A 115,343-nucleotide genomic window follows, 5' to 3' on the forward strand; every position below is an offset into this window, starting at 1 on the left:
ATGTAGCCGGGGATCTTGCCGGTGCTGCCGTCGGCGCTTTCTTTCGAGGTGTTGGCGTTGTCGGCGAACTGGTCGCTCTGGAAGCTGCTGTCCAGGTTGAGTTTCCACGGGCCTTCGGTATAACCGACGCCGATCGTGCCTTTGTGTTTCGACGAGAACGGCACACGATTGCCCTTGTTCGGCCCGTCTTCGCGGATGGTCGCGTCGACATAGGCGTAGGTGGCGTAGACATCGAAGCCGGCCAGCGCCGGGCTCAAATCGTCGAGCGCGTAATTGACGCTGGTTTCGATGCCCTGATGCCGGGTTTCGCCACGGGCGATCACCGAATCGTTGGTCTGGTTGCTTTCGTACTGGTTGTCGAAGTTGATCAGGAACGCACCGATTTCCGCGCGCAGTGCACCGTTGTCGTAGCGGGTGCCGACTTCCCAGGTGCGGGCCTTCTCCGGTTTCACTTCGCCGCTGCTCACGCGGTTGGGCATCTGACTGTATTGCACGCTGCCGAAGGAGCCTTCGGTGTTGGCGTACAGGTTCCAGCGGTCGGTCAGGTGATACAGCACGTTCAGCGCCGGCAGCGCGGTGTTGTAGTCGCCCTTGTATTTGACGTTGGTCAGGTTGTTGGTCTGTTGCGATTCGATCATCTCGTAGCGCACGCCCGGCGTAATGGTCCACTTGCCGATGTCGATCCGGTCATCGACGAAAAACGCATTGGCCTCGGTGCCGCCACGGGTGTCGCGGTCATTGCGGCTGTTGGTGGTCGGATACTCGTTGCTGCTGATCGGCGTGCGATAGCGCAGTTCGTGGCCGGCTTCGTTGATGTAGCGATACCCGACGCCGACTTCATGGCTGGTGGCGCCGAGGTCGAAGCCCTGGGCAAAGCGGGTTTCCAGACCGCGAACCCAATATTCGCGCGGCGACAGCGAGAGGAAGGTGCCCTGGTCCAGATAACCGCTGCGCAGGGTCTTGGTGAAGAAGGTATTGGCGGTGAATTCGCGGCGATCTTCCTGATAGCGATAGCCGACATTGAACATCGTGCGACGGCCCCAGAACTGGTCTTTCGGCCGGGTCGACTGATACGGATCGGCATCGTAATCGGCGACATTCAGGCCGCCAGGCATGTCGGCCTTGCCTTCGTAATACTGGGCCATGGCGTTGAAGCTGTTGGCGTCGTCGAGCTGGTATTTGCCCTTGAGGATCAGGTCGTCGATTTCTGTATCGCTGTGCTCACGCCAGTCGCCACCGCGAGTGCCGGAGTACAGCAACGCGCCGCCCAGGCCATTGGCATGGGTGCCGCCGGCCAGCAGGTTGGCGCTGGTCTTGAAGCCGTCATGGCTCGACGATGGGCTGGTTTCGGTCTGGAATCCGCCTTTTACGGTCGGCTCGTCAGGAATCGCTCGGGTCACGAAGTTGACCACGCCACCGACGTTTTGCGGACCGTAACGCACGGCGCCGCCACCACGCACCACGTCCACCGCATCCATGTTGCCCATGCTGATCGGCGCGAACGACAACTGCGGCTGGCCATAAGGCGCGAACGGCACCGGGATGCCATCCATCAACACCGTCGAACGTGCGGCCAGACGCGGGTTGAGGCCGCGAATGCCGAAGTTCAGCGCCATGTCGTGGCTGCCGGTGCCGTTGTTTTCCGGGGCGTTGACCCCGGGAATGCGGTTGAGCACATCGCGGGCCTGGGTCGCGCCCTGGCGTTCGAACTCTTCGCGACGAATCACGTCACGGGCACCGGGATGTTCGAAGACGTTGACCTGCGCCGCCTCACCGAGCCAGTCGCCGACCACTTTCGAGGTGTCCAGCTCCAGGGCGCCGTCGTTCGACGGTTGCAGGCTGAAGGCATTGCCACCCTCGGCGCGGGCTTGCAGGCCGGTGCCTTCAAGCAGTGCATTCAGACCTTGCTCCGCTGTGTAGTTGCCCTCCAGACCACGGCTTTGCACACCGCTGGTGATTTGCGAGCCGAACGAAATCAGCACACCGGCTTCACGGCCGAACTGGTTCAGCGCGTTTTCCAGCGACGACGGGGCAATGTGATAAGCCTTGGTTTCGGCGGCCAGCGCAAAGGGCAGGGCACTGAAGCTCAGGCTGGCGCCGAGGACGAGGTTGCGCAGGGTTCGGGCCAGCGGTGTGAGGCGGGTGGGGTGCATGGAGGTCGGTCCTGAGAAGGTTGAATCAAGGGGGCTTTCCTTCTCTGTCACGCCAGATCTGAAAAACGGCTCATTTATTTTTACGGCTGATCAAGCCTTGGCTTCGACCGTCACCCAGTAACGAGTAAAACGCTTCACTTTTACCGGCAGGCTGATTTCCAGCAGGTCGAGAATCCGCTCGCTGTCGTCCAGTGGATAAGTTCCGGAGATCAGCAGGTCAGCGACCTTCGCATCGCAATGGAGCTGCCCGCGACGGTAGCGGCCGAGTTCATCGAGGAAGTCGCCCAGGCGCATGTGCGCGGCCACCAGCATTCCATCCGCCCAGGCGCCGCTGTTGGCGTCCAGCGGTTTTGCAGCACTGACACCGGCGGTGCTGAAACTCAGTTGTCGGGCGACCGGCAGCAGCATTGGCGCGCGACCTTGTGCGTTCAGTTCGACCCGGCCTTCAAACAATGCAACTTGCGTACGGTCGGCAAACTGCCGCAGGTTGATCCGTGCGCCCTGGGTTTTCAGCAGGCCTTGGGCGGTTTGCACTTCGAAAGACCGGGTGGCGGTGAGCAGCATTTCGCCTTCGAGCAGGCGGATCAGGCCATCGCCCCGGACATCCGCCGCGCTGGCGGTGTTGAGCTGCAACTGGCCGCCGGCGCCAAGCGAAATCTTGCGTCGTTGACCGACGGAGCTGCGGTAATCGGCCAGCAGCGACGGCAACGGATTGTGCTCGCGTATGCCCCAGGTGACCGCCGAGCCCGCGCCGAGAATCAGCAACAATATCAGGGCCTGACGTCGACTGCCGGACGTTGGCGCATTCAACGCGGCGTGGGCCAGTGGCGACGACAATCCGCGCAGCCGCGAGTTGACCCGTTGAATGTGCTCCCACGCCCGGCGGTGTTCGCTGTGGGCGTCGATCCATTGCTGCCAGGCCTGTTGCTGGCGCGGGTTCAGCGGGCCCTGCTGCATTTCCAGCAACCAGTGCACCGCCTGTTCGGCGACCTGCGCGGAAAAATCCATCGGCGGGTTCACAGGGCGAAGTAGCAGCGCATCGCCGCCTTGTTCAGATGACGTTTGACCGTGGCCACCGAAATGCCCAGTTCGGCGGCGATCTGCGGATAGGTCAGGCCATCGACCTGCGCCAGCAGAAATGCCCGTTTGACGGTGCGCGGCAGGCCATCAAGCAACTGATCCAGCTCCATCAGGGTTTGCAGGATGATCGCTTTCTCTTCCTCCGAAAGCGCGACCATTTCCGGCATCTGCGCGAGGGTGTCGAGGTAGGCGCGCTCCAGATCCTGGCGGCGGTAATGATTGAACAGCACGCGCTTGGCCAAGGTGGTGAGGAATGCGCGCGGTTCAATGATCACTGGCGGTTCGCGAGCGGTCAGTACCCGGATGAAGGTGTCCTGGGCCAGGTCGGCGGCGCTGTCCGGGCAGCCGAGCTTGCGCCGCAGCCAGCCGGTGAGCCAGCTGTGGTGGGCCTGATAGAGCGATTCGACGGGATGGACAGACGACAACGGCATTACTCCGGGCGCATATGGGATGCGTTAGAGAACAAGAATGGTTCGCATTGTAGGGTTGCAAGTGGTGGCCGGCAATCAGACTCTTTTGCGTATGAGAATATTTATCATTAATATTGCTCGCCTGTCGTTCGGCGTGTTGGCCGAGCGTTAACCGTTTCAGGGTCGAAACATGAAAGCCAAACTCGCCACACTTCCCATGTCCTATCGTCTGGCCGTCACTTCGCGAGTGCTCGCGGCGGTGTTCGGCGGCTATCTGGTCGCGGCGCTGGCCAGTGTCGCGCTGACGCTGTGGCTGCCACTGAGCCGCGCCGAGGCGGTGGTGACCGGCATGACCGTTTCGTTTCTGGTCTATCTGGTGGCGGTGCTCTGGTGTTTTGCCTGTCGCACGGCGTGGTCGGCGTGGGTCGGTCTGCTGGTGCCGAGCGTGATTCTGGCCACCGTTTCCGGAGCTGCACGCGGTCTGGGTCTGGCATGAAAGAGGGTTTCCGGCAGGCGATGGCCTGGCTGCACACTTGGATCGGGCTGGTCTTCGGCTGGCTGTTGTTCGCGATTTTCCTGACTGGAACCCTGGCCTATTTCAAGGACGAAATCAGTCACTGGATGCAGCCGGAAATCCCCGCCCGCCCGTTGAATGCCGAGGCCAGCCTGACCCTGGCGCAAACTTACCTGCAACAGCACGCGGCCGGCGCTTCACGCTGGTTGATCGACCTGCCTGATGCCCGCGACCCTGGCCTGGGCGTGCGTTGGCAACAGGCCCCGGCCAAGCCTGGCGAGCGCGGTCAGTTCATCAGCAAGACCCTCGACGCACAAACCGGCGCCGAAGTGCAGGCCCGGGAAAGCCTGGGCGGCGAGTTCTTCTACCGCTTCCATTTCCAGTTGCAAATGCCTTATCCGTGGGGCCGCTGGCTCTCGACCATCGCCGCAATGGTGATGTTCGTCGCCTTGATCACCGGGATCATCACCCACAAGAAAATCTTCAAGGACTTCTTCACCTTCCGTCCGCGCAAGGGCCAGCGTTCGTGGCTCGACGGCCACAACGCGGTAGGCGTGCTGGTGCTGCCGTTTCATCTGATGATCACCTACAGCAGTCTGGTGATCTTCATGTCGATGGTGATGCCGGCAAGCATTCTGGCTTCGTACGGCAACAACGTCCGGGCGTTTTACGACGAGGTGTTTCCCGCCTCCAATGTTCCTGAGCCTGCCCGTCAACCGGCGACACTGGCACCGCTGGCGCCCCTGTTGCTGACAGCCAGCGAGCAGTGGTCGGGCGGGCGTGTCGGGCGTATCAGCGTGAACAATCCGGGCGATGCCAACGCCTCGGTGGTGATGTCCCGCGCGGGTTCCGACCGGGTGGTGAACGATGCCGGCAGCGCGGTGACCTTCAATGGCGTCAGCGGGCAAATCATCGGCACCCCGCCGGAACAGCCGATGGCAATGGCGATTGCCGGCAGTTTCTACGGCTTGCACATGGGGCACTTTGCCGGGCCGGTGTTGCGTTGGCTGTATTTCATCTGCGGTCTGGCGGGCACGGCGATGATCGGCACCGGTCTGGTGATCTGGCTCGGCAAGCGCCAGCTCAAACACGCCAAAAGCGGTGTGATGCCGTTCGAATTGCGGCTGGTGGAAGTGCTGAACATTGCCAGCATGGCCGGACTGGTGGCGGCGGTCGCCGTGTTCTTCTGGGCCAATCGTCTGCTGCCGGTGAATCTGGCCGGGCGTGCCGCTTGGGAGGTGAACGGGTTCTTCATCGCCTGGGGTTTGAGTGTGGTGCACGCAATGTGGCGTCCGGGGCGCAAGGCCTGGGTCGAACAGTTGTCACTGGGTGCCACGCTGTTTGTCGCGGTGCCGGTTCTTAATGGCTTGACCTCTTCTTACCACCTCGGCGTGACAGTGCCCGAAGGTGACTGGGCCTTGGCCGGTTTCGACCTGACGTGTCTGGGCAGCGGCCTCTTCCTCGCCTGGGCGGCGCGGAAAATGCGGCGCGCCGGACACACCGTCAGCGTGAAAAAAACAGCCCGCGAAAACGCCCGGCCGATCACCCTTGAGCAAGGGGCGAACTGAATGCTGCTGCCGCTGTTGCTCTGTTATTGCGCTTTTACGGCGCTGTGTCTGGCGATGCCTCGGCATCACGAAGAGCTGCTGGGTCAAAAGCCTTCGGCCCGCCGTCGGCAGGGTTTGAAACTTTCGGGCTGGCTGTTGCTGGGGGTGTCGCTGTGGGCGGCGATTGCCAGGAAGGGCTGGAGTTTCGGTCTGGTCGACTGGTGCGCGGTGTTGATGCTCAGTGCGCTGACGCTGGTGCTGTTGTTGCCCTATCGCCCGCGCCTGGCATTGGCCATGGCCGGGTTGAGCCTGCTCGCCAGCCCGGTCGCTGCATGGGCCTTGCACTGACATGCTGATCGGCCATCCTCCCGAGCACCGCGACGACGAACCCCACGGCGCCCGTGCGCATTTTCTTCAGGTGTTCCTGTCCCAGCGTTCGCAGATGGAAGCACTGGTAAGCCGGCGCGTCGGCTGCCGGGCGACGGCGGCGGATCTGGTGCAAGACCTGTTCCTGCGGTTCTGGCGTCGGCCGCTGGTGCAGGTCGAAGAACTCAGCACTTACCTGTTGCGTTGCGCCGGCAACATCGCCATCGATCATTTGCGCAGCGAAGGTGCGCGAGTGCGGGTCAACGAAGGCTGGCAACCGGATGAACCGGACAGCAGCGCCAGCGAACCGCAGGCGGCGCTCGAAGCGGGCAATGATTTGCGCCATGTCGAAGCGGCCTTGCGCGCCTTGCCCGAGCGCACGCGGCAGATCTTTTTGCTCAATCGCATCCACGGGCGCAAGTACGCCGAGATCGCCAAGGCCATGGGCCTGTCCCAAAGCGCCGTGGAAAAACATATGATGCGCGCCCTCGAGGCCTGCAAGGCCAGCCTGCGCGAACCCGCGCCACGCACGCCAGGGAAAGCACCGTGAATAACTCCGACCGCGTTGTCCCGACGCCCGCCCAGGAACAGGCCGCTTTCGCCTGGCTGAGCCTGTTGCACGACCGCCCGAGTACCGGCGATCAACTCACGTTCAGTCAGTGGCTGCATGCCGATCCGGCTCACGCCGAGGCCTACGCCCAGGCGCAAGTGGTGTGGGAGTTGAGCGAAGGGCCGGCCCGCACCCTGGCCGATGAAGATGCGCTGGCGTTGCAGGGTTTGCTCAACGCGATGGATCGACCGCGCCGTGCACCGCTCCGGCGCTGGGCCGGTGCGCTGGCGATGGCGGCGTGTCTGCTGTTGATGATCAGCCTCGGCAGTGGTTGGCAGCCGCAGCGCTGGATCGATGATCTGGGCGCCGATTATGTGTCGGCCCCCGGCGAAATCCGCACCGTGACCTTGGCCGATCAGTCGCAGGTCACGCTGGATGCGGACAGCGCAATCGCCGTGGATTTCAGTCGCGGCGAGCGGCATGTTCAATTGCGCCGCGGCGCCGGATTTTTCAGCGTGACCCACACCGGCGATCCTTTTGTGGTCGAGGCCGAGAAAGGCCAGGCGCGGGTGCTGGGCACGCAGTTCGAGGTGCGCCTGCAACCGCAGGGTGCCCAGGTGACAGTATTGTCCGGACGCGTCGGCGTGACGCCATCCCGCGATGGCCAACAGCAGGTTCTGACCGCTGGCCAGCAAGTGGCGTACGGCGCAGGCACCGCGGAAAAACTCCACGCCGTGGACAGCGAAGCTCAGCTGGCGTGGCGGCAGGGCTGGCTGACGTACTACAAATCGACGCTGGCCGATGTAGTGCAGGATCTGCGACGTTATTACCCCGGACGAATCGTGTTGCTCAACGACGAACTGGGCGCGCGCAAGGTCAGCGGCAGCTTTCCGAGCAAGGATCCGCAAGCGGTGTTGAATTCGCTGCAAGGGGTTCTGGGATTCGAGCAGCATCAGGTGTTGGGCAAGCTGATCATCCTGCGCTGAAAATATTTTCAACTTTGTGGTGAGGTAAAACCGGACGCCATCCGTGTAGTGACTGAAACTGCGAGCCATTCGCATCCGTTGCGGTTCTACACAGGTCATGAGCAATGAAGTCCAGGGCAAAATCGGGTTCGGTCAAACAGTGGTTAGGCGTTTCGGCCTTGAGTTTTTCGGCATTGGCCCTGTTGCCGATGAGCGTGGCGCTGGCCGCTGAAACCGTCAGCAGTCAGCCGCAAAAGCAATTCAGTTTTTCCCTGGCTGCCAAGCCGTTGCCGCAGGCCCTGAGCGACTTCAGCCGTGTCACCGGGCAGAGCGTGGTCTACACCGATGAAGCGCCATATGGTCTGAGCGCTCCAGCGATCAACGGTCAGATGAGTGCCGAACAGGCGCTGCAGCGTCTGCTCGCCGGCTCCGGCCTGACCTTCCGCCGCACCGACAGCCACACTCTGGCGCTCGAACCGCAACCGACCGCAGGCGCGCTGAACCTCGGCGCGACCACCATCACCTCGGTGGTCAATCAGCCGATGAGCTACCAGCCACCGGAAACCAGTTCGGTGATGCGCTCTTCCGCTTCGCTTCAGGAAATTCCGCAGACCGTCAACGTGATTGCGGCTCAGGTCATTCGCGATCAGGCACCGCGCAATCTCGATGATGCACTGGCCAACGTCAGCGGCATCACCCAGGGCAACACCTTGGGCAGCACCCAGGACTCGGTGATGACCCGCGGTTTCGGCGACAACCGCAACGGCTCGATCATGCGCGACGGCATGCCGGTGGTGCAGGGCCGCGGCATGAACGCCACCGTGGATCGCGTCGAAGTGCTCAAGGGCCCGGCCTCGCTGCTCTACGGGATTCAGGACCCGGGCGGCGTGGTCAACATGGTCAGCAAGAAGCCCGAGCTGGAGCAGTACAACGCGCTGACCCTGCGCGGCTCGACCTACGGCGACGGCAAGAACGGCAGCGGCGGCTCCTTCGACAGCACCGGTGCGCTGGGGGATTCCGGCCTCGCGTATCGCATGGTGCTGGACCACGAAGACGAAGATTACTGGCGCAATTTCGGCACCCACCGCGAAACCCTGATCGCGCCGTCGCTGGCCTGGTATGGCGAGCGCACCAAGCTGTTGTTCGCATACGAGCACCGTGAATTCCTGACCCCGTTTGATCGTGGAACCCTGATCGATCCACGCACCAACCATCCGCTGGACATCTCGCGCAACGAGCGGCTCGACGAGAAATTCAACGACATGGAAGGGCGCTCGGATCTGTATCACTTCGAGGCCGATCACGAACTCAACGACGACTGGAAAGCCCATTTCGGCTACAGCTGGAACCGCGAAACCTACGACGCCAGCCAGGTCCGCGTAACGGCGATCGACACCAAAAAAGGTACCCTGACCCGCAACATGGACGGCACGCACGGCGCGATCAGCACCGACCGCTTCACCACCGCCAGCCTCGAAGGCAAGGTCAACGTGCTGGGCATGCAGCATGACCTGGTGTTCGGCGTCGACGACGAGTACCGCAAGATCTACCGCGCCGACCTGATCCGCCAGAAAAGCCTGAGCACCTTCAGCTACGTCAACCCGGTCTACGGCCGCGAAGTCGAAGGCACCACCGTCAGCCCGGCGGACAGTGCGCAAACCGATCTGCTGCGCAGCGACTCGGTGTTCCTGCAGGACTCGATCCACCTCAACGACCAGTGGATTCTGGTGGCCGGCGGGCGCTTCCAGGAATACGACCAGTACGCCGGCAAAGGCGTGCCGTTCAAGGCCAACACCGACAGCAACGGCCAGAAATGGGTGCCGCGCGCCGGTCTGGTGTATCGCTACACCGACGCGTTGTCGTTCTACGGCAGCTACACCGAGTCGTTCAAACCCAACTCGACCATCGCCCCGCTGAGCGGCAGCAGCACCGTGCTCGACGGCAGCATCGCACCGGAAGAAGCCAAGTCCTGGGAACTGGGCGCACGTCTGGATATGCCGGGGCGCATCACCGGCAACATCGCCCTGTTCGACATCAAGAAGCGCAACGTACTGGTGGCCAATGCCGAAGGCCCGACGACGATTTACAGCGCTGCCGGCGAAGTGCGTTCCCGGGGCCTGGAAGTGGACCTGACCGGCCAGCTCACTGATCGTTGGAGCCTGATCGGCAGCTACGCCTACACCGACGCCGAGGTCACGGAAGATCCGGACTACAAAGGCAACAGGCTGCAAAACGTGGCCAAGAACAGCGGCTCGTTGTCGGCGGTTTACGACTTCGGCAGCGTGATCGGTGGCGATCAGCTTCGGGTCGGCGCCGGCGCGCGGTATGTCGGTGAACGAGCGGGTAACGCGGTGAATGATTTCGATCTGCCGAGCTACACCGTGGCCGATGCCTTCGCCACGTACGACACAAAGGTCGAAGGGCAGAAGGTCAAGTTCCAGCTCAACGTGAAGAACCTGTTCGACCGCACCTACTACACCTCGGCGGCAAGCCGGTTCTTCGTGTCGATGGGCGATTCACGGCAGATTTCGCTGTCCAGCACGCTGGAATTCTGATCAGCGCAAAAACGCCTGGCGATAGTCGCCGGGCGTGCCACCCAGCACCTGACGAAAGCGGTTGGTGAAATGGCTGGCACTGGCAAATCCGCACGCCAGGGCAATCTCGCCCAACGGCAACGCCGTGCCCCGCAGCAACTCCCGCGCCCGGCTCAAACGCCGCGCCAGCACATACTGGTGCGGCGGCAGTCCGAAGCTCACCCGGAACATCCGGGCAAAGTGGTATTCCGACAACGCACACAACCCCGCCAGTTGGCCGAGGCTGATCGGCTCGGCCAACTGGCTGTCGATGAACTCCACCAGTTGCCGGCGCTGATGCGGCGCCAGACCGCCCTTGAGGCGCAAGCCGTGGCGTACGCCGACCTGACTCAACAAGGTGTGGCTGATCAGTTCGTGGGCCAGGCTGCTGGTCAGCAGGCGCTCGCCGGGTTCGTCCCAGTTCAAGGTCAGTAACTGGCGAAACCGTCGGGCCTGTTGCGGATCTTCCAGAAAGGTCTGTTCGCGCAGCTGCATTTCCCGAGGCTCGCGATCCAGCAGCGTGACGCAACCCAGGGCAAATTGTTCGGCGCTGAAATACAGATGGGCCAGACGAATATCACCGTTGATGACCCAACCCGATTCGTGGTCGGCCGGCAGGATGCACAGCTTGTCCGGACTGCCTTTGTTTCCGGGGGCGCCACGGCGGAACGTGCCGGTGCCGCCGGCGATGTAGCAGGAGAGCGTGTGATGACTCGGCGCTTCATAGTCGCGGGCGTCGTGGTGGTTGGTCCACAAGGCTGCGGACAGGCCGTCCCCCAGCTCGGCGCTGCGCACAAGGCATGCGTTGGGCGAGCTGTTTAAGGCTTGGAAGACTTGCAGGGTATCGATGGCGGACATGATCGGTTCTCTCCAACGCCTTGCATCCTACTCCGTAGACTTCGCGCTGCCAGCCGGTGGCCCGACAAAAGCGCAAGTTTATGCAAGCGAGGGCCGAAGGCGCAGGCGGACACTGAAACCCAATCGAGGAGTGTCTGCCATGAACCTGTCGTTGTATTTGTTGACCGTGCTGATCTGGGGCACCACCTGGATCGCCCTGAAGTGGCAACTGGGTGTGGTGGCGATCCCGGTGTCGATCGTCTATCGCTTTGGTCTCGCCGCGCTGGTGCTGTTTGCGCTGTTACTGCTCACCCGCCGCCTGCAACCGATGAACCGGCGTGGGCATCTGATCTGCGTGGCGCAGGGCTTGTGCCTGTTCTGCGTCAACTTCATGTGTTTCCTGACCGCCAGCCAATGGATCCCCAGCGGTCTGGTGGCGGTGGTGTTTTCCACGGCAACGTTGTGGAACGCGCTGAATGCGCGGGTGTTCTTCGGCCAGCGTATCGCGCGCAATGTGCTGATGGGCGGGGCGCTGGGGCTGTCTGGTCTGGGCCTGTTGTTCTGGCCGGAGTTGGCCGGGCATCACGCCAGTCCGCAAACCCTGCTTGGCCTTGGCCTGGCACTCTGCGGCACCTTGTGTTTCTCGGCGGGCAACATGTTGTCGAGCCTGCAACAAAAGGCCGGTCTCAAACCGTTGACCACCAACGCCTGGGGCATGGCCTACGGTGCGGCGATGCTCTCGGTGTGGTGTCTGATCAAGGGCATTCCATTCGAGATGGAATGGACGTCGCGCTACATTGGCGCGCTGCTATATCTGGTGATTCCGGGGTCGGTGATCGGCTTCACTGCGTACTTGACGCTGGTCGGCCGGATGGGCCCGGAGCGCGCCGCGTACTGCACGGTGCTGTTCCCGGTGGTGGCGCTGAACGTCTCGGCTTTTGCCGAGGGCTATCAGTGGACGGCGCCGGCATTGACGGGGCTGGTATTGGTGATGCTGGGGAATGTGCTGGTGTTTCGTAAACCCGGGATTCCGGTTGTTCCGAAGCATGGGAAGCTGGCCTGATGGCCTGATGGCCTGAGCGCGAGCACTGGTTATTCAGCGCTCGTTCTTCAGTGTTATGAAAATCAACACCGGTAACATGAAGTCGACGATGTGTCGCGCCCAGTCTTTTGCGTTCCATATTTGCGAAGTGTCCATGTCGAACCATTCAACTCCGATGGTCTGCAGGCAAACGTAATAGGTGAAAATTGCGATCAACAAGCCAACGATCGAATACTTCTTCGCCTCGTGAAACGCTTCGGCGGAGTCATTGACTCTTCGGTAAAGATAATAAGTACCCAACAGGCAATAAGCGGTATAGATCGACTCTGTCGTGATGATGAACCAATAGATGCGGTGATGCATCATGGGTGACTCAATCGCTCTGTAACGTATGTTTTCGTTGATTTGAGTCGTATCCATACTCAGGATGTGTCCGACGTATTCATAGTTTGCCGAGTAGTCCGTCAAGTTTCCGTACATCACCATCAGACCAAAAAAGCTGATGTAGGCCATCAGGCAGACTTTGCTATAGCGGACAAGTTGATCGGTATTGGACGTTCTCAAGGTTGCTATTCTCCGGAGTGTTTATCGTTATATTTGATAAGTCCGGAAAGTTTATAGTGGGGTGGTTTGTTTCGTTGAAGTGTTGATTTTCAAAGTATGTATTGGCTGGAAGTTGAACGGGCAAGTACTTTGCAGTACTTGCCCGATTCGTTTATCCGCGCCAGACCTGCGGGTTCACCAGATCCTGCGGACGCTCGCCAAGCAGGGCGCTGCGCAGGTTGGCCAAGGCACGATTGGCCATGGCTTCGCGGGTTTCGTGGGTGGCCGAGCCGATGTGTGGCAGGGTCACGGCGTTTTTCAGCTGGAACAGTGGTGACTCGGCCAGCGGTTCCTTTTCGTAGACGTCCAGACCGGCAGCGCGAATCCGGTTGTTCTGCAATGCCTCGATCAGTGCCGGCTCGTCGACGACCGGGCCACGGGAGATGTTCACGAGAATCGCGTCGGGCTTCATCAAAGCCAGTTCGCGATGGCTGATCAGGTGGCGGGTCTTGTCGCTGAGCGGCACCACCAGGCAGACGAAATCGGCTTCGGCCAGCAGTTGGTCAAGGCTGCGAAATTGCGCGCCGAGTTCCTGTTCCAGTCCGGTCTTGCGGCTGTTGCCGCTGTAGAGAATCGGCATGTTGAAACCGAAGCGTGCGCGACGGGCGACGGCGGCGCCGATGTTGCCCATGCCGACGATGCCCAGGGTCTTGCCGTGCACGTCGCAACCGAACAGCGGTGCGCCGACGCTGGCCTGCCATTGGCCGGCCTTGGTCCAGGCGTCGAGTTCGGCGACGCGGCGGGCGCTGCTCATGATCAGGGCGAAGGCCAGATCGGCGGTGCTTTCGGTCAGAACGTCCGGGGTGTTGGTGAGCATGATCCCGCGTTCGTTGAAGTAGGCGAGGTCGTAGTTGTCGTAGCCGACGGAGACACTGGAGACCACTTCAAGTTTTGCGGCGTTTTCCAGTTGGGCCTTGCCGAGTTTGCGACCGACCCCGATCAGGCCGTGGGCGTGGGGCAGGGCTTCGTTGAACTGGGCGTTGATGTCGCCGTTTTTCGGGTTGGGGACGATGACGTCGAACTCCTGTTGCAGGCGTTCGATCATGGAGGGGGTGATGCGGCTGAAGGCCAGGACTGTTTTTTTCATCGCTATGGGCTCGGCTTCGGGGCTTTAATGCCAAGCAAGCTAACATTTCTGTTTTGGGTTGTCTTGGCGGCCTCCGGGCCGACCAGACTTTTGGGGTTTTGGGTGAATATCCGTTTCTGCGGGTGCACCCGCTGGCGGTTTCGCTTTTACAGCGAGTCACTTTGGCAAACGCCCCAAAGTAACCAAAACGCTGGGCCCCGGCGTTCGGCACCTCGCCTAGGCTCGGTGTTCCTTCGCTCCGGGACTCATCCGGGGGCACCGCCTCCGGTTTGCTTCGCTGCACCTCCTCTCGGTGTGTTCGACTTCGTCGAACGGCGCTTCGCGCCCACCCCCAGATGAATCCCTCCACTCAGCCTGCCGAAGGGGCCGGCAAGTCAAAAGCGGTACTCGAGCTAACGCTCATCGTGGTGAGTGGTGAGTGGTGAGTGGTGAGTGGTGAGATGTGGAGGGCGGACTGTTTTTGCTTGATCGTTCCCACGCTCTGCGTGGGAATGCAGCCCGGGACGCTCTGCGTCCCATCCTGGCTGCCAGCGAATGCAGTTATCGCTGGCAGGTCGGTTTGGTCAGAGGGACTTAGCTGTGTGTGGGATGACGTTGTACTTCGACGTTATCCAGCACGCGGTTCACGGCGAGTTCGGCGAGCATGATGACTTGTTGAATGCCCAGAATCCGGTGTCGCTGTGGTGAGTCGACATAGGCTGCCACGTCACTGGCCATGACGCTGGCCGAGGCCAGGGATTCGCAGGCGTGGGCCAGCAGGCTTTCGTCGTCCATGTCCGGTGAAATCTGGAACATTTCGCTCGGTTTGCGGCTGGGGCATTTTTTCGGGAGAGGGTTCAGGTAGTGGTCGAGCGCGCGTTCGGCGGCGTCGTGGAGTTTCTTTGAATCGGCGGATTCGTAGGGCGAGGTGTCGTTGGTTTCAGGTGGGTTCGGCGTTGGTTTCTTCATGGAAACATTACTCGATGGCTTGTTGGGTTGAAGCTGCCAGCTTTCGTTTTCCAGGCGAGAGGGTGGCAGCTGTGCACGGACTGGAAAAACCGGTCAAACCATCCAAACCCGGCAGGCCCAAGGGCCTCCCGCGCACAGCCGCCATAACATTGCGATTCAAAAAGCGCCGCAGTATGCCATGAGCATTGATGGTAGAAATCGAGTTTTCCAGACCCGGCCGCTGATGCGTCAGCGACCCTCAAAAGCCTATCCACCTCGTTTCCGAGGGACAACCGACGCGACTTGTCGGAAACATCCCCCCAAATCACCCCGTCTGTAGGACGGTAAACTCAATTCGCCAGCCTGGCTCCCGCCAGACTCCCACTCATCTCATAAGCCGCCAATTCCGCCTGATGCCCCGCCAGAATCTCCGGCAGCGACCCGCGCAAATACTCGACCCAAGTCTTGATCTTCGCATCCAGGTACTGCCGCGACGGGTAGATCGCGTACAGGTTCAGTTCCTGCGAGCGGTAGTTCGGCATCACCCGTACCAGCGAGCCATTGCGCAAGCCTTCAATCGCGGCGTACACCGGCAGGACGCCGACGCCCATGCCGCTGGTGATCGCGGTTTTCATCGCGTCGGCGGAGTTCACCAGGAAAGGTGAGCTGTTGATGGTGACCATTTCCTGACCGTCCGGGCCGTCGAAGGCCCATTTTTCCAGGGGGATCACCGGGCTGACCAGGCGCAGGCAGGCGTGGTTCAGCAGGTCGCTGGGTTTCTGTGCGCAGCCGTTGGCTTTCACGTAGGCCGGCGAGGCGCAGACGATGCTGTAGGTGATGCCCAGGCGCTGCGAGACGAAGCCCGAGTCCGGCAGTTCGCGGGCGAGGACGATGGACACGTCGTAGCCTTCGTCGAGCAGGTCCGGCACGCGGTTGGCCATGGTCAGGTCGAAGGTCACGTCCGGGTGGGTCTTGCGGTAGCGGGCGATCGCGTCGATCACGAAGTGCTGGCCGATGCCGGTCATGGTGTGCACTTTCAATTGTCCGGCCGGGCGGGCGTGGGCTTCGCTGGCTTCGGCTTCGGCCTCTTCGACGTAGGCGAGGATCTGCTCGCAGCGCAGCAGGTAGCGCTTGCCGGCTTCGGTGAGGGCGATGCGCCGGGTCGTGCGATTGAGCAGGCGGGTTTGCAGGTGGGCCTCAAGGTTGGAGACCGCGCGCGAGACGTTGGCGGTGGTGGTGTCGAGCTGCACGGCGGCGGCGGTGAAGCTGCCTGCTTCCGCTACACAACTGAAGGCGCGCATGTTTTGCAAAGTGTCCATGGGGTGCTCTCAAGGGAGATGGCAAATTGTGACACGAAGTTTCAGGGGCTGAGACCCCCGACCAAGGGATTATCTCGTTAACGGTAACAAAGATTCACAGGATTCCCAGCTTATCGCCGTCATGGCGCCCCCCTAGAATTGCGCCCACCTCGAAACATCTCCCACCTCAGGAATTCGCAGCAGTGCCGCGTCGCATCAACAGAGCGCTTTTGCCGCTCAGTGTTCTGGCTCTTTCATTAGGTCTTGGCGGCTGCATCGGAACCGGAGGAATTGCCCCGCAGGGCAAGGCTCTGGAGGCCAATGAACTGGCCACCGACGAGGCCATCGCCCACGCCGCCCGTGACGCAAACTGGCCCACCGCCCAATGGTGGCAAGCCTACGGTGACCCGCAACTCAATCACTGGATCGACCTTGCCGTGCAGGGCAGCCCGACGCTGGCCATGGCCGCTGCGCGCGTGCGTCAGGCCCGGTCACTGGCCGGTGTCGCCGAAGCCGCCGAGTCGTTGCAGATCAATGGCGAGTCGACCCTCAAGCGCCACAACTGGCCGACCGACCCGTTCTACGGCCCTGGTGAACTGGCCAACAGCACCACCTGGGACAACAACGCCGCGCTGGGTTTCAGTTACGCCCTCGACCTCTGGGGGCGTGAAAGCAACAGCACCGAGCGGGCCGTCGATCTGGCGCACATGAGCGCGGCCGAGGCGCGGCAGGCGCAACTCGAATTGCAGAACAACATCGTGCGCGCCTACATCGAACTCTCGCTGCATTACGCCCAGCGCGACATCGTCGCGGCGACGCTCAAGCAGCAACAGCAGATCCTCGAGCTGGCGCAGAAACGTCTGGACGGCGGGATCGGCACCCACTTCGAAGTCAGCCAGGCCGAAACCCCGCTGCCGGAAACCCATCGGCAACTGGACGCGCTGGACGAAGAAATCGCCCTGAGCCGCAACCAGATCGCGGCACTGGCCGGCAAAGGACCGGGGGCCGGCGCGCAATTGCAGCGTCCGACCCTGTCCCTTGGCGCGGCACTGAAGCTGCCGTCGGCACTGCCCGCCGAACTGCTCGGCCAGCGTCCGGATGTGGTCGCCAGTCGCTGGCAAGTGGCGGCGCAGGCGCGCGGGATCGAGGTCGCGCATGCCGGGTTCTACCCCAACGTCGACCTGGTCGGCAGCCTCGGCTACATGGCCACCGGCGGCGGGGCGCTGGAGTTCCTGACCGGCAAGAAGCTCAACTACAACGTCGGGCCGGCGATCTCGCTGCCGATCTTCGACGGCGGGCGATTGCGTGCGGAACTGGGTGAAGCCTCGGCGGGTTATGACATCGCCGTGGCGCACTACAACCAGACCCTGGTCAATGCGCTGAAGAACATCTCCGATCAGTTGATCCGCCGCGAGTCGATGGACAAACAGCAGACATTCGCCGCCGAATCGGTGGCCACGGCGCAGAAGACTTACGACATCGCGATGATCGCCTACCAGCGCGGGCTCACCGATTACCTCAATGTGCTCAACGCCCAGACTCTGCTGTTCAAACAACAGCAAGTTCAACAGCAGGTGCAGGCCGCGCGCTTGAGTGCCCATGCCGAACTGGTGACGGCATTGGGTGGTGGTCTTGGTGCGGGTAAAGACGTGCCGACGGCACAACAAACCCAGGCACCGAAAACCCCGGCCCTTCTTCAAGCACTCGACCACTGAGCAAGACTTAATGACTCCCTTGCCCGCACCTTTGCGCTGGCTCTACTCCCTGGAATGGCGCCGGGGTTTCTTCGACTGGGCGCGCAGCGACGGCGTGACCTGGGTTTACATCTTCAAGGTCTTGATCGCTGCGTTCCTGACCCTGTGGCTGGCGATGCGCCTGGAATTGCCGCAGCCGCGTACGGCGATGATCACCGTGTTCATCGTCATGCAGCCGCAGAGCGGTCAGGTATTCGCCAAGAGCTTCTATCGCTTCCTCGGCACCCTGGCCGGGTCGGCGATGATGGTCACGCTGATTTCACTGTTCGCCCAGAACACCGAACTGTTCCTTGGTTCGCTGGCGATCTGGGTCGGCCTCTGTTCGGCCGGCGCCGCCCGTTGCCGCAACTTCCGCGCCTATGGTTTTGTGCTGGCCGGTTACACCGCCGCGATGGTCGGCCTGCCGGCGCTCGCCCATCCTGACGGTGCATTCATGGCGGCGGTGTGGCGGGTGCTGGAAATTTCCCTGGGGATTCTCTGCTCGACCCTGGTCAGCGCCGCGATCCTGCCGCAGACCGCCAGCGCCGCGATGCGCAACGCCTTGTATCAGCGCTTCGGTGTGTTCGCCCTGTTCGTCACCGACGGCCTGCGCGGGCGCAGCAAACCTGAATCGTTCGAGGCCAGCAACGTGCGCTTCATCGCCGAAGCGGTGGGGCTGGAAGGGCTGCGCAGCGTGACCGTGTTCGAAGACCCGCACATGCGTCGGCGCAACGGTCGGCTCAGTCGCCTGAACAGCGAGTTCATGGGCATCACCACCCGCTTCAACGCCTTGCATCAGTTGCTCGAACGCCTGCGTCGCAACGGTGCCGATCATGTGGAAGCGGCGATCAAACCGGGCCTGCAGGATCTGGCCGAAGTGCTCGACGGCTTCAGCGGCCGCGCCCTGACCAGCCCGGATGCGGCGCGTCTGGTGCAGGCGCTGGCGGCGTACAAGGAAGGCTTGCCGGCGCGGGTGCGCAGCCTGCGGGCGATCTTCCAAAAGAGTGAGCCGAGCGACGCCGAGCAACTGGATTTCCATACCGCGTACGAATTGCTCTATCGCTTCGTCGATGACCTGCACAGTTATGCACAGACCCACGCTTCCCTGGCCGATCACCGCCACGAACGCGAGCGCTGGGACGAACCGTTCACCCCGCAAACCAGTTGGTGGGCGGCGGCCGCTTCGGGGATTCGTGCCGCGTTCATTCTGGTCGTGCTCGGCAGTTACTGGGTCGCTACCGCGTGGCCGAGCGGCGCGACCATGACCCTGATCGCTGCCGCCACTGTGGGCCTGTCCGCCGCCACACCGAACCCGAAACGCATGGCGTTCCAGATGGCCTGCGGCACGTTCCTCGGGGCGCTGATCGGCTTCGTCGAGATGTTTTTCATCTTCCCGTGGATCGACGGTTTTCCGTTGCTGTGCGTGATGCTCGCGCCGGTGATCGTGCTCGGTTCGTTCCTCACTTCGCGGCCGCAATACGCCGGCGTCGGCCTCGGTCTGCTGATCTTTTTCAGCACCGGTTCGGTGCCGGACAACCTGACGATCTACAACCCCTACACCTTCATCAACGACTACATCGCCATGGTCATGGGCATGTTGGTCTGCGCAGCGGCGGGCGCGATCATCCTGCCGCCGAACAGCCGCTGGTTGTGGCGGCGGCTTGAGCAGGATCTGCGCGGGCAAGTGGTGTACGCGATCAGCGGCAAGCTCAAGGGGCTGGCATCGAGTTTCGAAAGCCGTACCCGCGACCTGATGCATCAGGCTTATGGCCTGGCGGCCGGTCAGCCGCAGGTACAGAAAAACCTGCTGCGCTGGATGTTCGTGGTGCTGGAAGTCGGTCACGCGATCATCGAGTTGCGCAAGGAACAGGCGATCCTGCCGGTGCATCCGGCGTATGCCGAGTCCCAGCCATGGCGCCAGGCAATCCGGGTCATGGGACGCTCGCTGGTGCGGCTGTTCCTGCAACCGAACTCAAGCAATCTGGAACGCGCGCTCGTGGCGGTCGATCACGCGATCAGCCGGGTCGCCGCCACCGATGAGCCGTTCGCGCCGCACTTCGATACCTCGGCCCTGCGGCGGGTGAAAAGCTACCTGCACTTTATCCGCACCTCGTTGCTCGACCCGCAATCACCCCTTGCTGCCTATGCCATCGCCAAGCCCGAAGGACTTGCCCATGCCTCGTGAAATCGCCTTCCACGGCGTGTACATGCCGACCATGACCCTGATGTTTTTCGTCGCCGCGGCACTGGCCTGGGCGCTGGACCGGTTCCTCTCGGGCTTCGATCTGTACCGCTTCTTCTGGCACCCGGCGCTGCTGCGCCTGAGCCTGTTTACCTGTCTGTTCGGCGCGATGGCGCTGACTGTCTACCGTTGAGAATGCTCTGATGAAAAAGTTTTTCAGCCTGCTCGCGACCCTGCTGGTGCTGGCCCTGGCGCTGTGGATCGGCCGCACGTTGTGGGAGCACTACATGAACACCCCGTGGACCCGCGACGGCCGGGTCCGTGCCGATATCATCAACGTCGCCGCCGACGTCACCGGTGAAGTGGTCGACGTGCCGGTACGTGACAACCAGTTGGTGAAGAAAGGTGATCTGCTGATGCAGATCGACCCCGAGCACTACCGCCTGGCGGTGAAACAGGCGCAGTCGCTGGTGGCTTCGCGCAAGGCCACGTGGGAGATGCGCAAGGTCAACGCCCACCGCCGTGCCGACCTCGACAACCTGGTGATCTCCAAGGAAAACCGCGACGACGCCAGCAACATCGCCGACTCGGCGCTGGCCGATTACCAACAGGCCCAGGCACAACTGGAAGCCGCCGAACTCAACCTCAAGCGCACCGAAGTGCGCGCCGCTGTGGACGGCTACGTGACCAACCTCAACGTCCATCGTGGCGACTACGCGCGCATCGGCGAAGCGAAAATGGCCGTGGTCGACATGAACTCGTTCTGGGTCTACGGCTTCTTCGAAGAAACCAAACTGCCCCATGTGCGGGTCGGCGACAAAGCCGACATGCAGCTGATGAGCGGCGAAGTCCTCAAGGGCCACGTGGAGAGCATTTCCCGCGGCATCTACGACCGCGACAACCCGGAAAGCCGCGAGCTGATCGCCGATGTGAACCCGACCTTCAACTGGGTGCGCCTGGCGCAACGGGTGCCGGTGCGGATTCACATTGATGAAGTGCCGGAAGGTGTGCTGCTGGCGGCGGGGATTACCTGCACGGTGGTGGTGAAGCAGGACGCAGTAGATAACTGACAGACTGCGTTGTAGCCATTCGCGAGCCTGCTCGCGATTGGGACGACTCGCTTTTACGAGCAAGTATTCAGCTTCTACTCGCTGCAAAACGTCTCGTGCAGATGCCGCCAGATCACCCGCCCGGATTCGGCTTTTTCAAACACTACGGTTGAACGCCGATCCGTGTGCAACCCGCCCGCATCGGTCTGCTGTTCGCGGTAACTCACCGTCGCACCACCTTCATGCAAGGCAATCCCCGTAAGCTCACCGAGTTCGATGCGGAACCCGCTCTTCTTCCCGCCCGCCATTTGAAACAACGCGCGCAAGGCTTCGAAATCCAGCACGCGTCCCAGTGGCGTCACCATGGAAAACCGTGGCGAAAAACGCGTCAGCAATTGCTCCAGCGCTGCCTCGTCTTCCTCCACCGCAAACCATCGCTCGATGGCCTCATGGGCCTGGATCACTTCGTCAAAATAGTCGGCGTAGTCAGTCATGTGGATTTTTCCTGAAGGTGAGGTGCGCGCAGAAGACTGAGCACTGTCGTCGAGTCGAAACGCAGCACGGCGGCCATCGGCAACAGCGTGAGCAGTGCAGCGGCGAGAAAGCAGTGTTGGAAGCCGTTGGAACCCAAGGCGCCCAGCAATGAGCTGAGCAGCGCCGCGCCGAGGCAGAAACCGAGCTGCCGATTAATGTTCCACAGGGCGCTGGAGTGGCCCATTTTCTCCGGCGTGATGCCGACGAACGCCAGGGTCTGCGCAGTCACGCTGCACAGGCTGCCGCCCAGCCCCATCAAGGCGTAGGCGAGGGTCAACGGGCCGCTGGCGGGCTGGTCGATCTGCATCAGCACGACAATGCCCAGGGATTGCAGCAGCATGCCGGCGATCAGCAACGGCTTGGGGCCGGTCCGGTTGAAACAGCGTTTGCCCAGCATGATCGCCACACCCGAGGCCGCCGCCCAGGCCAGCATCAGCGCCCCGATTTGCACCGCGCTGAAGCCGAGGTCGTGCAGGTACAGCACGGCGATCATGTGAGTGCCGGTGAAGATGCCGGGCACGCACAGGTAGATCAGCATCGCCAGACGCAATGACGGGTTCTTGATCAGTTGCAGATCAAGCACCGCACCCGGTTTGTTCCAGCCATCGCGCAGGTAGATGCACACCGTCATGACGCTGAGCAGCAGGACACCACCCGCGATATGGCGGGTGGCCGGGGCGCTCGCCAGACTGACGGCGATCAGCAACAGACACAGCGCGGACGCCGCCAGCAGCAGGCCGCGTGCGTCCAGTGCCGGGCGTTCACTCGCAGCCTGATCCGCTTTCAAGCAGCGCAGGCCCAGACCGAAAGCGAAAAGCGCCACCGGCAGGTTCAAGTAGAAAATCCAGCGCCACGACAACGCCTCGACGATCAGACCACCCGCCGCCGGCGACAGCGCCGGCACCATCAGCGCCACGAGCAAAACCACCCCCGTGAAGTGCGCACGTTGTGTCGCCGGAAACTCTCGATAAGCCAATGCCTGACCGACCGGCAACAACAGCCCGCCACCCAGCCCTTGCAGCAGTCGCCAGCCGATCAGGCTTTCAATCGATCCGGCCTGAGCGATCAGCCCGGAGGCGATCCCGAACAGCAGCAGCGAACCGAGAATCAGCCGTCGCTCGCCGACCCGTGCAGCCAGCCACACACTCATCGGAATGATCAGCGTCAGCCCGAGCATGTAGGCGTTGGTGATCCAGGCCAGTTGCGTCACCGAGGCGTGCAACTGCGCGGCGATGTCCGGGTACGCAATGCTGGCGGCGAACATGTTCAGCAGGTCGAGGGCGAACCCCAACAGATACACCAGCGCAACTTTCGAGCGATAGGCCATGGCAGCTTCCCTGTGATGAGGCGTGCAGGGTAGGGCGCATGGGGCGATAGAAATACGCCGGTTTGGCTGCTAGTTTGTCAAAAATATTTTGACAGGGAGTGCAGCGAACATGGTTAGCCTGGATCGATTCGATACCTTCAAAGCCGTGGTCGAGGCGGGCTCGCTGACCGCTGCCGCCGATACGCTGGGGCAAACGCGGGCGGTGGTGAGCTTCAACCTCAAGCGACTGGAAGAAGAGTTGGGCGTCACCCTGCTCACCCGAAACACCCGGCAACTGGCCCTGACCGATGCCGGTGAACGTTTTTATCGACGTTGCCTGCGTACCCTGGACGAAGCGCGGCTGGCGATCGAAGAAGCACGTTCGGAACACTCGCAACTCAAGGGCACGCTGCGCATCACCACGACCGTGGAGTTCGCGCTGGCTCAGGTGGTGCCGGCGCTGGAGGTGTTTCGACAGCAGCAGCCGCAACTGAATATTCACCTGTCCACGTCCTCAACCCACGCCGATCTGATCTCCGAACGGTTTGACATGGCGATCCGCCTGGGCCGCATGCACGACTCCAATCTGCGGGCGGTGCAGTTGTCGACGTTCGAAGTGTTTGCCGTGGCGGCGCCGGGGCTGGTCGAGGGCTTTGCGCCGGTAGACAAGCTGGCTGTGCTGGAATCGATGCCGACACTGGGACATGGGCGAGTGCCGGAAATGACGGTCACCGATCCGGTCGGCACCGAACATTTCTACCAGCCGAAACCGGGAACCATCGCCATCGTCGAGGACAACTCCGCGACCCTGCGTGCCTTTGCGCTGACCGGGCAGGGCGTGGCGATTCTGCCGCAGTGGCTGATTCAGGAAGACCTCGATGCGGGGCGATTACAACGCCTGTTGCCGGATTACCGTTTCGCCCAGCAAGGCGTGTATGCGCTGTACCCGGACACCCGGCACCTGCCGCTGAAGGTGCGGGCGTTCATTGATTTCATGAAAGAGTGGGGCCAGGTGTGAGCCTGCTCGCAATAAGGGCGATCAGTAGAACTTGTTAACCACTAGCAGGCCGGACTCGATGATTTCGTCAACAGATAACGCTTCATCTTCCATGAGGCTGACGATCCGTTGGTCATTCGCGATGTTTGCGCCGGGTAATTTCAGCTGAGCGGCCCGATTGATCACGATGTAGCCGATCACATGATCGGGGCCTTTAGTGAACGGCAACTCCTTGGCTTGATGCACCGCCTGCTTTACGTAGTCGTAGCGCTCGGCGGATGAAAGACCTTTGAACGTATCCGGATAGTTTTGATAGACCTGAGCGGAGTAGCGAGCGACGTCTTCTTCCCGTTCCTCGGCTTGCATGGCTGCCTTGCTGGTGACCTGAGCGGCAAGTTCTGCGAAGCGCTTTTCACCCTCTGCAATCTGCATCGGGGTCATTCGGGTTTTGAGCGTGTCAGCGGCCTGGGCGTCATCTGCATTGGCCATAACTCTGGTCCAGGCATAGGCATCAGTCAGGTTGCCCCGTTCTTTGTATTGCTTGATCAGCTCCTTTTGGGCTTCGGGATAACCGTGCAACGAAGAACGTTCCAGCCAGCGAAGGGCGATTGCGGGGTCTTTTCTTACTCCATAGGTGCCATACTCGAACACCTCATATATGCCGTACTCCGCGCACCAGTCATTTTGGATGGCCGCGTAAGCCGTGTAGTTGAAAGCAGTGGTACTACTTTGCTCGCTGGTTAGATCGTCCTCCTCGTGAACCATTCTGGAGAGATAGCAAAGCGCACGAGGGTGTTTTGGCGCAGCCATGACCAGGCAGGTTTTGGCTTTTTTATATTCTCGGTCTTCATACAACAGCAGACCTGTGCCAAACAGAATGTCGCTGCTCATTTGCATGTCGCAGTACTCGTTGGCAGTAACTTTCGGCAAAACGCTCTGCTGGGTCAGTTTCGGTAGTGTGTCGTTGAGGGACGGTTCCTGAATAACGCAACCGGACAGCACCGTGAGCAATGCGAGAGGCAGTACATAGGAGACTTTCAAACGGTTTTCCTGATCTGGATGGGAGCTTATGAACAGAGCTCGCGTCAGGCAGGTCAACAAAGCAGCGACCGTTCCGGGAGGGAACAGTCGGGAGGGGGAGATGAATGTTCAGCAATTCCCTTGCCTGGATGCTTGCCCCGGCGACTCCATGCGCTAGCGGGTTCACTTGAAGCGTCGGACGCTTCAAGTGCGAGGCATTCTACTTAGATCGACCGAATTGGCAATTTCACCGCTTGTAATCAAAGTTGCCCGCGCAACCCGAAGCGCTTCATCAACGTCGACTCCAGCAACCCTTTCGGCAGCAAGGTCGCCAGTAATGGCAACGCCCGGCTGCCATTGCCGATGCGGATCAGCCGTGGCGGCTTGCTCTGCTGCACAGCCTTGAGAAGCTCGGCGGCAAAGTCGCTGGCCGGCGTCGGTTTGTCCTGCGAGGCCTTGGCCCGCGCCCGAATGCCTTCACGCAACGGAAACCACGGCGATTGTTCGTTGATCAGTTGTTCGGCCTCATGCCCGGCATTCCTGGCGAAGCTGGACTGGATCGCCCCCGGCTGCACCTCCATCACGCGAACCCCGAACGGCGCCAGCTCCATGCGCAACGCATCGCTCAACGCGTGCACCGCCGCTTTCGACGCGCAATAGGCGCCGGCGAACGGGGTGACCAAAACTCCGGAGACGCTGCCGACATTCACCACCAGTCCCTTCGCCCGGCGCAGCACCGGGAACAGCGCACGGGTCACGCCGACAATCGAAAACACGTTGGTTTCGAACTGGCGCTGCATGGCCGCCACACCGCCGTCGAGCAGCGGCCCCATGGCGCCGTAGCCGGCATTGTTGATCAGCACGTCGAGGCCGCCGTGTTGCTGGTTGATTCGCTCGGCGAGTTGTTCCAGCGCAGCGTGGTCATTGACGTCGAGCTGCACCGCCGTGAACCCGGCGGCGCCGAGTGCCGCGACATCTTCAGCCTTGCGCGCACTGGCCCAGACCTCGTAGCCGGCGCCTTTGAAGGCATCGGCGAGGGCGCGGCCGATGCCGCTGGAACAACCGGTAATCAACGCAACAGGCATGGCGCGTTCCTTGTGCAAAAGAGTGGGGGAGGGCTCAGTCGGAGAAACTACCCTGCAATCGCTCGGCGCGAAACTCCAGGGTTTGCGGGCGATAGCCAGATCGCAACGGTGGCATCGGCAGGCAGTCTTCCCAACTGCCGCCGGCCTGCAATTCGCCGGGGCCGCGGTAACGTGGGGCGGCGTATTGATTGTCGGCCAGATTCACCGTGTCGCCCGGCGCATACGCCGCAATGCGCCAGCGCAGTTCGGTCAGCGGCACGTCGTTGCCATTGTTCATCCTGAGCAGCAGCGGGCGGTCGGCAGGGCAGTGTTCGGGGGCATACACGATGCGCAATTCAAGGCGCGCCAGTTGCTTGACCTCGCGGTTGTCCAGCCACACCACCCACATCGCCACCAGCCCCAGGCCCACGGCGGCGGCCATGGACACCGGCAAGGCCTTGGCCGGGTAGCGCAGCAGCAGGATCAGCCAGGTAACGACCAGCAAGACGCCGATAAACATGTTCGAACGCTCCTTGAACTTGTGCTCACCATCCTACCGAAGGGGCGCGGGAATGGACATTCGCGGATTGAGTGAAGGGGCCATCGGTCGGGACTGTAGTTTCTGACAGTAGCCGAACGAGCGCCGAGCTTGCTCAGATACCCGAGGTACAAAGAAGGCCGGTCGCGCGGGGAAGCACGGTTAATGAGCTTGCACATCAATACGCCGAGGATGTCTGTGTCCGACCCGCGCGGCTTGCCGGTTCGCACGGTCGAGTATTGCCGGACGATCAAGGCTGGGCCTGTCGAGCCCCGGATCAACCGAGTGCTTCACGATCCCGCGGGGCGCGTCATCAGGCAATGGGATCCACGCCTGTGGGAACTGCAATCGGCAGACCCTCTGACACCGGCCAGCCTGACGCAGGTGTTTTCCCTCAATGCCAGGGTGATCCGAACGGACAGCGCTGATGCCGGTACGCAGCGCGAATTGCCGGGGCTCGGTTCACAATCGGTATTGGGTTGGGACAGTCGCCAGACGCGCCGCGAAACCGAGCACGATGCCTTGCTGCGACCGGTTGCGGTGTGCGAGCAAGGCGCGGGCGAACCTCGGCATTGTGTCGAGCGCTTCACTTATGGTTCTCCCGGAGCAGGTGATCAGGCTAAAAATCAGTTCGGGCAGTTGATTCGTCATGATCATCCTGGGGGGCGCGTACTGTTCAACGCCTTTGCAATCAGCGGCCAATGCTCCGAGGACACCCGTCACTTCACCCTTGACCCGGTAACGCCCGATTGGCCGGAACGCGAGGAGGACCGGCTGGCCTTGCTTGAGCCGGGGGCGGGGGCGACCACCCGATGGCGCTTCGGGGCGCAGGGCGATGTGCTCGAGCAGGTGGATGCCAGGGACAACCGGCATGTTTTCGCGTTGACGGTCGATGGTCGTTTGCGTGAACGTCGGTTGCAGTTGAAGAACCAGCCCGAGCAGACACTGGTCAGCGACATCCGCTACAGCGCGTATGGCAGCATCGAGCGGGAAACGGCCGGCAATGGCGTGGTGGCCATGCTGACGTATCGCCCGGAGGATGGTCGCCTGACGGTCCGCCGGGATGAGGATGCCACCGGGCGAGTACTGCAACACCGGATTTATGGTTATGACCGGATGGGAAACGTCCTGAGCATCGAGGACAAGGCAATGCCGATCCGCTATTTCGCCAATCAGCGGGTAGAACCGGTCAGCCGGTTTTTCTATGACAGCCTTTATCAATTGATCAGGGCGTTCGGCTGGGAAGCTGGCACTGCCAGTCAGGGCCCGCCATCAAGGGGGCGAGTCGATCCGGCGGCGGTCAGCAACTATCAGCAGAGTTACAGATATGACGCCAGCGGTAACCTGTGCGAATTGATTCACCTTGGCTCACAAGGCCCTGGGCGCAATCTTCAGCCTGCACGGTATAGCAATCGCAGTCTGCCGTACGATGTCACGCCGCCCACCGAGGCTGAAATTGCGGCGGCATTCGATGACGGAGGCAACCTGCTGATGCTGGAGCCAGGTCGATTGCTGAGCTGGAACCTGCGTAATCAACTGCAATCGGTCAGCCCGGTCGAACGTGTCTCCGGAGGGAATGATCAGGAAGTCTATCTCTACGGGAATGACGCTCAGCGAGTGCGCAAGATCCGCTCCCAAAAAACCAGCGCACGCACGGTCGTTGCCGAGGTGCGCTATGTGCCGGGACTGGAGCTGCGCAGCAACAGTGGCACCGGCGAGCGGTTGCAAGTCATCACCGTCGAAGGCGGGCTCAACAGCGCTCGAGTGTTGCACTGGGAGAGTGCGCCGCCCTCGGGAATCAATGATCGGTATCGATACAGTTGTGCCGATCATGTGGGGTCCGTCAGCCTGGAAACCGCCGCTGACGGCGCGATCATCAGTCAGGAACGCTTCCACCCGTTCGGTACAACCGCCTGGCAGGACGGCGAGCACGGTTACAAATTCGCGCGTTACTCAGGTAAGGAGCGTGACGCGACCCGGCTTTGTTACTACGGCTCTCGCTATTACATCCCCTGGTTGCAGCACTGGTTGAATCCTGACCCGGCAGGGGCGGTCGACGGACTCAATCTGTACAGGATGGTTCTCAACAATCCCATGACTTACAGCGATGTGGACGGCGCCGAAACCCGAGAAAAACAGGCCAACGGCTTATGGATGCCTGTGCTCGCGACAGGCGAGAACCGCCAGAGGCCGGGCGCTGTCCCGGTCGACGCAGGGAAGCCGCACAACAATGTGCCGTTCACTGCGAAAGCGACCGGTATTCGCGAGGCGTTGACGATTCCACAGTTCAGTCGACTGACGATCAATACCGATTTGTTCATGCCCCAAAAGGCCGGATATTCCCAGACCATTACCAAGCAACTTGTGAACACGCAGGGCGGTGACCGCTTCATATTCTCCATGCAGCGAATAAGCTACAGCGGCTCTGTACGCGGCGAGTTCAATGCGATCAAGGTGGTCGATATTCCGGCCGGAGAAATACCTGACCAATCCAGCGCCGTGTCAGGTTACTGGGTGGCCCAGGGCGGGTATCTGGACATACCGGTGCATCCCCGGGCGACAGAGCCTGAATATGTATTTACTCCCGGGTTCAGTGGTTGTTCGCTGACCGTCGATCAGCTCAACGACAACACCTTGAGGGTAAGGCATGTCGAGGGCAGCAAAGAGGCAGAGCAATACAATCGTTTGCCGTCAGCCGAGCATGGAATGGGCATGAGTGCGGCCATGGAGTTCATGGATTACGGCTTCGATGACGAGGGTGGCAAGGTCGTGACGCAACTGACCGGTTTCGCTTTCATGAGGTACGAACGCAAGACCAGGACCTGGAATATCCACTATCAGAGCAATCAGGGGGCGGCGACGATCGGCGTTTATTCCACAGAGCGGAAACTGTTCGGAGGATCAAAGTCCTTTGCCAGTGTGATGGAGAAACCGAAGGTCAGAAGAACGATGACCAAGCAAGCGGTCACCGTCCGCGCACGCCCACAGGGTTAAAAAAACACCACGCGACCTGCTGCGGATAGGGGACGCAGCGGGCCGGGCGGTGCTTGTTATTGCAGGTCGATCACTGCGCGATGGTTTTCACCGAGACGCCGCGTTCGCTCGGGGTGGCGCGACCGGAGATATCTTCGAAGCGCTCGATATCGTCTTCGCCCAGGTCCGAGCCCGAAGGCACTTCGATGATTTCCAGCGGATCTTGCCCGGGCTGCGCGCAGGTGCCGTTGGTCGGGACTGTAATTTCCGACAGTAGCCGAACGAGCGCTGAGCTTGCTCAGATACCAGAGGCACAACAAATGCCGGTTGCGGGGAAGCGCGCTCCATGAGCTTGCACGTCAATACGCCGAGAATGTCTGTGGTCGACCCGCGCGGCTTGCCGGTGCGCACGGTCGACTATTGTCGAGACATCGAGAACGGACCGGTCGAGTCCCGGGTCAACCGCACCCTGCATGACGCGGCGGGGCGTACGGTCAAACAGTGGGACCCGCGACTTTGGCTGTCGCAGGCCGGCGACCCTCTGACCCCGGCCAACCTGACGCAGGTGTTTACCCTGGACTCCACGGTGATTCGTTCGGACAGCGTCGATGCCGGCACGCAAATCGAGTTGAAGGGACTCGCCGCACAAACGCTGTTCAGTTGGGACAGCCGTCAGACGCAGCGCGAGATCGAGCACGACAATTTGTTGCGCCCTGTCGCGATATTCGAAGAAGGAACAGGCGTGCCTCGGCGTTGTGTCGAGCGATTGACTTACGGTCATCCCGGCAGCGGGGATCCGTCGCGAAACCAGTTCGGTCAGCTGATTCGTCATGACCAGCCGGCGGGCAGCGTGCTGTTCAATGCGTTTGCAATCACCGGCCCCTGCACCGAAGACACCCGCCACTTTACTCTGGAGCCGCTCACACCCGACTGGCCGGAGCAGGAGGCGGATCGTCAGCGGCTGCTGGAGCCAGGCGCCGGTGCGACATCGCAGTGGCGCCATGGTGCGCTGGGCGACGTGCTGGAGCAGACGGATGCCCGAGACAACCGGCATACGTTCGCGCTGACCGTCGATGGTCGCTTGCGCGAGCGGCGATTGCAGTTGAAAGGTGAACCTGAGCCGACCGTGATCAATGACATCCACTACAACGCGGACGGCAGCATCGAGCGGGAAACCGCCGGCAACGGTGTGCAAACCACGCTGACGTATCGGCCCGAAGACGGTCGAGTGATGATGCGTCGGGCCGAGCGTGCCGAGAGTCGTGTGCTGCAACACCTGATTTACAGCTATGACCGGATGGGCAATGTCTTGAGCATCGAGGACAAGGCACTGCCGATCCGTTACTTCGCCAATCAGCGAATCGAGCCGGTCAGTCGGTACGTCTACGACAGCCTATACCAGTTGATCAGGGTGTTCGGGTGGGAAGCCGGCAGTAGCAGTCAGGGGCCGGCATCGATGGGGCGAGTCGATCCGGATGCAGTCAGCAACTATCAGCAGACTTACCAATATGATGTCGGCGGTAATCTGCTCGAATTGAGTCACCTTGGCCCACAAGGCCATGGGCGCAAACTGCAGCCGGCGCGGTACAGCAATCGCAGTCTGCCGTACGACATCACGCCGCCCACCGAGGCGCACATCGCGGCAGCATTCGACGGCAGGGGCAATTTGCTGGAACTGGAGCCGGGTCGATTGCTGAGCTGGAGCCTGCGCAACCAACTGCAAACAGTCATCCCGGTGGCGCGCGCCTCCGGGAGCAACGACGGTGAGACTTATCTCTATGGTGGCGACAATCAGCGGGTGCGCAAAATCCGCTCATTAAAGACCAACGCACGCACCGTGGTTGCCGAAGTGCGCTATTTGCCGGGGCTGGAGCTACGCAGCGACAACGGTTCAGGCGAGCAGTTGCAAGTCATCACCGTCGAGGGCGGGCTCAACAGCGTTCGAGTACTGCACTGGGAAAGTGCGCCACCCTCGGGCGTCAACAATCGGTATCGATACGGTTGTGCCGATCATTTGGGGTCCATCAGCCTGGAAACCGCCGACGACGGCGCGATCATCAGTCAGGAGCGTTTCCACCCTTTCGGTACATCCGCCTGGCAGGACGGCGAACACAGTTACAAATTCGTGCATTACTCGGGCAAGGAGCGTGATGCGACCAGACTGTGCTACTACGGTTACCGCTACTACATCCCGTGGTTGCAACGTTGGGCAAGTACCGATCCTGGCGGATATTCGGACGGGCTGAATATTTACCGGATGGTTCGCAACAATCCACTCACGTTGAGAGACGCACTGGGGCTACAAAGCGAAACCGGAATCTACGAAGCGCAGGTGGGTACTCGAGTGAGGCTGGCCTTCAAGCTGCTTTCCTCCCAGGCCCATGTGTCCAGGCTCGACCCGGCAGGGGGGCAATACAGCAAGTCTGTTGATTTCAAACTGGTTGAAGTCGGCGAAGGTCCCGAGTTTTCAGTGAACAAAGGCGAACTGTCGAGTCACCTGAGGATGTATCGACGCCAGTACCGTGCGATGTACCACAACTCGATGCGGCGAGATCCGCAGAAAATCGATATCAGCGCGGCGCAAAACTTTGAATTGGGAAAAGAGATCGCCGAGATCACATCCTCGTCCCTCAAGTATTCAAGCGAACCCCGTGTATCAGAAGAGAAAACGGTTACCAATCACTACTTCGCATTGATCAATCGTGACGATGTCGAAAAGAAGGGCCAGGGCAAAGTGATTTATGGCATCGCTGAGTTGAGTGTCTCGTCAATAAAGGGAGGAGAAAGCACGGTTCATGTGAGCAACGTACTTGCGCACCCACTGTCGCAGCCGGGCGTGGAAAACTTCCTGGGTGAATCGGTCGAGGCCATCGAGGCCATTCGACCTTTCAGATTGCGTGGCATTGGAACCTACCTGACCGTCAAGTCGTTGGCCCGGATGGTGAGCACGCGCGACGTTCAGAAAGTCAGGACGGCCGCGGTCAATCCGCGATCAGCGGCTATCGCCAAAAGACTGGGAGCCAGAAAAGTGGCGTAAAAAAGCCCCCGCCCAACCCGCTGCGGATAGGGGACGCAGCGGGTTGCACGGGGGCTTCTTGTTACGAAACGCTTACTGCGCGATGGTTTTCACCGAGACGCCGCGTTCGATCGGGGTGGAGCGACCGTAGATATCTTCGAAGCGCTCGATATCGTCTTCGCCCAGGTACGAGCCCGACTGCACTTCGATGATCTCCAGCGGGATCTTGCCCGGGTTGCGCAGGCGATGGACCGAGGCGATCGGGATGTAGGTCGACTGGTTTTCAGTGAGCAGAAACACGTTCTCGTCGCAGGTCACTTCGGCGGTGCCGCTGACCACGATCCAGTGCTCGGCGCGGTGGTGGTGCATCTGCAGCGACAGACACGCGCCCGGCTTGACCGAGATGTGCTTGACCTGGAAGCGCCCGCCCATGTCCACCGAGTCGTAGGAGCCCCACGGACGGTAGACCTCGCAGTGGTTCTGGGTTTCGCTGCGGCCCTGAGCGTTGAGGGTGTTGACCATCTGCTTGACGCCTTGGACCTTGTCCTTGTGGGCGATCATCATGGCGTCCTTGGTTTCGACCACGACGATGTTTTCCAGGCCGATCACCGACACCAGTTTGCCGTTGCCGTGGATCATGCAGTTCCTGCTGTCCTGAATCACCACGTCGCCCTTGCTGACGTTGCCGTTGGCGTCCTTCTCGTTGACCTCCCACAGTGACGACCAGCAACCGACATCGCTCCAGCCGGCGGTCAGCGGCACCACGCAGGCGCGCTGGGTCTTTTCCATCACGGAGTAGTCGATGGAGTTATCCGGGCAGCAGGCGAAGGTGGCTTCGTCCAGGGTGACGGTGTCGGCATCCTGCTGGCTGCGCTCGAGGGTCAGCAGGCAGGTGTCGTAGATGTCCGGATCATGCTTTTTCAGCTCTTCGAGGAAACGGCTGGCGCGGAACAGGAACATGCCGCTGTTCCAGTAGTAACCGCCGGACTCGACGTACTCGGTGGCGCGTTTGACGTCGGGTTTTTCCACGAAGTGCGAGACGCGGCTGACGCCTTCCGGCAGCAGCGAATCACCGGTGGACTTGATGTAGCCGTAACCGGTTTCCGGTTTGGTGGCCGGCACGCCGAACAGCACCATCTCGCCGTTTTCAGCAGCGACGGTGGCCAGGGCCAGCGCACGTTGCAGGGCTTTCTGGTCTTCGAGAACGTGGTCGGCCGGGAGCACCAGCATCAGTTCGTCGCGACCTTCATTGACCAGCATCATCGCGGTCAGCGCCACGGCCGGCGCGGTGTTGCGACCGAAGGGTTCCATCAGGATCCGCTGGCATTCCAGATTGCGGCTGGCCAACTGCTCGTTGACGATGAAGCGGTGATCCTTGTTGCAGACCACGATCGGGGTGTCCATGCCTTCGAACACCAGGCGCTCGAGGGTTTGCTGGAACAATGTGTGTTCGCCGGTCAGGGCGAGGAATTGCTTGGGAAACTGCTTGCGCGAAAGCGGCCAAAGACGTGAGCCGCTACCACCTGACAAGATCACCGGAATCATATTGTTTACTCCATAAAATCGATTGGTTAGAGGCACGAACGCTGTGTCGTTTCACTCTTGTTGTTATTCCGTACCGGGCAGCGACGGCTGCCCGGTTTCATGTGCTTAGCGGGTCGACACCGGGCGTTTCACCCAGACTGGCGACAGGTTGCTGCCATTGCCGGTGACGTACAGCACGGCTGCCTCACCGCGCTCCAGGGCCACCGGTTTCACGTCGCCGACTTTCTTGTCGCCTTCGTACAGGGCCAGGCTGACTTTCACCGGGTTGATTTCACGCTCGCCACGGCCCTTGGCGGCCACGTTCGGCACCACGTCGGTCTTGCCGTCGGCGGTCTTCAGGGTCAGCGACTTGTCGCTGAGGTTCTGCACGCGCACCAGGGATTTCTGCTTGTTCTTGAACGGCGGTTCTTCGATCAGTTGCGGCGCGCCGGAAGCGTTGTTGACCAGGGTGTAGTAGTGATCGCCGGCGAGTTTCACCGGCAGGGTCTGGCTGCCGACCTTGGCGCTGTAGTCGCCGCCCGGCATGAAGCTGAAGTCGCTGCTGGCCAGCGGCGCGACGTCGCTCAGATGGGTGCTGCCGACGGTGGCGCTGACTTCAGCGTTACTGGCGTTGTAGACGCGCACGAAGGTCGAGCCTTTCGGTGCAGTCGGGCCGTACAGCGCAGCGTCGCCACCGGCGAACGCCTGAACCGACAGCACGCTCAGGCCCGCAACCAGAGCAATGCGTTTGGCGAGACGACGAGGAGTTGTAGTGAAAGTCATGGTGTTACCTCTCTTTCAGTTTTGCGCCCGATCGGGCGTCTCGGATTTAGTGTTGATGGCTACGTTTTGTTGGCGAGCACCGGCTTGTTTGAGCTCTGCGACCCACTGTGGGTCGGCGTCGCCGATTTCGTTGTTCACAGGCAGATATCGTTCAGGAAACTCCCAGATCAGCACCTGTGGCGGGCTGTTCTTGAAGTCATCGCTTTTCAGGTAGCTGAGCATCGGCAGGATCGGGCCGTGGCCATCTTCGGCGTAATTGACCACGTCGCTGTTCAGCGCTTGCTTGAGCGCCCCGACGAAGTTCCAGTTCGGGTTGGCGCTGTAGCTGGTGCCGATCAGGGCCACCGGCACTTCGCTGTTGGCGAACAGGGCGTCGTCCCCGGCAGGCTGCTCGACGGCTACGGTGTTGCGCTTTTGCAGCGGTTCCTTGGCCGGCATCAGGTTTTCGAACAGCGGATCCAGCGGCAGGAACAGACGCAGGTCGCCCTTGTGCGTGACTTTCTCCGCCGGTGTGGTGACGAAGTTTTGCGGCTCGCCGCTGAGCGGGAACTTGTCGGCGATGGTCCTGGCCAGGGTGCTGGCGGCGATTTCCGCGCCTTCAGGCGTCCAGTGGGTGTCGGTGCGCAGGAACACTTGCTGACCGTTCTGCTTGGCCTTTTGCAGCGGGCCGAGCAGGTCGGGGGCGAGGATCTTGTCCGCCGCGACACGGGCGTGGAAGTCCTGATAGAGGTTGGCGTGGATGCTCGCCGGTTTCACTTCACCCAGGTGTTCCGGGTACAGGCGAGCCTTGGCCGGTACGATCGCCATCACCAGTTTCACGCCTTTCTCTTTCAGGGTCTGGCGCACGCCTTCGACCAGCGCGTAGTTGCCTTGCAGGTTCAGCTCTTCGTTGACGATCGGGTTGAATTCCTCGTCGCTGTACAGCCACTGATCGCGACCGAGCACCACGCCCGGACGACCTTCGTTGAACAGTTTGAAATCCAGCGCGGCCCAGAGGTTGGTGCCCAGACGCTTGATCGGGAATTCATCGTCGTAGTGGGTTTCCACGGCTTTGGTCCAGCGGCCGTTGAGCACCGTCGCATCGGCGTTGGTGCTGAAGCCGAAGAAGCTGCGCACCGACCACAGACCGAGCACCAGCAGGGTCACCAGAAACAGTGCGATGTAGAAGATGCGTAATGAGCGGGTCATGTCAGATCCCTCAGAACTGGAAGTAAAGGAACGGCGAGAAGCTTTGCGCCGAGAGTTTGAGAATCGAGGCGATGAACAGCAGCAGGATCAGCCCGCGCATTACGTAGCGCGACCAGTCCGCGGTCCAGTAGGCCGGTTGCACCTGGGCTTCGACGCCGACGGTGTAGCCAGGCTCGTGGATGCTCGCCGGGTTTTCGCCCGGGGCTGCCTTGATCATTCCCGGCGTCGCTGTGGCCGGGCCATTGGCCTCGACGTTGACCTCAGGTTTGGTCTTGGCTGGCGGCTGGTTGGTGTACAGATCACGCAGGCCGAAGAACGCCAGGGTCACGTAAGCCACCACCAGGGTCGCCACTTGCAGGCCGGTGAGGCTGGCCTGATTGAGTTCCGACAGCGACCAGTCGCCGAAGCTGAACATCGCGCCGTACATGCGGCCGGCAACGTGCAGGTTCTCGGCGCGGAAGATCACCCAGCCCATGACCACCAGCAGGAACGTCAGCGCCCAGCGGATCGGGTTGAGGCTGCGCGGCGCGGTGTTGAGGCCGAGCATTTTTTCGATCGCCAGCCACATGCCGTGCCACGCACCCCAGACGATGTAGGTGATGTTCGCGCCGTGCCACAGACCACCGAGCAGCATGGTCAGAAACAGGTTGCGATAGGTCATCAGCGTGCCTTTGCGGTTGCCGCCAAGCGTGATGTACAGGTAGTCGCGCAGCCAGGTCGACAAGCTGATGTGCCAGCGGCGCCAGAACTCGGTGATCGACTGGCTGATGTACGGCTGCTTGAAGTTTTCCATGAAGCGGAAACCCATCATCAGGCCCAGGCCGATGGCCATGTCGCTGTAACCGGAGAAGTCGAAATACAGCTGCGCGGTGTAGGCCAGCGCGCCGAGCCAGGCATCGCCGGTGGTCGGGTTTTGCAGGGCGAAGCAATGGTCGGCCACCACGGCGAGGGTGTCGGCGATGAAGACCTTCTTGATGAAACCCTGCATGAACCGCGTGCAGCCCTCGGAGAACTTGTCGAGGGTGTGGGTGCGGTTGTTGAACTGGTCGGCCAGGTCACGGAAGCGCAGCACCGGGCCGGCAATCAGGTGCGGGAAGATCGCCACGAACGCCGCGAAGTCGATCAGGTTGCGGGTGGCCGGGGTGTCGCCCCGATAGACGTCAATGATGTAGCTGATCGACTCGAAGATGTAGAACGAGATACCGATCGGCAGCAGTACGTGGGTCAGGATGAACGGCTCAAGTCCCATCGAGGTCATGATCGCGTTGATGCTGTCGACCCCGAAGTTGGCGTACTTGAAGTAGCCGAGGATGCACAGGTCCACCGCCACGCCGAGCAGCAGCCAGCGCTGGGCCGGTTTGGTGCGCACGCCGGCGGCGCCGACTTTCAGGCCGATCCAGTAGTTCCACAGGGTGACGCCGGCGAACAGCGCCAGGAAGTCCACCCGCCACCACGCGTAGAACACGTAGCTGGCGATCAGCAGCAGCAGGTTGCGATAGCGTTGCCCGCTCAGGTAGTACAAGCCGAGAAAGATCGGCAAGAACAGAAACAGGAACACGTTGGATGAAAATACCATCCCGATCTCTCCATGTTTGAACCAACAGTCAAGGGCCAAAGCCCCCCCAAACCCCCCACTGAAAACTGGAGAGCTACGATCGTTCCCACGTCGAACCGTCTGCGTGGGAATGCCTCTTGTGACGCTCTGCGTCACGCTTTGGGACGCGGAGCGTCCCGGGCTGCATTCCCACGCGGAGCGTGGGAACGATCAGCCGATCAGCGACTAACTGCCTTTGTTGCCCTTTTCATGGGACGGGTCGTAGACCTTGGTCAGGTCGCCGCCGAGGCGGAAGGTCTTGAACGGCTGCATGCCGTGCTTCTTCTCCAGCACATCCGGCGGGCAGGTGTAGAGGGTGCAGAACGGTTCGAGCCAGGCGAATTTCATGTCCTCTTTCAGGTCGGTCATGTCCTGTTTCTTGCCGTTCTTTTCTTCGAACTCATCCGGATCTTTCACCCCGGCCAGTACCCGGTCGCCCAGGCGTTTGAGCGCGCCATTGTTTTCCTGGCGCAGATCGACACCGTTGACCTGGGCGAAACTGGCGATCATCGCCAGCGGTGGCAGGGCGTAGTTGTGATAGGCGAGGGCGCGTTGCTGGCGCTTGAGTTCGTTCGGCAGGAAGCCGTCGGCATCGACTTGATTGGCGCCGACCTTGTATTCCTTGACCGCCCAATCGAACAGATCGCGGCGGTTGGTCGCAACCGACGTCGCCATCACCGACCACGCGGCCCAGTACGAGTGGTTGTTGGTTTTTTCCAGCGGCAGGTTGTCCCAGTCGCTGACCACCTGATCGGCCATCTTGCTGAACCAGGCTTCGATCACCTGCGCTTCCTGCTGATGCTGGGCCAGCGGATGGGAGTCGGAGAACTTCAGGCGAATGTACGAAGAGGCCATGCTGCCCAGCGCCCATTTGCGCATCGACTTACCGGTGTGGTTGAAGTCTTTCGACATCAATGCGTCGGCCTTGGCCCACGCCGTCAACCAGTTCAGCGTGCATTCCAGCTGTTCCGGGCGTCCGTCGCGCATGAACTGCATCACCCGCTTGGCGGTGCCGCGCTCCAGGGTGGTGATGTCTTTGGTGGTGTCGCGAAAGGCTTTTTCCGACTGCACGTTCAGCGTCGCGCGGGCCTTGTCCGAGCCTTCGTACTTGCTGCGAAATTGCAGCGGGCCGGTGTAGGGCGTCGGCATCGCATCACAGCCTTCGCTCTTGTCGCCGGTCTTGAATTTATCCACAGGTGCAAAGTAACCCTGAGGAGGACGCAGCGGCGCGGCGGCCTGCGCAGTGCCGGCGAAGATCGCCAGCCCCAGCAGTGTCGGCGCCAGAAGAGTGTTCAGTTTCGGATTTCGCATAGCAGACCTCATTGCCCGACCTGAGCGGTTTGTTGCCCAGCGCCCGGGAATACGTTGCGTTTGCAGATTTTCGCTTCGACTTTCTGTGGCGCGGTGCCCGCTTCCGGGCCCTGGACTTCGACCGCCAGCAGGTTTTGCGAGGCCCAGTCTTCGTCCGTGCGCAGCTCAAAGGCGAAACGACCGTCGGTTTCGGAGGTTTCCGGTTTCTCGATCTTGATGTCCTCGTGGCGACCGTTCATGTACCAGAGGGTGGCTTGCAGGGTTTTCACCGAGGTGTCGGCGAAGCGGATGTCGACCTGATGGTTGCTGTTCTGCAGGTTCAGGTTCTTGCTGTTGACCAGCAGTTCTTGTTTGCCGCCCGGCTTGAGCGTGGTGCTGGCGGACATTTGCGCCTCTTTGCCTTCGCAGCCGTTATCGAGCAGCGCCATCATCTGGCGATAGATGGTTTCCTGGTCGAGGCGGTACAGCGGCGAGAATTCCCAGATAAGGATTTTCGGCGGAGTCTTCTGGAATTCGTCGCTGCCCAGGTACTGCAGCATCGAACCTTCCAGACCGCCGCCGGGGAAGGCGACGTTGAGGATGTCGGCACCGATGGCTTCTTGGAGGAAACCGGCGAAGTTGTAGTTCTTGCCGCTGTGCGAAGTGCCGACCAGGGTGATTTGCGGATTGCCGGAGTCACCGAACAGGTCGCCGTCACCGGCTTCGCCTTTCGGCTCGGTGGTGAATTGGTCCATGTACTGGATCGCGTAACTGGTGCCGCACAATTGCCCGGCCATGTTGTGCAGGGTGCCGGTCTTGCCCATGCGTCCGGAGCGTTTGGTTTCGAACTCACGCTTGGGAATGTCGGCGAAGGCCGGGATCTGCTTGACCTTCTCAGCGACGATTTTTGCCGTGCGCTGGGCGCCGTACGGGGTCCAGTGCTGGTCGCCGCGGAAGTAGAAGTCGTGGGCGGGCAGGGTCTCCGGCAGCGATTCGTTGGTCAGCGGCGACAAGTCCGGTACCACGTAACCCATCTTGGCGAAACGGCCGAGCATGGTTTTGTAGTTGCCCAGCGCTTTCTCGTAATCGAACGCGGCTTTTTCCGCCGGGTTGAGCTTGTTGCGGTTCACCAGGCCTCGGGTCGGCTGGTAGACGATCACCAGTTCGACGCCTTTGGCCTTGAACGCATCGTGCAGCTGTTGCAGGCGTTTGTAGCCGGACGGGGTGGTATTGAACTCGGTGCGCAGGTCTTCCTGGGTCCGGAACAGCCAGTCGCCCTGGGCCTGCACCAGGGTGGTGAAGTTCTGCTGATAACGCGTGGTGTAGTTCTTCGCGTCATGGGCGGCCGGGCACAGGTTGCAGCACGGTTCAGCGGTGAACGTTGGCGCTTTCACTTCGTCCGCACGGGCGCCGTTGCTGGCCGCCAGGATGCCCACGGTCAGGGCCGACAGGCTGAGTAATTTGATCAAGTGTGGGTGCATAAAAGTATCCTCAGTCCTGCAATTCGGTCTGGCGTTCGACAGGGTCGATCAGCACGGCTTTCTGCTGGCGCACCAGCAGGTCGAGAATTTCATCCTGGCGTTCGCCGAGGATGCCGTTGAAGCTGATGCCGCTGGATTTGGTCGGCGCCAGCATCGACACGCGATACAGCTCGACACTCAAGGGCGAATCGATCGACAGCGGACCGCTGCCGTTGGCCGCCAGTTCACCGCCGACCACGATCAGCGAAACCTGGGCGTCGAACGGGTCGAGCTTGATGTCACGGTCGGTGTCGGTCAGGTCCTTGATGTGCCCGTAGACGCCGGTCAGGCCGTTGGCCATGGCGACGTTTTCGTAGAGGCGGATGTTCACGCTGTTACGAATGCGGATGCCGTGGCGCTTGTTGCTGATGACCTTGTTGCCCCACAGCAGGTTGTCGGCGGACTCGTAGAGGGTGATGCCGTCGGTGTGGTTCTTGTAGATCTCGTTGTAGGCGATCAGGTTGTTCACGCTGTTACGGTCGATCACCAGCCCCGAGAGGTGGTTGTCGTAGCTTTTGTTGTTGAAGATGAAGCTGTCGTTCACCTCACGGGAAATGATGATCCCGTGCTTCTTCTTCGTGCCGTACACCGTGTTCTCGGCAATGATCAGACCGTGGGAGCGGTCATGCGGGTCGATGCCGTAGACGATGTTGTCCTTGTAGGTGTTGCCCTTGACCACGAAGTCGCGGGTCTCGTAGCAGTAGAAGCCGTACCACATGTCCGAGAACTCGGAGCCGACGATCCAGCCGGTCGGCTCGGGACGCTTGAGCACCTTGGCCATGTTTGGCGTGTACTGGGAAATACTCACGCCGTAGGACTTACTGTTGGCGTAGCCGAAGCTGGCCATCTTGCTGTTGACGATGTAGGTCTCGGTGCCACCCCAGGCCAGCAGGAACGGACGGAATTCCTTCGGCGAACGGAAGGTCGCCGGGCCGTTTTCCTTCTCGCGCCAACCGGTGACCTTGGTGTCACGCACGAACAACTGACCGTCGTTGACCAGGAACGAACCGGCCTCCTGGGACAGGCGCAACTCCTGGGTCTGGCCGTCGATTTCGAGGATGCCTTTACGGCCGACCACGATCGGCAACTTGGCCAGGTAGACGCCCGGCGAGGTTTCGCTGAAGTACTGTTTTGGCAGTTTCTGCGCCAGCTCTTTCAGGTTCATGTAGCCGTCGTCGACGAAGATCGCCTGCGGGATACCGTGCTGACGCACCACCCATTCGGCCATCTTGTTGTCGCCGCCGATGAAGTCCTTCAGGGCGTCTTCCTGCATCATCCGGCGCACGCTGATCTTGCCCGGTTTGCTGCGCACGATTTTCGCGGCGGCGGCTTCGGCGGTGTAGCCGGAGAGGTCGGGCAATGTCGGCTTGGCCAGTTCCAGCGCTTCGGTCGGCGCGCTGCTGACGGTGTAGGTCTTGGCCTGTTGCAGCTCTTTGGCAGTGGTCACCGGCTTGGTGGGTTCCACACTGGCGAAGGCGCCGGCCGAGGCCAGCAGCATCGCGCCAGCCAGCAGGCTGAGTGAGCCTTTGCGGGCACTGTTCATGTCGGGCACTCCCTTGGCGGTCAGCATCAGAAGCGCCAGATCACGTCGATGAACGCGCGGTGCATGTACGAATCGACCTGGCTGCCATAGGCGTCACCCGGCTTGAACACACCGCCACGAAAACGCACCAGCGCCGACGGCTCGTCGATCGACTGGCTCAGCGCTGCCGGCAGCAAGCCTTGCTTGAAGTACTTGGTGACCACCAGATCCATTTCCTGGCCCAGATCCTTGTTGCCGTCCTGCAGTGGCAGCGAGGTGCTGGAAAGGATCGCGCCGGTGACGTCGTCGGTGTTGTTTTCCACGGCGTTGATGCCATTGCTGCCCACCGGCTTGTTGCCGTCCACGCGCCAGAACTTGTGGTAGATCAGGCTGGCGTCGTACTGGTCGTTGAGCATCCAGGAACCGAACAGAGTGGCGGTTTGCATGTTGTTCATTTCGCCACGGAAGGCCTCGCCGAAACGGTGTACGCGCGAACGTGTACCGGTGTAGTTCGAGCGGTTGCTTTCCAGGCCGTTCTGTTCGTAATCGGCGCTGGCACGGGCATACGCCGCACCGACCTGCCATTGCGGATCGAGGCGCAGGCGCACACCGATGTCGGTGGCCCAACCGTCGACGTTGTCGCTGCGCTTGGCCTGGGCCGGGCGGGTGCCATCGGCGTTGAGGGCGTTGACCGTGTCGCGGTCGCCGCTCATGCCGGTGATGCTGCCCCAGTAGTTGACGGTGTTGGTGTTGCGCCAGTTGTAGGCGTCGCTGTCGGCGGTCAGGCCGAGCCAGCTGATGTCGCCGTTCTGGGTTTTATCCAGCGAGTCGCGCGGTACGCCCGGTTCGGCGTAATCGAGTTTGCCGTCGTCGTGGGTGTGGTGACCACGAATCCCGACCCATTGCCCCGGCGTCCACTGGTAAGCAGCATCGGCGTAGGCGTGCAGGCGATCCTTGTCTTTCGGTGCCAGCTCTTTCAAGTCGGTGCGGTATTCGCTGAAGCGTTCGGCGACACCGGCGTTGGCGCGCAGCAGGGTGGTGTCGAAGGTCCAGTTCAGGGCTTCGATGTTGGTGTCGCGCCACTGGCCGTCGTCATTGCGCAGACGCTGGCGACCGAACTTGAGGATCTCGCCGGGGTAGGGCGTCAGGCCGCTGTAGCCGACCCAGAACTCGCGCATCGCCAGGTAGTTTTTCTTGGTCTTGCGGTCGCCGTTGTCGGTGGTCTGGGTGCCTTCGCTGTCGGACTGCTGCAGGGTGTCGGTCTCGATGATGTCGGTCGAGGTCACGGCCTGGCCCATGGCGTAGGCGCTCCACGCGCCGCTTTCGCCGTAGACCCACGGGCGCAGGTCGAGGCCGAGGCCGTTGACGTCGCCGCCGCTGGCGGTGCCGAGGTCGCGGTCGTCTTCGGATTGGCCGGTGATTTTCACTTCGAGGCCGAAGTTCTTCGATTCCGTCATCGCGGCCAGGGTCGGGCAAGACCAGATCAGCGCGAACGTGAGGCCAATGCCGGCCTTCACAAAGGGATTCAATTTCATAGTTTTTCCTCGCCGTCTTCTTCTTGCAGGGCGTGCAGTTGCAGCGTGTTCTGGTTCAGGGCGCCACGGGCCGCCTGTTCCTGTTGCAGCAGGCGCCGGGCTTCGGCCAGACGCTCGGGCGGCAGTTGCGCGGCGAGGGTGGTCGCCAGCTCATCGGCTTGCGGGGTGTTTTGCGCCTTGGCCAACTGGCTGAACACGTAGGCGTTGACTGGGTCGGGCTTGGTGCCCTTGCCTTGGGAAAACAGCTGGGCGATGGCGAAGTCGGCGCTGTTCTGGCCGTTGCGCGCAGCGGTCAGCAGATGGTCGAGGGCCTTCTGCGGATAGACCTTGCCCAGGTAGCCACGGCGGTAGATCTGGCCGAGGTAGTAATCGGCGGCGACTTCACGGCCGAGGGCTTTCTGGAAATGTTCCTCGGCGACTTTGGCGTCGGCCGGGACCAGTTTGCCTTCGTAGTAGAGCTTGCCCAGCAACAGTTCGGCGCGCGGCTGGTCGGCGGCGCGGCCGTTGTCCAGGTACTTCATCATCTGGTCGACGTCGCCCAGTTCCGGGAAGTCGTAGAGCAGTTGCGCAAGGGTGACCCACGACGCCGGGTAGCCCGGAGCGATGGGCTCGAGCAGCGACTGCGCGGTTTTTTCGTCGGTCTTGCCCAGGGTCGAATCGGCCAGCACACGGGCCACCGAATCTACCCGTTGAGCGCTGACGGTGCCGCGGCTGTAACCGGCCTGCAGTTGTTTGATCAGCTCGGCCTGTTGCTCCGGCGCGCCACGTTTCTGATAGACCGTGGCCAGTTCGACGTAGCAGATGTCGGTGGTGTTGAGCGCGGCCTTGCAGATCTTTTCCACGTCATCCAGGTGCTGGTCGTAAGTGCCCTGGGTGCGATACAGCAACACTTGGGCCAGACCCGCTTCCGGGTAACCGGATTTGCGCCACTGATCGATCTGTTGCTGCGCGTTGATGTTCGGGAAGCTGTGCGGGTATTGCAGGTACAGCATCGCGAGCGGGATCAGCGTGTTGCCTTCGCCACTGGCGGCCGCTTTCTTCAGCAGGCTTTCGGCTTCCTGATGCTCGGCTTCGGTGGAGCCGGGCTTGGCCACCAGCAAACGGCCGAGTCGGGCCTGGGCACGCGGCGAAACACTGGCGGCGGCGCGGTAGGTGGCTTCGGCCTGTTTCATCTGTTCCGGGTCGCGGCTGTCGACCTGAATATCGGCGAGACCCACCTGGGCTTCGCTGTAACCCAGATCGGCCAGCGCACGGTAGTTCTGCGCGGCGGTCGCGGTGTCACCGCGCTTGAGCGCTTCGTTGGCCAGACGCTGGTCGGGCAGGCCGGCGCAACCGGCCAGGGCGATTGCCATGGCCAGCGTCAGCGGGACCGGCAGGATTCTGATAGGGCTCGTCACGGGCATGTCCTCGACTTAAAGACCGGCAGCCATGGCTTTGTCGATCAGCCAGTTCAGGTTCGGACCACGGTCGCTGTTGACTTCCACCGGGCGGCCGGCGAAGCGACTGTCCAGCGGCTCGTCCGGCTGGATCTGCACGCGGATGTCGGAGGACAGGTCGGCGCTTTTCAGGCTGGTGCTGCTGACGATCTTGCCGGTGCGGGTCTTGTCTTCGCCGGCGATCTGGAAGCTCACCGGGGTGCCCGGACGCACGTCGCCGAACTGGCGATAGGAGAAGCGCGCATCGACGGTGGCCTGGGTGTTGCGCGGCACCAGTTGGAAGATCACGTCGCCCTTGCTCGCGTACTGACCGTCAGCCACCAGTTGCTGGGCCACGGTGCAATCGCAAGGGGAGGTCAGGGTGCCGGTCATCTGTTTGCCGAACAGTTCTTCAACCTTGGCCGGGGACAGTTGATCTTCTTCCAGGTGACCTTTGAGTACGTCGAGCATGCTGGTGCTGAAAGTCGCCAGTGGGGCGCCCTTGGCGGCAATGCCGTCGGATTTGACCAGGCTCTGTACGGTGCCGTCGCGCGGCATGGTGATGTTCATCCCCGGCACGCTGACCAGACCGGCCTGCGCATGGCTGACGAAGTACATGCTGTACACCGATTTGAAAATGAACCCCGCCGCCACCAGGCCGACCGCGAAGATACCGGCGCTGAACGTCACCGCTTTCAGACGCCCGAACGGGGTCATGCCGGAGTCGCCGTCCTTGACCTTGCGGGCCTTGGTGAAGTTGTCGCGCTGCAGGGTTGCCAACACTTCGCCGATGCTGACGATGTCGCCGGCCAGGTGCGAAGTGATCAGGTGGCGCAGGGTGGAAATGTCCTGCGGCTCCAGGTTCTGGAACTGGCAGCCAGCACGACCCGTCTGGCGGTCGTAGGAACGCACTTGCAGTTCAACGTCCATGGCCAGGCCGAGGTTGTCGATGACGAACTGCAGACGCGCCTTGTACACCTCGCCGACGGTCAGCGGCAGTTGTCCGGCGTTGAACGCCAGACCACCGGCGGACAGGTCAAGGACCCGCGCTTCAACCGGAGTCCGGTCGGGGCCGAAGAAACGCAGCTTGGCCGGGATTTTGACCCGGGCGTGCTGACGCTGGGCTTCGGATTCATGCACTACGTTGGCGTTGACGGCGGTATTCATGGGGGCGATTTCCTTGTTAATTCAATAGGGGCAGGTCAGACCATCAGCAGCAGCACGGCGACGAAAATGCTGCCGGCGGAGAAGGTCATGGTCCGAGACGACCAGGTGTTGAACCAACGTTGAAAGCTGGCGAGATCACGGGTCAGGGAAGTGGGTTGGCGAGTCCAGGATTGTTGGTCGAGGCGGAAGAACACGTAGATCTTCACCAGCGCACCGACGATCTGGTTGTAATAGAGAATCGCCGGGTAGGCCGGACCGATCCGGTGACCTGAGCACGACAACAGCAACGTCAGGATCAGACGGGTGATGCCGATCCACAGCAGGTAAACCAGGATGAACGCGGTGCCGTACTTGAAGCTGGCGATGATCGCCACGGTCAGGCCGAGCAGCGAAGTCCACATCGATACGCGCTGGTCGAACAGCACCACCGAGGTGAAGGCGCCGAGGCGTTTCACGCCCAGGCCCAGCGCTCGGGAGTTCTGGCGCAGGTTGTTGCCGTACCAGCGGAACATCAGTTTGCGGCTGGCCTTGATGAAGCTCTTTTCCGGCGGGTGTTCAACGGTGTTGATCGCGGCGTCCGGCACGTAGAAGGTGTCGTAGCCCAGACGCATCAGGCTGAACCAGCTCGACTTGTCGTCGCCGGTCAAAAACTTGAAACGGCCCAGGCGCCAGTGTTGCAGCGAGTCGCTTTCAACGTCGGCGATGAATTCCGGGTTGGTGACCACGGTGGCGCGAAACACCGACATGCGCCCGGTCATGGTCAGCACGCGTTTGGACAGGGCCATCGAGCACATGTTGATGTGGCGCTGGGCGAAACGCAGCTTGTGCCATTCGCTCATGATGTAGCCGCCGCGCACTTCGCAGAACTCGTTGGTGGTCAGGCCGCCGACGTTGCCGAACATCTGGAACCACGGCACGGTTTTGCGCACCACGCCTTCGCCGAGCACGGTGTCGCCGTCGATCACGGCCACCACGGCGCGGTCGTCCGGCAGGTGACGGGAGATTGCGCGGAAACCATAAGCCAGGCCATCACGTTTGCCGGTGCCGGGGATGCGCACGAAGTCGAGTTTCACGCGGTCTGGCGGATTCATCCGCGCCCACAGTGCCTTGACCAGCAGCTCATCGGACATTTCGACGATGGAGCAGACCACGGTGGTCGGCAGTTCGCAGTCGATGGCTTCGCGGATCACCGAGCTGTAAACCTGCGCGGTGGTCAACGCGTCGATGCGAAAACTGGTGACCATCAGAAACACATGGGACGGGTCCGCCGCCTTACCCAGCTTGCGAACCTTGCGGCGCAGGTGCGGGTAGACGATGTAGAGAAAAATCATGCCGCGCACAAAGTGCGTGGCACCCATCGAGTAGCGCCAGATACCCACGGCGCCAATCAGGAAAATGAAGTCCTTCGACTCGGAGTCGAACGTGGACGTGGGCAGCATCAGGGCCAGGCCCATCAGCAGGCTCAGAAACAAAAGCCAGCCGGCGGATTGCAGAAAAAAATGTTTGAGCTTGGACATGACCGTCATCCGAAGGTGATGGGGGCTTCAGGCCGCCCGCCGATTCACGGCGTGCGGCTTGAAGCTCGAGGCTTGCTGCTGCGTTACCAGCAGATCCCTTCGGTACGGCTACCGGCGCTGGTGGCTTTGGACATGAAGCCCACCAGGTCGATCACCTGCTTGCCCTGCGGCGCTTCTTCGGCCAGGGCGCGGAACTTCTCGTCGCGGTTGCCGAGGATGATCACGTCGGAGTTGTCGATCACCGAATCGAAGTCCGCGTTGAGCAGGGACGATACGTGCGGGATCTTCGACTCGATGTAGTCCTTGTTCGCGCCGTGGACACGGGCGTACTGGACGTTGCTGTCGTAGATGCTCAGGTCGTAACCCTTGCCGATCAGCATCTCGGCCAGTTCCACCAGCGGACTTTCGCGCAGGTCGTCGGTGCCGGCCTTGAAGCTCAGGCCCAGCAGGGCGACTTTGCGTTTGTCGTGGCTTTCAACGATGTCGAAGGCGTTCTGCACTTGCGATTCGTTGCTGCGCATCAGCGAGTTGAGCAGCGGCGCTTCGACGTCCAGGGAGCCGGCGCGGTAGGTCAGGGCGCGCACGTCTTTGGGCAGGCACGAACCGCCGAAGGCGAAGCCCGGGCGCATGTAGTACTGGGACAGGTTGAGGGTCTTGTCCTGGCAGACCACGTCCATCACTTCGCGGCCATCGACGCCCACCGCTTTGGCGATGTTGCCGATCTCGTTGGCGAAGGTCACTTTGGTGGCGTGCCAGACGTTGCAGGTGTACTTGATCATCTCGGCGACGGCGATGTCCTTGCGGATGATCGGTGCGTCGAGTTCTTCGTACAGCGATTGCAGAACGTCACCCGAAGCCTTGTCGAACTCGCCGATGACGGTCATCGGTGGCAGGTCGTAGTCGGCGATCGCGGTGGACTCACGCAGGAACTCAGGGTTGACTGCCACGCCGAAATCGACGCCGGCCTTCTTGCCGGAGCAGTCTTCGAGGATCGGGATCACAACGTTTGCCACAGTGCCCGGCAATACGGTGCTGCGCACCACGATGGTGTGGCGGGTGGACTTTTCACGCAGGACAAAACCGATCTCGCGGCATACCGCTTCGATGTAATTCAGTTCCAGGTCACCGTTCTTCTTGCTCGGCGTACCGACGCAGATCATCGACAGGTCGGTGTCGCGAATCGCCTCGGCGAAGTTGGTCGTACCGCGCAGACGACCGGTCTGGATACCTTGCGCCAGCAACTCACCCAGACCCGGTTCGACAATGGGAGATTTGCCAGCGTTGATCATGTCGATCTTGTCTTTGGCAACATCGACGCCCACCACGTCGTGGCCCCGAGCAGACAGGCAACCGGCACATACTGCGCCAACGTAACCCAAACCAAATATGCTGATGCGCATCGCAATTACCTCTGTATATATCAGGCCTTAGAGGGCCGGAGTTAATGGTGTTCAGCGTTTTTAGTGCACTCGAAAGTGTGACTTACAGGCGTCACAATGCCGTGTGCAGGCATACTTAAGTTCCGAGTGTCTAAATAAGTGCACTCAAGATGTGCGCAACCAGGCCTTGTTGTTATGACGTGCCCTGTTATGCAGCCGATCCTCTTTGGAGAAGACGCTTGTGCAATCGTCTTGCGCGCTCGATGTCAGGACGAAAGTCCAGTAAATCAAGCGGTTGGGTGCTCAGGCGAGCACGTTTATAAGGGCGCGGCCATGGCCTTTGTAGGGGATATTAATGGTGCGTATCTCCTGTCCATCGTCTGTTTTGAGACTAGTTAGTCATCTAGGCAAGTTGCTGTGACAACTTGGTTACATGGCCAACTGCTCCGCGTAAGTTATCTCGTACAAACTCGGCGAGAATCGTTACCGGTGGTATGAGCTATGCATTCTGACGAAGTTCCTGTCCGCTCATCGCGAAATCTGAAATTTCTTGAAATATTGTCAGAGATGGCACCAGTATCAATTTGATAGCAGTTTCGTTTTCGACCTTTAATAACAGGCGGAAAATCACGTTAGATAGTTTTATGCCACTACGGTGAAAAAATTTAGGTGCCACTACTGAAAAAAATGATCAGTGTCGAGTGAAACTAATCTTAGAAAAGACAGGGAGGTTTTTCTGGCGCCAGTAAAATGGCGAATGGGGCGAGGGTTTTTTGACATCGTGCGAGCTGCACGACTCTTCATATAAAGAGTCGTGCATTAGGCATGCTTTATTCGGGGGCGTGATCGCGTAGAAACACCAGATTATCCGGTTTCGATTGCTCGGCGCTGTAGCGATAACCCTGCACATCGAACTGTTTGAGCAGGGTCGGATCGTTGATTTTTTCCTGGATCACGAAGCGGCTCATCAGGCCCCGCGCCTTCTTGGCGTAGAAGCTGATGATCTTGTACTGGCCGTTCTTCAGGTCCTTGAACTCGGTGTTGATGATCCGCGCGTTCAGGGCCGTGCGTTTGACCGCCGAGAAGTATTCGTTGGACGCCAGGTTCAGCAGCACGTCATCGCCCTGGTCGGCCAGCGCTTGGTTCAGCCATTCGCTGATGCGCGTGCCCCAGAATGCGTACAGGTCCTTGCCGCGGGCATTGGCCAGTTTGGTGCCCATTTCCAGGCGATACGGCTGCATCAGGTCGAGCGGGCGCAGCAAACCGTAAAGGCCGGAGAGCATGCGCAGGTGCTGTTGCGCGTAATCGAAATCGGCTTCGCTGAAGCTTTGCGCATCGAGCCCGGTGTAGACATCACCCTTGAAGGCCAGCAATGCCTGCTTGGCGTTTTCCGGCGTGAACGCTGGCGTCCAGCTGCCGAAACGCGCGGCGTTGAGGCCGCCGATCTTGTCGGACACGTGCATCAGTTCGCTGATCTGCGCCGGACTCAGCTCGCGCAGTTGCTGGATCAGTTCCTGAGAGTGGTCGAGGTATTGCGGCTGAGTGAAGCGCTGGGTCGCCGGCGGTGTTTCGTAATCGAGGGTCTTGGCGGGGGAAATCACCATCAGCATGAAGTCGTCTCCTTTAATCGTGGGGGCGATTCTAGGGGGTTGGGGCGGATGACTCCAGCTATCGCGTCCATAGGTGATCGGCGGTTTGCCAGCCGGATCGGCTATAGTGCGGCGCGGGTTTTGTAACGGAGACACCCTTTGCGCATTGTTCTTTTTTTCACCGCGTGGCTGTTGAGCGTCGGTGCCGTTGCGGCGCCGGGCGACATCGCGACGCTGGATCGCAGTACCTGGCCGGAAAAACTCGACAATCCGACCCTGTTCGACGTCGCCTCGCGGGCGGAAATCCTGATGTTCGCCCGAGGCCTGCTCGGTACCGAAGCGCTGGATGAGGCGGCGCTGGCCCAGCGCCTGGGGCTGCGCACGGTCAATCTGGACGCCATCAACAGCCTGCGCGAGCGCCTGTGGCAGCGCCTGCTCGCCAATTACAACTTCGCCCAGCAAAGCTGCGATCAGGACGCTTCGTTCTGCTTCCTCGTCGAAGACTTGCCGACCCTGCGCGAGCAGGCCGCCAAATTCGTGGTCAGCGACGAAAGTTATTACACCAGGTGGGCCGAACCGAGCCGGGTCTTCCACCTGCAATACCTCGATGAGCTGATGCGCAAGGCTGCGCTGTCGCCGCAGACCAGCAGCGAACTCGATCATTTCGGAGACTACGAGCGCAACGGCGACGACATGCACGATCGCCTGTTTCTGCTGAGTTTCGACAGCGCCGCCAACCTGCAACCGGACAACACCGACTGGCTCACCGAGTACCTGCGCAAGTCGAACCTCAGTGGCACGTTCTTCATGTTGGGCAAGGATGTTCAGGCGCGGCTGGCTGACCGCTCCTTCAGCAGCCTGCAAGCGGCGTTTTCGCAGCAGTGCGTCGGCGTGCAAGGCTGGGAGTTCCGCTCGCACAGCCACTGGCAGGACTGGCAGGATTCGGTGCGGCGCAGTGCCGATCTGGTCAGGAACAAGCTGCCGGAAAACTACGTGCCGCTGTTCCGTCCACCGGAAGGCCAACGTCGCAGCGATGCCCGCAGCTTCTTCAACAGTCAGGGCCTGCAAGTGGCGCTGTGGGACATCGATGCCCAGGACGGTGCCGGCAAGCTCAAGGGCAGCCAGAGTGCGCAGCGGGTGCTGACCCTGATGCTGCTGTGGCGGCATGGGGTGATCAATTTCAACATGAAGCAGGATGCGGTGAAGACCGCGTTGCCGTGGCTGATCACGCAAACCGCGCAAAGCGGCATCGGCTGGGAAGACTGTCAGGACGCGTTTCGCTGAAAAACGGCAAGAGCCCGGAAACATTGGGCTTGGGATGAATTTTTTGAGGAATTCGATGCAGGTGGACTTCCGACTCTAACGGGGGCAGGGCGGTCCGCCAAGGGCTTTTCGTCACTTTGCAAAATAAACTTCAAAAAAGCGTCAAAGTGCTTTTTTCTGTCACGGGTTTTGGAGTATTACGAAGTCAGACCGCCGAAACCTGCAACACAGGTGGCGTCTTCCAAGACCCAGTTTGTGTGCGGTTCACCTGCTATCCCGACAAAAGCTGTGCAGGTGGATTCGGCAGTCACTTCGAGGCGCAGCACCGCCGAGGTATTGCGTCGAATGGCTCCCACAAAGGTGACCGAGTATGGATGATCACGGACGTAGCCCTTCCTCCAACCAGCCAATCCTTTATGTACTCGATACCAACGTACTGATTCACGATCCGAATGCCCTGCTGAATTTCGAAGAACACCACGTCGCGATCCCGATGACCGTGCTTGAAGAGCTGGACAAGCTCAAGAGCGGGCATCACAGCGTGGCCGCCGAATGCCGTCAGGCGATCCGGCTGATCGACAAGACCCTGGGCGATGCCTCACCCGATGACGTCGAACAGGGCGTGCCGATCCAGCGCGGCAAGGGCGGCCCGAAGGGCTTGCTGTCGATTCTGATGAGCAAGCAGGCCGAATCGAACCTGATTCTGCCCGAGCATCTGAACGACAACAAAATCATCAACCAACTGATCGACCTGCACACCCGCGAGCCGAGCAAACCGGTGGTGCTGGTCACCAAAGACATCAACATGCGCCTCAAGGCGCGCGCATGCGGGATCGACGCCGAGGACTACAGCACCGACCAACTGGTCGACGACGTGTCCCTGCTGCCCAACGGCTATCACAACATGACCGGCTCCTTCTGGGACCGCGTGAGCAAGGTCGAAACCCGTCAGGACCACGGCCGCACCTGGCATCAGGTGCAATTGATCGACAACCTGCCAGCCGTGCACATCAACGAGTTCATCATTGATGAGCAGGGCTTCGTCGGCTGGATCAAGGAGATCGAAGAGGACAAGCTGCTGATCCTCGACCTGCACCAGGAACCGCTGCTGCACCAGGAAGCCTGGGGCCTCAAGCCGCGGGACATCTATCAGAGCCTGGCGTTGTATGCGCTGCTGGATCCGGACATTCACCTGGTCAACCTGTCCGGCGCCGCCGGCTCGGGTAAAACCATTCTGGCGCTGGCCGCGGCGATCGAGCAGACCATGGTCAGCAAGCGCTATCGGCGCATCATCGCCACCCGCAGCGTGCAGGGCCTGGACCAGGAAATCGGCTTCCTGCCCGGCACCGAGGCGGAAAAGATGGAGCCTTGGCTGGGCGCGATCACCGACAACCTCGAAGCCTTGCACATGGATGACGAAAACACCCATGGCAGCGTCGACTACATCCTCAGCAAAGTGCCGTTGCAGTTCAAATCGCTCAACTACATTCGCGGTCGCAGCTTCCAGCAGAGCCTGATCCTGATCGACGAATGCCAGAACCTCACGCCGCACCAGATGAAAACCATCATCACCCGGGCCGGCGCCGGTTCCAAAGTGGTGTGCCTGGGCAACCTGGCACAGATCGACACCCCTTACCTGTCCGCGACCAGCTCCGGGCTGACCTACCTGACCGAACGTTTCAAGGATTTCCCCAACGGTGTGCACATCACCCTGCAAGGGGTGCCTCGCTCGATTCTGGCCGAATACGCCGAATCGCATCTGTAACCGCCAAATCGAACCGGGCGACTGCAACTTCGCCCGGTTTTTTATGTGCGCAATTCTGACCCTCGGGTTTACAATCGGCGCTCCTGATCAGGAGTAATCCCGTGCTGACCCATCTCGATTCCCAAGGTCGCGCCAACATGGTCGACGTCACCGAAAAAGCCGTGACGTTCCGTGAAGCGACGGCCCAAGCGCTGGTGCGCATGCTGCCCGACACCCTGCAGATGATCGTCAGCGGCGGCCATCCCAAGGGCGACGTGTTCGCCGTGGCGCGCATTGCCGGCATTCAGGCGGCGAAGAAAACCAGTGATCTGATTCCCCTGTGCCATCCGCTGATGCTGACCGGCGTCAAGGTTGAACTCAGTGTCGAAGGCGACGACGCGGTACGCATCGTGGCGCGCTGCAAATTGTCCGGGCAGACCGGCGTCGAAATGGAAGCGCTGACCGCCGCCAGTGTCGCGGCCCTGACCATCTACGACATGTGCAAGGCCGTGGACCGTGGCATGACCATCGAAAGCGTGCGTCTGCTGGAAAAGGTCGGCGGCAAGAGCGGGCATTTCCAGGCGGAGCAGCCATGAACCTGACCGTGAAGTTTTTTGCCCGTTACCGCGAAGCGCTGGGCGTGGATTCGGTGAAGGTCGAGGGTGACTTTGCCACCGTCGATGACGTTCGTGCGCTGTTGGCGCAGCGTGAGGGCGCCGAGGTATTGAGCGAACAGAACCTGATGTGCGCGCGCAATGAAGACCTTTGCCAGCTCGACGAGCCGGTGGTCGATGGCGACGAAGTGGCGTTTTTCCCTACTGTGACCGGAGGCTGAGCCATGCGCATTCGGGTGCAGACCGAACCGTTCGATCCGGGCGCCGAAGTCAACGCGATGCACGCGGCCAATGTTGGCGTCGGCGCGGTGGTGAGTTTTGTCGGCTACGTGCGCGACTTCAACGATGGTCTCGATGTCGCCGGGATGTTCCTCGAACACTATCCGGGCATGACCGAAAAAGCCCTCGGCAAGATCGCCATCGAGGCGGAGCAGCGCTGGCCGCTGTTGAAGCTGGAAGTGCTGCACCGCATCGGCGCGCTGGAACCGGGCGAGCCGATCGTGTTTGTCGCCGCCGCCAGCGCCCACCGCCAGGCGGCGTTCGACGCCTGCGCGTTCGTCATGGATTACCTGAAAACCCGCGCACCGTTCTGGAAGAAAGAGCACACCAGCGACGGCCCGCGCTGGGTTGAGGGTCGTGACAGCGATCATGCGGCGGCGGATCGCTGGAAGCGGTAATTGCTCTGTCGACCCAGAGCCAGTCTTCGCGAGCTGGCTCGCGAAGAGGCGAGCCGAATCACCAACTCCCTCAAGTTCACCTCCCCGACCATCGGCCGGAAATGACCGGTCTCGCCCAATTGACGATTTGTACGTAAAAGTCCAGTATGGATTTACAAGTACAAAAAAGGTCTTTCCCCGTTTCTGCTTTTTTCTTTCTTGCCAAACCAACAACAACCCGCGAGAGAACGAACATGAAGAAATTCCCCCTCATCACCGGTCTGGCACTGAGCCTGTTGGCGTGCAGCAGCGCGTTCGCCGCCGAGAAAACCCTGCGCATCGGTATCGAAGCGGCGTATCCGCCCTTCGCCTCGAAAACCGACAAGGGTGAAATCGTCGGTTTCGACTACGACATCGGCAATGCCCTGTGCGCGCAGATGCAGGTCAAGTGCGTGTGGGTCGAGGGCGAGTTCGACGGTCTGATCCCTTCCCTGAAAGTGAAGAAAATCGACATGGCGCTGTCGTCCATGACCATCAACGAAGACCGCAAGAAATCGGTGGACTTCACCCACAAGTACTATTTCACCTCGTCGCGGCTGGTGATGAAGGAAGGCGCCACGGTTGACGACCAGTACGCCAGCCTCAAGGGCAAGACCGTCGGCGTGCAGCGTGCAACCACCACTGACCGTTACGCCACCGAGGTGTTCGAGCCCAAGGGCATCAACGTCAAGCGCTACGGCAACAACGAAGAAATCTACATGGACCTGGCGGCCGGGCGTCTCGACGCGATCTTCGCCGACACCATCCCGCTGAACGACTTCCTGTCGATGCCGCGCGGCAAGGGTTACGCTTTTGTCGGGCCTGAGTTGAAGGATCCTAAGTACGTGGGCGAGGGCGCCGGGATTGCGGTACGCAAGGGCAACACCGAGCTGGTCAGCCAGTTGAATACCGCCATCGACGGCATTCGTGCCAGTGGCGAATACCAGAAGATTTCCGAGAAGTACTTCAAGTCGGACATCTACGGCGACTGAATCTGAAAACCGTGCAGCCTTCGCAGGCTGCACGGTTTCAGCCCTTCAATTCCTTCAAATGCTTGTACACCGTCGCCCGCCCCATGTTCAGCACATTGGCCACATAGTTCGAGGCGCTCTTGCCCTTGAACGCTCCCTCGGCGTGCAGCGCCAGCACCAGTTCGCGTTTGTGATCGCGGGTCAGCAGGTTCAGGCTCAGTTGCCGTTCCCGCAGCCAGGCGTGCAGGAAGGTGTTGATCCGCTCCTGCCAGTCATCGCGAAACAGCGAGTCCGGTTGCGGGATCAGTTTGCTCGGCGAGAGGAACAGGTCCAGCGCAGCCTTGGCATTCTCGAACAGTGAAATATTCAGGTTGATGCACAGCACTGCCAGCGGATGACCTTCGCTGTCGCGCAGCACGGTGCTCACGCTGCGAATCTTCTGGCCGTCCCAGTTGAGCTTTTCGTACGGACCGATGTTCCGTTCGTTGACGTCGTCGCTGAGCATGTCTTCCAGCGACGATTCATCGCCGATCACCCGTTTTGACAGGTTGTTGGCGATGTAGTCGACCTTCTGCGTGCGCAGGTCATGCAACACCACTTCGGCATGGGGAAAGAACAGCGTGGCAATGGCGTCGGCGATGGCGTGGTAGTTATCCAGCGCGGCGTCATGCAGCTCGGGCGTGTGTTCGGGGGCGGTCATAACTGTGGAGCTCCAGGCAACGTCAACGCCCCCGTGATCCGGGGGCGTTGCGAGTGTGCCGCAATCCGTCGGGCGAGTCATCCGGGCGGACGGTCAGGCCAGGCGGGCAGGGGCGAGCATGGCGGCGGTCAGGCCGAATTGCTGAAGGTGTTCGGGTAACGATTCGCCACGCACCAGCGCAGCGCTGGCCTGGCCCATGGCCGGGGAGGTCTGGATGCCATAACCGCCCTGGGCCGCGACCCAGAACAGCCCTGGCACTTGCGGATCGAACCCGGACAGCAAATCGCCGTCAGCCACGAAACTGCGCAGGCCGGCCCAGGTGCGGGTCGGGCGGCGGATGGTCAGGGTCGTCGCTTCTTCGATCTGGTAGATACCCATGGCAATGTCCAGCTCTTCGGGCTGCACGTCGTGGGGTTCGACCGGGTCGGCGTTGGCCGGCGAGCCGAGGAACATGCCGGCGTCGGGCTTCATATAGAAGGATTCGTCGAGGCTGACCAGCATCGGCCAATGGTGGATGTCGACGCCTTCGGGGCCGGCGAAAATGAACGCGGCGCGGCGTTTCGGTTGCAGGCCCAGCGGCCGGGCGCCGGCCAGGGCACCGATCTTGTCGGCCCAGGCGCCCGCGGCGTTGATGACAACGCGGGCGCTGAAGGTCTGACCGTTGGTCTGCACTTGCCAGACGCCGTCGGTGTCGCGGCTCAGGCCGAGCACTTCGCAATCGGTCTGCACCTGGCCGTTGTTGCGACGGATACCGCGCAGATAGCCCTGATGCAGGGCGTCGGTGTCGATGTCGCTGGCGGTCGGGTCGTAGATTGCACCATGGACTTTCTCCCGGCGCAGGATCGGCAGCCGCGCGCAGGCTTCATCTGCGCTGAGCAACTGCATCTGCGGCACCGTGGCCTTGGCGCTCAGGTATTGATTGTTCAGCTCGGCGGCGTCGCCGGTGAAATCCACGGTCATTTCCCCGCGTGGGGTCAGCAGCGGATGCTCGCAGAAGCCGCTGGGCGGATGGTCGAAGAATTCGCGGCTGGCCTGGGTCAACGCCCGGACCTGCGGTGTGCCGTAAGCCGCAGTGAACAGCGCAGCCGAGCGTCCGGTGGAGTGATAGGCCGGGTGCGACTCACGCTCCAGCACCACAACCTTGCCGTGCTGCGACAGCCAGAAACCGGTGGAAGCGCCGGCGATACCGCCGCCGATGATGATGAAATCTGCATGACTCATGAGAATCTCCGGTGTCAGCGCTGCAATTGATAGACGGCGTTGGCCAGGGCGATGTCCTCCAGGCCCAGACCGATGGAGCGGAAAAACACGTGACGGTGGTAATCGGGGCGCTGCACGTTTTCGCTGAGCAGATCCGCGAGGTCACCGAGGATCGCGCTGTGGTCCCAGCCATGCTGTTCGCTGGCGATCAGCATCTCACCGGCCGAGCCCGGGGTGGTCAGACGATAGTCGCAGAACACCTGCATGTCGTTGAGGCTTTGCGGCGGCACTTCGTGGGCGCGTGGTGCGTTGGTGCTGATCGAGGTGATCAGCGCCGGTTTGCTCAAGGTTGCCGGGTCGATCACCGGGCCTGCGGACGAGGTGCAGAGCATGATCACGTCGGCCTCGGCGATGGCGGTTTCGCGGCTGGCGGCGATGTTCACCCGTGAATCGAGGGTTTGCAGTTGGCGGATGGTTGTCGGGTCTTCGCTCAAGGTGGGCGAGAACACGCTGATGCTCTGCCAGTCGCGCAACGTCTTGACGTAATGCAGGTGCGCCTGGGCAACCTTGCCGCTGCCGATGATGGCCAGACGTGCGGCTTTCAAGGGGGCGAGGGCATCGACGGCGACGGCGGTGGTCGCCGCGGTGCGGGCAGTGGTCAGTTCGCCGGCATCGCAGAGCAGCAGCGGCTGGCCGGTCTGCATCGACATCAGCAGCGTCCACGCCGTCACCAGCGGGCCTTGTTCGCGAACGATGTACGGCGAGGTCTTGACCCCGTACACGCCGTCTTCGGCCAATACGCCCAGATAGTTGATGAAGTCCCCGGCGCCCCGGGGGAATTCCACCAGTTGCTGCGCCGGTTGCACCGCATGCCCGGCCGCGAGATCGCGGAACAGTTTGCGCAGGATCTGCGGCACATCGATCCGGGCCAACAGCTCACGGGCCTGGGTTTGGTCGATCACGTAAGGTGTACTGGACATGTCGGACTCCGGAGACTTTTCTAAACTAATTTGTCCATTATGGACTTTTAGTTTTATTGAACAATATCCGGGCGAAAAAAAAGCGCAGTCCGTTGCCGGCTGCGCTTCTCTTTATAACGTCGCTTACTGTGGACGCTTGCGCTCAACTGCGCGCAACAGATGGGTCGGCGGCGTTTCACAGCTGATCTTGCGACCGAGTTTTTCTTCGATGGACGGCAACTGATAGGAGTCGTCTTCACCGGCAAAGCTGATCGACACGCCGTCGGCGCCAGCGCGACCGGTACGGCCGATGCGGTGCACGTAGTCGTCCGGGACTTCCGGCAGGGTGAAGTTGATCACGTGGCTGATGCCATCGATGTGGATGCCGCGCCCGGCCACGTCAGTGGCGACCAGCACCCGGATCTTGCCTTCGCGAAAGCCTTCCAGCGTTTTGATTCGCTTGTGCTGCGGCACGTCGCCGGACAGTTGCGCGGCGTTGATGCCGTCACGCACCAGACGTTCTTCGATGCGTCGCACTTCGTCCTTGCGGTTGGCGAACACGATGACCCGCTCCCAGCCGTTGTCGTTGACCAGGTTGAAGAGCAGTTTGTATTTGTCGGCACCGGCCACCGCGTAGATGTGCTGCTCGACGTTTTCGTTAGCCACGTTGGTGACCTCGATTTCGACGATTGCAGGATCGGTGGTCCACTGCTTGGCGAGGTTCATCACGTCATCGGTGAAGGTCGCAGAGAACAGCAGGGTCTGGCGTTCGCTTTTGGGTGGGGTCTGGCGAATGATCTGCCGGACCTGCGGGATGAAGCCCATGTCGAGCATGCGGTCGGCTTCGTCCAGCACCATGACTTCGACCATGTCCAGATGCACGTCGCCGCGCTGGTTGAAGTCGAGCAGACGGCCCGGGGTCGCGACGAGGATGTCGCAATGGCGCGCTTCGAGGTGCTTGAGCTGCTTGTCGAAGTCCATCCCGCCGACGAACGTCATGACGTTGAGGCCGGTGTACTTGGTCAGGTCGGCGGCGTCCTTGGCGATCTGCACCACCAGCTCGCGGGTCGGCGCGATGATCAGCGCCCGTGGCTCGCCCATGTAGCGTTCTTTCGGCGGCGGGGTCTGCAGCAGCTGGGTGATGATCGAGATCAGGAACGCGGCGGTCTTGCCGGTGCCGGTCTGGGCGCGGCCGATGGCGTCTTTGCCGGCGAGGGTGTAACCCAGCACCTGAGCCTGGATCGGCGTGCAATACGGAAACCCCAGGTCGTGGATGGCGTGCATCAGTTCCGGGGCGAGTTTGAAATCGTGGAAGCGGGTCTTGCCTTCCTGCGGCTCGACGACGAAGTCTTCGAGTTTCCAGGGAATCACCGGTGCCTTGGGCTTGGGTTCGCGGCGTGGTTTGGCCGGTTTCGGTGCTTCGCTGCGGGCCGGCTTGGTGGCGGGCGCGGCAGCTGGAGCGGGTTTCGGTTCGCGTTGGGGCGTCTGGCGGTCGGCCTGGCTGGCATCGTTGCGATGACCGGTGGCGTGCGACGGCGCAGTGGGGACTGGCGCGAGCTGCTCAGCCTCGCTTTTACCGAACATTTTCTTGAGTGCTTTGAGCACGGTCATCTCATCAATTGGTTAAGGAATGTACGCCGGCCAGTGTAATGCAAGAAACGGGCGCGGCGTAGTGGGATGATCAAAGGGCGACCTTCGTCGCAATTGTCAGCGCAGGCGTTCGCTCAACCACACCGCGATGTCGCGAATTTCTTCGGGTAACACTTCGTGCTCCATTGGGTATTCCTGCCATGTCACGGTGACACCATGGACCTTGAGATACTCATAAGCCGTACGTCCCATCGAGTTCTGCACCACGTTGTCGAACTGGCCGTGCAGCGCCAGCACCGGAATCCGCTGCTGGCTGGCGGACAACGCCAGTTCATCGCTGAAGGTCGGTGCGTATGTCGATAGTGCCAGCACCCCGCCCAACGGCCCCTGCCATTTCAGAAATGCGGTGTGATAGACCACGGCGCCACCCTGGGAAAAACCGGCGAGGAAAATCCGCGAAGCGTCTATTCCGATGCTTCGCTGTTCTTCGATCAGTTCGATGATGCGGTCGGCGGAGGCTTCCAGCTCGTCGCGGTCGATCGCCCTGGCCGGGCTCATGGCTTTGATGTCGTACCAGCTCGGCATGGCATAACCGCCATTTATCGTCACCGGACGGGTCGGCGCCTGGGGCAGGACGAAACGTGTGCTCAGCAGGCTTTCCTGAAGCGCTTCGGCCACCGGCAGAAAGTCGTAGCGGTCGGCGCCGAGGCCGTGCAGCCAGATCACGCAGGCGTCTGCGGGCTTAACAGGCTGAAGAATCAAGGGCTCGGTCATGGCTGCTCCAATTGTGTGCGGGCGCTCTCATTGAGTGCGTGATTCGAGTGCGCGCCTGGTTGATCCGTTAAGAAGATGTCGCAAGGGTGCAAGTTTTGCTATTGACCTGTCACTCAGTCGCTTCAGCAGCCGGTGTGGTACGGGCTTTGCTATGAGGTAGTCGTGCAATCGATCTCGCGCCTGGCGGTAACACTATCAGTGAACGCCCGGCGACGGGATAGCAAAGAATCCGGTGATGGATGTTCGCCAATGGCCGCAACGGGCTTAGCGAACGTGAAAGGGCTACCGCCCGTTCGGCCGACTGGTGAGAAGTGAGTTGTCCATGATGTGGATTGTCTCCTACTAGACTCATAGCGAAGGTCCTGCGTCGGTTGACCCCCAAAAAAGCCAACACGGGTCAACAACGCCTCAAAAGGGTGCGACTGGACTCAAGCTCCGACACAACAAGAGCAAAACTGGAGGTTTGAATGAAGATGTTGAAATCCACTCTGGCGATCGTGACTGCTGCTGCAGTACTGGGTGTCAGCGGGTTCGCTCAGGCGGGTGCAACCCTGGATGCAGTACAGAAGAAAGGTTTTGTGCAGTGTGGTGTAAGCGATGGTCTGCCGGGATTCTCGGTTCCAGACTCCACAGGCAAAATCATTGGTATCGATGCTGATGTCTGCCGCGCCGTGGCCGCTGCCGTGTTCGGCGACGCGACCAAGGTCAAGTTCAGTCAGTTGAACGCAAAAGAGCGCTTCACCGCGCTGCAGTCGGGCGAGATCGACATTCTGTCGCGCAACACCACCATGACCAGCTCCCGTGACGCGGGCATGGGCCTGAAATTCCCGGGCTTCATTACCTACTACGACGGCATCGGCTTCCTGGTAAACAACAAGCTGGGCGTGAAGAGTGCCAAAGAGCTGGACGGTGCAACCATCTGCATCCAGGCCGGTACCACCACCGAGCTGAACGTTTCCGACTACTTCCGCGGCAACGGCCTGAAATACACCCCAATCACTTTCGACACCTCCGATGAAAGCGCCAAATCGCTGGAATCCGGTCGTTGCGACGTGCTGACCTCCGACAAGTCCCAGCTGTTCGCCCAGCGCAGCAAGCTGGCTTCGCCGAAGGACTATGTAGTTCTGCCGGAAACCATTTCCAAGGAACCACTGGGCCCGGTCGTGCGTAACGGCGACGACGAGTGGCTGGCCATCGTGCGTTGGGTTGGCTACGCGCTGCTGAACACCGAAGAAGCCGGCATCACTTCGAAGAACGTCGAAGCTGAAGCCAAGGCGACCAAGAACCCGGATGTCGCTCGTATGCTCGGCGCAGACGGCGAATACGGCAAAGACCTGAAACTGCCGAAGGACTGGGTCGTACAGATCGTCAAGCAAGTCGGCAACTACGGCGAAATCTTCGAGAAAAACCTCGGCAAGAGCACTCCGCTGGAAATCGACCGCGGCCTGAACGCGCTGTGGACCAACGGCGGCATTCAATACGCACCACCAGTGCGCTGATGGTTCTGTCACCCGGCAGGCCAACTGCCGGGTGATGTTCTGTTCCATTATTTCCGGGGCACTTCATGCAAAATTCAATCGGCGCACCAAAGCAGAGGCTCAGCCTCAGCGATCCACGAGTGCGTGCGTGGGTATTTCAGATCATCACCATCGTGGCGGTGGTCTCCCTGGGCTGGTATCTGTTTGATAACACCCAGACCAACCTGCAACACCGGGGTATCACTTCGGGGTTCGACTTTCTCGAGCGCAGTGCCGGGTTCGGCATCGCTCAACACCTGATCTCCTACACCGAAGCGGACAGCTATGCCCGGGTGTTTGTCATCGGCCTGCTCAACACGCTGCTGGTGACCATCATCGGCGTGATCCTGGCCACGATCCTCGGCTTCATCGTCGGCGTGGCGCGCCTGTCGAAGAACTGGATCATCGCCAAACTGGCAACCGTGTACGTGGAGGTTTTCCGTAACATCCCGCCACTGCTGCAGATCCTGTTCTGGTACTTCGCGGTGTTCCTGACCATGCCGGGGCCGCGCAACGCCCACAACTTCGGCGATACCTTCTTCGTCAGCAGCCGTGGCCTGAACATGCCGGCTGCGTTGATGGCCGACGGTTTCTGGGCATTCGTGGTCAGTATCGTGGTGGCCATCGTCGCGATCGTGCTGATGAGCCGCTGGGCCAATAAACGCTTTGAGGCCACCGGCGAGCCGTTCCACAAGTTCTGGGTCGGCCTGGCGCTGTTCCTGGTGATCCCGGCGCTCTGCATGCTGATCTTCGGTGCACCTGTGCACTGGGAAATGCCGAAGCTGCAGGGCTTCAACTTCGTCGACGGCTGGGTGCTGATTCCGGAACTGCTGGCCTTGACCCTGGCGCTGACGGTGTACACCGCAGCGTTCATCGCCGAGATCGTGCGTTCGGGCATCAAGTCGGTCAGTCACGGCCAGACCGAGGCGGCGCATTCGCTCGGTCTGCGTAACGGCCCGACCCTGCGCAAGGTGATCATTCCGCAAGCGCTGCGGGTCATCATCCCGCCGCTGACCAGCCAATACCTGAACCTGGCGAAGAACTCCTCGCTGGCGGCCGGTATCGGTTATCCGGAGATGGTTTCGCTGTTCGCCGGCACTGTGCTGAACCAGACCGGTCAGGCGATCGAAGTCATTGCCATCACCATGAGCGTGTACCTGGCGATCAGTATCAGCATTTCCCTGCTGATGAACTGGTACAACAAGCGCATCGCGCTGATCGAGCGGTAAGGAATAGCGCATGAGTACTCATACTTTCAAACCCGACATGCCACCGCCGGCCAAGGTCTTCGGCCCGATGGCGTGGATCCGCGCGAACATGTTCTCCAGCTGGCTCAACACCCTGCTGACTCTGTTCGCGTTCTACCTGATCTACCTGGTGGTACCACCGATCCTCAGCTGGGCGATCCTCGATGCCAACTGGGTCGGCACCACCCGCGCCGACTGCACCAAGGACGGCGCCTGCTGGGTGTTCATCCAGCAGCGTTTCGGCCAGTTCATGTACGGCTACTATCCGGCGGAGCTGCGCTGGCGCGTGGACCTGACCGTGTGGCTGGCGGTCATCGGCGTGGCGCCACTGTTCATCAAGCGCGTGGCGCACAAGGCGGTGTACGGCCTGAGCTTCCTGGTGGTCTACCCGATCGTTGCCTGGTGCCTGCTGCATGGCGGCGTCTTCGGCCTCGACGCCGTGCCGACCAGCCGGTGGGGCGGTCTGATGCTGACCCTGGTGATCGCCACTGTCGGCATCGCCGGTGCGTTGCCGCTGGGGATTGTCCTGGCGCTGGGCCGGCGCTCGAACATGCCGGCGATCCGTGTGGTCTGCGTGACCTTCATCGAGTTCTGGCGCGGCGTGCCATTGATCACGGTGCTGTTCATGTCCTCGGTGATGCTGCCGCTGTTCCTGCCCGAAGGCATGAACTTCGACAAGCTGCTGCGGGCGCTGATCGGCGTGATCCTGTTCCAGTCGGCGTACGTCGCCGAAGTGGTGCGCGGCGGTCTGCAAGCGATCCCCAAAGGCCAGTACGAAGCCGCGGCCGCGATGGGCCTCGGTTACTGGCGCGCCATGGGCCTGGTGATTCTGCCGCAAGCCCTGAAACTGGTGATTCCCGGCATCGTCAACACCTTCATCGCGCTGTTCAAGGACACCAGCCTTGTGATCATCATCGGCCTCTTTGACCTGCTCAACAGCGTCAAGCAAGCCGCTGCCGATCCGAAATGGCTGGGCATGGCCACCGAAGGCTACGTGTTCGCCGCCCTGGTGTTCTGGATTTTCTGTTTTGGCATGTCGCGCTATTCCATGCACCTGGAACGCAAGCTCGACACTGGCCACAAGCGTTAGGAGTTTTTTCGATGAGCGAAGCAATCAAAAAGCCAGTGGGCCCTGAAGGCATCATTCAGATGCAGGGCGTGAACAAGTGGTACGGCCAGTTCCACGTGCTGAAAGACATCAACCTCAATGTGCGTCAGGGCGAGCGTATCGTGCTGTGCGGCCCGTCGGGTTCCGGCAAGTCCACCACCATCCGCTGTCTCAACCGTCTGGAAGAGCACCAGCAGGGCCGCATCGTGGTCGATGGCGTGGAACTGACCAACGACCTCAAGCAGATCGAAGCGATCCGTCGTGAAGTCGGCATGGTGTTCCAGCATTTCAACCTGTTCCCGCACCTGACCATCCTGCAGAACTGCACCCTGGCGCCGATGTGGGTGCGCAAGATGCCCAAGCGCAAGGCCGAGGAAATCGCCATGCATTACCTGGAGCGCGTACGCATTCCGGAGCAGGCGCACAAGTACCCGGGGCAACTGTCCGGCGGTCAGCAGCAACGTGTGGCGATCGCCCGCGCGCTGTGCATGAAACCGAAAATCATGCTGTTCGACGAACCGACTTCGGCGCTCGACCCGGAGATGGTGAAGGAAGTACTCGACACCATGATCGGCCTGGCGGAAGACGGCATGACCATGCTTTGCGTAACCCACGAAATGGGCTTCGCCCGCACCGTGGCCAACCGCGTGATCTTCATGGACAAGGGCGAAATCGTTGAGCAGGCGGCACCGAACGACTTCTTCGACAATCCGCAGAATGATCGGACGAAGCTGTTCCTGAGTCAGATCCTGCATTGATCCTGATTGGGCGTTGAAATAAACCCGGACTGCGTTCCGGGTTTATTTTTGCCCGGATTTTGTCGGTTGCCCCGGCTGAAAAATCTGACTACCCTGTCAGCAAATTCATCCCATGATTGGATGACAGGGCGAATTCCATGTCAGAAAACTCATTATTGATCAAACGATCCTTGGTCGATCAGGCCCTGGATCAATTGCGCCAGCGCATCACCGATGGCACCTGGCAGGTCGGTCAGCGTCTGCCGACCGAGCCCGAGCTGTGCGCAGAACTCGGTATCAGCCGTAACACCGTGCGCGAGGCGATGCGGGTACTGGCGTTCTCTGGGTTGATCGAGATCCGTCAGGGTGACGGCAGTTACCTGCGGGCGGTGGTCGATCCGATGGACACGCTCAAGGCGCTGTCCAGATGCTCGCTGGATCAGGCCCGGGAAACCCGGCACATCCTAGAAGTCGAGGCCATCGGCCTGGCCGCATTGCGTCGGACCGACGACGACCTCGTGGCTCTGCGCGAGGCACTGGGGCACGCCGGCAGTCACTACCACGGCGACCTCGACAGCTACATCGCCTGCGATCTGGTGTTTCACCGCCGTCTGGTGGACGCCGCGCACAATCCGACCCTCAGCGAGCTGTATCGCTATTTTTCCAGCATCGTCGGCGCGCAATTGCGCCAGACCCTGAACATCGTCCCCCGTCGACAGGAAGTCTTCGATTTGCACGTCGCCTTGCTGGAGGCCGTCGAGCAACGCGACCCGGAGCGGGCCAAAGCCCTGTCGAGGCAGTTGATCAATGAACCTTGAAACCGAGAAAACCATGTCCCGCCTAGAAGCCTCCCCGGCTGCCGTTCGCAAGGCCGAGCTCGAAGAATTACTGATCGACGCAGAAGCCGATGACGATCAGGTGCAGCAAAGCCATCCGCTGGTGCGCCGCCCGTGGCTGTTGCTGCTGGGGCTGATTCTGGTGGCGTTGAACCTGCGCCCGGCGCTGTCGAGCCTGGCGCCGCTGCTCAGTGAGGTTTCCAAAAGCCTTGGCTTGTCCGCCGCTCAGGCGGGGTTGCTGACGACGTTGCCGGTGCTGTGCCTCGGTCTGTTTGCCCCGCTGGCCCCGTTACTCGCGCGACGTTTCGGCGCCGAGCGGGTGGTGCTGGGGATTCTTCTGACACTGGCCGGCGGCATCATCCTGCGCAGCAACTTCGGCGAAACCGGTCTGTTCGCCGGCAGCGTACTGGGTGGCGCGAGCATCGGCATCATCGGCGTGTTGCTGCCGGGCATCGTCAAACGCGACTTCGCCAAACACGCCGGCGCCATGACCGGTGTCTACACCATGGCCCTGTGCCTGGGCGCGGCGATGGCGGCGGGTTCCACCGTGCCATTGAGCGAACACTTCGACCACAGCTGGGCCATGGGCCTGGGTTTCTGGGTGATTCCGGCACTGCTCGCGGCAGTGTTCTGGCTGCCGCAAATCGGCCAGAAACACGGCGCGCACAACGTTGCCTACCGGGTGCGCGGTCTGCTGCGGGATCCGCTGGCCTGGCAAGTGACCTTGTACATGGGCCTGCAATCGTCGCTGGCCTACATCGTGTTCGGCTGGTTGCCGTCGATCCTCATCGGTCGCGGGCTGACGCCGACCCAGGCTGGCCTTGTGCTGTCCGGTTCGGTGATCATCCAGCTCGCCAGCTCCCTGGCGGCACCGTGGCTGGCCACGCGCGGCAAGGATCAGCGGCTGGCGATCGTGGTGGTCATGGCGCTGACCCTCGGCGGCCTGTTCGGTTGCCTCTACGCGCCGATCGAAGGGCTGTGGGGCTGGGCGATCCTGCTGGGCCTGGGGCAGGGCGGTACGTTCAGCCTGGCGCTGACCCTGATCGTGTTGCGCTCGCGCGATTCCCATGTCGCGGCCAACCTGTCGAGCATGTCCCAGGGTTTCGGCTACACCCTCGCGTCCATGGGGCCGTTCGCAGTCGGTGTGGTGCACGACTGGACCGGCGGCTGGAACGCCGTGGGCTGGATCTTCGGCATCATCGGTGCGGGTGCGATCCTCGCCGGCCTCGGTGCCGGTCGCGCGCTGTACGTGCAGGTGACAAGCGAAAAGGTCTGACACGCACACACTGTCGGTATTCGGAATGCGAATGCCGATAGTGTTTCGGGCGTTTGCGGATTATCGTGCTGGCAATCTGTACATTTCCTGGAGATTGCCCATGAGTGAAGAAGCCCACAGCGCCCTGATCACCCGTTTCTACCAGGCTTTCCAGCGCCTCGACGCCGAGGCCATGGCCGCCTGCTACACCGACGACGTAGTGTTCAGCGATCCGGCCTTCGGTGAGTTGCGCGGGCCCGATGCCGGCGACATGTGGCGCATGCTCACCACCCGCGCCAAGGACTTTTCCCTGACCTTCGACAACGTCCGTGCCGACGAACGCAGTGGCGGTGCCCATTGGGTGGCGACCTACCTGTTCAGCCAGACCGGCAACATCGTGATCAACGACATCCAGGCACGTTTCGTCTTTCGCGACGGCAAGATCTGCGAACATCACGACCACTTCGACCTGTGGCGCTGGTCCCGTCAGGCGCTGGGCTTCAAAGGCCTGCTGCTGGGCTGGACGCCGCTGGTGCGCAACGCCGTCCGCGCCCAGGCGCTGAAAGGGCTGAAGGCATTTCAGGCGAGTCGCTGATAAGATCGCGACCTGTTTTCCTTAACGCCTGAATTGCCCCGTGACCAGCCTCAGCGAAAATCCTCTCGATGCCGACGTTCCAGTGAGCAAATCCTGGTTCGTCTACCTCGTACGCGCCGCCAACGGTTCGCTGTACTGCGGGATCAGTGATGATCCCGTGCGCCGTTTTGCCAAGCACCAGAGCGGCAAGGGCGCGCGGTTCTTTCTCTCAAGCCCGGCGATGGCGCTGGTCTACACCGAGCGTTGCCGCGACAAGGGCGATGCGTTGCGTCAGGAGCGGTTGATCAAGAAGCTCAGGAAGAGTGCGAAGGAGTGTCTGGTGGCGTCTTATCGGCCTGATTGATCAGGTATTGGCAAACGGTAGAAATCCCCGCGTCGACGCGGTGCCCTCCGGCAAACGACAGGCGAAAAAAAACCGCCTTTGCGGGGCGGTTTCTTCTGTAAACGCCGGTTTGCGGCCGGGTTTACTGATCTCACAGGAGACATTGACGTAGGCGGAGAGTATTCCTCTTTGCATGCCTTATCAACCTGACTGATCAGTTCCCATCAGCCGGATCCGTAGGCTGCGAACGAATTGCGCGCTAAGCTGCGGGCTCACTTTCTGTGCGGCGGAGCCGAGCATGCCCGAGTTGATTCTGCATCATTACCCGACCTCTCCATTCGCCGAAAAAGCCCGGCTGCTGCTGGGGTTCAAGGGCTTGTCCTGGCGTTCGGTGCACATTTCGCCGGTAATGCCCAAGCCTGACCTGACCGCCCTGACCGGTGGCTACCGCAAGACTCCGGTGCTGCAGATCGGCGCCGACATCTATTGCGACACCGCGCTGATCGCCCGCCGCCTCGAACAGGAAAAGGCCCAGCCTTCGTTCTTCCCGGAAGGTCAGGAGATGATCGCCGCCAGCTTCGCCGCCTGGGCTGATTCGGTGGTGTTCCAGCATGCGGTGAGCCTGGTGTTCCAGCCGGAATCGGTGGCAGTGCGTTTCGGCAAATTGCCGCCGGAAGCGATCAAGGCGTTCCTTGCCGATCGGGCCGGACTGTTCAGTGGTGGCAGCGCAACCAAGCTTTCAGCGGAGCAGGCCAAGCACAATTGGCCGACCCTCATGGCGCGTCTGGAGCAGCAGTTGCAGCGTGAAGACGGTGACTACCTGTTCGGTGAGCCGTCGATTGCCGACTTCGCCATGGCCCATCCACTGTGGTTCCTAAAGGCCACGCACGTGACGGCGCCCTTGGTGGATGTTTATCCGGCGGTGTCGGCGTGGCTGGGGCGTGTGCTCGGTTTTGGCCATGGCGCGGCCAGCGAGATGAGTTCGGAGGAAGCACTGGAGATCGCGCGCAGCTCGACGCCAGCGGCGTTGCCGGAGGAAGCGTTCACTGATCCGAACGGGTTCGTGGCAGGGCAGCAGGTGCTGATCGCAGCCACAGACTACGGCGTTGATCCGGTGGCTGGTGAGCTGGTGTTTGCCGGTTGCGAGGAGCTGATCCTGCGCCGTGAAGACGAGCGTGGCGGGTTGGTGCATGTGCACTTCCCGCGTTTCGGTTTCCGAATCGAGAAACGCTGAAACAGACGAGGGAGCCCATGGGCTCCCTCGTTCATTTCAGTGCAGCGAGAATCTCGTCCGGATCAAACCCGCGAATCAACGTGCCATTGACGTCGATCAGCGGAATCCCGCGTCCGCCCAGCGCTTCGTACGCCTTGCGTGCCTCGGCATCCTTCTCGATATCGAATTCCTTGAACGGAATGCCCTTCTGATCGAGAAAGCGCTTGGTCTGCTTGCAGTAGCCGCACCAGTCCGTGGCGTACAGCACGACATGGGCGTTGGCGCGGACTTGCTCGGACGCCATCTGCGACGGGTTGAAGACCCGCTCGATCTTGCCCCAGTTCTGATAGACCACAACCACCAGCAGAACCAGTGCAACCTTTTTCAGCACATTGCCGAGCATCAGGTGCGACGTTTCAACTGATCGGTGAGTGAGGTCGGCAGGCCTTTGATGACCAGGGTCCCGGCTTCTTCGTCGTATTCGATCTTGGAGCCCAGCAGGTGCGCTTCGAAGCTGATCGACAGGCCTTCGGCGCGGCCGGTGAAGCGACGGAACTGGTTGAGCGTGCGCTTATCCGCCGGGATCTCCGGCGACAGGCCGTAATCCTTGTTGCGGATGTGATCGTAGAAGGCTTTCGGGCGCTCTTCGTCAATCAGCTCCGACAGTTCTTCCAGACCCATCGGTTCACCGAGCTTGGCCTGGCTGCTGGCGTAGTCGACCAGGGTCTTGGTCTTCTCGCGGGCGGAATCTTCCGGCAGGTCTTCGCTTTCGACGAAGTCGCTGAAGGCCTTGAGCAGGGTGCGGGTCTCGCCCGGGCCATCGACGCCTTCCTGGCAACCGATGAAGTCGCGGAAGTACTCCGAAACCTTCTTGCCATTCTTGCCCTTGATGAACGAGATGTACTGCTTGGACTGCTTGTTGTTCTGCCACTCGGAAACGTTGATCCGCGCCGCCAGGTGCAGTTGGCCGAGGTCGAGGTGGCGCGACGGGGTCACGTCCAGTTCATCGGTCACCGCCACGCCTTCGCTGTGGTGCAGCAGAGCGATGGCCAGGTAGTCCGTCATGCCTTGCTGATAGTGGGCGAACAGCACGTGGCCGCCGACCGACAGGTTCGATTCTTCCATCAGCTTTTGCAGGTGCTCGACCGCGACTTTGCTGAACGCAGTGAAGTCCTTGCCGCCTTCCATGTATTCCTTCAGCCAGCCGCTGAACGGGAACGCACCGGACTCCGGATGAAACAACCCCCAGGCTTTGCCCTGTTTGGCGTTATAGCTCTCGTTGAGATCGGCGAGCATGTTCTCGATGGCTGCGGACTCAGCCAGTTCGGAGTCACGGGCGTGCAGAACTGCGGGTGTGCCGTCGGGTTTTTTGTCGATCAAATGGACGATGCAATGACGGATCGGCATAGGCTTCTCGGCTGGTGGAAGGGAGGAGGGCGAGCTCCCCCGAAAAAGCGCTCAGTGTACCGCAACCACTGGATTTGGCGCGGGGTGAAGGGCAAATCCGGGTCGCCCGACGGGCCTTATGCATTTATTTACCGATTTAGCGCAATAAACCTGACCATTTGGCTAGCTAGAGGCGGATATTTCCTTGTCTCTGTGCTAGTTTTGCCCGGTCTTGTGCGAAGTCACCGCGACAAGCATGCATTCAGCTTTTGTCAGGTCGAACCAAACCTTGATTTCGGCATCTATAACCCCGACTCGTCGTGGTTATCGCCGAGGGTGCCAGATCCAGAAGATCGGGCTCGATGGCTGACACTGCACTCTGCAATCCATATGAATTTGATAGGGAAGGAACACTACATGGCTCTTACTAAAGACCAACTGATCGCCGACATCGCCGAAGCTATCGACGCGCCGAAAACCACCGCGCGTAACGCTCTGGACCAACTGGGCCAAATCGTTGCTGATCAGCTGGAAAACGGCGGCGAAATCACCTTGCCAGGTATCGGCAAGCTGAAAGTGACCGAGCGTCCTGCCCGCACTGGCCGTAACCCATCGACTGGCGCTGCCATCGAAATCCCTGCCAAGAAAGTGATCAAGCTGGTTGTGGCCAAAGGCCTGACCGACGCTGTGAACAAGTAAGACGCAGCGATAAAAAACCGTGCACCGGAGCGATCCGGGCACGGTTTTTTTGTGCCTGCCGATTGTGTTTCAGCAGTGGCGGCGGCTGCTTTGCGCTCAAGCGCCACCCCGGTTGAAACGTCTTACTTGCGAACCCAGCGCTCACGGCGCCAGATCTGCTGCTCGGACTTGGTCTGGAACGTCCAGGCGACGAAGCGGCTCTGCTTCTGCCCTTGGGACATCTCCACCACCTGGCTTTCCAGCGCCCCCGCCTTTTTCAGTGCGGTTTCGATGGCCGGCAGGTTCGAGGCTTTCGAGACCAGGGTACTGAACCACAGCACCTTGTGTGCAAAGTTCGCGCTTTCGGCAATCAGTTGCGTCACGAAACGCGCTTCGCCGCCTTCACACCACAGTTCGGCCGACTGACCGCCGAAGTTCAGTACCGGCAATTTGCGCTTCGGATCGGCCTTGCCCAAGGCTCGCCATTTGCGCTCACTGCCCTTGGTGGCCTCTTCCATCGACGCATGGAATGGCGGGTTGCACATGGTCAGGTCAAAGCGCTCGCCGGGCTCCAGCAGGCCGATCAGGATGTGCTTGCGGTTCTCCTGCTGGCGCAGCTGGATAACCTTGGTCAGGTCGTTGGACTGGACGATGGCCTTGGCGGCGGCCACGGCGGTCGGGTCGATTTCCGAGCCGAGGAAATGCCAGCGGTATTCGCTGTTACCGATCAGCGGATACACGCAGTTGGCGCCCATGCCGATATCCAGCACGTTGACGATGGCGCCGCGCGGAACCACGCCGTCGTTGTTGCTGGCCAGCAGGTCAGCCAGGAAGTGGATGTAGTCGGCACGGCCCGGCACCGGCGGGCACAGGTAATCGGCCGGGATGTCCCAATGCTGGATGCCGTAGAACGACTTGAGCAGCGCCCGGTTGAACACACGCACCGCATCGGGACTGGCGAAGTCGATGCTTTCCTTGCCGTACGGGTTGGTGATCACGAACTTCGCCAGTTCCGGCGTGGTCTTGATCAGCGCCGGGAAGTCGTAACGACCCTGATGGCGATTGCGCGGATGCAGGCTGGCTTCTTTACGCGGTCCCGCGGGCTTGGCCGGGGTGGCGGAGTCAGGCTTCTTGCGCGCAGGTTTTGGTGTACGTGGGGCGTTCATGGGCGTGGTCGATTCGGGTAGGGCTGAAAGTGGCGGCCATTGTCCCACAGGGAGCCGTGTTGTTGGCCGGAAAAGTGCCGGGCACAAAAAAGGGAGGCCGTTGCGGGGCCTCCCTTTTTCAATGCGATTTGCCGTTACAGGCTGGCAATCCGCGCGTGCTGCTCGGCCAGCTTGGCCAGAGCCTGTTCGGCTTCGGCCAGTTTGGCGCGTTCCTTCTCGATGACTTCAGCCGGGGCCTTGTCAACGAAACCGGCATTGGACAGCTTGCCGCCAACGCGCTGGACTTCGCCCTGCAGACGCAGGATTTCCTTGTCCAGACGTGCCAGCTCGGCGCCCTTGTCGATCAGGCCGGCCATCGGCACCAGCACTTCCATCTCGCCAACCAGCGCGGTGGCGGACAGCGGCGCTTCTTCGCCGGCGGCCAGTACGGTGATCGATTCCAGACGCGCCAGCTTCTTCAGCAGCGCTTCGTTCTCGGTCAGGCGGCGCTGGTCTTCAGCGCTGACGTTCTTCAGGTAGATCGGCAGTGGCTTGCCCGGGCCGATGTTCATTTCGCCACGGATGTTACGCGTGCCGAGCATCAGGCCCTTGAGCCATTCGATGTCGTCTTCGGCCGCCGGATCGATGCGCTCTTCGTTGGCCACCGGCCACGCTTGCAACATGATCGTCTTGCCTTGAATGCCGGCCAGCGGCGCGATGCGCTGCCAGATTTCTTCAGTGATGAACGGCATGAACGGATGCGCCAGACGCAGCGCCACTTCCAGTACGCGAACCAGCGTGCGGCGTGTGCCACGCTGACGTTCAACCGGTGCGTTCTCGTCCCACAGCACAGGCTTGGACAATTCCAGGTACCAGTCGCAGTACTGGTTCCAGATGAACTCGTACAGCGCTTGTGCCGCCAGGTCGAAACGGAACTGATCCAGTTGGCGGGTCACTTCGGCTTCGGTGCGTTGCAGCTGCGAGATGATCCAGCGGTCGGCCAGCGACAGTTCGTAGGCTTCGCCGTTCTGGCCGCAGTCCTCGCCCTTGTCCAGAACATACCGCGCGGCGTTCCAGATCTTGTTGCAGAAGTTGCGATAGCCTTCGACGCGGCCCATGTCGAACTTGATGTCGCGACCGGTGGAGGCCAGCGAACAGAAGGTGAAACGCAGGGCGTCGGTGCCGTAGCTGGCGATGCCGTCGGCGAACTCGTCGCGGGTCTGCTTCTCGATCTTCTTCGCCAGTTTCGGCTGCATCAGACCGGAAGTGCGTTTCTGCACCAGGGTTTCGAGCTCGATACCGTCGATGATGTCCAGCGGGTCCAGGACGTTGCCCTTGGATTTGGACATCTTCTGGCCCTGGCCATCACGCACCAGGCCGTGCACGTAAACGGTCTTGAACGGAACCTGCGGCGTGCCGTCCTCGTTCTTGATCAGGTGCATGGTCAGCATGATCATCCGGGCAACCCAGAAGAAAATGATGTCGAAACCGGTGACCAGCACGTCGGTGGAGTGGAATTTCTTCAAGAACTCGGTCTTTTCCGGCCAGCCCAGGGTGGAGAAGGTCCACAGGCCCGAACTGAACCAGGTGTCGAGAACGTCGTTGTCCTGTTGCAGCGCAACGTCCGGGCCAAGGTTGTGCTTGGCACGCACTTCGGCTTCGTCGCGACCGACGTAGACCTTGCCCGACTCGTCGTACCAGGCCGGGATGCGGTGGCCCCACCACAGCTGACGGCTGATGCACCAGTCCTGGATGTCGCGCATCCACGAGAAGTACATGTTTTCGTACTGCTTCGGCACGAACTGGATGCGACCGTCTTCAACGGCAGCAATCGCAGGCTCGGCCAGCGGCTTGGTGGATACGTACCACTGGTCGGTCAGCCACGGCTCGATGACGGTGCCGGAGCGGTCGCCTTTCGGCACTTTCAGGTTGTGGTCGTCGACGCTGACCAGCAGGCCGGCAGCGTCGAACGCGGCAACGATCTGCTTGCGCGCTTCGAAACGCTCGAGACCGGCGTACTCGGCCGGAATCTTGCCGTCGATGCTGTCGTTCAGCGTGCCGTCGAGGTTGAACACCTGGGCCGCAGGCAGCACGTTGGCGTTCTTGTCGAAGATGTTCAGCAGCGGCAGGTTGTGGCGCTTGCCGACTTCGTAGTCGTTGAAATCGTGGGCCGGGGTGATTTTCACGCAGCCGGTGCCGAATTCAGGATCGCAGTAATCGTCGGCGATGATCGGGATGCGGCGGCCAACCAGCGGCAGCTCGACAAACTTGCCGATCAGGGCTTTGTAGCGCTCGTCGTTCGGGTTCACCGCGACGGCGGAATCGCCGAGCATGGTTTCCGGACGGGTGGTCGCGACGATCAGGAAATCGTTGCCTTCAGCGGTTTTTGCGCCGTCGGCCAGCGGGTACTTCAGGTTCCACAGAAAACCTTTCTCGTCGTGGTTTTCCACTTCGAGGTCGGAAATCGCCGTGTGCAGTTTGGTGTCCCAGTTGACCAGACGCTTGCCGCGATAGATCAGACCGTCTTCGTGCAGGCGCACGAACGCTTCCTTAACGGCTTCCGAGAGGCCGTCGTCCATGGTGAAGCGCTCGCGGCTCCAGTCCACGGACGAGCCGAGGCGGCGGATCTGACGGCTGATGTTGCCACCGGACTGGTCCTTCCACTCCCAGACTTTCTCGAGGAATTTTTCCCGGCCCAGATCGTGACGGTTCTGGCCCTGGGCTTCGAGTTGACGCTCCACCAGCATCTGCGTGGCGATGCCGGCGTGGTCAGTGCCCGGCTGCCACAGGGTGTTGCGGCCCTGCATGCGGCGGAAACGGATCAGGGCGTCCATGATCGCGTTGTTGAAACCATGACCCATGTGCAGGCTGCCGGTGACGTTCGGCGGCGGGATCATGATGGTGTAGGAGTCGCCCGCGCCTTGCGGGGCGAAGTAGTTCTCGGACTCCCAGGTGTTGTACCAGGAAGTTTCAATGGCGTGCGGCTGGTAGGTCTTATCCATGCGCGGCGGGACCCTATTGGCATTTATTCAGGAAAAGCCGGGAAGTATAGCGGGGCATGGGGCGCAGGGCGAGCGGGGCGGGTCGGGTGGAGGCTTAAATGTGGGAGCTGGCCTGCCAGCGATGCAGGCGCCGCGGTTTTTCAGGAAAGTCGCGTTGATGCAATCGCTGGCAGGCTAGCTCCCCCAGGAGATTGGGGGGCTATTCGTACTGGCCGAGAAGCCGTTCCATCCGCGCCTCGAGGCGACGTTTGATTTCGGTTTCGATGTGCGGGGCGAAGTCGTCGATCACGTCCTGCATGATCAGTTGGGCGGCAGCGCGCAGTTCGCTGTCCAGGTGCAGCAGGGCGTCGGGGCCTTTATCCACAGCGGCAGGCTGCGCGGCAGGCGTCGGCGCGGGGGCAACCTCGACGGCTTGCGGTGGGTTGTCGACCGGGTCGAACAACATCGGAATCTGTTCCTGTTCGCCATCATCGACCGTATCGGTCAACAGCGGCGGTTGCAGGTTGTCATCGCCGAGCAACTGGCGGATCGACTCGAGGTCATCCAGCAGGTGTGCGGGTTTTTGCAGCGGTTTTGGAGTGTCCATCGGCGTACTCAGAGTCGCTGTAAACGGTGGTCTTGCAGAGGATAGCCCTGTTCGCGGTAGAAACGGAAACTCTCCCGCGCCGCAGTGCGGATCGCCGGATCTTCCACGACAACCTCCGCCACACGGGCGAATTTGTTGGCGAAAACCGGGACTTTCAGGTCGAGGTTGACCAGCAAGTCCGCGTGCTCGCCGCAGTCGTTGCCCAGTCCCAGCACGATCAAACCTTGCGGTTCGCTTTCGGCAAGGCCGTGAGGCACGAAGGTTTCACCCTTGAATGCCCACAGTCGCGCATCGAGAGCGTCACGCTGGGCAGCATCGCTGCAATGCAGGTAAATGCGGTGGCCCATGCGCCAGGCTTTGTCGGTGAGCTTGCAGGCGAAATCCAGGCGCGCCAAGGGATCGGCGCTGGGCAGGATATAAAAGTCGACTTTGGTCATTGCGGTTCCTGAGCCTTGAACGGCGCCACCCGAAGGCAGCGCCGCCCAGGTTCATCGGTTTCAGGCTTTGGCGCGATCCAGCAGGTATTGAGTCAGCAACGGAACCGGACGGCCGGTGGCGCCCTTGTCCTTGCCGCCGCTGGTCCAGGCGGTGCCCGCGATGTCCAGGTGCGCCCAGTTCAGGTTCTTGGTGAAGCGCGACAGGAAGCACGCGGCAGTGATGGTGCCGGCTTTCGGGCCGCCGATGTTGGCGATGTCGGCGAACGGACTGTCCAGTTGCTCTTGGTACTCATCGAACAGCGGCAGTTGCCAGGCACGGTCGTCGGCAGCCTTGCCGGCGCTCAGCAGTTGCTCGATCAGTTCGTCGTTGTTGCCCAGCAGGCCCGAAGTGTGGGCGCCCAGCGCAACGACGCAGGCACCGGTCAGGGTGGCGATGTCGATGACCGCTTGCGGCTTGAAGCGCTCGGAATAAGTCAGGGCGTCGCACAGCACCAGACGGCCTTCGGCGTCGGTGTTGAGGATTTCCACGGTCTGGCCGCTCATGGTGGTGACGATGTCGCCCGGGCGCGAAGCGGTGCCGCTCGGCATGTTTTCGGCGCAGGCCAGGATGCACACCAGGTTGATCGGCAGTTTCAGTTCCAGCACGGCGCGCAGGGTACCGAACACGCTGGCGGCGCCACCCATGTCGTACTTCATCTCGTCCATGCCGGCGCCCGGCTTCAGGCTGATGCCGCCGGTGTCGAAGGTGATGCCTTTGCCGACCAGCGCGTACGGCTTCTCGGATTTCTTCCCGCCGTTGTATTGCATGACGATCAGGCGCGGCGGCTGGGCGCTGCCCTGGCCGACGGCGTAGAACGAACCCATGCCCAGCGACTTGATCTTCTTCTCGTCGAGGACTTCGACTTTCAGATCCTTGAACTCCTTGCCGAGGTTCTTGGCTTGTTCGCCGAGGAACGTCGGGTGGCAGATGTTCGGCGGCAGGTTGCCCAGGTTGCGGGTGAGCGCCATGCCGTTGGCGATCGCGGTGGCGTGGTTCACGGCGCGCTGCACTTCGGCCTGAGCGGCCTTGATGGTCAGCAGGGTGATTTTCTTCAGGGCGCGCGGTTCGGCTTTCTGGCTCTTGAATTGGTCGAAGGTGTATTCGCCATCGACCAGGGTTTCGGCCAGCAGACGGGTCTTGCCGTAGCTGTCGCGGTTTTTGACGATGATTTCATCGAGTGCCAGCACGGCGTCGCTGCCGCCCAGGCCTTTGAGGGTGTTGAGGATGCCGGCGACGATCTTGCGGAACGGACGGTCGCCCAGTTCTTCATCCTTGCCCACGCCGACCAGCAGCACGCGTTCGGCTTTCAGGTTCGGCAGGCTGTGCAGCAGCAGGCTCTGGCCGACCTTGCCGGCCAGATCGCCACGCTTGAGCACGGCGCTGATGGCGCCGCCGCTCAGTTCGTCGACCTGTCTGGCGGCGACGCCGAGTTTGCGGCCTTCGCCAACGGCAACCACCAGGGTGGCGGTTTTCAACGTTTCTGGGCTAACGCTTTTTACAACCAGTTCCATGTCCGGATCCCTGAATGAATGGTCAACACGCAGGCGTTCGACGTGTCCGCCGTCGCCTGCTTATAGAGAGAAGAGGCGCAGGCCAGTGCCTGCGACAGAGGCGGCAGTTTGAACCTCGCTCACCGCGCCTGACAACCCTCGGTTGTACGATCTTCAACGGATTGCACGCTTGCGTGAGTGTGCGCAGTGACAGGCGCCCTCAATCACAGGATAATGCCGCATCTTTTTTCGACGGCTCTGCCTTGCGGGCCCGTCGATACGTTTGCTTGTTTGGCCGCCTTAGCCTGACAACCCTGGAGTGTCTGGTTTGATCGTCTTCCGTTATCTGTCCCGCGAAGTCCTGTTGACCCTGAGTGCGGTAAGTGCCGTGCTGCTGGTCATCATCATGAGCGGTCGCTTCATCAAATACCTTGCCCAGGCCGCAGCAGGCCAGCTCGATCCGGGATCGCTGTTCCTGATCATGGGCTACCGTCTGCCGGGCTTCATGCAGTTGATCCTGCCGCTGGGGCTGTTCCTCGGGATCCTGCTGGCGTACGGCCGGTTGTACCTGGAAAGCGAGATGACCGTGCTCTCGGCCACTGGCATGAGTCAGCAGCGGCTGTTTCGCATGACCCTGTTCCCGGCCACCCTGGTTGCCCTGGTGGTGGCGTGGCTGAGCCTGGGTCTGGCTCCACAAGGCGCCAACCAGTTCCAGCTGCTGCTGAACAAGCAGGATGCGCTGACCGAGTTCGACACGCTTGAGCCAGGTCGTTTCCAGGCGCTGCGCGACGGTACACGGGTGACTTACACCGAAACCCTTAGCGATGACCGGGTCAATCTCGGCAGCGTGTTCATCTCGCAGAAGAACCTCGGGGCCAACCAGAAGGATCGCGGGATTTCCGTGCTGGTGGCTGAAAAAGGCCGTCAGGAAGTGCGTCCCGACGGCAACCGTTACCTGATCCTCGACAACGGTTACCGCTACGACGGCAGCCCGGGTCAGGCCAACTATCGCGCCATCCACTACGAAACCTACGGCGTGCTGCTGCCCAAGCCGGATGTCAGCGAGGAAGTCACCGATCGTGACGCCATGCCGACCTCGTCCCTGCTGGGCAGTGATGACATCCGCTCGAAAACCGAACTGCAGTGGCGCCTGTCGCTGCCGCTGCTGGTGTTCATCGTGACCCTGATGGCGGTGCCGCTGTCGCGGGTCAACCCGCGCCAGGGACGTTTCCTCAAGCTGCTGCCGGCGATTCTTCTTTATATGGCTTACCTGACCATCCTGATTGCCGCCCGCGGCGCCCTCGAGAAAGGCAAGATTCCACCGGCGCTCGGCTTGTGGTGGGTGCATGCGATCTTCCTGGCGATCGGTCTCGGCCTGCTGTACTGGGAACCTTTGCGCCTGAAGCTGGCCAGCCGTCGCAGCGCAGCGCTGGAGGTGGCCCGTGGTTAAACTCGACCGCTACATCGGCAGCAGCGTGTTCATCGCCATCATCGCGGTGCTGGCGATCATTCTCGGCCTGGCCACCTTGTTTGCGTTCATCGACGAGATGGGCGACGTCAGTGATACCTACACCCTGGTCGATGTCCTGAGCTTCGTGCTCCTGACCGCGCCGCGCCGGCTCTACGACATGCTGCCGATGGCGGCGCTGATCGGTTGCCTGATCGGCCTTGGCAGTCTGGCGAGCAGCAGTGAGCTGACTGTGATGCGCGCCGCCGGCGTGTCCATCGGGCGCATCGTCTGGGCAGTGATGAAGCCGATGCTGGTGCTGATGCTGGCCGGCGTGCTGATCGGCGAATACGTGGCCCCGGCCACCGAAAGCATGGCCCAGGCCAACCGTTCGCTGGCGCAGGGCAGCGGCGACGCGCAAAGCGCCAAGCACGGCATGTGGCACCGTCAGGGTGACGAGTTCATTCACATCAACTCCGTCCAGCCCAATGGTCGTCTGTATGGTGTGACCCGCTATCACTTCGACAAGGAGCGCCATCTGCTCAGTTCGAGCTTCGCCAAGCGCGCCGAGTTCGACACCGATCACTGGCAGCTCAGCGACGTTACAACCACGCGTTTCAAGGAGCGCAGCACCGAAGTGGTCAATACGCCAGTCGAGCGCTGGGACGTTTCCCTGAGTCCGCAATTGCTGAGCACCGTGGTAATGGCGCCGGAATCGCTGTCGATCACCGGCCTGTGGGGTTACATCCACTACCTGGCCGAGCAGGGTCTGAGCAACGGCCGTTACTGGCTGGCATTTTGGGTCAAGGTGTTGCAGCCGCTGGTGACCGCCGCGCTGGTGCTGATGGCGATCTCGTTCATCTTTGGTCCATTGCGTTCGGTGACCCTCGGTCAGCGAGTGTTCACCGGTGTGCTGGTGGGTTTCACCTTCCGCATCGTTCAGGATCTGCTGGGCCCGTCCAGTCTGGTGTTCGGCTTCTCCCCGCTGTTCGCGGTGCTGGTTCCGGCCGGCGTGTGTGCGCTGGCGGGCGTCTGGCTGTTGCGTCGAGCCGGTTGATGAACAAGGTTTCACCCACGCTTTAGCCTTGAAAACGCCTCGGTCGCCAGACCGGGGCGTTTTTGCATGCAATCCGGGTGACAGGCGAACGTGACGCTTGCGCCGTGTATCAGGTACAATTCCCGGCTATTTTTCGGCGGGCCAAGCCTGCAGCCTTTTTGAGTGTTGATCCGTGAGTGATTTGAGTCATATCCGCAATTTCTCCATCATCGCCCACATTGACCATGGCAAGTCGACGCTGGCTGACCGTTTCATCCAGATGTGCGGCGGCCTGGCCGAGCGTGAAATGGAAGCCCAGGTACTGGATTCCATGGATCTTGAGCGCGAACGCGGGATCACCATCAAGGCCCACAGCGTCACCCTCTATTACAAGGCCAAAGACGGCGTCACCTACCAGCTGAACTTCATTGACACCCCGGGCCACGTCGACTTCACCTACGAAGTCAGCCGTTCCCTGGCGGCCTGTGAAGGTGCGTTGCTGGTGGTCGATGCGGGGCAGGGCGTTGAAGCCCAGTCCGTGGCCAACTGCTACACCGCCATCGAGCAGGGCCTGGAGGTCATGCCGGTCCTGAACAAGATCGACCTGCCGCAGGCCGAGCCTGATCGTGTGAAGGACGAGATCGAGAAGATCATCGGCATCGACGCCACCGACGCCGTCACCTGCAGCGCCAAGACCGGCCTGGGTGTCGACGAAGTGCTCGAGCGTCTGGTCGCCACCATCCCTGCGCCGACCGGCAACATCGAAGATCCGCTGCAAGCGTTGATCATCGACTCCTGGTTCGACAACTACCTGGGCGTTGTCTCCCTGGTGCGTGTGCGTCACGGCCGGGTGAAGAAGGGCGACAAGATCCTGGTGAAGTCCACCGGCAAAGTGCATCTGGTCGACAGCGTGGGTGTGTTCAACCCGAAACACACTGCCACCGCTGACCTGAAGGCCGGCGAAGTGGGCTTCATCATCGCCAGCATCAAGGACATTCACGGTGCACCGGTCGGTGACACCCTGACCCTGAGCTCCACGCCGGACGTTCCGGTGCTGCCAGGCTTCAAACGCATCCAGCCGCAGGTTTACGCCGGTCTGTTCCCGGTCAGCTCCGACGACTTCGAGGATTTCCGCGAAGCGCTGCAGAAACTGACCCTGAACGACTCGTCGCTGCAATACACCCCGGAAAGCTCCGACGCACTGGGCTTCGGCTTCCGTTGCGGCTTCCTCGGCATGCTGCACATGGAGATCATTCAGGAGCGCCTGGAGCGCGAATACGACCTGGACCTGATCACCACGGCGCCGACGGTGATCTTCGAACTGGTGCTGAAAACCGGTGAAACGATTTACGTCGACAACCCGTCGAAGCTGCCGGACGTCTCGTCGATCGAAGACATGCGTGAGCCGATCGTGCGTGCCAACATCCTGGTACCGCAGGAACACCTGGGCAACGTCATCACCCTGTGCATCGAAAAACGCGGTGTGCAGGTCGACATGCTGTTCCTCGGCAATCAGGTGCAAGTGACCTACGACCTGCCGATGAACGAAGTGGTCCTGGACTTCTTCGATCGTCTGAAATCCACCAGTCGCGGCTATGCTTCGCTGGACTACCATTTCGATCGTTACCAATCGGCTAATCTGGTGAAACTGGACGTGCTGATCAACGGCGACAAGGTCGACGCTCTGGCGTTGATCGTGCACCGTGACAATTCGCACTTCAAAGGTCGCCAGTTGACCGAGAAGATGAAAGAACTGATTCCTCGTCAGATGTTCGACGTGGCCATCCAGGCTGCCATTGGCGGTCAGATCGTCGCCCGGACAACCGTCAAGGCACTCAGAAAGAACGTATTGGCCAAGTGCTACGGCGGCGACGTCAGCCGTAAGAAAAAACTGCTTGAGAAGCAGAAGGCCGGTAAGAAACGCATGAAACAGGTCGGCAACGTGGAAATCCCGCAAGAAGCCTTCCTCGCCGTGCTCAGGTTGGAATAGTCAGGTCCTATGTCACTAAATTTCCCGCTGTTGCTGGTCATTGCCGTGTTTGTCTGCGGTCTGTTGGCGTTGCTCGATCTGTTGATCCTGGCACCGCGTCGGCGTGCCGCCATCGCCTCCTATCAGGGCAGCGTCAGCCAGCCTGACGTGGTGGTGGTCGAGAAGCTGAACAAGGAACCGCTGCTGGTCGAGTACGGCAAGTCGTTCTTTCCGGTGCTGTTCATCGTGCTGGTGCTGCGTTCGTTCCTGGTGGAACCGTTCCAGATTCCGTCCGGCTCGATGAAACCGACCCTGGACGTCGGCGACTTCATTCTGGTGAACAAGTTTTCCTACGGGATCCGTTTGCCGGTGATCGACAAGAAGATCATCGAAGTCGGTGACCCGCAGCGCGGCGATGTGATGGTGTTCCGCTACCCGAGTGACCCGAACGTCAACTACATCAAGCGTGTGGTCGGCCTGCCGGGCGACACCGTGCGGTACACCGCCGACAAGCGTCTGTTCGTCAATGGCGAGTCGATTGCCGAGCAACTGGTCGGCTCCGAGCCGGGCACGCTGGGCAGCGCGGAGCTCTACAAGGAAAAACTCGGCGCCGCCGAGCACCTGATCCGCAAGGAAATGAGCCGCTACCGCGCCACGCCGGACCATACCTGGACCGTGCCAGCCGGGCACTACTTCATGATGGGCGACAACCGCGACAACTCGAACGACAGTCGCTACTGGGATGATCCGAACATTCCCAAGGATCTGCTGGGCATGGTTCCCGACCAGAACATCGTCGGCAAGGCCTTCGCGGTCTGGATGAGCTGGCCGGAACCGAAACTCAGCCACCTGCCGAACTTCTCGCGGGTCGGCCTGATCAAGTAAACAAACACGGCGCTGTTGACCACAGCGCCGAATGCATTTCTGGCGTCGGCACAACCGGCTCCGGGGCATGAAGCCACGATATTCAGGACGTCATTTTTGAACACAGCGTTAATTGTCCCAGGCCTGCGCCGTATCCCGGCGATGGCAGTGGAATCCAGCCACGAACTCAGCGTGGGTAAACCGTGAGCGTTTCTCTAAGCCGTCTCGAGCGTCAGCTCGGTTACACCTTCAAGGACCAGGAACTGATGGTCCTGGCCCTTACGCACCGCAGCTTTGCCGGACGCAACAACGAGCGTCTGGAATTCCTCGGCGATGCGATCCTCAACTTTGTTGCCGGCGAAGCCCTGTTCGACCGCTTCCCGCTGGCTCGTGAAGGCCAGTTGTCGCGTTTGCGCGCACGGCTGGTAAAAGGTGAGACGCTGGCGGTGCTGGCCCGCGGTTTCGATCTGGGCGATTACCTGCGTCTGGGGTCCGGCGAGTTGAAGAGCGGCGGTTTCCGTCGCGAGTCGATTCTGGCCGACGCCCTTGAAGCACTGATCGGTGCGATCTACCTCGACGCCGGCATGGAAGTCGCCCGCGAACGTGTACTGGCCTGGCTGGCCGGTGAGTTCGAAGGCCTGACGCTGGTCGACACCAACAAGGATCCGAAGACCCGGCTGCAGGAATTCCTGCAATCGCGCGGCTGCGAATTGCCGCGTTATGAAGTGGTGGATATCCAGGGCGAACCGCACTGCCGTACCTTCTTCGTCGAGTGCGAAGTTGTCCTATTGAATGAAAAAAGCCGGGGTCAGGGTGTGAGCCGTCGCATTGCCGAACAGGTAGCGGCCGCCGCAGCACTGATTGCCCTGGGTGTGGAGAATGGCAATGACTGATACAAACGCAACGCGCTGTGGCTATGTTGCCATCGTCGGCCGTCCCAACGTGGGCAAGTCCACGCTGCTGAACCACATCCTCGGCCAGAAGCTGGCGATCACCTCGCGCAAGCCGCAGACCACTCGCCACAACATGCTCGGGATCAAGACCGAGGGCGATGTGCAGGCGATCTACGTCGACACCCCCGGCATGCACAAGGGGGGCGAAAAGGCCCTGAACCGCTACATGAACAAGACCGCTTCGGCGGCGTTGAAAGACGTCGACGTGGTGATCTTCGTGGTCGACCGCACCAAGTGGACTGAAGAAGACCAGATGGTCCTGGAGCGCGTGCAGTACGTGACCGGCCCGCTGATCGTCGCGCTGAACAAGACCGACCGCATCGAGGACAAGGCCGAGCTGATGCCGCACCTGTCGTGGTTACAGGAACAGTTGCCGAACGCGCAGATCATTCCGATTTCGGCGCAGCAGGGGCATAACCTCGACGCGCTGGAAAAGGTCATCGCCGACCATCTGCCGGAGAACGATCACTTCTTCCCGGAAGACCAGATCACCGACCGCAGCAGCCGTTTCCTCGCCGCCGAACTGGTGCGCGAGAAGATCATGCGCCAGCTCGGCGCCGAGCTGCCGTACCAGATCACCGTGGAAATCGAAGAGTTCAAGCAGCAGGGTGCGACGCTGCACATCCATGCGCTGATTCTCGTCGAGCGTGACGGCCAGAAGAAAATCATCATTGGCGACAAGGGCGAGCGCATCAAGCGCATCGGCACCGAGGCGCGCAAGGACATGGAGCTGCTGTTCGACTCCAAGATCATGCTCAACCTGTGGGTCAAGGTGAAGGGCGGCTGGTCCGACGACGAGCGTGCGCTGCGTTCGCTGGGTTACGGCGACCTGTAAAGCAATACATCGATCCATTGTGGGAGCGAGCTTGCTCGCGAAGACGATGTAACATTCAGCATTGATGTTGACTGTTGCACCGCTTTCGCGAGCAAGCTCGCTCCCACATTGGTTTTGGGTGATGAGTAAACCGCGTTCCCTCAACGAGAAATCCATGTCTCAAGCGCCTCCCGCCCAACCCGCCTACGTCCTCCACTCCCGCGCCTATCGTGAAACCAGCGCGCTGGTGGACTTCCTCACGCCGCAAGGTCGGCTGCGGGCAGTGTTGCGCAGTGCGCGGGGCAAGGCCGGGACGCTGGCGCGGCCATTCGTGCCACTGGAAGTGGAGTTTCGCGGCAAGGGTGAGTTGAAGAATGTCGGGCGCATGGAAAGTGTCGGCAACGCAACGTGGATGGTCGGCGAGGCGCTGTTCAGCGGCCTGTATCTCAATGAGCTGCTGATTCGCCTGTTGCCCGCCGAAGACCCGCATCCTGCGGTGTTCGATCATTACGCTGCCACGTTGCTGGCATTGGCCGAGGGGCGGCCACTGGAGCCGTTGTTGCGCTCCTTCGAATGGCGGCTGCTCGATGATCTCGGTTACGGTTTTTCCCTGAACACCGACATCAACGACGAACCCATCGCTGCGGATGGCCTCTACCGTTTGCAGGTGGAGGCCGGGCTCGAACGGGTCTACCTGCTGCAACCCGGTCTGTTCAACGGCACCGAACTGCTGGCCATGGCCGAAGCCGACTGGTCGGCACCGGGCGCGTTGTCCGCCGCCAAGCGCTTGATGCGCCAAGCCTTGGCCGTGCATCTGGGCGGTCGTCCGCTCGTCAGTCGCGAGCTGTTTCGCAAGCCCTGATATGCTGTGCGCCGAATCTTTCCATTCAGGAGCGCATCCGTGACCACCAGCAATCGCATTCTTCTTGGCGTGAACATCGACCACGTCGCCACCCTGCGTCAGGCCCGTGGCACGCGCTATCCGGATCCGGTCAAGGCAGCGCTGGACGCAGAAGAGGCGGGCGCCGACGGCATCACCGTGCACCTGCGCGAAGACCGTCGGCACATTCAGGAACGCGACGTGCTGCTGCTCAAGGATGTGCTGCAGACCCGCATGAACTTCGAAATGGGCGTCACCGAAGAAATGATGGCGTTCGCCGAGCGTATTCGTCCGGCGCACATCTGTCTGGTACCGGAGACCCGTCAGGAACTGACCACCGAAGGCGGTCTGGATGTGGCGGGGCAGGAAGAGCGGATCCGGGCTGCGGTCGAACGTCTGTCGAAGATCGGCAGTGAAGTGTCGCTGTTCATCGACGCCGACGAGCGGCAGATCGCTGCGTCGAAGCGCGTCGGCGCACCGGCCATCGAACTGCACACAGGGCGTTATGCCGATGCCGAAACGCCTGCCGAAGTGGCTGAAGAACTCAAGCGTGTCGCGGACGGCGTGGCGTTCGGTCTGGCCCAGGGCCTGATCGTCAATGCCGGCCATGGCCTGCATTATCACAACGTCGAGGCGGTGGCGGCGATCAAGGGCATCAACGAGTTGAACATCGGTCATGCGCTGGTGGCGCATGCGTTGTTCGTGGGCTTCAAGTCGGCGGTGTCGGAGATGAAGGCGTTGATTCTGGCGGCTGCCAAACACTAAGTTTCAACATCCTGTGGGAGCAAACTTGCTCCCACATTTGTTTTGGGGATGGGTTAAAGCGGGGCGGGCTCTTGAGTCGGTTTCGATTTGTCGATCCCCGGCACATGCAGATTGCCTTCGGCCACCTGATCGCCCTCAAGCTGCGGCTGGGTCACCCACGTCAGGATGTCGTAGTAGCGACGGATGTTCGCCACGAAGTGCACCGGTTCGCCGCCCCGGGCGTAGCCGTAGCGAGTCTTGCTGTACCACTGTTTCTGCGACAGGCGCGGCAGCATTTTCTTCACGTCCAGCCACTTGTCCGGGTTCAGACCTTCCTTCGACGCCAGTTTGCGCGCGTCATCCAGATGGCCGCTGCCGACGTTGTAGGCCGCCAGTGCGAACCAGGTGCGGTCCGGCTCCTGGATCGACTCGTCGAGCTGATCCTTTATGTAAGCCAGGTACTTGGCGCCGCCCATGATGCTCTGCTTCGGATCGAGGCGGTTGGACACGCCCATGGCCTGGGCGGTGTTCTGGGTCAGCATCATCAGCCCGCGCACGCCGGTCTTCGAGGTAACCGTCGGTTGCCACAGCGATTCCTGATAACCGATGGCCGCCAGCAGGCGCCAATCGACTTTCTCTTTCTTGGCGTAGGTCTTGAAGTGCTGTTCGTATTTGGGCAGCCGTTGCTGCAAATGCTGGGCGAAGGTGGTGGCGCCCATGTAGCCGAGGACGTCGACGTGACCGTAATACCGGTCCTTCAGGCGTTGCAAAGTGCCGTTCTTCTGCACCTTGTCCAGATAACTGTTGATCTCGTTGAGCAGGCTGTTGTCTTCGCCGGCGGCCACCGCCCAGCTCTGGCTGCGGGCGTCGCCGAGGTCGAAGGCCACGCGGATGTTGGTGAAGTACACCTGGTTCATCGCCACTTCGTTGGAATCGACCAGCGTCAGGTCGATCTGGCCTTCGTCAACCATGCGCAGCAGGTCGACCACTTCAACGGCGTCGGACTCTTCGTACTGGATGCCAGGATATTTCTGTTTCAGCTCCGCCAGTTGTTCGGCGTGGGTGCTGCCCTTGAGCACCATGATCTTCTTGCCCACCAGATCGCCGGCGTCGGTGGGGCGTGACTGGCCGTTGCGATAGATGATCTGTGGGGTGACTTCGAGGTAGGAGCGGGAGAAACGCACCTGCTTCTTGCGCTGTTCGCTGCTGACCAGGCCGGCGGCCGCCAGTACCGGGCCGTTCGGCTTGCCGACCTGGTTGAACAGGTCATCGAGGTTGTCGGCGGTTTCGATCTTCAGCTCGACCCCCAAATCGTCGGCGAAGCGCTTCACCAGCTCGTATTCGAAGCCGGTTTCACCGCTGCGATCCTGAAAGTAGGTGGCGGGGCTGTTTCGGGTGACCACCCGCAGCACGCCATCCTCCTTTACGCGCTCGAGTGTGTTGGGTTTATCAACACAGCCACTGAGCATCAGGAAGAGTCCGGTAGCGATCAGCCATTTGGCGTACCGCGGACGCAAAGCCGTTGGGGAAAACATGTGCGCAGTATACGCAAAGGACAACGGGCGCCATATCTCGACAGCCGAGGGGTTGTCTGCTAGGCATCACAAAACCGCGCGAAACCCCGCAGAAACGGGCCCGAAAGGCATTTTGTGACAGAAAAAATAACCCGCCTTCCAACACCTCATAAAATTGACCCTCAAGGCAGGAACACCACTCGACATCCGGGTGCAACCGTGCGTAGCGTTTCGGGTGATGTTGAGGGCGGTTTAGGCTAGAATGCACGGCCTCAAAGCACACCCCTTCCCGAGGCTGTCCCGAAGATGTTGATCCTGCGCGGCGCTCCTGCCCTTTCTGCCTTTCGCCACAGCAAACTCCTTGAGCAACTGAGCCAGAAGGTTCCGGCTGTCAGTGGCTTGTATGCTGAATTCGCTCACTTCGCCGAAGTCACCGGCGTCCTGACCGGCGACGAACAGCAGGTGCTTGCGCGCCTTCTGAAGTACGGTCCAAGCGTTCCGGTTCAAGAGCCGACCGGTCGTCTGTTCCTGGTGTTGCCGCGTTTCGGCACCATCTCGCCATGGTCGAGCAAGGCCAGCGACATCGCCCGCAACTGCGGCCTGAGCAAGATCCAGCGCCTGGAGCGCGGCATCGCGTTCTACGTGGCCGGTCAGTTCAGCGAAACCGAAGCGCAGCAGATTGCAGACGTACTGCATGACCGCATGACTCAGATCGTTCTGGCCAACCTCGAGCAGGCCGCCGGTCTGTTCAGCCACGCCGAACCGAAGCCGCTGACCGCCATCGACATCCTCGGCGGTGGTCGCGCCGCACTGGAAAAGGCCAACGTCGAACTGGGCCTGGCCCTGGCCGAAGACGAGATCGACTACCTGGTCAACGCCTTCAACGGTCTCAAGCGCAACCCGCACGACATCGAACTGATGATGTTCGCCCAGGCCAACTCCGAGCACTGCCGCCACAAGATCTTCAACGCCAGTTGGGATATTGACGGCGAGAGCCAGGAAAAAAGCCTGTTCGGCATGATCAAGAACACCTATCAGATGCACAGCGAAGGCGTGCTGTCCGCTTATAAGGACAACGCTTCGGTGATCGTCGGCAACGTCGCCGGCCGCTTCTTCCCGGATCCGGAAACCCGCCAGTACGGCGCGGTGCAGGAGCCGGTGCACATCCTGATGAAGGTTGAAACCCACAACCACCCGACCGCGATCGCTCCATTCCCGGGCGCGTCCACCGGTTCCGGGGGCGAGATCCGCGACGAAGGCGCAACCGGTCGTGGCGCCAAGCCGAAAGCCGGCCTGACCGGTTTCACCGTGTCGAACCTGCAGATCCCGGGCTTCGAACAGCCGTGGGAAGTGCCGTACGGCAAGCCTGAGCGCATCGTCAACGCGCTGGACATCATGATCGAAGGTCCGCTGGGCGGCGCCGCGTTCAACAACGAATTCGGTCGTCCGGCCCTGACCGGCTACTTCCGTACCTTCGAACAATCGATCACTACCCCGCACGGTGACGAAGTTCGCGGTTACCACAAGCCGATCATGCTCGCTGGCGGCATGGGCAACATCCGTGAAGAGCACGTCAAGAAAGGCGAGATCGTGGTCGGCTCCAAGCTGATCGTCCTCGGCGGCCCGGCGATGCTGATCGGTCTGGGTGGCGGCGCTGCTTCCTCCATGGCCACCGGTACCAGCTCGGCGGATCTGGACTTCGCTTCCGTTCAGCGTGAAAACCCTGAAATGGAGCGTCGCTGCCAGGAAGTCATCGACCGTTGCTGGCAACTGGGCGACAAGAACCCGATCAGCTTCATCCACGACGTGGGTGCGGGCGGTCTGTCCAACGCCTTCCCGGAACTGGTCAACGACGGCGACCGCGGTGGCCGTTTCGAACTGCGCAACATTCCAAACGACGAGCCGGGCATGGCCCCGCACGAAATCTGGTCCAACGAATCCCAGGAACGTTACGTTCTGGCAGTCGGCCCGGCCGACTTCGAGCGCTTCAAAGCGATCTGCGAACGTGAGCGTTGCCCGTTTGCCGTTGTCGGTGAAGCTACTGCCGAACCACAACTGACCGTGACCGACAGCCACTTCGGCAACAACCCCGTGGACATGCCACTGGAAGTATTGCTGGGCAAGGCGCCGCGCATGCACCGTTCGGTGGTTCGCGAAGCCGAGCTGGGCGATGACTTCGATCCGTCGAACCTCGACATCGGCGAAAGCATCGAACGCGTTCTGCACCACCCGGCCGTGGCGAGCAAAAGCTTCCTGATCACCATCGGCGACCGCACCATCACCGGCCTCGTGGCCCGTGACCAGATGGTCGGTCCATGGCAGGTTCCGGTGGCCGACGTGGCCGTCACCGCCACCAGCTTCGACGTCTACACCGGTGAAGCGATGGCGATGGGCGAGCGCACTCCGCTGGCGCTGCTGGACGCTCCGGCGTCGGGCCGCATGGCCATCGGCGAAACCATCACCAACATTGCCGCTTCGCGCATCAACAAGCTCTCCGACATCAAGTTGTCGGCGAACTGGATGTCCGCTGCCGGCCACCCGGGCGAAGACGCGCGTCTGTACGACACCGTGAAAGCGGTCGGCATGGAACTGTGCCCTGAGCTGGGCCTGACCATTCCGGTGGGCAAGGACTCGATGTCCATGGCCACTCGCTGGAACGACAACGGCGAAGACAAGACCGTCACCTCGCCGATGTCCCTGATCGTGACCGGTTTCGCGCCAGTGGCTGACATCCGTCAGACCCTGACCCCGGAACTGCGCATGGACAAGGGCACCACCGACCTGATCCTGATCGACCTCGGTCGCGGCCAGAACCGCATGGGCGCCTCGATCCTCGCGCAGGTTCACGGCAAGCTCGGCAAGCAGGCGCCGGACGTCGACGACGCCGAGGACCTGAAGGCCTTCTTCGCGGTGATCCAGGGCCTCAACGCCGACGGCCACCTGCTGGCTTACCACGACCGTTCCGACGGTGGTCTGCTGACCTCCGTGGTGGAAATGGCCTTCGCCGGTCACTGCGGCCTGAGCCTGAACCTCGACAGCGTTGCTGAATCCTCGGCAGAAATCGCCGCGATCCTGTTCAACGAAGAACTGGGGGCCGTGATCCAGGTTCGCCAGGACGCCACCCCGGACATCCTCGCGCAGTTCAGCGCTGCCGGTCTGGGCGACTGCGTGTCGGTGATCGGTCAGCCGATCAACAATGGCCAGATCAACATCACCTTCAACGGTGACACCGTGTTCGAAGGCCAGCGTCGTCTGCTGCAACGTCAGTGGGCCGAGACCAGCTACCAGATCCAGCGTCTGCGCGACAACGCCGACTGCGCCGAGCAAGAGTTCGATGCGCTGCTGGAAGAAGACAATCCAGGCCTGAGCGTCAAGCTGAGCTACGAGGTCAACCAGGACATCGCTGCGCCTTACATCAAGAAAGGCATCCGCCCTCAGGTTGCTGTACTGCGTGAGCAGGGCGTCAACGGTCAGGTGGAAATGGCGGCTGCCTTCGACCGCGCCGGTTTCAATGCGATCGATGTGCACATGAGCGACATTCTGGCGGGCCGTGTCGACTTGAACGAGTTCAAAGGTCTGGTGGCCTGCGGTGGTTTCTCCTACGGCGACGTTCTCGGCGCCGGTGAAGGCTGGGCCAAGTCTGCGCTGTTCAACAGCCGTGCCCGCGATGCGTTCCAGGGTTTCTTCGAGCGTAACGACAGCTTCACCCTCGGCGTGTGCAACGGTTGCCAGATGATGTCCAACCTGCACGAGTTGATCCCGGGCAGCGAATTCTGGCCGCACTTCGTGCGCAACCGCTCCGAGCAGTTCGAAGCGCGCGTGGCGATGGTGCAGATCCAGGAATCGAACTCGATCTTCCTGCAGGGCATGGCCGGTTCGCGCATGCCGATCGCCATCGCTCACGGTGAAGGCCATGCCGAATTCGAAAGCGAAGAGGCACTGCTCGAAGCCGATCTGTCCGGTTGCGTGGCAATGCGCTTCGTCGACAACCACGGCAAGGTCACCGAAGCCTACCCGGCCAACCCGAACGGCTCGCCGCGCGGGATCACCGGCCTCACCAGCCGCGACGGTCGTGTAACGATCATGATGCCGCACCCGGAACGTGTGTTCCGTGCCGTGCAGAACTCTTGGCGTTCGGAAGACTGGAACGAAGACGCGCCTTGGATGCGTATGTTCCGTAACGCTCGTGTGTGGGTGAACTAAGCGCTGTGTACAAGCTCGCGTTTTTTGTTCCCGACAGCCATGTCGAGGTGGTCAAGGAGGCTGTATTCGCTGCCGGTGGCGGGCGGATCGGTGACTATGACCACTGTGCGTGGCAGGTGCTTGGATCTGGTCAGTTTCGGCCTTTGGACGGTAGTCAGCCGTTCATTGGTGAGGCGGGGCGGGTTGAGCGGGTCGAGGAGTGGAAGGTTGAGCTTGTGGTTGGCGATGAGTTGATTCGCGCGGTAGTGGCGGCTCTTAAGTTGAGCCATCCCTACGAGACGCCGGCTTATGAAGTGTGGCGGTTAGAGGATTTTTGATCTTCCTTGGCTGCTGAAATGGAAAGCCCGCTGAGAGTGATTTCAGCGGGTTTTTTGGTTTTTTGGGTTTGGGTTTGGGTTTGGGTTTGGGATTGAGTGAATATCCGTTGCTGCGGTAACGGCTTCTTATGGTTTCGCCCTTACGGCGAGTCACTTTTTTCAAACGCCAAAAAAGTAACCAAAAACGCTGGGCCCCGGCGTTCGGCACCTCGCTGTGGCTCGGTGTTCCTTCGTTCCGGGATTCATCCGGGGGCATCGCCTACGGTTTGCTTCGCTGCACCTCCTCTCGATGCATGCGGCTGCGCCGCACGGTCGCTGCGCTCCCACCCCCGGATGAATCCCTCCACTCAGCCTGCCGATGGGGCCAAAAGATCAAAAGCTTTACTCGAGCTAACGCTCATCGTGTTGAGTGGTGGAAAGCGAGAAGCAGAAAGCAGAAAGCAGAAAGCGAGAAGCAGAAGGCAACTGCGTGCTGCTTGATCGTTCCCACGCTCCGCGTGGGAATGCAGCCCGGGACGCTCCGCGTTCCATTTTCGAATGTTTAAAGATGTGTGGGATTTACTGAATCTTCCCATTAGGTTTCAGGTTGCCCTTCGGAAGCTCCGGTCCTGCGGTGGTTGCTTCAAATGGAACAGGAAACCCGGCCTAGGCCGGGTTTCCCGTTTGTAATCGCTTCAAGTCAAAACTTGATGGCAACCATCAGACTTTTGCACTCACCTCACTCCGATTGACCAACCCCTCCAGCGCCGCACTCAAGCTCGGCGCTCGCTCACCTACCAGCAAGTGCCATACGCCGTCTTCCAGCGCGCTCGCACCCAGACATCCAAGTTCTTTCAATCGGCTTTCCGACAGCGCTTTGCCATCGGCCAGTTGCAGGCGAATCCGGCTCATGGCGATGCAGTCGAGTTGCAGGACGTTGTCGCTGCCGCCCAGGGCGGTCAGCCATTGCTGGGCCTGGGGTGTGGAGACGGTGACGGGCTCGCTGGTTTCGACGACGTCGGCAGGAGCAGCCACTACGGTTCGGCCCAATGCGGGCATCGCCAGGCGGATTTCGTCGGCAATGCTGTCGGCCATCGGCCCGACGACCACCTGCAAACTGCCGCCCTTGCCCGGACGTACCACGGCCATTGCACCCAGTGCTTTCAAATCGGCATCGGAGGCTTTGTTGCGATCGACCATTTCCAGTCGCAGGCGCGTGGTGCACGCGCCGACGGTGACCAGATTCTCGGCACCTCCCAAGGCTTTGATGTACGCAGCGGCGCGCTCGTTTTCTGTCAGCACGGATCTCTCGGCAGCGGCCACGTCTTCGCGCCCCGGAGTTTTCAGGTTGAAGCGGCGGATGCAGAAATCGAACACCGCGTAGTAGATGACCGCATAAACCAGCCCCACCGGCACCACCCGCCAGCCGTTGGTCGAGCGTCCCCAGCCCAGCACCATGTCGATGAAACCGCCGGAGAAGGTGAAGCCCAGATGGATGTTCAAGGCGTTGGTGATTGCCATCGACAGGCCGGTCAGCAGCGCATGCAGCAGGAACAGCAGCGGTGCGAGGAACATGAAGGCGAACTCGATAGGTTCGGTGACGCCGGTGAGGAACGCGGTCAGGGCCATCGACAGGAAAATCCCGCCCATGACTTTGCGCCGCTCCGGCAGGGCGTTGCGGTACATCGCCAGGCAAGCGGCGGGGAGGCCGAAGATCATCACCGGGAACATGCCGGTCATGAACTGGCCGCCCTTCGGGTCGCCGGCGAAGTAGCGTGAAAGGTCACCGGTGACCAGTGCGCCGGTGGTCGGGTCGGTGAAGTTGCCGAACACGAACCACGCCATGTTGTTGAGGATGTGGTGCAGGCCGGTGACGATCAACAAGCGATTGAACACCCCAAAGACGAAGGCACCGAAGCTGCCGCTTTCCATCAGCAGGGTGCCGAAGCTGTTGATGCCGTGCTGGATCGGCGGCCAGATGTAGCCGAACAGCACGCCCAGGCCAACCGCGCTGAAACCGGTGACGATGGGGACGAAGCGCCGGCCGCCGAAGAACGCCAGGTACTCCGGCAGCTTGATGTCCTTGAAGCGGTTGTACAGCGCGCCGGCCATCAGGCCGCTGACGATCCCGGCGAGCATGCCCATGTTGATGCCGGCATCGAGCACCTTCAGTGTGGAGATCATCACCAGGTAACCGATCACCCCGGCGAGGCCGGCGGTGCCGTTGTTGTCCCGGGCGAAACCGACCGCGATGCCGATGGCGAAGATCATCGCCAGGTTGGCGAAGATCACCTGACCGGCGTCATGGATGATCGCGATGTTCAGCAGGTCGGTGTCGCCCAGGCGCAGCAGCAGGCCGGCGATCGGCAGGATCGCGATCGGCAGCATCAGCGCGCGGCCGAGGCGTTGCAGGCCTTCGATGAAGAGTTGGTACATGGCGTTTGTCCTTGTTGTTTTTGTTAGCGCAGTGGCCAATGTTGATGACAGGCATGACGCACCGCCGCGGCGCTGCTCAGCTTGAGCAGATCCCGGGCGAGGCGTTGGCATTCGGCTTCGTGCAGTTGGCGCACGCGATCCTTGATTTCGCCGATCTGCACCGGGCTCACCGACAGTTCGGTCACGCCCAGGCCGATCAACACCGGCGTCGCCAGCGGATCGGACGCCAGGGCACCGCACACGCCGACCCAACGTTTATGCACTGCTGCACCTTCGCAAGTCATGGCGATCAGGCGCAGCAACGCCGGGTGCAAGGCATCGACCCGTGCGGCAAGGCCGGCGTGGTCGCGATCCATGGCCAGGGTGTATTGCGACAGGTCGTTGGTGCCGATGGACAGAAAGTCCGCGTGTTCGGCCAGTTGCTCGGCTTGCAGGGCGGCGGCCGGGACTTCGATCATCACGCCGATTTCCGGTCGTTGATTGACGCCCAGTTCCAGGCACAGGGCATCGACCCTTTGGCGGATGGACAGCAGTTCGTCGACTTCGGTGACCATCGGCAGCAGGATCCGGCAGCGCTGCAGCGGGCTGACCTGCAGCAGTGCGCGCAGTTGCTGATCGAGGATTTCCGGGCGGGCCTGGGCCAGGCGAATGCCGCGCAGGCCGAGCACCGGGTTGGCCTCGACCGGCAGCGGCAGGTAATCGAGTTGTTTGTCGCCGCCGACGTCGATGGTGCGGATGATCACTGACTTGTCGCCCATGGCATCGATCACGGCTTGATAGGCAGCTCGTTGCTCTTCGACGTCCGGCGCAGTCTGGCGATCGACGAACAGAAACTCGGTGCGCAACAGGCCGACGCCGTCGGCGCCATTGGCAAACGCATCGGCCGCTTCATGGCTGGAGGCGACGTTGGCGACCACTTCGATGGCCACGCCGTTGCGGGTTTCGGCCGGCAGGTGGGCCTGGGCTTGCTGGGCGTCGCGCCGTTGTTGGCGGTCGATCTGCGCCTGCCGGACTTCGGCCAGGCGCTCGGCATTCGGCGTCAGCTCGAGGCGACCGCCGTCGGCGTCGAGGACCACCGATTGGCCTGGCGCTTGATCGAGCAGCGCCGCGCCCAGTGCGACCATGCACGGCAAGCCTTTGCCCCGGGCCAGAATCGCTACGTGGGACGTCGCGCCCCCTTCGGCCATGCACAAACCGGCGACACCTTGGGCGCTCAGTTGCAGCAGGTCGGAGGGTGTCAGTTCGTGGGCGGCGACGATGGCGCCGGTCGGCACGTCGTAGTGCCAGGCTTCGCCGAGCAGGGCGCGCAGCACTCGCTGCTTGAGGTCACGAAGATCATTGGCGCGCTCGGCCAGCAGCGGGCTACCGGTGTTTTGCAGCACTTGGCATTGCGCGTCGATGGACTGACTCCAGGCGTGGGTCGCCGCCGTGCCGGTTTCAATCGATTGCTGCGCGGTGTCGAGCAGGGCCGGGTCTTCCAGCAGGGCCAGGTGCGCGGCGAAGATGGCTTCTTCGTCGGTATTGCGCTGTTTTTTCGCCTGGGCGAGGGTGCCGGCGATTTCGCTGCGAACCTGATTCAGCGCCGTGTCGAGAATCTGCAATTGCTGCTCGGGCTGATGATCGCCAGCGTCCGTCGGCAGACTGATCGCGTTCAAGCGAAACAGCGGCCCACCGACCAGACCCGGCGCGGCGCACACACCGTGCAACACGCCAGCCTCGGCCGGGCGATTGCGTGGGGCGGCAGCAACCGGTGCGGCGGCGTGATGGTCTTCGGGCAGGGCGGTGGCCAGGGCGGCGAGCAAGGCTTGCAGCGCAGCCTGTGCGTCCGGGCCCTGGCAACTGACTTGTACTTCGTCCTGTTCGTCAATCGCCAGGCCCATCAAACCGATGAGGCTGTTGCACGGCGCCGACTTGCCGGCGAAATGCAGCTGCGAATGGCTCTTGAACCCTTGCGCCGTCTGACGGATCAACGCCGCCGGACGCGCATGCAGCCCGCCGCGATGGGCAACCTGCACGTGACCGTGAACTTGCGGGCCGCCGAGTTCTTCTGCATTCGCCGCTGTGCTGTGACGAGCGATGATGTGCAGCAGCGGCTCGCCGACCTTCACCGTTTTCAGGGTGATGGGGCGCGCCTGGAAATCCTGGCTGTTGGTCAGGATCAGCAGGCTGACCAGGCTTTTGCACTGGCGGCCGACCTTGTCCAGGTCATAGCGCAGCAGCGGCTGCCCATGGCTGACCCGCGCGCCTTCCTTGACCAGCATCGAGAAGCCTTCGCCCTGCAACTCCACCGTGTCCAGACCCAGGTGCAGCAACAGCTCGGCGCCGTTGTCGGCGCGCACGGTCAGTGCATGGCCGGTGCGGGCGACGTGGATCACCACGCCGGCGCAGGGCGAGTACAAGGTGTCGTTCAGCGGATCGATGGCAATGCCGTCGCCCATCGCGCCGCTGGCGAACACCGCGTCCGGGACTTTGGCGAGCGTGAGCACCGGGCCGCTGAGCGGGGCGCTTAAAGTCAGCTCTTTATTGTTGTTGTGCATGGCTCGGTCTCATCAGGAAAACGTTCGGTTCGGACTCAGTGCGTACGGGTGACTTTGCTCAGGTGTCGCGGCTGATCCGGGTCCATGCCACGGGCCACGGCCAGACCGGCCGCCATCACGTAGAAACTCTGGATCGCCAGGATCGGATCGAGGGCCGGGTGCTCGGCACGGCTGAGGGTCAGGTCGCGTTCGCTCACGTCATCCGGCGCGGCCAGCAGCACGCGGGCGCCGCGTTGGCGCATCTCGGCCGCCAGGCTCAGCAGGCCGGCCTGTTCGGCGCCGCGCGGGGCGAACACCAGCAACGGGTAGTGTTCGTCGATCAGGGCCATCGGACCGTGACGGACTTCGGCGCTGCTGAAGGCTTCGGCCTGGATCGCCGAGGTTTCCTTGAATTTCAGTGCGGCTTCCTGGGCGATGGCGAAACCGGCGCCACGGCCGATCACCATCAAGCGCTCGCAATCACGCAGGGCGTCGATGGCCAGGCTCCAGTCCTGTTGTGCAGCTTCGCGCAGACCTTCGGGCAGGGCGTTGTGCGCCTCCAGCAATTCGGCGTCTTCTTTCCAGTGGGCGATCAGACGGGCGCTGGCGCTGAGGGTGGCGATGAAACTCTTGGTCGCGGCGACGCTGCTTTCGGTGCCGGCCAGCAACGGCAGGCTGAATTCACAGGCAGCTTCCAGCGGCGAATCGGCGGCGTTGACCATCGACACGCTCAAGGCGCCGCGCTTGCGCAGCAGGCGCAGGCTGTTGACCAGATCCGGGCTCTGGCCCGACTGGGAAAACGCGAACGCGACCTGACCGCTGACCTTCAACGGCGCCTGTTGCATGGTCACCACGGACATCGGCAACGACGCCACCGGAATCCCCAGTTGCTGCATGGTCAGGTAGGCGAAGTAGCTCGCCGCATGATCGGAGCTGCCACGGGCGACGGTCATTGCCACTTGCGGCGGCTGACGGCGCAGACGCCCGGCGATCTCGATCATTGAAGGGTCGAGTTGTTGCAGTTGGGCTTGCACGGCCTCGAACGAGGACAGCGCCTCCTCAAGCATTTTTGAAGTCAATGTCTTCTCCTTCGACCATGACGGCGGTCAGTGTGAGTGAGCGATCCAGCCGCACGCAGTCGGCCCAGGCGCCAGGTGCAAGGCGCCCGCGTTCGGTGATGCCGAGGTAGTCGGCGGGGAATTGCGAAAGACGTTGCGAGGCCTCGGCGACCGGCAGGCCGATCTTCACCAGATTGCGCAGGGCCTGATCCATGGTCAGGGTGCTGCCGGCCAGGGTGCCGTCCGCCAGCCGCACGCCGCCCAGGCATTTGGTGACGGTGTGGCTGCCGAGCTTGTACTCACCGTCGGGCATGCCGGCGGCGGCGGTCGAGTCGGTGACGCAGTACAGGCACGGAATCGAGCGCAGGGCCACGCGGATCGCGCCGGGGTGCACGTGCAGCAAGTCCGGGATCAGCTCGGCGAATCTGGCGTGGGCGAGGGCGGCGCCGACGATGCCCGGCTCGCGGTGATGCAGCGGGCTCATGGCGTTGTACAAATGGGTGAAGCTGGTGGCGCCGGCTTCGAGGGCGGCGACACCTTCCTCGTAACTGCCGAGGGTATGGCCGATCTGCATGCGGATGCCACGGCGGCTCAGCTCACGAATCAAACCGTCATGGCCGGCGATTTCCGGGGCGATGGTGATCACCCGGATCGGAGCCAGTGCCAGATAGGCTTCGACCTCGGCCATCAACGCGGTGTGGGCGAAGTTTGGCTGGGCGCCGAGTTTGCCGGGATTGATGTACGGGCCTTCGAGGTGCACGCCGAGGACCCGGGCGGAACCTCTCGGACGCTGTTCGCAGAATTCGCCTACATCCTTGAGCACGCTGGCAATCTCGGCACTCGGCGCGGTCATGGTGGTGGCGAGCAGCGAGGTGGTGCCGAACCGCACGTGGGTTTTGGTGATGGTCTCGAAAGCGCTGGCGCCTTCCATGATGTCCTTGCCGCCACCGCCGTGGACGTGCAGGTCGATGAAGCCCGGCAGCAGATAGGGCAGATCATTGGTTGCCGGATCGCAAGGCACACCTTCGATCGACACGACTCTGCCGTGTTCGTGGATCAGCCGGCCGCGAACCCAGCCGTCAGCGGTGAGGATGTTGTCTTCGGACATTTCGCTTCTCTCGTTTGGCCTGGCTGCTGATCAGCGGCGAAGCTCTGCAACAAAGTCGTAGTAGTCGTTGCGGCAATAGGTGTCGGTGACTTCGATCGGCGTGTTGTCTTCCAGGTAGCCGACCCGGGTCATCAGCAGCATCGCGGTGCCGGGGGCGATGCCGACCAGTGCGGCGAACTCGTCCGAGGCGTTGATCGCCTGGATGTGCTGCAAGGCGCGCACGATCGGTTTGCCGATGCTGTCGAGGTGTTCGTAGAGGGAATCGCCCACCACTTGCGGCTTGGGCATGATTGAGGCGGGCAGGGTGCTCATCTCGATGGCCATCACGGTGTCGTCGGCCTTGCGCAGGCGCTTCATGCGCGCAACCTTGTCGTTCGGCGACAGGCCGAGGCGGATCAGTTCTTCGTGGGTGGGCAGGGTGATTTCCCGCTCCAGCCATTGAGAGCTAGGCACAAAGCCCTTGAGGCGCAGCATTTCGCTGAAGCCCGACAGGCGCGACAGCGGTTGTTCCAGGCGTGGGGTGATGAAGGTGCCGGAACCTTGCAGGCGGCGGATCAAGCCTTGATCGAGCAGGACTTCCAGCGCCTTGCGCGCGGTCACCCGGGAAATCCCCAGCCGTTCGCTGAGGTTGCGCTCCGATGGCATCGCCTGTTCGGCTTTCCACTGGCCGGCATGGATCGCCGCCTCCAGGTTGCGCGCCAGTTGCAGGTACAGCGGCGTCGGCTGGGAGTCGTCAGGGCGCAGGGCGTGGAGATCGTTCATGCAGGGCACTTCCGGAGCTGATATTGGATTGTTGTCGCTCGCTGTTTCGGCGAAAACTAATACCACTTGAATACCATGTCAACGCAGTGGAAAAGCCTGTAGTCCTTTGGGTTTGGGTGTTTGGGGGTGGGTGGTTCTAAGTGGTATTAGAGGTGGGCTCGGCAAAGCAAAAAATCGCAGTCTGCGGCAGTTCTTCCGGGTGAAAGTGGTATCACCGTTGAACAAGTGCCGCAGGTTGCGATTTATTTGAATTTATTTGTGGCGGGCGACCAATGGTCGAGAAAAAGGGCCACTTTGTGGCCCCGTAGAGCGTGTAGCCTTGTTACTGAATCAAGGGCGGATTTCGATCATCGTGCCATCCGGCACCAGGTTCCAGACTTCGCGCATGTCGACGTTGCGCATGGCGATGCAGCCGTCGGTCCAGTCCAGGGTGTGAAACAGTTGTTCGGGCGTTTCCTCGGAGTCCGGTGTGCCGTGAATCATGATCATGCCGCCAGGCTCTACGCCTTCACGGCGGGCACGGGCAGAGTCGCTGATGTTCGGGTAGGAGATGTGCATCGACAGGTTGAATTTTTCACTGGTCTTGCGCCAGTCGATCCAATAGAAACCTTCCGGTGTACGTTTGTCGCCTTCAATCAGTTTCGGGCCCTTTTTCGCGCCTTTGCCCAAGGAAATACGGTAGCTCTTGAGTGGCTTGCCGTCGGCGATCAACTGCAGTTGATGAGCCGATTTGAGCACCAGTACTTTTTCGATGAGCGGGGTGTTCGAAGGCGTCACGGTGGTCACGAATGACGCTTGGGAAACGGTGACGAACGACAGGCAAAACAGGGCAAGCAACCAGCGCATTGAAACGTTCCCCAGCAATGAAGCAGATACTTTATTTATAGATAGTGTGCAGGCGCTGTCGCGGGCTGCGTTAGCCGGTTATCGGCCGGTCGCCGTCGAAATCAAGTGATGGCCGGTTGAGCCAGTGGCGGGATCGATTCGGAGCGAACCGGATAGACCTCGACGCGCCGGTCAGCAAAGAAGCATTCCAGAGTACGGCCCACCGTGCGAAAAGCCAGCTCGTCCCAGGGAATGTCCGCTTCGTCGAACAATTGCACTTCCAGGCTCTCGGGGCCAGCGGCAAAGTCCAGATCCGCCAGCTCGGCGCGGAAAAACACATGCACCTGACTGATGTGCGGCACGTCGATCAGGGTGTAGATGCTCAGATTGCGCACCCGGGCGCAGGCTTCTTCGGCGGTTTCGCGGATAGCGGCCTGTTCGATGGTCTCGCCGTTCTCCATGAAGCCGGCGGGCAGTGTCCAGTAGCCCAGGCGTGGCTCGATGGCGCGGCGACACAGCAGGACCTTGGTGCCCCAGGTCGGTACACAACCGGCCACGATATTGGGGTTCTGGTAGTGAATCGTCTGACAGCTGTCGCAGACGAATCGCAGCCGCGAGTCGCCTTCGGGAATGCGCTGGGTCACCGGGTTGCCGCACTGGCTGCAAAATTTCATGCTGGGGTTCCTGAATGCTGCGCCTATCTTGGCGTGCAGCGGTGTCGGTCGGCAAGTTGTCGTTTCGCGACATGACCCCCGTTCGGGGGCTTGGGCGGTCGCACTGATTGGTGCATGATGCAGGGCAAGGCACCGATCGAGAACACTTATGCTGGACGAGCTACTGCACCGGGTAAGCAATCACACGCCGCGTACGCTGGAGACCGACACGCGTTTCCCCGAGGCCGCTGTCCTGGTGCCGATTACTCGCAGTGACGAACCCGAACTTGTCCTTACCCTGCGCGCCAGCGGGCTCTCGACCCACGGCGGCGAAGTCGCCTTCCCCGGTGGACGACGGGATCCGGAAGACCCGGACCTGGTGTTTACCGCCCTGCGCGAAGCCGAAGAGGAAATCGGCCTGCCGCCGGGACTGGTCGAAGTGATCGGCCCGCTCAGTCCGCTGATTTCCCTGCATGGCATCAAGGTCACGCCGTATGTCGGGGTGATTCCCGATTTTGTCGAATACCAGGCCAATGATGCCGAGATCGCTGCGGTGTTCAGTGTGCCGCTGGAGTTCTTCCGCAAGGATCCGCGCGAACACACCCATCGCATCGACTATCAGGGTCGCAGTTGGTACGTGCCGAGCTATCGTTACGGCGAATACAAGATCTGGGGGCTGACGGCGATCATGATCGTCGAGTTGATCAACCTGCTCTATGACGCCAAAATCAGCCTTCATGAGCCGCCGAAAAGCTTTATCAGTACCTGAAGCCATCGCTCGAATGGCCAGCCATCGTGAGCCCTGAGGAAATCAAGATGAAATACCGCCTGGGCGACGCCCGTGTCGAAACCCATCCGCAGAGCTGGGTCGCCCCCAACGCTGTGCTGGTGGGCAAGGTCAGACTGGAGGAGGGCGCCAACGTCTGGTTCAACGCCGTGTTGCGCGGCGACAACGAATTGATCCTGATCGGCAAGAACAGCAATGTGCAGGACGGCACGGTGATGCACACCGACATGGGCTATCCGCTGACCATTGGCACCGGCGTGACCATCGGCCACAACGCCATGCTCCACGGCTGCACGGTCGGCGACTACAGCCTGATCGGCATCAACGCGGTCATCCTCAACGGCGCAAAGATCGGCAAGAACTGCATCATCGGCGCCAATTCGCTGATCGGCGAAGGCAAGGAAATTCCTGACGGTTCGCTGGTGATGGGCTCGCCGGGCAAGGTGGTGCGTGAACTGACCGAGCCGCAGAAAAAAATGCTCGAAGCCAGTGCCGCGCACTATGTGCATAACGCCCAGCGCTATGCGCGCGATCTGATCGAGCAGGAAGAATGACAGCCCCCGAAAGACCCGTCGCCTCGCCGTGTGTGAGCATTTGCGCGCTGGATGAAGACGACATTTGCACCGGTTGCCAGCGCACGGTCGAGGAGATCACTCGCTGGAGCCGCATGACCAATGATGAACGCCGGGTTGTGCTAGGCCTGTGTCATGAGCGGGCGAAAGCCAGTGGCCTGGTCTGGATGATCGGCAAAACGCCAGGGCAATAGCCGATTTGATTGGCGTCATCGAAGGGCTGAAGTAACCTGTGCGCCAAATTGACAGGTCACGCCCATGATTTTCCTCATCGCTTACATCAGCAGCGTCGTGCTGATCAACTTCGCCTTCTCCTCCGCGCCGCACCTGGACATCATCTGGTCGGCCTGGGGCGGGCTGGTGTTCGTGCTGCGTGACATGGTGCAGACCCGTTTCGGTCATGGCGCGATCGTGGCGATGCTGGCGGCGCTGGTGCTGTCCTATGTCACGTCAGATCCGTCGATTGCGCTGGCCAGCGCCACGGCGTTCGCGGTCTCCGAGTGCATCGACTGGCTGGTGTTCACCCTCACCAGGCGCCCGTTGCGCGATCGGTTGTGGATCAGTTCGGCGCTGAGCATTCCCCTCGATACCTTCATCTTCTTCGGCATGATCGACCTGCTGACGCCGCCGGTGCTTATAACTGCGCTGGCCTCGAAGTTCGCCGGCGTCACTGCGGTCTGGATGATCATGGCCTGGCGCGAACGCAAACAGGCTGTCGCCGGCTGAAGCCAAACCCTCAGGTTCATGTAAAATGCCGCGCTTTCTCCCCATGGAAAGCGCGTCTGGCGTTGCTTTCCTCGATGATCCGCTTCTTTGAGGACCTGAGATGACCCGTATCGGAACTCCATTGTCGCCGACCGCGACCCGCGTATTGCTGTGTGGCTGTGGTGAGTTGGGCAAGGAAGTGGTGATCGAACTGCAACGCCTGGGCGTTGAAGTGATCGCCGTTGATCGCTACGCCAATGCGCCGGCCATGCAGGTTGCCCATCGCAGCCACGTGATCAATATGCTAGACGGCGCCGCCCTGCGGGCCGTGATCGAAGCCGAGAAACCGCACTTCATCGTGCCGGAAATCGAAGCCATCGCCACCGCCACGCTGGTCGAACTGGAAGCCGAAGGCTTCACCGTGATCCCGACCGCTCGCGCCGCTCAACTGACCATGAACCGCGAAGGCATCCGTCGTCTGGCTGCCGAAGAGCTGGACCTGCCGACCTCGCCTTATCACTTCGCCGACACCTTCGAGGACTACAGCAAGGCTGTTCAGGACCTCGGCTTCCCGTGTGTCGTCAAACCGGTGATGAGTTCGTCGGGCAAAGGTCAGAGCCTGCTGCGCAGCGCCGATGACGTGCAGAAAGCCTGGGACTATGCCCAAGAGGGCGGTCGTGCCGGCAAAGGTCGGGTGATCATTGAAGGCTTCATCGATTTCGATTATGAGATCACTCTGCTGACCGTGCGCCATGTTGGCGGCACTACCTTCTGTGCGCCGGTCGGCCACCGTCAGGAGAAGGGCGACTATCAGGAGTCCTGGCAGCCACAGGCCATGAGCTCGGTGGCGCTGGCCGAATCCGAGCGTGTTGCCAAAGCGGTGACCGAAGCGTTGGGCGGTCGTGGCCTGTTCGGTGTCGAGCTGTTCATCAAAGGCGATCAGGTGTGGTTCAGCGAAGTGTCGCCTCGCCCGCACGATACCGGTCTGGTGACGCTGATTTCCCAGGATCTTTCGCAGTTCGCGCTGCACGCCCGAGCCATCCTCGGATTGCCGGTGCCGCTGATCCGTCAGTTCGGTCCATCGGCTTCGGCGGTGATTCTTGTGGAAGGCCAGTCGACCCAGACTGCTTTCGCCAACCTCGGTGCTGCACTGAGCGAACCGGATACCGCGCTGCGTCTGTTCGGCAAGCCTGAAGTCAACGGCCAGCGCCGCATGGGCGTGGCACTGGCCCGCGACGAGTCGATTGAAGCGGCTCGCGCCAAGGCGACCCGTGCTTCCCAGGCTGTTGTTGTAGAGCTGTAATCCCGCCATCTGATCGCTCCCGCCTATGCGGGAGCGATCAGGGCCCTTACGACACCTGATTCAAATCGTTATTGCGCGTCTCCTTCAGGCACAGCACAGCGATCAAGCTGAGCACCGCCGCCCCCGACACATACCCGCCGACGTAACTCAAACCACCCATCGCCACCAGTTTCTGCGCGAAGAACGGCGCCGCCGAGGCCCCGACAATCCCGCCGAGGTTGTAGGCTGCCGATGCGCCGGTATACCGCACGTGTGTCGGGAACAGTTCCGGCAGCAGAGCGCCCATCGGGGCGAATGTCACGCCCATCAGAAACAGTTCGATGCACAGGAACAGCGCTACGCCCCAGGTCGATCCCTGTGTCAGCAACGGCTCCATCAGAAATCCGGAAAGAATCGCCAGCACACCGCCGACGATCAGCACCGGCTTGCGCCCGTAACGGTCACTGGCCCACGCTGACAGCGGCGTCGCGGCCGCCATGAACAGCACCGCGAAACACAGCAGTCCGAGGAAAGTCTCGCGGCTGTAACCCAGTGTGGATACGCCATAGCTCAGGGAAAACACGGTCGAGATGTAAAACAGCGCGTAGCACACCACCATGGCGGCGGCGCCCAGCAGCGTCGGTGCCCAGTATTGGCTGAACAGCTCGACCAGCGGCACTTTCACCCGCTCCTGGCGGGCGATGGCGTTGGCGAACACAGGGGTCTCGTGAAGCTTGAGACGCACATACAAGCCGACCATCACCAGCACCGCACTGAGCAGGAACGGAATCCGCCAGCCCCAGCTGCGGAATTGATCGTCGCTCAGGCTCATGGCCAAAGTCAGGAACAGACCGTTGGCGGCCAGAAAGCCAATCGACGGGCCAAGTTGCGGGAACATGCCGAACCACGCCCGTTTGCTTTTCGGGGCGTTTTCGGTCGCCAGCAGCGCCGCGCCACCCCATTCGCCACCCAATCCCAGACCCTGGCCGAAGCGCAGCACGCAGAGCAGGATCGGCGCCCAGGCCCCGATGCTGTCATAGCCCGGCAGCACGCCGATTAGCGTGGTGCAGACACCCATCAGCAGCAGCGAAGCGACCAAAGTCGATTTGCGCCCGATCCGGTCACCGAAGTGGCCGAACAGCGCCGAGCCCAACGGTCGGGCGAGGAAGGCGATACCGAAGGTCAGGAATGCCGAGAGCATCTGCGCCGTGCCGGAGGTCTGCGGGAAAAATACCGGCCCGATCACCAGCGCAGCGGCGGTGGCATAAACGTAGAAATCGTAGAACTCGATGGCCGTGCCGATGAAACTCGCCGTGGCCACGCGGGTGGCGGAGTTGGTCGGTTGGGCAGGCGTGGTGTCGCTGTAAGCGGTACTGGTCGTCATGCGGTGATCCCTGACAGTCATGAGCTCCGTTGGAGCGAATTATTATGGTCGAACACCCAGGGATGTGGGATGAGGCGCGATCGCTGCTTCAGGTAGGAACAGTCGTCGGTGTGATGCGGATATTGCCGATGAACCGGCCGGAACCAGTCGGGTGCAGGGTAAGCACGCAGTTCGGCGGGGCTTGGGTAAGCTCCGCGATTATAGGAAGGTGGCTAACGATTGAACAAGGGGCTTTCTAGCGGGCAGCGGCCAGTGTCGGGGCCAAGGAGGTGTGCCAGATCAGGACCTTGCTCACCCGGTTCTCTTCGGTTTCGAGAATCTCCAGCCGATAGCGGCCGATCTTCAGGCACACCGCGCTTTCCGGGATGGTTTCCAGCGCTTCGGTCACCAGGCCATTGAGGGTCCGGGGGCCGTCGCTGGGCAGGTGCCAGCCCAGGCATTTGTTCAGTTCGCGGATCGACGCCGCGCCATCGATCACCATCCGGCCATCGGCTTGCGGGTGGATGTGCGGGTTGTCGAGGCTGTGCTCGCTTTCGAATTCGCCGACGATTTCTTCGAGAATGTCTTCCAGGGTGACGATCCCCAGCACCTCGCCATATTCGTCCACCACCATGCCCAGACGCCGCTGCTGCTTGTGGAAGTTCAGCAGTTGCAGTTGCAGCGGGGTGCTTTCAGGGACGAAATACGGCTCGTAACTGGCCGCCAGCAGCGCTTCGCGGGTCAGGCTGCCGTTGTCGAGCAGGTGACGAATCTGCCGGGTATTGAGCACCGCTTCGACCTGATTGATATCGCTGTGGAAGACCGGCAGGCGAGTGCGCCGGTTCTTGCGCAATTGTTCGGTGATTTCTTCGATCGGATCGTCGAGGTTGATGCCGTCGACATCGCTGCGTGGCACCAGAATGTCGTTGACCGTGATGTTGTCCAGCGCATGGATGCCTGAAACCGGATGCGGGCGCACCGGATGCTCCGGGTCGTCATGACGCTCCGCCGGCATATCGTCTTCGCTCTGTTGCACCACCTGGGCCTTGCGGATGAACGGTCGCATCAGCAATCCACTGACGCGGCTGAGCAGCCAGGCAAGCGGGTAAACGACCTTCAGCGGTACGGCCAGCAGCGTATTGCCGAACGACAACACCGCATCCGGATACCGCTGGGCGAGGGCGCGGGGGAAATAGTCGGCAAAAACCAGCAGCAGGGCGCCGGCGCCGAGGCAAGCCGCCCAGGGGCCGTTTTCTTCACAGAGAAAGATTGCCAGCAGCGTGGCCAGAATGACGGCGAGGGCGCGGCACAGGGTATTGCAGAGGATCAGGCTGTCGAGCGGGAAGCTGAGTTTCGCCAGGGGCTTGTCGCTGGCGCGGGATGCGGTGCGTTGCGCCAGCAGGTGCTGTTGCGCCGCTTCGACGGCGGTAAACAGCCCAGACCAGAGAATCAGCAGGACAAATACCGCGAGCATCGGCCCTATGGGCAAACCGTCCATTTATGCCGCCCGTCAGATGTGCAGGATGTATTCACGAACCAGTTTGCTGCCGAAATACGCGAGCATCAGCAGGCAGAAACCGGCGAGGGTCCAGCGGATTGCCTTGTGGCCGCGCCAGCCAAGGCGGTTACGCCCCCACAGCAGGACGCTGAACACGATCCAGGCCAGGCAGGCCAACAGGGTTTTATGCACCAGGTGCTGGGCAAACAGGTTCTCGACGAACAGCCAGCCGGAGATCAGCGACAGCGACAGCAGCGTCCAGCCGGCCCAGAGGAAACCGAACAGCAGGCTTTCCATGGTTTGCAGTGGCGGGAAGTTCTTGATCAGTCCGGACGGATGCTTGTGCTTGAGCTGGTGATCCTGCACCAGCAGCAACAAGGCCTGGAACACCGCGATGGTGAACATGCCGTAGGCGAGGATCGACAGCAGGATGTGCGCGAGAATGCCCGGTTCTTCATCGATGACCTGCACCGTGCCGGTCGGTGCGAACTGCGCCAGCAGCACTGTGATCGCACCCAGCGGGAACAACAGCACCAGCAGGTTTTCCACCGGGATCCGCGAGCAGGCCAGCAGGGTCAGGGCGATGACGGCCGCAGCAATCAGGCTTGAGGCGCTGAAGAAGTCCAGGCCCAGGCCGATCGGCGTCAATAAATGGGTGAGCAGGCTGGCACTGTGGGCCAGCACGGCGAGGACGCCGAGCGAGACCAGCAGGCGCTTGTTGGCCTTGGCGCCAGTGGCCAGGCGGGTGCCCTGATAGAGGGTCGCAGCGGCGTAGAGAAGGGCGGCGGCGAGGGTGGTCAGCAAACTCGGTGACAAGGGGAGCATAAATCCTGTTAGGCAAGCCCGAAAGGGGCTGAGTTTGGCATAGAACCGCCGTTGCACGAAAGACCGGCAAGCTGACAGCGAGGTGTCCGCCAGCTGCAGTCTTCGCTATAATCCGCGACCTGCCCACGCCGCAGGCTCGCCGAGCACATGTTGATTCCGGTCTGGGCCGCCATTATCCCGGTCTACACAGGGCCTGAAAGGATCGCGCAATGTTTGAAAACTTAACCGACCGTCTCTCGCAGACGCTGCGCCATGTCACCGGCAAGGCGAAGCTGACCGAGGACAACATCAAAGATACCCTGCGCGAAGTGCGCATGGCGTTGCTCGAGGCCGACGTCGCCCTGCCGGTGGTCAAGGACTTCGTCAATTCGGTCAGGGAACGCGCTGTCGGCACCGAGGTGTCGCGCAGCCTGACCCCGGGTCAGGCGTTCGTGAAGATCGTTCAGGCCGAACTCGAAAGCCTGATGGGTGCGGCCAACGAAGATTTGAACCTGAGCGCCGTGCCGCCCGCCGTCATTTTGATGGCCGGTCTGCAGGGTGCCGGTAAAACCACCACCGCCGGCAAACTCGCGCGCTTCCTTAAAGAGCGCAAGAAGAAGTCGGTCATGGTCGTGTCGGCGGACATCTACCGTCCGGCGGCGATCAAGCAGCTGGAAACCCTGGCCAACGACATTGGCGTGACGTTCTTCCCGTCCGACCTGAGCCAGAAGCCGGTCGACATCGCCAACGCGGCTATTAAAGAAGCCAAACTGAAATTCATCGACGTGGTCATCGTCGACACCGCCGGTCGTCTGCACATCGACGAAGAGATGATGGGCGAGATCAAGGCGCTGCACGCCGCGATCAACCCGGTCGAAACCCTGTTCGTGGTCGACGCCATGACCGGTCAGGACGCGGCCAATACGGCCAAGGCCTTCGGTGATGCGCTGCCGCTGACCGGCGTAATCCTGACCAAGGTCGACGGTGATGCCCGTGGTGGTGCCGCGCTGTCCGTTCGCGCGATCACCGGCAAGCCGATCAAGTTCATCGGTATGGGCGAGAAGAGCGAAGCGCTCGATCCGTTCCACCCCGAGCGGATTGCTTCGCGGATCCTCGGCATGGGCGACGTGCTCAGCCTGATCGAACAGGCTGAAGCGACCCTCGACAAGGAAAAGGCCGACAAACTGGCCAAGAAGCTGAAGAAGGGCAAGGGCTTCGACCTCGAAGACTTCCGCGATCAGCTGCAACAAATGAAGAACATGGGCGGCCTTGGCGGGCTCATGGACAAACTGCCGAGCATCGGCGGCGTCAATCTCTCGCAAATGGGTAACGCCCAGAACGCCGCAGAGAAGCAGTTCAAACAGATGGAAGCCATCATCAACTCCATGACCCCGGCCGAGCGCCGCGACCCTGAGCTGATCAGCGGTTCGCGCAAGCGCCGGATCGCCATGGGTTCCGGCACCCAGGTGCAGGACATCGGTCGCTTGATCAAGCAGCACAAGCAGATGCAGAAAATGATGAAGAAATTCTCCGCCAAGGGCGGAATGGCGAAAATGATGCGCGGCATGGGCGGAATGTTGCCCGGCGGCGGCATGCCGAAAATGTAAAGAATCCGCGCCGGTCGTCGCACCGGCGCAGACCCTGCAAGGACGCAGGATCAACAGCAAACCCGCACTCGGCGGGAGCTGACTGGCCGTTTTCATCGACGGCTCTATCGCAAATCTGCACGGCCTGCCACAGGCGCCGGAAAAAGTCATTTGCAAAAGTCCGGATATTCCTTAGAATATGCGGCCTTTCGGGCACCCATGCCCGCTGTGCATTTAGATTTGCAGCACCGACTACAGGAACGATGTTCACATGCTAACAATCCGTCTTGCCCTTGGCGGCTCCAAAAAGCGCCCGTTTTACCACCTGACCGTAACCGACTCCCGCAACCCGCGTGACGGTTCCCACAAAGAACAGGTTGGCTTCTTCAACCCTGTTGCCCGTGGTCAGGAAATCCGTCTGTCCGTGAACCAAGAGCGCGTTGCCTACTGGCTGAGCGTTGGTGCACAGCCTTCTGAGCGTGTTGCTCAGTTGCTGAAGGAATCTGCCAAGGCTGCAGCCTGAGCAGTATGAGCGCGACGCCAGAAAAAGCTGATGACCTGATCGTTGTCGGCAAGATTTTTTCGGTTCACGGCGTTCGCGGCGAGGTGAAGGTCTTTTCCTTTACCGATCCGATTGAAAACCTGTTGGGCTATCGCAACTGGACGCTTCGGCGCGAAGGCGTGGTGAAACAGGTCGAGCTGGTCAGCGGCCGATCCACTCAAAAGGATCTGGTTGTCAAGCTCAAAGGCCTCGACGATCGCGATGAAGCCCGTCTTCTGAGCGGTTACGAGATTTGCATCCCGCGAAGCCTTTTGCCCGACCTGACTGCCGACGAGTACTACTGGTACCAGTTGGAAGGTCTGAGCGTCATCAACCAGGACGAACAATTGTTCGGCAAGGTTGATCACCTGTTGGAGACCGGCGCGAACGATGTATTGGTGGTCAAGCCCTGCGTTGGCAGCCTGGATGATCGCGAGCGGTTGTTGCCCTATACGGAGCAATGCGTGCTGGCAATCGACCTGGAAGCAGGCGTGATGAGGGTGGAATGGGACGCGGACTTCTAAGCAATGGCCAGCCTGCGCGTAGACGTCATTACGCTGTTCCCCGAGATGTTCTCGGCCATCAGTGAGTACGGCATTACCAGTCGTGCGGTCAAACAGGGGCTCTTGCAGCTGACCTGTTGGAATCCGCGGGATTACACGACGGATCGGCATCACACTGTGGACGATCGCCCGTTTGGCGGTGGTCCGGGCATGGTGATGAAGATCAAACCCCTGGAAGATGCTCTGGTTCAGGCCAAGGCAGCAGCCGGGGAGGCGGCGAAGGTGATTTACCTGTCCCCCCAAGGCCGTCAACTGACTCAGTCGGCGGTACGCGAACTGGCGAAATCGGATGCATTGATCCTGATTGCCGGTCGCTATGAAGGCATTGACGAGCGTTTTATTGAGGCTCATGTCGATGAAGAGTGGTCGATTGGTGACTATGTGTTGTCTGGCGGCGAGCTGCCGGCCATGGTCATGATCGATGCGGTTACACGACTGCTGCCCGGAGCTTTAGGGCATGCGGATTCCGCTGAGGAAGATTCCTTTACGGATGGTCTGCTGGATTGCCCGCACTACACCCGACCTGAGGTGTATGCGGATCAGCGTGTTCCCGACGTGTTGCTGAGTGGCAATCACGCGCATATCCGGCGTTGGCGTTTACAGCAGTCCCTTGGTAGGACCTATGAACGACGCGCCGATCTTCTGGAAAGCCGCTCGCTTTCTGGAGAAGAGAAGAAGCTGCTCGAGGAATACATCCGCGAGCGGGACGATAGTTAACAACGTATCGATGGTAGATCAGACGATTTACCTTAGGAGCACAGCATGACCAACAAAATCATCCTTGCACTCGAAGCAGAGCAGATGACCAAAGAAATCCCTACCTTTGCCCCGGGCGACACCATCGTCGTTCAGGTGAAAGTGAAGGAAGGCGATCGTTCCCGTCTGCAAGCGTTCGAAGGCGTTGTCATCGCCAAGCGTAACCGCGGCGTGAACAGTGCGTTCACCGTACGTAAAATCTCCAACGGTGTTGGCGTAGAACGTACTTTCCAGACCTACTCCCCGCAGATCGACAGCATGGCTGTTAAACGTCGCGGTGACGTACGTAAAGCCAAGCTGTACTACCTGCGCGACCTGTCGGGTAAAGCAGCTCGCATCAAGGAAAAACTGGCTTAAGTCCAGCTTCCGATGCAGAAAAAAGCAGCCTACGGGCTGCTTTTTTGTTGCCCGCAATTTATCCACAGCATTCCGTTTCAGGCCTGACCCATGACCGCTCGCGAGCAAGAAATCGAACGCCGCACCGAGCTCTCGGTGACCCGCGTGACCAAGGCGGTATTCCCGCCGACCACCAACCACCACAACACGCTCTTCGGCGGCACTGCGCTGGCCTGGATGGACGAAGTGTCCTTCATCACCGCCACCCGGTTCTGCCGTTTGCCGTTGGTGACGGTGTCGACCGATCGCATCGACTTCAATCACGCGATCCCGGCAGGCTCCATCGTCGAACTGGTCGGGCGAGTGATTAAGGTCGGCAACACCAGTCTCAAGGTCGAGGTGGAGGTGTTCGTTGAAAGCATGAGCTGCGACGGCCGTGAGAAAGCCATTCACGGGCAGTTCAGCTTTGTTGCGATCGATGATGACAAGCGTCCGGTGCCCGTGCTGCCGGGTTTTGCTGCTTGACCTGAAATCGCATCGCGGCTATCGCTGGCAAGCCAGCTCCGACAGTGTCTGTGTCGAGCATGAAGATTGTGCACGACATGAAACCTGTGGGGCTTGCCCGCGATTCCATTTATTCGGCGGCGTTGGGCTCAGGCTGAATCAGCGCCAGCAACGTCCACCCCGGTCCCGGCTTCAACACGGTTTCCGGCGAGACCACATGCACCCAGCCACTGTCGTCGCGCATGAACAGCAGCGTCGCGCGGTTGCCATGCAGCGCACGGTAATCGTCCCAGCCAAACCCGTCCGTGAGCGTCGTGCTGTACAGATCGGCACCCTGACTCAGTTGGCTGGCGAATCTGGCGTAAGTCAGCGCCTCGCTCCCCAATTGATTGCCGCGATGTTCGAGGCTGGCGCGGTGTTTGTCGCTGCGACGGCTTTCCTGACCGCTGGCCAGTCCGAACAGGCGTTGATGACCAAAGTCATGTCGAAAGCGCATGGCGGCCAGCGTGTTGAGTTCGCCCGACGGTGACAGCGCCAGCAAATGCCCCAGTCCAACCAGGTCCAGGTGCGCATCGGCATGCTGCGAGGCCGGATTGCCGAAGTAAGTCGGCAAGCCATCCATGCGCGCGAGCCGGATATTTTCCCAGCTTGAATCCGTCAGCAGCACGCGGCTGCCCAGCTGTTGCAGCGCCTTGCCGAGCAGGCGCGCCGGCCCGTTCGCCCCGACGATCAGGAAACCGCTGGGTGCAGGCTCCGCAACCTTCAAAAGGCGTGCCAGTGGTCGGGCAGTCGCACTTTGCAGCACGACGGTGCCGATGATCACCGCGAAAGTGAGCGGCACCAGTAACAGCGCGCCTTCATGGCCCGCTGCATCCAGGCGAATCGCAAAGATCGCCGAAACCGCCGCCGCGACGATCCCGCGCGGGGCAATCCAGCACAACAATGCACGTTCACGCCAACTCAAGCTGGAGCCCGCAGTACTCAGCACCACGTTCAGCGGTCGGGCGATCAGCTGAATCACCAGCAGCAGAATCAGTACCAGCGGCCCGAGACCGATCAGCGCGTCAAGATCCAGTCGCGCCGCCAGCAGGATGAACAGCCCGGAAATCAGCAGTACGCTGAGGTTTTCCTTGAAGTGCAGGATGTGCCGCACATCCACCCCCTTCATGTTCGCCAGCCACATACCCATCAGCGTCACCGCCAGCAGACCGGATTCGTGCACGGCCTGGTTGGCGGCGATGAATATCCCCAGCACCGCGGCCAGCGACGCGAGGTTGTGCAGGTATTCCGGCAGCCACTGACGACGGATGATCGTGCCCAGCAGCCAGCCGCCGGCCACTCCGAACAGACTTCCGCACAGAATCACTCCGCCGAAGGTCAGCAGGCTTTGCTTGAGACCGTGGCCCTCGGCGCTGGCGATGATGAAGCTGTAGACCACCACCGCGAGCAACGCGCCGATCGGGTCGATCACAATCCC

Annotated in this window: 101 protein-coding genes and 1 pseudogene (2 of these 102 cut by a window edge); 51 read left to right on the forward strand and 51 right to left on the reverse strand. The window is 61.2% G+C overall.

Going from position 1 to position 115,343, the window contains the following annotated elements; all coding sequences use genetic code 11:
• From fecA to L6D81_RS05425, 3 genes are all read right to left on the reverse strand, one after another.
• Positions 1 to 2,153, reverse strand: the 5' portion of a protein-coding gene (fecA, locus tag L6D81_RS05415) for a TonB-dependent Fe(3+) dicitrate receptor FecA (RefSeq protein ID WP_236178191.1). Its footprint begins 181 nt before the window's first position; only the first 2,153 of its 2,334 coding nucleotides appear in the window; it begins with the start codon at positions 2,151 to 2,153; its stop codon lies beyond the left edge, outside the window.
• Between the two features lie 90 nt (positions 2,154 to 2,243).
• Complete coding sequence (locus tag L6D81_RS05420) at positions 2,244 to 3,173, reverse strand: DUF4880 domain-containing protein (protein WP_236178192.1); 930 nt, start codon at positions 3,171 to 3,173, stop codon at positions 2,244 to 2,246.
• A complete protein-coding gene (locus L6D81_RS05425) occupies positions 3,170 to 3,664 on the reverse strand; it encodes a sigma-70 family RNA polymerase sigma factor (protein WP_236178193.1) in 495 nt (164 codons plus the stop codon). Before L6D81_RS05425 ends, L6D81_RS05420 begins: the two co-directional genes overlap by 4 nt.
• A 169-nt stretch (positions 3,665 to 3,833) precedes the next feature.
• On the opposite strand from L6D81_RS05425, the gene L6D81_RS05430 reads away from it, so the two are divergent.
• The 6 genes from L6D81_RS05430 (at position 3,834) to L6D81_RS05455 (ending at position 10,140) form a co-directional block, all read left to right on the forward strand.
• Positions 3,834 to 4,139: a DUF3649 domain-containing protein gene (locus tag L6D81_RS05430; RefSeq protein WP_236178194.1), complete on the forward strand. Its 306-nt coding sequence runs from the start codon at positions 3,834 to 3,836 to the stop codon at positions 4,137 to 4,139.
• A complete protein-coding gene (locus L6D81_RS05435) occupies positions 4,136 to 5,725 on the forward strand; it encodes a PepSY-associated TM helix domain-containing protein (RefSeq protein ID WP_236178195.1) in 1,590 nt (529 codons plus the stop codon). The genes L6D81_RS05430 and L6D81_RS05435 overlap by 4 nt, the downstream gene beginning before the upstream one ends.
• On the forward strand, positions 5,726 to 6,052 hold the full coding sequence (locus tag L6D81_RS05440; protein WP_236178196.1) for a DUF3325 domain-containing protein: 327 nt from the start codon (positions 5,726 to 5,728) through the stop codon (positions 6,050 to 6,052).
• Between the two features lies 1 nt (position 6,053).
• Positions 6,054 to 6,620: an RNA polymerase sigma factor gene (locus L6D81_RS05445; protein ID WP_085611387.1), complete on the forward strand. Its 567-nt coding sequence runs from the start codon at positions 6,054 to 6,056 to the stop codon at positions 6,618 to 6,620.
• Positions 6,617 to 7,606, forward strand: coding sequence for a FecR family protein (locus tag L6D81_RS05450; protein WP_236178197.1), 990 nt, complete (start codon positions 6,617 to 6,619; stop codon positions 7,604 to 7,606). Before L6D81_RS05445 ends, L6D81_RS05450 begins: the two co-directional genes overlap by 4 nt.
• A gap of 104 nt (positions 7,607 to 7,710) precedes the next feature.
• Complete coding sequence (locus L6D81_RS05455) at positions 7,711 to 10,140, forward strand: TonB-dependent siderophore receptor (RefSeq protein WP_236178198.1); 2,430 nt, start codon at positions 7,711 to 7,713, stop codon at positions 10,138 to 10,140.
• Here L6D81_RS05455 and L6D81_RS05460 read toward each other — a convergent pair whose 3' ends face one another.
• Positions 10,141 to 11,016 (reverse strand): helix-turn-helix domain-containing protein, encoded by an 876-nt coding sequence (locus L6D81_RS05460; protein ID WP_236178199.1) that lies wholly within the window; start codon positions 11,014 to 11,016, stop codon positions 10,141 to 10,143.
• A gap of 139 nt (positions 11,017 to 11,155) precedes the next feature.
• On the opposite strand from L6D81_RS05460, the gene L6D81_RS05465 reads away from it, so the two are divergent.
• The gene (locus L6D81_RS05465) at positions 11,156 to 12,058 is read left to right on the forward strand and encodes a DMT family transporter (RefSeq protein ID WP_236178200.1); all 903 of its coding nucleotides are present in this window, start codon (positions 11,156 to 11,158) and stop codon (positions 12,056 to 12,058) included.
• Between the two features lie 33 nt (positions 12,059 to 12,091).
• On the opposite strand, the gene L6D81_RS05470 is transcribed toward L6D81_RS05465, so the two are convergent.
• The 4 genes from L6D81_RS05470 to L6D81_RS05485 form a co-directional block, all read right to left on the reverse strand.
• Positions 12,092 to 12,601: a DUF2165 family protein gene (locus tag L6D81_RS05470; protein ID WP_276574193.1), complete on the reverse strand. Its 510-nt coding sequence runs from the start codon at positions 12,599 to 12,601 to the stop codon at positions 12,092 to 12,094.
• Between the two features lie 151 nt (positions 12,602 to 12,752).
• Entirely contained in the window at positions 12,753 to 13,727 is a 975-nt protein-coding gene (locus L6D81_RS05475; protein ID WP_236178202.1) for a 2-hydroxyacid dehydrogenase, read from the reverse strand.
• A gap of 573 nt (positions 13,728 to 14,300) precedes the next feature.
• Positions 14,301 to 14,675 carry a DUF6124 family protein gene (locus tag L6D81_RS05480; protein ID WP_236178203.1) on the reverse strand — a complete coding sequence of 125 codons (375 nt, stop codon included), beginning with the start codon at positions 14,673 to 14,675 and terminating at the stop codon, positions 14,301 to 14,303.
• 329 nt (positions 14,676 to 15,004) lie between these two features.
• Positions 15,005 to 15,973, reverse strand: coding sequence for a LysR family transcriptional regulator (locus L6D81_RS05485; protein ID WP_236178204.1), 969 nt, complete (start codon positions 15,971 to 15,973; stop codon positions 15,005 to 15,007).
• A 182-nt stretch (positions 15,974 to 16,155) separates the two neighbouring features.
• Between L6D81_RS05485 and L6D81_RS05490 the strand changes: the two genes are divergently transcribed.
• Genes L6D81_RS05490 through L6D81_RS05505 form a run of 4 tightly spaced genes read left to right on the forward strand, consistent with a single transcriptional unit; the run spans position 16,156 to position 20,937 of the window.
• Positions 16,156 to 17,667 carry an efflux transporter outer membrane subunit gene (locus L6D81_RS05490; protein ID WP_236178205.1) on the forward strand — a complete coding sequence of 504 codons (1,512 nt, stop codon included), beginning with the start codon at positions 16,156 to 16,158 and terminating at the stop codon, positions 17,665 to 17,667.
• Between the two features lie 10 nt (positions 17,668 to 17,677).
• Entirely contained in the window at positions 17,678 to 19,870 is a 2,193-nt protein-coding gene (locus L6D81_RS05495; RefSeq protein WP_236178206.1) for an FUSC family protein, read from the forward strand.
• Complete coding sequence (locus L6D81_RS05500) at positions 19,860 to 20,060, forward strand: DUF1656 domain-containing protein (protein WP_003221811.1); 201 nt, start codon at positions 19,860 to 19,862, stop codon at positions 20,058 to 20,060. Before L6D81_RS05495 ends, L6D81_RS05500 begins: the two co-directional genes overlap by 11 nt.
• 10 nt (positions 20,061 to 20,070) lie before the next feature.
• Positions 20,071 to 20,937: an efflux RND transporter periplasmic adaptor subunit gene (locus L6D81_RS05505; RefSeq protein WP_085611394.1), complete on the forward strand. Its 867-nt coding sequence runs from the start codon at positions 20,071 to 20,073 to the stop codon at positions 20,935 to 20,937.
• 74 nt (positions 20,938 to 21,011) lie between these two features.
• Here L6D81_RS05505 and L6D81_RS05510 read toward each other — a convergent pair whose 3' ends face one another.
• Together L6D81_RS05510 and L6D81_RS05515 are read right to left on the reverse strand one after the other, a co-directional pair.
• Positions 21,012 to 21,410 carry a DUF4440 domain-containing protein gene (locus tag L6D81_RS05510; protein WP_236178207.1) on the reverse strand — a complete coding sequence of 133 codons (399 nt, stop codon included), beginning with the start codon at positions 21,408 to 21,410 and terminating at the stop codon, positions 21,012 to 21,014.
• The gene (locus L6D81_RS05515) at positions 21,407 to 22,777 is read right to left on the reverse strand and encodes an MFS transporter (protein ID WP_236178208.1); all 1,371 of its coding nucleotides are present in this window, start codon (positions 22,775 to 22,777) and stop codon (positions 21,407 to 21,409) included. The genes L6D81_RS05510 and L6D81_RS05515 overlap by 4 nt, the downstream gene beginning before the upstream one ends.
• 109 nt (positions 22,778 to 22,886) lie before the next feature.
• Here L6D81_RS05515 and L6D81_RS05520 point away from each other — a divergent pair, with 109 nt between their 5' ends.
• The gene (locus L6D81_RS05520; RefSeq protein ID WP_236178209.1) at positions 22,887 to 23,774 is read left to right on the forward strand and encodes a LysR family transcriptional regulator; all 888 of its coding nucleotides are present in this window, start codon (positions 22,887 to 22,889) and stop codon (positions 23,772 to 23,774) included.
• 21 nt (positions 23,775 to 23,795) lie between these two features.
• Here L6D81_RS05520 and L6D81_RS05525 read toward each other — a convergent pair whose 3' ends face one another.
• From L6D81_RS05525 to L6D81_RS05535, 3 genes are all read right to left on the reverse strand, one after another.
• A complete protein-coding gene (locus tag L6D81_RS05525) occupies positions 23,796 to 24,794 on the reverse strand; it encodes an SEL1-like repeat protein (RefSeq protein WP_236178210.1) in 999 nt (332 codons plus the stop codon).
• Positions 24,795 to 25,033: 239 nt separating this feature from the next.
• Positions 25,034 to 25,858, reverse strand: a complete 825-nt coding sequence (locus L6D81_RS05530; RefSeq protein ID WP_236178211.1) for an SDR family oxidoreductase — start codon at positions 25,856 to 25,858, stop codon at positions 25,034 to 25,036.
• Between the two features lie 34 nt (positions 25,859 to 25,892).
• The gene (locus L6D81_RS05535) at positions 25,893 to 26,357 is read right to left on the reverse strand and encodes a multidrug transporter (RefSeq protein ID WP_236178212.1); all 465 of its coding nucleotides are present in this window, start codon (positions 26,355 to 26,357) and stop codon (positions 25,893 to 25,895) included.
• Between the two features lie 183 nt (positions 26,358 to 26,540).
• On the opposite strand from L6D81_RS05535, the gene L6D81_RS05540 reads away from it, so the two are divergent.
• Positions 26,541 to 29,369, forward strand: coding sequence for an RHS repeat domain-containing protein (locus L6D81_RS05540; RefSeq protein ID WP_236178213.1), 2,829 nt, complete (start codon positions 26,541 to 26,543; stop codon positions 29,367 to 29,369).
• Positions 29,370 to 29,439: 70 nt separating this feature from the next.
• Here the strand turns inward: L6D81_RS05540 and L6D81_RS29495 are convergent.
• A pseudogene (locus tag L6D81_RS29495) lies at positions 29,440 to 29,580 on the reverse strand (hypothetical protein); the annotation flags it as partial.
• 114 nt (positions 29,581 to 29,694) lie between these two features.
• On the opposite strand from L6D81_RS29495, the gene L6D81_RS05550 reads away from it, so the two are divergent.
• Complete coding sequence (locus tag L6D81_RS05550) at positions 29,695 to 32,385, forward strand: RHS repeat domain-containing protein (protein ID WP_236178215.1); 2,691 nt, start codon at positions 29,695 to 29,697, stop codon at positions 32,383 to 32,385.
• 72 nt (positions 32,386 to 32,457) lie between these two features.
• Here L6D81_RS05550 and L6D81_RS05555 read toward each other — a convergent pair whose 3' ends face one another.
• The 13 genes from L6D81_RS05555 to yaaA form a co-directional block, all read right to left on the reverse strand.
• The gene (locus tag L6D81_RS05555) at positions 32,458 to 33,909 is read right to left on the reverse strand and encodes a mannose-1-phosphate guanylyltransferase/mannose-6-phosphate isomerase (RefSeq protein ID WP_236178216.1); all 1,452 of its coding nucleotides are present in this window, start codon (positions 33,907 to 33,909) and stop codon (positions 32,458 to 32,460) included.
• A 105-nt stretch (positions 33,910 to 34,014) separates the two neighbouring features.
• On the reverse strand, positions 34,015 to 34,671 hold the full coding sequence (locus L6D81_RS05560) for an alginate O-acetyltransferase AlgF (protein WP_236178217.1): 657 nt from the start codon (positions 34,669 to 34,671) through the stop codon (positions 34,015 to 34,017).
• Positions 34,672 to 34,686: 15 nt separating this feature from the next.
• Positions 34,687 to 35,859, reverse strand: a complete 1,173-nt coding sequence (locus L6D81_RS05565) for an alginate O-acetyltransferase (RefSeq protein WP_236178218.1) — start codon at positions 35,857 to 35,859, stop codon at positions 34,687 to 34,689.
• Positions 35,860 to 35,869: 10 nt separating this feature from the next.
• Entirely contained in the window at positions 35,870 to 37,435 is a 1,566-nt protein-coding gene (locus tag L6D81_RS05570) for an MBOAT family O-acyltransferase (protein WP_064593528.1), read from the reverse strand.
• 204 nt (positions 37,436 to 37,639) lie between these two features.
• On the reverse strand, positions 37,640 to 38,764 hold the full coding sequence (locus tag L6D81_RS05575; RefSeq protein WP_236178219.1) for a mannuronate-specific alginate lyase: 1,125 nt from the start codon (positions 38,762 to 38,764) through the stop codon (positions 37,640 to 37,642).
• Positions 38,765 to 38,772: 8 nt separating this feature from the next.
• Positions 38,773 to 40,224, reverse strand: coding sequence for an alginate O-acetyltransferase (locus tag L6D81_RS05580; protein WP_236178220.1), 1,452 nt, complete (start codon positions 40,222 to 40,224; stop codon positions 38,773 to 38,775).
• Positions 40,225 to 40,234: 10 nt separating this feature from the next.
• Positions 40,235 to 41,806 carry a mannuronan 5-epimerase AlgG gene (gene algG / locus L6D81_RS05585; RefSeq protein ID WP_236178221.1) on the reverse strand — a complete coding sequence of 524 codons (1,572 nt, stop codon included), beginning with the start codon at positions 41,804 to 41,806 and terminating at the stop codon, positions 40,235 to 40,237.
• Between the two features lie 26 nt (positions 41,807 to 41,832).
• Positions 41,833 to 43,320, reverse strand: a complete 1,488-nt coding sequence (locus tag L6D81_RS05590) for an alginate export family protein (protein ID WP_236178222.1) — start codon at positions 43,318 to 43,320, stop codon at positions 41,833 to 41,835.
• Positions 43,317 to 44,723 (reverse strand): alginate biosynthesis TPR repeat lipoprotein AlgK, encoded by a 1,407-nt coding sequence (algK, locus tag L6D81_RS05595; protein WP_236178223.1) that lies wholly within the window; start codon positions 44,721 to 44,723, stop codon positions 43,317 to 43,319. Before algK ends, L6D81_RS05590 begins: the two co-directional genes overlap by 4 nt.
• Positions 44,724 to 44,732: 9 nt before the next feature.
• On the reverse strand, positions 44,733 to 45,902 hold the full coding sequence (locus L6D81_RS05600) for an alginate biosynthesis protein Alg44 (protein WP_236178224.1): 1,170 nt from the start codon (positions 45,900 to 45,902) through the stop codon (positions 44,733 to 44,735).
• 35 nt (positions 45,903 to 45,937) lie between these two features.
• Entirely contained in the window at positions 45,938 to 47,419 is a 1,482-nt protein-coding gene (alg8, locus tag L6D81_RS05605) for a mannuronan synthase (protein ID WP_236178225.1), read from the reverse strand.
• An 83-nt stretch (positions 47,420 to 47,502) separates the two neighbouring features.
• A complete protein-coding gene (locus L6D81_RS05610) occupies positions 47,503 to 48,819 on the reverse strand; it encodes a nucleotide sugar dehydrogenase (protein ID WP_230735577.1) in 1,317 nt (438 codons plus the stop codon).
• 809 nt (positions 48,820 to 49,628) lie between these two features.
• Entirely contained in the window at positions 49,629 to 50,408 is a 780-nt protein-coding gene (gene yaaA / locus L6D81_RS05615) for a peroxide stress protein YaaA (protein WP_236178226.1), read from the reverse strand.
• Positions 50,409 to 50,546: 138 nt separating this feature from the next.
• Here yaaA and L6D81_RS05620 point away from each other — a divergent pair, with 138 nt between their 5' ends.
• From L6D81_RS05620 to L6D81_RS05645, 6 genes are all read left to right on the forward strand, one after another.
• Positions 50,547 to 51,671, forward strand: a complete 1,125-nt coding sequence (locus L6D81_RS05620; RefSeq protein ID WP_236178227.1) for a polysaccharide deacetylase family protein — start codon at positions 50,547 to 50,549, stop codon at positions 51,669 to 51,671.
• Positions 51,672 to 52,020: 349 nt separating this feature from the next.
• Entirely contained in the window at positions 52,021 to 53,415 is a 1,395-nt protein-coding gene (locus L6D81_RS05625; protein ID WP_011332563.1) for a PhoH family protein, read from the forward strand.
• Positions 53,416 to 53,516: 101 nt separating this feature from the next.
• Complete coding sequence (gene moaC, locus L6D81_RS05630) at positions 53,517 to 53,990, forward strand: cyclic pyranopterin monophosphate synthase MoaC (RefSeq protein WP_236178228.1); 474 nt, start codon at positions 53,517 to 53,519, stop codon at positions 53,988 to 53,990.
• Entirely contained in the window at positions 53,987 to 54,229 is a 243-nt protein-coding gene (locus L6D81_RS05635) for a MoaD/ThiS family protein (protein WP_085608143.1), read from the forward strand. The genes moaC and L6D81_RS05635 overlap by 4 nt, the downstream gene beginning before the upstream one ends.
• 3 nt (positions 54,230 to 54,232) lie before the next feature.
• Positions 54,233 to 54,685: a molybdopterin synthase catalytic subunit MoaE gene (gene moaE / locus L6D81_RS05640; RefSeq protein WP_236178229.1), complete on the forward strand. Its 453-nt coding sequence runs from the start codon at positions 54,233 to 54,235 to the stop codon at positions 54,683 to 54,685.
• A gap of 233 nt (positions 54,686 to 54,918) precedes the next feature.
• Positions 54,919 to 55,695: an ABC transporter substrate-binding protein gene (locus L6D81_RS05645; RefSeq protein ID WP_236178230.1), complete on the forward strand. Its 777-nt coding sequence runs from the start codon at positions 54,919 to 54,921 to the stop codon at positions 55,693 to 55,695.
• A gap of 37 nt (positions 55,696 to 55,732) precedes the next feature.
• Here the strand turns inward: L6D81_RS05645 and L6D81_RS05650 are convergent, their stop codons facing one another.
• The 5 genes from L6D81_RS05650 to L6D81_RS05670 all read right to left on the reverse strand — a co-directional run bounded on the left by L6D81_RS05650 (position 55,733) and on the right by L6D81_RS05670 (position 60,897).
• On the reverse strand, positions 55,733 to 56,374 hold the full coding sequence (locus L6D81_RS05650) for a helix-turn-helix transcriptional regulator (RefSeq protein ID WP_236178231.1): 642 nt from the start codon (positions 56,372 to 56,374) through the stop codon (positions 55,733 to 55,735).
• A gap of 93 nt (positions 56,375 to 56,467) precedes the next feature.
• Entirely contained in the window at positions 56,468 to 57,595 is a 1,128-nt protein-coding gene (locus L6D81_RS05655; RefSeq protein ID WP_236178232.1) for an NAD(P)/FAD-dependent oxidoreductase, read from the reverse strand.
• A gap of 14 nt (positions 57,596 to 57,609) precedes the next feature.
• On the reverse strand, positions 57,610 to 58,554 hold the full coding sequence (locus L6D81_RS05660; protein WP_236178233.1) for an ornithine cyclodeaminase family protein: 945 nt from the start codon (positions 58,552 to 58,554) through the stop codon (positions 57,610 to 57,612).
• Positions 58,555 to 58,677: 123 nt separating this feature from the next.
• Complete coding sequence (gene rhlB, locus L6D81_RS05665) at positions 58,678 to 60,144, reverse strand: ATP-dependent RNA helicase RhlB (protein WP_236178234.1); 1,467 nt, start codon at positions 60,142 to 60,144, stop codon at positions 58,678 to 58,680.
• A gap of 96 nt (positions 60,145 to 60,240) precedes the next feature.
• Positions 60,241 to 60,897: an alpha/beta hydrolase gene (locus L6D81_RS05670; RefSeq protein WP_236178235.1), complete on the reverse strand. Its 657-nt coding sequence runs from the start codon at positions 60,895 to 60,897 to the stop codon at positions 60,241 to 60,243.
• Between the two features lie 467 nt (positions 60,898 to 61,364).
• Between L6D81_RS05670 and L6D81_RS05675 the strand changes: the two genes are divergently transcribed.
• From L6D81_RS05675 to L6D81_RS05715, 9 genes are all read left to right on the forward strand, one after another.
• Complete coding sequence (locus L6D81_RS05675; RefSeq protein WP_236178236.1) at positions 61,365 to 62,396, forward strand: amino acid ABC transporter substrate-binding protein; 1,032 nt, start codon at positions 61,365 to 61,367, stop codon at positions 62,394 to 62,396.
• Positions 62,397 to 62,461: 65 nt separating this feature from the next.
• Complete coding sequence (locus L6D81_RS05680; RefSeq protein ID WP_236178237.1) at positions 62,462 to 63,643, forward strand: amino acid ABC transporter permease; 1,182 nt, start codon at positions 62,462 to 62,464, stop codon at positions 63,641 to 63,643.
• Positions 63,644 to 63,653: 10 nt separating this feature from the next.
• Positions 63,654 to 64,751: an amino acid ABC transporter permease gene (locus L6D81_RS05685; protein ID WP_236178238.1), complete on the forward strand. Its 1,098-nt coding sequence runs from the start codon at positions 63,654 to 63,656 to the stop codon at positions 64,749 to 64,751.
• Between the two features lie 11 nt (positions 64,752 to 64,762).
• On the forward strand, positions 64,763 to 65,527 hold the full coding sequence (locus L6D81_RS05690) for an amino acid ABC transporter ATP-binding protein (protein ID WP_007957337.1): 765 nt from the start codon (positions 64,763 to 64,765) through the stop codon (positions 65,525 to 65,527).
• Between the two features lie 137 nt (positions 65,528 to 65,664).
• Positions 65,665 to 66,324, forward strand: a complete 660-nt coding sequence (locus tag L6D81_RS05695; protein ID WP_236178239.1) for a FadR/GntR family transcriptional regulator — start codon at positions 65,665 to 65,667, stop codon at positions 66,322 to 66,324.
• Positions 66,314 to 67,618, forward strand: coding sequence for a CynX/NimT family MFS transporter (locus L6D81_RS05700; RefSeq protein WP_236178240.1), 1,305 nt, complete (start codon positions 66,314 to 66,316; stop codon positions 67,616 to 67,618). The genes L6D81_RS05695 and L6D81_RS05700 overlap by 11 nt, the downstream gene beginning before the upstream one ends.
• 100 nt (positions 67,619 to 67,718) lie before the next feature.
• A complete protein-coding gene (locus tag L6D81_RS05705; protein ID WP_236178241.1) occupies positions 67,719 to 68,192 on the forward strand; it encodes a nuclear transport factor 2 family protein in 474 nt (157 codons plus the stop codon).
• A gap of 40 nt (positions 68,193 to 68,232) precedes the next feature.
• Positions 68,233 to 68,535, forward strand: coding sequence for a GIY-YIG nuclease family protein (locus tag L6D81_RS05710; RefSeq protein ID WP_064593561.1), 303 nt, complete (start codon positions 68,233 to 68,235; stop codon positions 68,533 to 68,535).
• A 277-nt stretch (positions 68,536 to 68,812) separates the two neighbouring features.
• A complete protein-coding gene (locus L6D81_RS05715; protein ID WP_236178242.1) occupies positions 68,813 to 69,748 on the forward strand; it encodes a glutathione S-transferase family protein in 936 nt (311 codons plus the stop codon).
• 31 nt (positions 69,749 to 69,779) lie between these two features.
• Here the strand turns inward: L6D81_RS05715 and L6D81_RS05720 are convergent, their stop codons facing one another.
• Together L6D81_RS05720 and yejK are read right to left on the reverse strand one after the other, a co-directional pair.
• Positions 69,780 to 70,130, reverse strand: a complete 351-nt coding sequence (locus L6D81_RS05720) for a glutaredoxin family protein (RefSeq protein ID WP_207865331.1) — start codon at positions 70,128 to 70,130, stop codon at positions 69,780 to 69,782.
• Entirely contained in the window at positions 70,130 to 71,134 is a 1,005-nt protein-coding gene (gene yejK, locus L6D81_RS05725) for a nucleoid-associated protein YejK (protein WP_236178243.1), read from the reverse strand. The genes L6D81_RS05720 and yejK overlap by 1 nt, the downstream gene beginning before the upstream one ends.
• Before the next feature lie 396 nt (positions 71,135 to 71,530).
• Between yejK and L6D81_RS05730 the strand changes: the two genes are divergently transcribed.
• Positions 71,531 to 71,812, forward strand: a complete 282-nt coding sequence (locus L6D81_RS05730) for an HU family DNA-binding protein (protein WP_003221909.1) — start codon at positions 71,531 to 71,533, stop codon at positions 71,810 to 71,812.
• Between the two features lie 122 nt (positions 71,813 to 71,934).
• On the opposite strand, the gene rlmF is transcribed toward L6D81_RS05730, so the two are convergent.
• From rlmF to L6D81_RS05755, 5 genes are all read right to left on the reverse strand, one after another.
• Positions 71,935 to 72,957, reverse strand: coding sequence for a 23S rRNA (adenine(1618)-N(6))-methyltransferase RlmF (rlmF, locus tag L6D81_RS05735; protein WP_236178244.1), 1,023 nt, complete (start codon positions 72,955 to 72,957; stop codon positions 71,935 to 71,937).
• Positions 72,958 to 73,091: 134 nt separating this feature from the next.
• Positions 73,092 to 75,938 carry a valine--tRNA ligase gene (locus L6D81_RS05740; protein ID WP_236178245.1) on the reverse strand — a complete coding sequence of 949 codons (2,847 nt, stop codon included), beginning with the start codon at positions 75,936 to 75,938 and terminating at the stop codon, positions 73,092 to 73,094.
• Between the two features lie 199 nt (positions 75,939 to 76,137).
• Positions 76,138 to 76,524 carry a DNA polymerase III subunit chi gene (locus L6D81_RS05745; RefSeq protein WP_236178246.1) on the reverse strand — a complete coding sequence of 129 codons (387 nt, stop codon included), beginning with the start codon at positions 76,522 to 76,524 and terminating at the stop codon, positions 76,138 to 76,140.
• Positions 76,525 to 76,532: 8 nt separating this feature from the next.
• Positions 76,533 to 76,961, reverse strand: a complete 429-nt coding sequence (locus L6D81_RS05750; protein WP_236178247.1) for a DNA polymerase III subunit chi — start codon at positions 76,959 to 76,961, stop codon at positions 76,533 to 76,535.
• 60 nt (positions 76,962 to 77,021) lie between these two features.
• Positions 77,022 to 78,512, reverse strand: coding sequence for a leucyl aminopeptidase (locus tag L6D81_RS05755; protein WP_236178248.1), 1,491 nt, complete (start codon positions 78,510 to 78,512; stop codon positions 77,022 to 77,024).
• 307 nt (positions 78,513 to 78,819) lie between these two features.
• Between L6D81_RS05755 and lptF the strand changes: the two genes are divergently transcribed.
• From lptF to pdxJ, 8 genes are all read left to right on the forward strand, one after another.
• Entirely contained in the window at positions 78,820 to 79,941 is a 1,122-nt protein-coding gene (gene lptF / locus L6D81_RS05760) for an LPS export ABC transporter permease LptF (protein ID WP_236178249.1), read from the forward strand.
• On the forward strand, positions 79,934 to 80,995 hold the full coding sequence (lptG, locus tag L6D81_RS05765) for an LPS export ABC transporter permease LptG (protein WP_236178250.1): 1,062 nt from the start codon (positions 79,934 to 79,936) through the stop codon (positions 80,993 to 80,995). Before lptF ends, lptG begins: the two co-directional genes overlap by 8 nt.
• A gap of 172 nt (positions 80,996 to 81,167) precedes the next feature.
• On the forward strand, positions 81,168 to 82,964 hold the full coding sequence (gene lepA, locus L6D81_RS05770; RefSeq protein WP_039769508.1) for a translation elongation factor 4: 1,797 nt from the start codon (positions 81,168 to 81,170) through the stop codon (positions 82,962 to 82,964).
• Between the two features lie 9 nt (positions 82,965 to 82,973).
• Entirely contained in the window at positions 82,974 to 83,828 is an 855-nt protein-coding gene (lepB, locus tag L6D81_RS05775) for a signal peptidase I (RefSeq protein WP_064382430.1), read from the forward strand.
• 182 nt (positions 83,829 to 84,010) lie between these two features.
• Positions 84,011 to 84,700, forward strand: coding sequence for a ribonuclease III (rnc, locus tag L6D81_RS05780; protein ID WP_011332589.1), 690 nt, complete (start codon positions 84,011 to 84,013; stop codon positions 84,698 to 84,700).
• The gene (era, locus tag L6D81_RS05785) at positions 84,693 to 85,595 is read left to right on the forward strand and encodes a GTPase Era (protein ID WP_011332590.1); all 903 of its coding nucleotides are present in this window, start codon (positions 84,693 to 84,695) and stop codon (positions 85,593 to 85,595) included. The genes rnc and era overlap by 8 nt, the downstream gene beginning before the upstream one ends.
• 154 nt (positions 85,596 to 85,749) lie before the next feature.
• Positions 85,750 to 86,436, forward strand: a complete 687-nt coding sequence (gene recO / locus L6D81_RS05790) for a DNA repair protein RecO (protein ID WP_236178251.1) — start codon at positions 85,750 to 85,752, stop codon at positions 86,434 to 86,436.
• A gap of 39 nt (positions 86,437 to 86,475) precedes the next feature.
• On the forward strand, positions 86,476 to 87,219 hold the full coding sequence (pdxJ, locus tag L6D81_RS05795; protein ID WP_064593587.1) for a pyridoxine 5'-phosphate synthase: 744 nt from the start codon (positions 86,476 to 86,478) through the stop codon (positions 87,217 to 87,219).
• A gap of 53 nt (positions 87,220 to 87,272) precedes the next feature.
• Here pdxJ and mltF read toward each other — a convergent pair whose 3' ends face one another.
• Positions 87,273 to 88,733 carry a membrane-bound lytic murein transglycosylase MltF gene (gene mltF, locus L6D81_RS05800; protein WP_236178252.1) on the reverse strand — a complete coding sequence of 487 codons (1,461 nt, stop codon included), beginning with the start codon at positions 88,731 to 88,733 and terminating at the stop codon, positions 87,273 to 87,275.
• Positions 88,734 to 89,018: 285 nt separating this feature from the next.
• Between mltF and purL the strand changes: the two genes are divergently transcribed.
• Together purL and L6D81_RS05810 are read left to right on the forward strand one after the other, a co-directional pair.
• A complete protein-coding gene (purL, locus tag L6D81_RS05805; RefSeq protein ID WP_236178253.1) occupies positions 89,019 to 92,915 on the forward strand; it encodes a phosphoribosylformylglycinamidine synthase in 3,897 nt (1,298 codons plus the stop codon).
• A gap of 5 nt (positions 92,916 to 92,920) precedes the next feature.
• Positions 92,921 to 93,232, forward strand: coding sequence for a YqfO family protein (locus L6D81_RS05810; RefSeq protein ID WP_236178254.1), 312 nt, complete (start codon positions 92,921 to 92,923; stop codon positions 93,230 to 93,232).
• A 699-nt stretch (positions 93,233 to 93,931) separates the two neighbouring features.
• On the opposite strand, the gene nagE is transcribed toward L6D81_RS05810, so the two are convergent.
• From nagE to L6D81_RS05845, 7 genes are all read right to left on the reverse strand, one after another.
• Entirely contained in the window at positions 93,932 to 95,647 is a 1,716-nt protein-coding gene (gene nagE / locus L6D81_RS05815) for an N-acetylglucosamine-specific PTS transporter subunit IIBC (RefSeq protein WP_236178255.1), read from the reverse strand.
• Positions 95,648 to 95,670: 23 nt separating this feature from the next.
• Entirely contained in the window at positions 95,671 to 98,184 is a 2,514-nt protein-coding gene (ptsP, locus tag L6D81_RS05820; RefSeq protein WP_236178256.1) for a phosphoenolpyruvate--protein phosphotransferase, read from the reverse strand.
• A gap of 35 nt (positions 98,185 to 98,219) precedes the next feature.
• Entirely contained in the window at positions 98,220 to 99,242 is a 1,023-nt protein-coding gene (locus L6D81_RS05825) for an SIS domain-containing protein (protein ID WP_236178257.1), read from the reverse strand.
• Complete coding sequence (gene nagA / locus L6D81_RS05830; protein ID WP_236178258.1) at positions 99,223 to 100,329, reverse strand: N-acetylglucosamine-6-phosphate deacetylase; 1,107 nt, start codon at positions 100,327 to 100,329, stop codon at positions 99,223 to 99,225. The genes L6D81_RS05825 and nagA overlap by 20 nt, the downstream gene beginning before the upstream one ends.
• A 30-nt stretch (positions 100,330 to 100,359) precedes the next feature.
• Positions 100,360 to 101,091, reverse strand: a complete 732-nt coding sequence (locus tag L6D81_RS05835) for a GntR family transcriptional regulator (protein ID WP_236178259.1) — start codon at positions 101,089 to 101,091, stop codon at positions 100,360 to 100,362.
• A 330-nt stretch (positions 101,092 to 101,421) separates the two neighbouring features.
• Complete coding sequence (locus L6D81_RS05840) at positions 101,422 to 101,937, reverse strand: L,D-transpeptidase family protein (protein WP_236178260.1); 516 nt, start codon at positions 101,935 to 101,937, stop codon at positions 101,422 to 101,424.
• 101 nt (positions 101,938 to 102,038) lie between these two features.
• A complete protein-coding gene (locus L6D81_RS05845; protein ID WP_085608171.1) occupies positions 102,039 to 102,590 on the reverse strand; it encodes an NUDIX hydrolase in 552 nt (183 codons plus the stop codon).
• A gap of 148 nt (positions 102,591 to 102,738) precedes the next feature.
• Here L6D81_RS05845 and L6D81_RS05850 point away from each other — a divergent pair, with 148 nt between their 5' ends.
• The 5 genes from L6D81_RS05850 to purT all read left to right on the forward strand — a co-directional run bounded on the left by L6D81_RS05850 (position 102,739) and on the right by purT (position 105,936).
• Positions 102,739 to 103,338 carry a CoA pyrophosphatase gene (locus L6D81_RS05850; RefSeq protein ID WP_236178261.1) on the forward strand — a complete coding sequence of 200 codons (600 nt, stop codon included), beginning with the start codon at positions 102,739 to 102,741 and terminating at the stop codon, positions 103,336 to 103,338.
• A 47-nt stretch (positions 103,339 to 103,385) separates the two neighbouring features.
• Complete coding sequence (locus L6D81_RS05855) at positions 103,386 to 103,910, forward strand: gamma carbonic anhydrase family protein (RefSeq protein WP_236178262.1); 525 nt, start codon at positions 103,386 to 103,388, stop codon at positions 103,908 to 103,910.
• Complete coding sequence (locus tag L6D81_RS05860; protein WP_236178263.1) at positions 103,907 to 104,122, forward strand: DUF1289 domain-containing protein; 216 nt, start codon at positions 103,907 to 103,909, stop codon at positions 104,120 to 104,122. Before L6D81_RS05855 ends, L6D81_RS05860 begins: the two co-directional genes overlap by 4 nt.
• A gap of 64 nt (positions 104,123 to 104,186) precedes the next feature.
• Entirely contained in the window at positions 104,187 to 104,654 is a 468-nt protein-coding gene (locus tag L6D81_RS05865) for a preQ0 transporter (RefSeq protein WP_236178264.1), read from the forward strand.
• A gap of 100 nt (positions 104,655 to 104,754) precedes the next feature.
• On the forward strand, positions 104,755 to 105,936 hold the full coding sequence (gene purT, locus L6D81_RS05870; protein WP_236178265.1) for a formate-dependent phosphoribosylglycinamide formyltransferase: 1,182 nt from the start codon (positions 104,755 to 104,757) through the stop codon (positions 105,934 to 105,936).
• A gap of 46 nt (positions 105,937 to 105,982) precedes the next feature.
• Here the strand turns inward: purT and L6D81_RS05875 are convergent, their stop codons facing one another.
• From L6D81_RS05875 to L6D81_RS05885, 3 genes are all read right to left on the reverse strand, one after another.
• On the reverse strand, positions 105,983 to 107,299 hold the full coding sequence (locus L6D81_RS05875) for an MFS transporter (protein ID WP_236178266.1): 1,317 nt from the start codon (positions 107,297 to 107,299) through the stop codon (positions 105,983 to 105,985).
• A 235-nt stretch (positions 107,300 to 107,534) separates the two neighbouring features.
• Positions 107,535 to 108,776, reverse strand: coding sequence for a transporter associated domain-containing protein (locus L6D81_RS05880; RefSeq protein ID WP_236178267.1), 1,242 nt, complete (start codon positions 108,774 to 108,776; stop codon positions 107,535 to 107,537).
• Positions 108,777 to 108,788: 12 nt separating this feature from the next.
• Positions 108,789 to 109,601 (reverse strand): cytochrome C assembly family protein, encoded by an 813-nt coding sequence (locus L6D81_RS05885; RefSeq protein WP_007954625.1) that lies wholly within the window; start codon positions 109,599 to 109,601, stop codon positions 108,789 to 108,791.
• Between the two features lie 209 nt (positions 109,602 to 109,810).
• Here L6D81_RS05885 and ffh point away from each other — a divergent pair, with 209 nt between their 5' ends.
• The 6 genes from ffh (at position 109,811) to L6D81_RS05915 (ending at position 113,887) form a co-directional block, all read left to right on the forward strand.
• Positions 109,811 to 111,187, forward strand: a complete 1,377-nt coding sequence (ffh, locus tag L6D81_RS05890; RefSeq protein ID WP_236178268.1) for a signal recognition particle protein — start codon at positions 109,811 to 109,813, stop codon at positions 111,185 to 111,187.
• Positions 111,188 to 111,437: 250 nt separating this feature from the next.
• Complete coding sequence (rpsP, locus tag L6D81_RS05895; protein WP_003185073.1) at positions 111,438 to 111,689, forward strand: 30S ribosomal protein S16; 252 nt, start codon at positions 111,438 to 111,440, stop codon at positions 111,687 to 111,689.
• Positions 111,690 to 111,694: 5 nt separating this feature from the next.
• On the forward strand, positions 111,695 to 112,231 hold the full coding sequence (gene rimM, locus L6D81_RS05900; protein ID WP_011332613.1) for a ribosome maturation factor RimM: 537 nt from the start codon (positions 111,695 to 111,697) through the stop codon (positions 112,229 to 112,231).
• A gap of 3 nt (positions 112,232 to 112,234) precedes the next feature.
• Entirely contained in the window at positions 112,235 to 112,987 is a 753-nt protein-coding gene (gene trmD / locus L6D81_RS05905; protein WP_003221981.1) for a tRNA (guanosine(37)-N1)-methyltransferase TrmD, read from the forward strand.
• 45 nt (positions 112,988 to 113,032) lie between these two features.
• On the forward strand, positions 113,033 to 113,383 hold the full coding sequence (gene rplS / locus L6D81_RS05910) for a 50S ribosomal protein L19 (protein WP_003175895.1): 351 nt from the start codon (positions 113,033 to 113,035) through the stop codon (positions 113,381 to 113,383).
• A gap of 90 nt (positions 113,384 to 113,473) precedes the next feature.
• Positions 113,474 to 113,887 carry an acyl-CoA thioesterase gene (locus L6D81_RS05915; RefSeq protein WP_236178269.1) on the forward strand — a complete coding sequence of 138 codons (414 nt, stop codon included), beginning with the start codon at positions 113,474 to 113,476 and terminating at the stop codon, positions 113,885 to 113,887.
• A gap of 109 nt (positions 113,888 to 113,996) precedes the next feature.
• Here L6D81_RS05915 and L6D81_RS05920 read toward each other — a convergent pair whose 3' ends face one another.
• On the reverse strand, positions 113,997 to 115,343 hold the 3' portion of the coding sequence (locus L6D81_RS05920) for a cation:proton antiporter (RefSeq protein ID WP_236178270.1). 465 nt of this gene lie beyond the right edge of the window; 1,347 of the gene's 1,812 nt are visible here — the last part of the coding sequence; its start codon lies off the right edge, out of view; it ends in the stop codon at positions 113,997 to 113,999.

The organism is Pseudomonas sputi, assembly GCF_021603585.1.
GTDB lineage: Bacteria > Pseudomonadota > Gammaproteobacteria > Pseudomonadales > Pseudomonadaceae > Aquipseudomonas > Aquipseudomonas sputi.

Bases quoted from the DNA above. Each gene is read 5' to 3' on its own strand.
- ffh (WP_236178268.1), top strand. From the start codon at position 109,811: ATGTTTGAAAACTTAACCGACCGTCTCTCGCAGACGCTGCGCCATGTC.
- purL (WP_236178253.1), top strand. From the start codon at position 89,019: ATGTTGATCCTGCGCGGCGCTCCTGCCCTTTCTGCCTTTCGCCACAGC.
- L6D81_RS05455 (WP_236178198.1), top strand. From the start codon at position 7,711: ATGAAGTCCAGGGCAAAATCGGGTTCGGTCAAACAGTGGTTAGGCGTT.
- L6D81_RS05500 (WP_003221811.1), top strand. From the start codon at position 19,860: ATGCCTCGTGAAATCGCCTTCCACGGCGTGTACATGCCGACCATGACC.
- L6D81_RS05445 (WP_085611387.1), top strand. From the start codon at position 6,054: ATGCTGATCGGCCATCCTCCCGAGCACCGCGACGACGAACCCCACGGC.
- algK (WP_236178223.1), bottom strand. From the start codon at position 44,723: ATGCCCGTGACGAGCCCTATCAGAATCCTGCCGGTCCCGCTGACGCTG.
- L6D81_RS05510 (WP_236178207.1), bottom strand. From the start codon at position 21,410: ATGACTGACTACGCCGACTATTTTGACGAAGTGATCCAGGCCCATGAG.
- L6D81_RS05480 (WP_236178203.1), bottom strand. From the start codon at position 14,675: ATGAAGAAACCAACGCCGAACCCACCTGAAACCAACGACACCTCGCCC.
- L6D81_RS05495 (WP_236178206.1), top strand. From the start codon at position 17,678: ATGACTCCCTTGCCCGCACCTTTGCGCTGGCTCTACTCCCTGGAATGG.
- L6D81_RS05650 (WP_236178231.1), bottom strand. From the start codon at position 56,374: ATGACCGCCCCCGAACACACGCCCGAGCTGCATGACGCCGCGCTGGAT.
- L6D81_RS05745 (WP_236178246.1), bottom strand. From the start codon at position 76,524: ATGGACACTCCAAAACCGCTGCAAAAACCCGCACACCTGCTGGATGAC.
- recO (WP_236178251.1), top strand. From the start codon at position 85,750: ATGTCTCAAGCGCCTCCCGCCCAACCCGCCTACGTCCTCCACTCCCGC.
- rhlB (WP_236178234.1), bottom strand. From the start codon at position 60,144: ATGACCGTGCTCAAAGCACTCAAGAAAATGTTCGGTAAAAGCGAGGCT.
- mltF (WP_236178252.1), bottom strand. From the start codon at position 88,733: ATGTTTTCCCCAACGGCTTTGCGTCCGCGGTACGCCAAATGGCTGATC.
- L6D81_RS05600 (WP_236178224.1), bottom strand. From the start codon at position 45,902: ATGAATACCGCCGTCAACGCCAACGTAGTGCATGAATCCGAAGCCCAG.
- L6D81_RS05690 (WP_007957337.1), top strand. From the start codon at position 64,763: ATGAGCGAAGCAATCAAAAAGCCAGTGGGCCCTGAAGGCATCATTCAG.
- ptsP (WP_236178256.1), bottom strand. From the start codon at position 98,184: ATGCACAACAACAATAAAGAGCTGACTTTAAGCGCCCCGCTCAGCGGC.
- L6D81_RS05700 (WP_236178240.1), top strand. From the start codon at position 66,314: ATGAACCTTGAAACCGAGAAAACCATGTCCCGCCTAGAAGCCTCCCCG.
- L6D81_RS05915 (WP_236178269.1), top strand. From the start codon at position 113,474: ATGACCGCTCGCGAGCAAGAAATCGAACGCCGCACCGAGCTCTCGGTG.
- L6D81_RS05555 (WP_236178216.1), bottom strand. From the start codon at position 33,909: ATGATTCCGGTGATCTTGTCAGGTGGTAGCGGCTCACGTCTTTGGCCG.
- rlmF (WP_236178244.1), bottom strand. From the start codon at position 72,957: ATGAACGCCCCACGTACACCAAAACCTGCGCGCAAGAAGCCTGACTCC.
- L6D81_RS05655 (WP_236178232.1), bottom strand. From the start codon at position 57,595: ATGAGTCATGCAGATTTCATCATCATCGGCGGCGGTATCGCCGGCGCT.
- yaaA (WP_236178226.1), bottom strand. From the start codon at position 50,408: ATGCTGATGGTGATTTCCCCCGCCAAGACCCTCGATTACGAAACACCG.
- L6D81_RS05485 (WP_236178204.1), bottom strand. From the start codon at position 15,973: ATGGACACTTTGCAAAACATGCGCGCCTTCAGTTGTGTAGCGGAAGCA.
- yejK (WP_236178243.1), bottom strand. From the start codon at position 71,134: ATGCCGATCCGTCATTGCATCGTCCATTTGATCGACAAAAAACCCGAC.
- L6D81_RS05550 (WP_236178215.1), top strand. From the start codon at position 29,695: ATGAGCTTGCACGTCAATACGCCGAGAATGTCTGTGGTCGACCCGCGC.
- L6D81_RS05580 (WP_236178220.1), bottom strand. From the start codon at position 40,224: ATGCACCCACACTTGATCAAATTACTCAGCCTGTCGGCCCTGACCGTG.
- L6D81_RS05885 (WP_007954625.1), bottom strand. From the start codon at position 109,601: ATGCTCCCCTTGTCACCGAGTTTGCTGACCACCCTCGCCGCCGCCCTT.
- L6D81_RS05520 (WP_236178209.1), top strand. From the start codon at position 22,887: ATGGTTAGCCTGGATCGATTCGATACCTTCAAAGCCGTGGTCGAGGCG.
- L6D81_RS05575 (WP_236178219.1), bottom strand. From the start codon at position 38,764: ATGCGAAATCCGAAACTGAACACTCTTCTGGCGCCGACACTGCTGGGG.
- rimM (WP_011332613.1), top strand. From the start codon at position 111,695: ATGAGCGCGACGCCAGAAAAAGCTGATGACCTGATCGTTGTCGGCAAG.
- L6D81_RS05740 (WP_236178245.1), bottom strand. From the start codon at position 75,938: ATGGATAAGACCTACCAGCCGCACGCCATTGAAACTTCCTGGTACAAC.
- L6D81_RS05730 (WP_003221909.1), top strand. From the start codon at position 71,531: ATGGCTCTTACTAAAGACCAACTGATCGCCGACATCGCCGAAGCTATC.
- L6D81_RS05855 (WP_236178262.1), top strand. From the start codon at position 103,386: ATGAAATACCGCCTGGGCGACGCCCGTGTCGAAACCCATCCGCAGAGC.
- nagA (WP_236178258.1), bottom strand. From the start codon at position 100,329: ATGTCCGAAGACAACATCCTCACCGCTGACGGCTGGGTTCGCGGCCGG.
- L6D81_RS05610 (WP_230735577.1), bottom strand. From the start codon at position 48,819: ATGCGCATCAGCATATTTGGTTTGGGTTACGTTGGCGCAGTATGTGCC.
- rplS (WP_003175895.1), top strand. From the start codon at position 113,033: ATGACCAACAAAATCATCCTTGCACTCGAAGCAGAGCAGATGACCAAA.
- L6D81_RS05865 (WP_236178264.1), top strand. From the start codon at position 104,187: ATGATTTTCCTCATCGCTTACATCAGCAGCGTCGTGCTGATCAACTTC.
- trmD (WP_003221981.1), top strand. From the start codon at position 112,235: ATGGCCAGCCTGCGCGTAGACGTCATTACGCTGTTCCCCGAGATGTTC.
- L6D81_RS05695 (WP_236178239.1), top strand. From the start codon at position 65,665: ATGTCAGAAAACTCATTATTGATCAAACGATCCTTGGTCGATCAGGCC.
- L6D81_RS05860 (WP_236178263.1), top strand. From the start codon at position 103,907: ATGACAGCCCCCGAAAGACCCGTCGCCTCGCCGTGTGTGAGCATTTGC.
- L6D81_RS05535 (WP_236178212.1), bottom strand. From the start codon at position 26,357: ATGTTTATCGGCGTCTTGCTGGTCGTTACCTGGCTGATCCTGCTGCTG.
- L6D81_RS05685 (WP_236178238.1), top strand. From the start codon at position 63,654: ATGAGTACTCATACTTTCAAACCCGACATGCCACCGCCGGCCAAGGTC.
- L6D81_RS05590 (WP_236178222.1), bottom strand. From the start codon at position 43,320: ATGAAATTGAATCCCTTTGTGAAGGCCGGCATTGGCCTCACGTTCGCG.
- L6D81_RS05635 (WP_085608143.1), top strand. From the start codon at position 53,987: ATGAACCTGACCGTGAAGTTTTTTGCCCGTTACCGCGAAGCGCTGGGC.
- L6D81_RS05515 (WP_236178208.1), bottom strand. From the start codon at position 22,777: ATGGCCTATCGCTCGAAAGTTGCGCTGGTGTATCTGTTGGGGTTCGCC.
- rpsP (WP_003185073.1), top strand. From the start codon at position 111,438: ATGCTAACAATCCGTCTTGCCCTTGGCGGCTCCAAAAAGCGCCCGTTT.
- L6D81_RS05670 (WP_236178235.1), bottom strand. From the start codon at position 60,897: ATGACCGAGCCCTTGATTCTTCAGCCTGTTAAGCCCGCAGACGCCTGC.
- purT (WP_236178265.1), top strand. From the start codon at position 104,755: ATGACCCGTATCGGAACTCCATTGTCGCCGACCGCGACCCGCGTATTG.
- L6D81_RS05840 (WP_236178260.1), bottom strand. From the start codon at position 101,937: ATGCGCTGGTTGCTTGCCCTGTTTTGCCTGTCGTTCGTCACCGTTTCC.
- era (WP_011332590.1), top strand. From the start codon at position 84,693: ATGACTGATACAAACGCAACGCGCTGTGGCTATGTTGCCATCGTCGGC.
- L6D81_RS05540 (WP_236178213.1), top strand. From the start codon at position 26,541: ATGAGCTTGCACATCAATACGCCGAGGATGTCTGTGTCCGACCCGCGC.
- L6D81_RS05845 (WP_085608171.1), bottom strand. From the start codon at position 102,590: ATGAAATTTTGCAGCCAGTGCGGCAACCCGGTGACCCAGCGCATTCCC.
- L6D81_RS05475 (WP_236178202.1), bottom strand. From the start codon at position 13,727: ATGAAAAAAACAGTCCTGGCCTTCAGCCGCATCACCCCCTCCATGATC.
- L6D81_RS05465 (WP_236178200.1), top strand. From the start codon at position 11,156: ATGAACCTGTCGTTGTATTTGTTGACCGTGCTGATCTGGGGCACCACC.
- algG (WP_236178221.1), bottom strand. From the start codon at position 41,806: ATGAACAGTGCCCGCAAAGGCTCACTCAGCCTGCTGGCTGGCGCGATG.
- L6D81_RS05645 (WP_236178230.1), top strand. From the start codon at position 54,919: ATGAAGAAATTCCCCCTCATCACCGGTCTGGCACTGAGCCTGTTGGCG.
- L6D81_RS05715 (WP_236178242.1), top strand. From the start codon at position 68,813: ATGCCCGAGTTGATTCTGCATCATTACCCGACCTCTCCATTCGCCGAA.
- L6D81_RS05560 (WP_236178217.1), bottom strand. From the start codon at position 34,671: ATGACTTTCACTACAACTCCTCGTCGTCTCGCCAAACGCATTGCTCTG.
- L6D81_RS05755 (WP_236178248.1), bottom strand. From the start codon at position 78,512: ATGGAACTGGTTGTAAAAAGCGTTAGCCCAGAAACGTTGAAAACCGCC.
- L6D81_RS05680 (WP_236178237.1), top strand. From the start codon at position 62,462: ATGCAAAATTCAATCGGCGCACCAAAGCAGAGGCTCAGCCTCAGCGAT.
- nagE (WP_236178255.1), bottom strand. From the start codon at position 95,647: ATGTACCAACTCTTCATCGAAGGCCTGCAACGCCTCGGCCGCGCGCTG.
- L6D81_RS05750 (WP_236178247.1), bottom strand. From the start codon at position 76,961: ATGACCAAAGTCGACTTTTATATCCTGCCCAGCGCCGATCCCTTGGCG.
- L6D81_RS05625 (WP_011332563.1), top strand. From the start codon at position 52,021: ATGGATGATCACGGACGTAGCCCTTCCTCCAACCAGCCAATCCTTTAT.
- L6D81_RS05660 (WP_236178233.1), bottom strand. From the start codon at position 58,554: ATGTCCAGTACACCTTACGTGATCGACCAAACCCAGGCCCGTGAGCTG.
- moaE (WP_236178229.1), top strand. From the start codon at position 54,233: ATGCGCATTCGGGTGCAGACCGAACCGTTCGATCCGGGCGCCGAAGTC.
- L6D81_RS05530 (WP_236178211.1), bottom strand. From the start codon at position 25,858: ATGCCTGTTGCGTTGATTACCGGTTGTTCCAGCGGCATCGGCCGCGCC.
- L6D81_RS05705 (WP_236178241.1), top strand. From the start codon at position 67,719: ATGAGTGAAGAAGCCCACAGCGCCCTGATCACCCGTTTCTACCAGGCT.
- L6D81_RS05720 (WP_207865331.1), bottom strand. From the start codon at position 70,130: ATGCTCGGCAATGTGCTGAAAAAGGTTGCACTGGTTCTGCTGGTGGTT.
- L6D81_RS05440 (WP_236178196.1), top strand. From the start codon at position 5,726: ATGCTGCTGCCGCTGTTGCTCTGTTATTGCGCTTTTACGGCGCTGTGT.
- L6D81_RS05570 (WP_064593528.1), bottom strand. From the start codon at position 37,435: ATGGTATTTTCATCCAACGTGTTCCTGTTTCTGTTCTTGCCGATCTTT.
- L6D81_RS05835 (WP_236178259.1), bottom strand. From the start codon at position 101,091: ATGAACGATCTCCACGCCCTGCGCCCTGACGACTCCCAGCCGACGCCG.
- L6D81_RS05430 (WP_236178194.1), top strand. From the start codon at position 3,834: ATGAAAGCCAAACTCGCCACACTTCCCATGTCCTATCGTCTGGCCGTC.
- lepB (WP_064382430.1), top strand. From the start codon at position 82,974: ATGTCACTAAATTTCCCGCTGTTGCTGGTCATTGCCGTGTTTGTCTGC.
- L6D81_RS05425 (WP_236178193.1), bottom strand. From the start codon at position 3,664: ATGCCGTTGTCGTCTGTCCATCCCGTCGAATCGCTCTATCAGGCCCAC.
- alg8 (WP_236178225.1), bottom strand. From the start codon at position 47,419: ATGTCCAAGCTCAAACATTTTTTTCTGCAATCCGCCGGCTGGCTTTTG.
- L6D81_RS05460 (WP_236178199.1), bottom strand. From the start codon at position 11,016: ATGTCCGCCATCGATACCCTGCAAGTCTTCCAAGCCTTAAACAGCTCG.
- L6D81_RS05880 (WP_236178267.1), bottom strand. From the start codon at position 108,776: ATGGACGGTTTGCCCATAGGGCCGATGCTCGCGGTATTTGTCCTGCTG.
- L6D81_RS05675 (WP_236178236.1), top strand. From the start codon at position 61,365: ATGAAGATGTTGAAATCCACTCTGGCGATCGTGACTGCTGCTGCAGTA.
- L6D81_RS05850 (WP_236178261.1), top strand. From the start codon at position 102,739: ATGCTGGACGAGCTACTGCACCGGGTAAGCAATCACACGCCGCGTACG.
- L6D81_RS05875 (WP_236178266.1), bottom strand. From the start codon at position 107,299: ATGACGACCAGTACCGCTTACAGCGACACCACGCCTGCCCAACCGACC.
- L6D81_RS05565 (WP_236178218.1), bottom strand. From the start codon at position 35,859: ATGACCCGCTCATTACGCATCTTCTACATCGCACTGTTTCTGGTGACC.
- L6D81_RS05435 (WP_236178195.1), top strand. From the start codon at position 4,136: ATGAAAGAGGGTTTCCGGCAGGCGATGGCCTGGCTGCACACTTGGATC.
- L6D81_RS05505 (WP_085611394.1), top strand. From the start codon at position 20,071: ATGAAAAAGTTTTTCAGCCTGCTCGCGACCCTGCTGGTGCTGGCCCTG.